The 112310-nt window shown below is 66.9% G+C and carries 105 protein-coding genes and 1 pseudogene (2 of these 106 cut by a window edge); 61 read left to right on the top strand and 45 right to left on the bottom strand.

Annotation, left to right across the window (positions count from 1 at the left end; translation table 11 throughout):
- Positions 1 to 610: the 5' portion of a M48 family metallopeptidase gene (locus tag J7I44_RS09585; protein WP_209619534.1), read on the bottom strand. It extends 188 nt beyond the left edge of the window; only the first 610 of its 798 coding nucleotides appear in the window; it begins with the start codon at positions 608 to 610; its stop codon lies off the left edge, out of view.
- A gap of 188 nt (positions 611 to 798) precedes the next feature.
- Between J7I44_RS09585 and J7I44_RS09580 the strand changes: the two genes are divergently transcribed.
- The 4 genes from J7I44_RS09580 to J7I44_RS09565 all read left to right on the top strand — a co-directional run bounded on the left by J7I44_RS09580 (position 799) and on the right by J7I44_RS09565 (position 6901).
- On the top strand, positions 799 to 1401 hold the full coding sequence (locus tag J7I44_RS09580) for a TetR/AcrR family transcriptional regulator (RefSeq protein WP_245188085.1): 603 nt from the start codon (positions 799 to 801) through the stop codon (positions 1399 to 1401).
- Positions 1402 to 1411: 10 nt separating this feature from the next.
- Positions 1412 to 2335: an alpha/beta fold hydrolase gene (locus J7I44_RS09575; protein WP_209619527.1), complete on the top strand. Its 924-nt coding sequence runs from the start codon at positions 1412 to 1414 to the stop codon at positions 2333 to 2335.
- A 116-nt stretch (positions 2336 to 2451) separates the two neighbouring features.
- The gene (locus tag J7I44_RS09570; RefSeq protein ID WP_209619524.1) at positions 2452 to 2793 is read left to right on the top strand and encodes an EF-hand domain-containing protein; all 342 of its coding nucleotides are present in this window, start codon (positions 2452 to 2454) and stop codon (positions 2791 to 2793) included.
- Between the two features lie 385 nt (positions 2794 to 3178).
- Positions 3179 to 6901 (top strand): methylmalonyl-CoA mutase family protein, encoded by a 3723-nt coding sequence (locus J7I44_RS09565; RefSeq protein WP_209619521.1) that lies wholly within the window; start codon positions 3179 to 3181, stop codon positions 6899 to 6901.
- Positions 6902 to 7151: 250 nt separating this feature from the next.
- Here the strand turns inward: J7I44_RS09565 and drt3b are convergent, their stop codons facing one another.
- From drt3b to J7I44_RS09550, 3 genes are all read right to left on the bottom strand, one after another.
- Positions 7152 to 9095 carry an antiviral reverse transcriptase Drt3b gene (gene drt3b, locus J7I44_RS09560; RefSeq protein ID WP_209619518.1) on the bottom strand — a complete coding sequence of 648 codons (1944 nt, stop codon included), beginning with the start codon at positions 9093 to 9095 and terminating at the stop codon, positions 7152 to 7154.
- Entirely contained in the window at positions 9080 to 10345 is a 1266-nt protein-coding gene (gene drt3a / locus J7I44_RS17020; protein WP_425599751.1) for an antiviral reverse transcriptase Drt3a, read from the bottom strand. Before drt3a ends, drt3b begins: the two co-directional genes overlap by 16 nt.
- A 219-nt stretch (positions 10346 to 10564) precedes the next feature.
- Positions 10565 to 11956 carry a GmrSD restriction endonuclease domain-containing protein gene (locus J7I44_RS09550; RefSeq protein ID WP_209619515.1) on the bottom strand — a complete coding sequence of 464 codons (1392 nt, stop codon included), beginning with the start codon at positions 11954 to 11956 and terminating at the stop codon, positions 10565 to 10567.
- A gap of 373 nt (positions 11957 to 12329) precedes the next feature.
- Here J7I44_RS09550 and J7I44_RS17015 point away from each other — a divergent pair.
- A pseudogene (locus tag J7I44_RS17015) lies at positions 12330 to 12518 on the top strand (transposase); the annotation flags it as partial.
- A 189-nt stretch (positions 12519 to 12707) separates the two neighbouring features.
- On the opposite strand, the gene J7I44_RS09540 reads toward J7I44_RS17015, so the two are convergent.
- Together J7I44_RS09540 and J7I44_RS09535 are read right to left on the bottom strand one after the other, a co-directional pair.
- On the bottom strand, positions 12708 to 13406 hold the full coding sequence (locus J7I44_RS09540; protein ID WP_209619511.1) for a transposase: 699 nt from the start codon (positions 13404 to 13406) through the stop codon (positions 12708 to 12710).
- A 324-nt stretch (positions 13407 to 13730) separates the two neighbouring features.
- Positions 13731 to 14435: a transposase gene (locus J7I44_RS09535; RefSeq protein WP_209619509.1), complete on the bottom strand. Its 705-nt coding sequence runs from the start codon at positions 14433 to 14435 to the stop codon at positions 13731 to 13733.
- Between the two features lie 263 nt (positions 14436 to 14698).
- Here J7I44_RS09535 and J7I44_RS09530 point away from each other — a divergent pair, with 263 nt between their 5' ends.
- The 4 genes from J7I44_RS09530 to J7I44_RS09515 all read left to right on the top strand — a co-directional run bounded on the left by J7I44_RS09530 (position 14699) and on the right by J7I44_RS09515 (position 16406).
- Positions 14699 to 15085, top strand: a complete 387-nt coding sequence (locus J7I44_RS09530) for a hypothetical protein (protein WP_209619507.1) — start codon at positions 14699 to 14701, stop codon at positions 15083 to 15085.
- A 112-nt stretch (positions 15086 to 15197) separates the two neighbouring features.
- Complete coding sequence (locus J7I44_RS09525) at positions 15198 to 15371, top strand: hypothetical protein (RefSeq protein ID WP_209619505.1); 174 nt, start codon at positions 15198 to 15200, stop codon at positions 15369 to 15371.
- Between the two features lie 39 nt (positions 15372 to 15410).
- Positions 15411 to 15653, top strand: coding sequence for a hypothetical protein (locus tag J7I44_RS09520; RefSeq protein ID WP_209619502.1), 243 nt, complete (start codon positions 15411 to 15413; stop codon positions 15651 to 15653).
- Positions 15654 to 15935: 282 nt separating this feature from the next.
- A complete protein-coding gene (locus J7I44_RS09515; RefSeq protein WP_209619499.1) occupies positions 15936 to 16406 on the top strand; it encodes a YehS family protein in 471 nt (156 codons plus the stop codon).
- Positions 16407 to 16685: 279 nt separating this feature from the next.
- Here J7I44_RS09515 and J7I44_RS09510 read toward each other — a convergent pair whose 3' ends face one another.
- Positions 16686 to 17609 (bottom strand): hypothetical protein, encoded by a 924-nt coding sequence (locus tag J7I44_RS09510; protein WP_209619496.1) that lies wholly within the window; start codon positions 17607 to 17609, stop codon positions 16686 to 16688.
- 360 nt (positions 17610 to 17969) lie between these two features.
- On the opposite strand from J7I44_RS09510, the gene J7I44_RS09505 reads away from it, so the two are divergent.
- The gene (locus tag J7I44_RS09505) at positions 17970 to 20051 is read left to right on the top strand and encodes an alkaline phosphatase D family protein (protein WP_209619493.1); all 2082 of its coding nucleotides are present in this window, start codon (positions 17970 to 17972) and stop codon (positions 20049 to 20051) included.
- Between the two features lie 162 nt (positions 20052 to 20213).
- Here J7I44_RS09505 and J7I44_RS09500 read toward each other — a convergent pair whose 3' ends face one another.
- Positions 20214 to 20561, bottom strand: a complete 348-nt coding sequence (locus tag J7I44_RS09500; RefSeq protein ID WP_209619490.1) for a hypothetical protein — start codon at positions 20559 to 20561, stop codon at positions 20214 to 20216.
- Positions 20562 to 21042: 481 nt separating this feature from the next.
- Positions 21043 to 21855: a class I SAM-dependent methyltransferase gene (locus J7I44_RS09495; protein ID WP_209619487.1), complete on the bottom strand. Its 813-nt coding sequence runs from the start codon at positions 21853 to 21855 to the stop codon at positions 21043 to 21045.
- A 157-nt stretch (positions 21856 to 22012) separates the two neighbouring features.
- Between J7I44_RS09495 and J7I44_RS16970 the strand changes: the two genes are divergently transcribed.
- Positions 22013 to 23158, top strand: a complete 1146-nt coding sequence (locus J7I44_RS16970; protein ID WP_209619484.1) for a GGDEF domain-containing protein — start codon at positions 22013 to 22015, stop codon at positions 23156 to 23158.
- Between the two features lie 170 nt (positions 23159 to 23328).
- On the opposite strand, the gene J7I44_RS09485 is transcribed toward J7I44_RS16970, so the two are convergent.
- On the bottom strand, positions 23329 to 23670 hold the full coding sequence (locus J7I44_RS09485) for a hypothetical protein (protein ID WP_209619482.1): 342 nt from the start codon (positions 23668 to 23670) through the stop codon (positions 23329 to 23331).
- 194 nt (positions 23671 to 23864) lie between these two features.
- Here J7I44_RS09485 and J7I44_RS09480 point away from each other — a divergent pair, with 194 nt between their 5' ends.
- On the top strand, positions 23865 to 24188 hold the full coding sequence (locus J7I44_RS09480) for a hypothetical protein (protein ID WP_209619479.1): 324 nt from the start codon (positions 23865 to 23867) through the stop codon (positions 24186 to 24188).
- 104 nt (positions 24189 to 24292) lie between these two features.
- Here the strand turns inward: J7I44_RS09480 and J7I44_RS09475 are convergent, their stop codons facing one another.
- On the bottom strand, positions 24293 to 24775 hold the full coding sequence (locus J7I44_RS09475) for a pyridoxamine 5'-phosphate oxidase family protein (protein WP_209619476.1): 483 nt from the start codon (positions 24773 to 24775) through the stop codon (positions 24293 to 24295).
- Between the two features lie 133 nt (positions 24776 to 24908).
- Here J7I44_RS09475 and J7I44_RS09470 point away from each other — a divergent pair, with 133 nt between their 5' ends.
- Positions 24909 to 26231, top strand: a complete 1323-nt coding sequence (locus J7I44_RS09470; RefSeq protein ID WP_209619472.1) for a glycosyltransferase — start codon at positions 24909 to 24911, stop codon at positions 26229 to 26231.
- A 127-nt stretch (positions 26232 to 26358) separates the two neighbouring features.
- Positions 26359 to 26601 (top strand): hypothetical protein, encoded by a 243-nt coding sequence (locus J7I44_RS09465; RefSeq protein ID WP_209619469.1) that lies wholly within the window; start codon positions 26359 to 26361, stop codon positions 26599 to 26601.
- Between the two features lie 185 nt (positions 26602 to 26786).
- Here J7I44_RS09465 and J7I44_RS09460 read toward each other — a convergent pair whose 3' ends face one another.
- From J7I44_RS09460 to J7I44_RS09445, 4 genes are all read right to left on the bottom strand, one after another.
- Positions 26787 to 27191 (bottom strand): hypothetical protein, encoded by a 405-nt coding sequence (locus J7I44_RS09460; protein ID WP_209619467.1) that lies wholly within the window; start codon positions 27189 to 27191, stop codon positions 26787 to 26789.
- Positions 27192 to 27335: 144 nt separating this feature from the next.
- Positions 27336 to 29096: a phosphoethanolamine transferase family protein gene (locus J7I44_RS09455; protein ID WP_209619465.1), complete on the bottom strand. Its 1761-nt coding sequence runs from the start codon at positions 29094 to 29096 to the stop codon at positions 27336 to 27338.
- 386 nt (positions 29097 to 29482) lie between these two features.
- The gene (locus tag J7I44_RS09450) at positions 29483 to 31048 is read right to left on the bottom strand and encodes an asparagine synthetase B family protein (protein ID WP_209619463.1); all 1566 of its coding nucleotides are present in this window, start codon (positions 31046 to 31048) and stop codon (positions 29483 to 29485) included.
- 77 nt (positions 31049 to 31125) lie between these two features.
- The gene (locus J7I44_RS09445; RefSeq protein WP_209619460.1) at positions 31126 to 31293 is read right to left on the bottom strand and encodes a hypothetical protein; all 168 of its coding nucleotides are present in this window, start codon (positions 31291 to 31293) and stop codon (positions 31126 to 31128) included.
- 347 nt (positions 31294 to 31640) lie between these two features.
- On the opposite strand from J7I44_RS09445, the gene J7I44_RS09440 reads away from it, so the two are divergent.
- On the top strand, positions 31641 to 32720 hold the full coding sequence (locus tag J7I44_RS09440; RefSeq protein WP_209619457.1) for an alpha/beta hydrolase family protein: 1080 nt from the start codon (positions 31641 to 31643) through the stop codon (positions 32718 to 32720).
- A gap of 488 nt (positions 32721 to 33208) precedes the next feature.
- Here J7I44_RS09440 and J7I44_RS09435 read toward each other — a convergent pair whose 3' ends face one another.
- Positions 33209 to 33727, bottom strand: a complete 519-nt coding sequence (locus tag J7I44_RS09435) for a hypothetical protein (RefSeq protein ID WP_209619453.1) — start codon at positions 33725 to 33727, stop codon at positions 33209 to 33211.
- A 336-nt stretch (positions 33728 to 34063) separates the two neighbouring features.
- On the opposite strand from J7I44_RS09435, the gene J7I44_RS09430 reads away from it, so the two are divergent.
- On the top strand, positions 34064 to 34972 hold the full coding sequence (locus J7I44_RS09430; protein WP_209619449.1) for a pepsin/retropepsin-like aspartic protease family protein: 909 nt from the start codon (positions 34064 to 34066) through the stop codon (positions 34970 to 34972).
- Positions 34973 to 35155: 183 nt separating this feature from the next.
- On the opposite strand, the gene J7I44_RS09425 is transcribed toward J7I44_RS09430, so the two are convergent.
- A complete protein-coding gene (locus J7I44_RS09425; RefSeq protein WP_209619446.1) occupies positions 35156 to 36841 on the bottom strand; it encodes a TPR end-of-group domain-containing protein in 1686 nt (561 codons plus the stop codon).
- A 261-nt stretch (positions 36842 to 37102) separates the two neighbouring features.
- On the opposite strand from J7I44_RS09425, the gene J7I44_RS09420 reads away from it, so the two are divergent.
- Entirely contained in the window at positions 37103 to 37612 is a 510-nt protein-coding gene (locus J7I44_RS09420; protein WP_209619443.1) for a hypothetical protein, read from the top strand.
- Positions 37613 to 37939: 327 nt separating this feature from the next.
- Here the strand turns inward: J7I44_RS09420 and J7I44_RS09415 are convergent, their stop codons facing one another.
- Positions 37940 to 39625, bottom strand: coding sequence for a M14 family zinc carboxypeptidase (locus J7I44_RS09415; protein WP_209619439.1), 1686 nt, complete (start codon positions 39623 to 39625; stop codon positions 37940 to 37942).
- A 233-nt stretch (positions 39626 to 39858) separates the two neighbouring features.
- Here J7I44_RS09415 and J7I44_RS09410 point away from each other — a divergent pair, with 233 nt between their 5' ends.
- The 4 genes from J7I44_RS09410 (at position 39859) to J7I44_RS09395 (ending at position 44946) form a co-directional block, all read left to right on the top strand.
- The gene (locus tag J7I44_RS09410; protein ID WP_209619436.1) at positions 39859 to 40752 is read left to right on the top strand and encodes a DUF5996 family protein; all 894 of its coding nucleotides are present in this window, start codon (positions 39859 to 39861) and stop codon (positions 40750 to 40752) included.
- A gap of 94 nt (positions 40753 to 40846) precedes the next feature.
- Positions 40847 to 42151 (top strand): M24 family metallopeptidase, encoded by a 1305-nt coding sequence (locus J7I44_RS09405; RefSeq protein WP_209619433.1) that lies wholly within the window; start codon positions 40847 to 40849, stop codon positions 42149 to 42151.
- A gap of 150 nt (positions 42152 to 42301) precedes the next feature.
- Entirely contained in the window at positions 42302 to 43522 is a 1221-nt protein-coding gene (locus J7I44_RS09400) for a putative DNA modification/repair radical SAM protein (RefSeq protein ID WP_209619430.1), read from the top strand.
- Positions 43523 to 43530: 8 nt separating this feature from the next.
- The gene (locus tag J7I44_RS09395; RefSeq protein WP_209619427.1) at positions 43531 to 44946 is read left to right on the top strand and encodes a UdgX family uracil-DNA binding protein; all 1416 of its coding nucleotides are present in this window, start codon (positions 43531 to 43533) and stop codon (positions 44944 to 44946) included.
- 13 nt (positions 44947 to 44959) lie between these two features.
- On the opposite strand, the gene J7I44_RS09390 is transcribed toward J7I44_RS09395, so the two are convergent.
- The 9 genes from J7I44_RS09390 to J7I44_RS09350 all read right to left on the bottom strand — a co-directional run bounded on the left by J7I44_RS09390 (position 44960) and on the right by J7I44_RS09350 (position 53358).
- Positions 44960 to 46279: a PQQ-dependent sugar dehydrogenase gene (locus tag J7I44_RS09390; protein WP_209619424.1), complete on the bottom strand. Its 1320-nt coding sequence runs from the start codon at positions 46277 to 46279 to the stop codon at positions 44960 to 44962.
- Entirely contained in the window at positions 46276 to 46716 is a 441-nt protein-coding gene (locus J7I44_RS09385) for a DUF2231 domain-containing protein (RefSeq protein ID WP_209619421.1), read from the bottom strand. Before J7I44_RS09385 ends, J7I44_RS09390 begins: the two co-directional genes overlap by 4 nt.
- Positions 46717 to 47164: 448 nt before the next feature.
- Positions 47165 to 47512, bottom strand: coding sequence for a BON domain-containing protein (locus J7I44_RS09380; RefSeq protein ID WP_209619419.1), 348 nt, complete (start codon positions 47510 to 47512; stop codon positions 47165 to 47167).
- Between the two features lie 198 nt (positions 47513 to 47710).
- Positions 47711 to 49237 (bottom strand): cryptochrome/photolyase family protein, encoded by a 1527-nt coding sequence (locus tag J7I44_RS09375; RefSeq protein ID WP_209619416.1) that lies wholly within the window; start codon positions 49235 to 49237, stop codon positions 47711 to 47713.
- Positions 49234 to 49383, bottom strand: a complete 150-nt coding sequence (locus tag J7I44_RS09370) for a DUF2256 domain-containing protein (RefSeq protein WP_209619413.1) — start codon at positions 49381 to 49383, stop codon at positions 49234 to 49236. Before J7I44_RS09370 ends, J7I44_RS09375 begins: the two co-directional genes overlap by 4 nt.
- Positions 49384 to 49415: 32 nt before the next feature.
- Entirely contained in the window at positions 49416 to 49964 is a 549-nt protein-coding gene (locus J7I44_RS09365; protein ID WP_209619410.1) for a BLUF domain-containing protein, read from the bottom strand.
- Positions 49965 to 50081: 117 nt separating this feature from the next.
- Positions 50082 to 51122: a dihydroorotase gene (pyrC, locus tag J7I44_RS09360; protein WP_209619406.1), complete on the bottom strand. Its 1041-nt coding sequence runs from the start codon at positions 51120 to 51122 to the stop codon at positions 50082 to 50084.
- 40 nt (positions 51123 to 51162) lie between these two features.
- On the bottom strand, positions 51163 to 52542 hold the full coding sequence (locus J7I44_RS09355; protein ID WP_209619402.1) for a chloride channel protein: 1380 nt from the start codon (positions 52540 to 52542) through the stop codon (positions 51163 to 51165).
- Positions 52543 to 52602: 60 nt separating this feature from the next.
- Positions 52603 to 53358, bottom strand: a complete 756-nt coding sequence (locus J7I44_RS09350) for a M90 family metallopeptidase (protein WP_209619399.1) — start codon at positions 53356 to 53358, stop codon at positions 52603 to 52605.
- A gap of 170 nt (positions 53359 to 53528) precedes the next feature.
- Here J7I44_RS09350 and J7I44_RS09345 point away from each other — a divergent pair, with 170 nt between their 5' ends.
- The 4 genes from J7I44_RS09345 to J7I44_RS09330 all read left to right on the top strand — a co-directional run bounded on the left by J7I44_RS09345 (position 53529) and on the right by J7I44_RS09330 (position 58521).
- Positions 53529 to 54167 carry a glutathione S-transferase family protein gene (locus J7I44_RS09345; RefSeq protein ID WP_209619397.1) on the top strand — a complete coding sequence of 213 codons (639 nt, stop codon included), beginning with the start codon at positions 53529 to 53531 and terminating at the stop codon, positions 54165 to 54167.
- Positions 54168 to 54327: 160 nt separating this feature from the next.
- Positions 54328 to 57225, top strand: a complete 2898-nt coding sequence (locus J7I44_RS09340) for a PAS domain S-box protein (protein ID WP_209619394.1) — start codon at positions 54328 to 54330, stop codon at positions 57223 to 57225.
- Positions 57226 to 57291: 66 nt separating this feature from the next.
- The gene (locus J7I44_RS09335; protein WP_209619391.1) at positions 57292 to 57849 is read left to right on the top strand and encodes a DUF3228 family protein; all 558 of its coding nucleotides are present in this window, start codon (positions 57292 to 57294) and stop codon (positions 57847 to 57849) included.
- A 117-nt stretch (positions 57850 to 57966) separates the two neighbouring features.
- On the top strand, positions 57967 to 58521 hold the full coding sequence (locus J7I44_RS09330; RefSeq protein ID WP_209619387.1) for a YdeI/OmpD-associated family protein: 555 nt from the start codon (positions 57967 to 57969) through the stop codon (positions 58519 to 58521).
- A gap of 334 nt (positions 58522 to 58855) precedes the next feature.
- On the opposite strand, the gene J7I44_RS09325 is transcribed toward J7I44_RS09330, so the two are convergent.
- Positions 58856 to 59131 carry an immunity protein Tsi6 family protein gene (locus J7I44_RS09325; protein WP_209619385.1) on the bottom strand — a complete coding sequence of 92 codons (276 nt, stop codon included), beginning with the start codon at positions 59129 to 59131 and terminating at the stop codon, positions 58856 to 58858.
- A gap of 141 nt (positions 59132 to 59272) precedes the next feature.
- Between J7I44_RS09325 and J7I44_RS09320 the strand changes: the two genes are divergently transcribed.
- The 3 genes from J7I44_RS09320 to J7I44_RS09310 all read left to right on the top strand — a co-directional run bounded on the left by J7I44_RS09320 (position 59273) and on the right by J7I44_RS09310 (position 61747).
- Positions 59273 to 60091, top strand: coding sequence for a class I SAM-dependent methyltransferase (locus J7I44_RS09320; protein WP_209619382.1), 819 nt, complete (start codon positions 59273 to 59275; stop codon positions 60089 to 60091).
- A gap of 183 nt (positions 60092 to 60274) precedes the next feature.
- Positions 60275 to 60514, top strand: a complete 240-nt coding sequence (locus J7I44_RS09315; RefSeq protein ID WP_209619379.1) for a hypothetical protein — start codon at positions 60275 to 60277, stop codon at positions 60512 to 60514.
- A 78-nt stretch (positions 60515 to 60592) separates the two neighbouring features.
- Positions 60593 to 61747 (top strand): serine hydrolase domain-containing protein, encoded by a 1155-nt coding sequence (locus J7I44_RS09310; RefSeq protein WP_209619376.1) that lies wholly within the window; start codon positions 60593 to 60595, stop codon positions 61745 to 61747.
- A 206-nt stretch (positions 61748 to 61953) separates the two neighbouring features.
- On the opposite strand, the gene J7I44_RS09305 is transcribed toward J7I44_RS09310, so the two are convergent.
- On the bottom strand, positions 61954 to 62673 hold the full coding sequence (locus J7I44_RS09305) for a hypothetical protein (RefSeq protein ID WP_209619373.1): 720 nt from the start codon (positions 62671 to 62673) through the stop codon (positions 61954 to 61956).
- Positions 62674 to 62908: 235 nt separating this feature from the next.
- Between J7I44_RS09305 and J7I44_RS09300 the strand changes: the two genes are divergently transcribed.
- From J7I44_RS09300 to J7I44_RS09285, 4 genes are all read left to right on the top strand, one after another.
- On the top strand, positions 62909 to 63352 hold the full coding sequence (locus J7I44_RS09300) for a lysozyme inhibitor LprI family protein (RefSeq protein WP_209619370.1): 444 nt from the start codon (positions 62909 to 62911) through the stop codon (positions 63350 to 63352).
- A 37-nt stretch (positions 63353 to 63389) separates the two neighbouring features.
- A complete protein-coding gene (locus tag J7I44_RS09295) occupies positions 63390 to 64913 on the top strand; it encodes a peptidoglycan-binding domain-containing protein (protein ID WP_209619367.1) in 1524 nt (507 codons plus the stop codon).
- Positions 64914 to 65124: 211 nt separating this feature from the next.
- On the top strand, positions 65125 to 67095 hold the full coding sequence (locus J7I44_RS09290) for a M61 family metallopeptidase (RefSeq protein ID WP_209619362.1): 1971 nt from the start codon (positions 65125 to 65127) through the stop codon (positions 67093 to 67095).
- A gap of 333 nt (positions 67096 to 67428) precedes the next feature.
- Positions 67429 to 68334, top strand: coding sequence for an ATP-grasp fold amidoligase family protein (locus J7I44_RS09285; RefSeq protein WP_209619359.1), 906 nt, complete (start codon positions 67429 to 67431; stop codon positions 68332 to 68334).
- Positions 68335 to 68430: 96 nt separating this feature from the next.
- Here the strand turns inward: J7I44_RS09285 and J7I44_RS09280 are convergent, their stop codons facing one another.
- Positions 68431 to 68997 carry a general stress protein gene (locus tag J7I44_RS09280; RefSeq protein ID WP_209619356.1) on the bottom strand — a complete coding sequence of 189 codons (567 nt, stop codon included), beginning with the start codon at positions 68995 to 68997 and terminating at the stop codon, positions 68431 to 68433.
- Between the two features lie 10 nt (positions 68998 to 69007).
- A complete protein-coding gene (locus tag J7I44_RS09275; RefSeq protein WP_209619353.1) occupies positions 69008 to 69451 on the bottom strand; it encodes a BON domain-containing protein in 444 nt (147 codons plus the stop codon).
- Between the two features lie 115 nt (positions 69452 to 69566).
- On the opposite strand from J7I44_RS09275, the gene J7I44_RS09270 reads away from it, so the two are divergent.
- The gene (locus J7I44_RS09270) at positions 69567 to 70061 is read left to right on the top strand and encodes a hypothetical protein (RefSeq protein WP_209619350.1); all 495 of its coding nucleotides are present in this window, start codon (positions 69567 to 69569) and stop codon (positions 70059 to 70061) included.
- A gap of 254 nt (positions 70062 to 70315) precedes the next feature.
- Positions 70316 to 71476: a ScyD/ScyE family protein gene (locus tag J7I44_RS09265; RefSeq protein WP_209619347.1), complete on the top strand. Its 1161-nt coding sequence runs from the start codon at positions 70316 to 70318 to the stop codon at positions 71474 to 71476.
- Positions 71477 to 71819: 343 nt separating this feature from the next.
- Here J7I44_RS09265 and J7I44_RS09260 read toward each other — a convergent pair whose 3' ends face one another.
- Together J7I44_RS09260 and J7I44_RS09255 are read right to left on the bottom strand one after the other, a co-directional pair.
- Positions 71820 to 72596, bottom strand: a complete 777-nt coding sequence (locus J7I44_RS09260) for a tetratricopeptide repeat protein (protein WP_209619342.1) — start codon at positions 72594 to 72596, stop codon at positions 71820 to 71822.
- Positions 72597 to 72672: 76 nt separating this feature from the next.
- Positions 72673 to 73218 carry a peroxiredoxin gene (locus J7I44_RS09255; RefSeq protein WP_209619340.1) on the bottom strand — a complete coding sequence of 182 codons (546 nt, stop codon included), beginning with the start codon at positions 73216 to 73218 and terminating at the stop codon, positions 72673 to 72675.
- Positions 73219 to 73409: 191 nt separating this feature from the next.
- On the opposite strand from J7I44_RS09255, the gene J7I44_RS09250 reads away from it, so the two are divergent.
- Positions 73410 to 73988, top strand: a complete 579-nt coding sequence (locus J7I44_RS09250) for a redoxin domain-containing protein (protein ID WP_209619337.1) — start codon at positions 73410 to 73412, stop codon at positions 73986 to 73988.
- A 241-nt stretch (positions 73989 to 74229) separates the two neighbouring features.
- Here J7I44_RS09250 and J7I44_RS09245 read toward each other — a convergent pair whose 3' ends face one another.
- Positions 74230 to 75861, bottom strand: a complete 1632-nt coding sequence (locus J7I44_RS09245) for a S8 family peptidase (RefSeq protein WP_209619335.1) — start codon at positions 75859 to 75861, stop codon at positions 74230 to 74232.
- A 325-nt stretch (positions 75862 to 76186) separates the two neighbouring features.
- On the opposite strand from J7I44_RS09245, the gene J7I44_RS09240 reads away from it, so the two are divergent.
- The 3 genes from J7I44_RS09240 to J7I44_RS09230 all read left to right on the top strand — a co-directional run bounded on the left by J7I44_RS09240 (position 76187) and on the right by J7I44_RS09230 (position 79381).
- Positions 76187 to 76855 carry a hypothetical protein gene (locus tag J7I44_RS09240; RefSeq protein ID WP_209619332.1) on the top strand — a complete coding sequence of 223 codons (669 nt, stop codon included), beginning with the start codon at positions 76187 to 76189 and terminating at the stop codon, positions 76853 to 76855.
- A gap of 243 nt (positions 76856 to 77098) precedes the next feature.
- The gene (locus J7I44_RS09235) at positions 77099 to 78961 is read left to right on the top strand and encodes a hypothetical protein (RefSeq protein WP_209619330.1); all 1863 of its coding nucleotides are present in this window, start codon (positions 77099 to 77101) and stop codon (positions 78959 to 78961) included.
- 225 nt (positions 78962 to 79186) lie between these two features.
- Positions 79187 to 79381 (top strand): hypothetical protein, encoded by a 195-nt coding sequence (locus tag J7I44_RS09230; protein ID WP_209619328.1) that lies wholly within the window; start codon positions 79187 to 79189, stop codon positions 79379 to 79381.
- A gap of 28 nt (positions 79382 to 79409) precedes the next feature.
- Here the strand turns inward: J7I44_RS09230 and J7I44_RS16965 are convergent, their stop codons facing one another.
- Positions 79410 to 80081 (bottom strand): response regulator transcription factor, encoded by a 672-nt coding sequence (locus J7I44_RS16965; RefSeq protein ID WP_209619325.1) that lies wholly within the window; start codon positions 80079 to 80081, stop codon positions 79410 to 79412.
- A 243-nt stretch (positions 80082 to 80324) separates the two neighbouring features.
- Here J7I44_RS16965 and J7I44_RS09220 point away from each other — a divergent pair, with 243 nt between their 5' ends.
- The 5 genes from J7I44_RS09220 (at position 80325) to J7I44_RS09200 (ending at position 84933) form a co-directional block, all read left to right on the top strand.
- Positions 80325 to 81149 (top strand): hypothetical protein, encoded by an 825-nt coding sequence (locus J7I44_RS09220; RefSeq protein WP_209619322.1) that lies wholly within the window; start codon positions 80325 to 80327, stop codon positions 81147 to 81149.
- Positions 81150 to 81250: 101 nt separating this feature from the next.
- A complete protein-coding gene (locus tag J7I44_RS09215; protein WP_280921066.1) occupies positions 81251 to 82081 on the top strand; it encodes an SAM-dependent methyltransferase in 831 nt (276 codons plus the stop codon).
- A gap of 90 nt (positions 82082 to 82171) precedes the next feature.
- A complete protein-coding gene (locus tag J7I44_RS09210; RefSeq protein ID WP_209619315.1) occupies positions 82172 to 82444 on the top strand; it encodes a hypothetical protein in 273 nt (90 codons plus the stop codon).
- Between the two features lie 19 nt (positions 82445 to 82463).
- Positions 82464 to 84242, top strand: coding sequence for a GGDEF domain-containing protein (locus J7I44_RS09205; protein ID WP_209619313.1), 1779 nt, complete (start codon positions 82464 to 82466; stop codon positions 84240 to 84242).
- Between the two features lie 124 nt (positions 84243 to 84366).
- Positions 84367 to 84933 (top strand): hypothetical protein, encoded by a 567-nt coding sequence (locus J7I44_RS09200; protein WP_209619311.1) that lies wholly within the window; start codon positions 84367 to 84369, stop codon positions 84931 to 84933.
- A gap of 7 nt (positions 84934 to 84940) precedes the next feature.
- On the opposite strand, the gene J7I44_RS09195 is transcribed toward J7I44_RS09200, so the two are convergent.
- Both J7I44_RS09195 and ligD read right to left on the bottom strand, forming a co-directional pair.
- Complete coding sequence (locus tag J7I44_RS09195; protein ID WP_209619305.1) at positions 84941 to 85783, bottom strand: class I SAM-dependent methyltransferase; 843 nt, start codon at positions 85781 to 85783, stop codon at positions 84941 to 84943.
- Positions 85784 to 86045: 262 nt separating this feature from the next.
- Positions 86046 to 88610, bottom strand: a complete 2565-nt coding sequence (gene ligD / locus J7I44_RS09190) for a DNA ligase D (RefSeq protein ID WP_209619301.1) — start codon at positions 88608 to 88610, stop codon at positions 86046 to 86048.
- A 178-nt stretch (positions 88611 to 88788) separates the two neighbouring features.
- Between ligD and J7I44_RS09185 the strand changes: the two genes are divergently transcribed.
- On the top strand, positions 88789 to 89784 hold the full coding sequence (locus tag J7I44_RS09185; protein WP_209619297.1) for an alpha/beta fold hydrolase: 996 nt from the start codon (positions 88789 to 88791) through the stop codon (positions 89782 to 89784).
- A 93-nt stretch (positions 89785 to 89877) separates the two neighbouring features.
- On the opposite strand, the gene J7I44_RS09180 is transcribed toward J7I44_RS09185, so the two are convergent.
- Positions 89878 to 90057: a hypothetical protein gene (locus J7I44_RS09180; protein ID WP_209619294.1), complete on the bottom strand. Its 180-nt coding sequence runs from the start codon at positions 90055 to 90057 to the stop codon at positions 89878 to 89880.
- A gap of 289 nt (positions 90058 to 90346) precedes the next feature.
- Between J7I44_RS09180 and J7I44_RS09175 the strand changes: the two genes are divergently transcribed.
- Positions 90347 to 90526, top strand: a complete 180-nt coding sequence (locus J7I44_RS09175) for a hypothetical protein (protein ID WP_209619291.1) — start codon at positions 90347 to 90349, stop codon at positions 90524 to 90526.
- A 90-nt stretch (positions 90527 to 90616) separates the two neighbouring features.
- Here the strand turns inward: J7I44_RS09175 and J7I44_RS09170 are convergent, their stop codons facing one another.
- Complete coding sequence (locus J7I44_RS09170) at positions 90617 to 91276, bottom strand: glutathione S-transferase family protein (protein WP_209619288.1); 660 nt, start codon at positions 91274 to 91276, stop codon at positions 90617 to 90619.
- Between the two features lie 128 nt (positions 91277 to 91404).
- Here J7I44_RS09170 and J7I44_RS09165 point away from each other — a divergent pair, with 128 nt between their 5' ends.
- From J7I44_RS09165 to J7I44_RS09145, 5 genes are all read left to right on the top strand, one after another.
- A complete protein-coding gene (locus J7I44_RS09165; protein WP_209619285.1) occupies positions 91405 to 91950 on the top strand; it encodes a hypothetical protein in 546 nt (181 codons plus the stop codon).
- 188 nt (positions 91951 to 92138) lie between these two features.
- Positions 92139 to 92687 (top strand): hypothetical protein, encoded by a 549-nt coding sequence (locus J7I44_RS09160; RefSeq protein WP_209619281.1) that lies wholly within the window; start codon positions 92139 to 92141, stop codon positions 92685 to 92687.
- A gap of 262 nt (positions 92688 to 92949) precedes the next feature.
- On the top strand, positions 92950 to 93345 hold the full coding sequence (locus tag J7I44_RS09155) for a YciI family protein (RefSeq protein ID WP_209619278.1): 396 nt from the start codon (positions 92950 to 92952) through the stop codon (positions 93343 to 93345).
- A 57-nt stretch (positions 93346 to 93402) separates the two neighbouring features.
- Positions 93403 to 94056 carry a glutathione S-transferase family protein gene (locus tag J7I44_RS09150; protein ID WP_209619276.1) on the top strand — a complete coding sequence of 218 codons (654 nt, stop codon included), beginning with the start codon at positions 93403 to 93405 and terminating at the stop codon, positions 94054 to 94056.
- A 73-nt stretch (positions 94057 to 94129) separates the two neighbouring features.
- Complete coding sequence (locus tag J7I44_RS09145; RefSeq protein ID WP_209619273.1) at positions 94130 to 94855, top strand: glutathione S-transferase family protein; 726 nt, start codon at positions 94130 to 94132, stop codon at positions 94853 to 94855.
- 51 nt (positions 94856 to 94906) lie between these two features.
- On the opposite strand, the gene J7I44_RS09140 is transcribed toward J7I44_RS09145, so the two are convergent.
- From J7I44_RS09140 to J7I44_RS09125, 4 genes are all read right to left on the bottom strand, one after another.
- Positions 94907 to 95965, bottom strand: a complete 1059-nt coding sequence (locus J7I44_RS09140) for a TolB family protein (protein ID WP_209619272.1) — start codon at positions 95963 to 95965, stop codon at positions 94907 to 94909.
- Between the two features lie 402 nt (positions 95966 to 96367).
- Entirely contained in the window at positions 96368 to 96916 is a 549-nt protein-coding gene (locus tag J7I44_RS09135) for a sugar O-acetyltransferase (protein WP_209619270.1), read from the bottom strand.
- Between the two features lie 7 nt (positions 96917 to 96923).
- The gene (locus J7I44_RS09130) at positions 96924 to 97220 is read right to left on the bottom strand and encodes a hypothetical protein (RefSeq protein ID WP_209619268.1); all 297 of its coding nucleotides are present in this window, start codon (positions 97218 to 97220) and stop codon (positions 96924 to 96926) included.
- Positions 97221 to 97284: 64 nt separating this feature from the next.
- Positions 97285 to 97791 (bottom strand): hypothetical protein, encoded by a 507-nt coding sequence (locus tag J7I44_RS09125; protein ID WP_209619266.1) that lies wholly within the window; start codon positions 97789 to 97791, stop codon positions 97285 to 97287.
- Positions 97792 to 97897: 106 nt separating this feature from the next.
- On the opposite strand from J7I44_RS09125, the gene J7I44_RS09120 reads away from it, so the two are divergent.
- The 7 genes from J7I44_RS09120 to J7I44_RS09090 all read left to right on the top strand — a co-directional run bounded on the left by J7I44_RS09120 (position 97898) and on the right by J7I44_RS09090 (position 105080).
- Positions 97898 to 99172 carry a nucleotide sugar dehydrogenase gene (locus J7I44_RS09120; protein ID WP_209619265.1) on the top strand — a complete coding sequence of 425 codons (1275 nt, stop codon included), beginning with the start codon at positions 97898 to 97900 and terminating at the stop codon, positions 99170 to 99172.
- Between the two features lie 149 nt (positions 99173 to 99321).
- Complete coding sequence (locus J7I44_RS09115) at positions 99322 to 99777, top strand: SUF system Fe-S cluster assembly regulator (protein ID WP_209619264.1); 456 nt, start codon at positions 99322 to 99324, stop codon at positions 99775 to 99777.
- On the top strand, positions 99774 to 101234 hold the full coding sequence (gene sufB, locus J7I44_RS09110; protein ID WP_209619263.1) for a Fe-S cluster assembly protein SufB: 1461 nt from the start codon (positions 99774 to 99776) through the stop codon (positions 101232 to 101234). The genes J7I44_RS09115 and sufB overlap by 4 nt, the downstream gene beginning before the upstream one ends.
- Entirely contained in the window at positions 101231 to 101650 is a 420-nt protein-coding gene (locus J7I44_RS09105) for an ACT domain-containing protein (protein ID WP_209619261.1), read from the top strand. The genes sufB and J7I44_RS09105 overlap by 4 nt, the downstream gene beginning before the upstream one ends.
- Entirely contained in the window at positions 101650 to 102429 is a 780-nt protein-coding gene (sufC, locus tag J7I44_RS09100; protein ID WP_209619259.1) for a Fe-S cluster assembly ATPase SufC, read from the top strand. The genes J7I44_RS09105 and sufC overlap by 1 nt, the downstream gene beginning before the upstream one ends.
- A complete protein-coding gene (gene sufD / locus J7I44_RS09095; RefSeq protein ID WP_209619257.1) occupies positions 102426 to 103730 on the top strand; it encodes a Fe-S cluster assembly protein SufD in 1305 nt (434 codons plus the stop codon). The genes sufC and sufD overlap by 4 nt, the downstream gene beginning before the upstream one ends.
- Positions 103731 to 103826: 96 nt before the next feature.
- Positions 103827 to 105080 carry a cysteine desulfurase gene (locus tag J7I44_RS09090; RefSeq protein ID WP_209619255.1) on the top strand — a complete coding sequence of 418 codons (1254 nt, stop codon included), beginning with the start codon at positions 103827 to 103829 and terminating at the stop codon, positions 105078 to 105080.
- A 73-nt stretch (positions 105081 to 105153) separates the two neighbouring features.
- Here the strand turns inward: J7I44_RS09090 and J7I44_RS09085 are convergent, their stop codons facing one another.
- Positions 105154 to 106470 (bottom strand): PQQ-dependent sugar dehydrogenase, encoded by a 1317-nt coding sequence (locus tag J7I44_RS09085; protein WP_342451888.1) that lies wholly within the window; start codon positions 106468 to 106470, stop codon positions 105154 to 105156.
- On the opposite strand from J7I44_RS09085, the gene J7I44_RS09080 reads away from it, so the two are divergent.
- The 4 genes from J7I44_RS09080 (at position 106376) to J7I44_RS09065 (ending at position 111197) form a co-directional block, all read left to right on the top strand.
- The gene (locus tag J7I44_RS09080) at positions 106376 to 107134 is read left to right on the top strand and encodes a GNAT family N-acetyltransferase (protein WP_209619251.1); all 759 of its coding nucleotides are present in this window, start codon (positions 106376 to 106378) and stop codon (positions 107132 to 107134) included. The two genes, J7I44_RS09085 and J7I44_RS09080, sit on opposite strands and share 95 nt — an antisense overlap.
- Entirely contained in the window at positions 107131 to 107457 is a 327-nt protein-coding gene (locus J7I44_RS09075) for a non-heme iron oxygenase ferredoxin subunit (RefSeq protein WP_209619249.1), read from the top strand. Before J7I44_RS09080 ends, J7I44_RS09075 begins: the two co-directional genes overlap by 4 nt.
- A gap of 603 nt (positions 107458 to 108060) precedes the next feature.
- Positions 108061 to 110289, top strand: a complete 2229-nt coding sequence (locus J7I44_RS09070) for a M1 family metallopeptidase (RefSeq protein ID WP_209619246.1) — start codon at positions 108061 to 108063, stop codon at positions 110287 to 110289.
- Positions 110289 to 111197 carry a hypothetical protein gene (locus J7I44_RS09065; RefSeq protein ID WP_209619244.1) on the top strand — a complete coding sequence of 303 codons (909 nt, stop codon included), beginning with the start codon at positions 110289 to 110291 and terminating at the stop codon, positions 111195 to 111197. Before J7I44_RS09070 ends, J7I44_RS09065 begins: the two co-directional genes overlap by 1 nt.
- 70 nt (positions 111198 to 111267) lie before the next feature.
- Here J7I44_RS09065 and J7I44_RS09060 read toward each other — a convergent pair whose 3' ends face one another.
- Positions 111268 to 112310, bottom strand: the 3' portion of a protein-coding gene (locus J7I44_RS09060; protein WP_209619242.1) for a sensor histidine kinase. The gene runs 427 nt beyond the window's last position; only the last 1043 of its 1470 coding nucleotides appear in the window; its start codon lies off the right edge, out of view; its stop codon occupies positions 111268 to 111270.

Raw genomic sequence — 112310 nt, 5'->3', positions numbered from 1 at the left:
CGAAGCCGGCCCGGGCCATGTAGCGCTGGCCCAGCGTGTCGGCCTCGGCCTCCTGCGTGCGCGAGAAGGGCAGGAGGATGCCCACGGTCGCGCCTGCGCCCAGCAGCGCCGCGACATTGCCGGCATCACCGCCGCGCGTGCCCGCGTAGATGGTGCCGGCGGCCACCGCTGCCTGCGCCGCCATGTTGTCCGAGACGCGCTCGGCGCCGTGGCGCGCGACCACGTGCGAAAGCTCATGCCCGAGCACCACCGCCAGCTGGTCCTGGTTGCTCGCCACCTTGAACATGCCCTGGTTCACGCCGATGCGCCCGCCGGGCAGGGCGAAGGCGTTGGCGGTGTTGTCCTCGATGATCTGCACTTCCCACTGCTGCGTGTTCCACGGCGGCGGCAGCACCGAGATCAGCGCCTGGGCGACGCAGGTGGCGTAGGCGCGCTCCTTCGGCGCGTTGGCGAACTTGCCCTCCTGGCGCATCTGGTTGAACGAGGCCAGGCCCATCTGGCTCATCTGCGCATCGGACACCACCATCAGTTGCGAGCGTCCGGTGGGGGAGGTGGCGCAGCCGGCAAGCAGCGAGGCGAGGGCTGCGGCGATCAGCAGGCGGGGCTTCATGAGGCGTCTCCTTTGCGATGGCAGCAGCCAAGCTTAGCCGCAGCGCCCGCCTAAATCCGATGAACGCGCCCATCGTGTAGGAGCGCCCTTCGGCGCGACCGCCATGCATCCGGTCGCCCCCAAGCGCGTTCTTGCGCGGGAAACATCGCATGTTCAATAGAACGAACGATCGTGCTATTTTACGCAGCATGACCGCCACGCCGACCCCCGCCAAAGGCCTCGCCACCCGCGAACTCATCCTGGAACACGCCTACGAACGGGCCCGCGTGGGCGGGCTCGAAGGCTTGTCGATCGGCACGCTCGCCACAGACGTGGGCATGTCCAAGAGCGGCGTGTTCGCCCACTTCGGCTCGCGCGAGGACCTGCAACTGGCCGTGCTGGATGCCGCCGCCCGCCGCTTCATGGCGCACGTGCTGGTGCCGGCACTGTCCGCCCCGCGCGGCCTGCCGCGCCTGCGCGCGATCGTCGCCCAGTGGTGCGAATGGGGCCGCATGCACACCAGCGGCTGCGTATTGCTCACCGCCGCGGGCGAATACGACGGGCGCGAAGGCCCGCTGCACGACGCGGTCGTCGCGCAGCAGGCGGGCTGGCGCGGCGAGCTGGAAAAAGGCATCGCCCAGGCGGTGGCCGCCGGCCACCTGCGCGCCGACACCGACGCGCCACAGCTCGCCTTCGAGATCTACGCGCTGATGCTCGGCTTGCACCACGACGCCGGCCTGTTCGGCTTCGAGCAGGCCATCGGGCGCGTCCACGCCGCCTTCGAGCGCCTGTGGCGCAGCTGGCAACCTTGAGGATCGACCGATGTCCACCGTGATGCGCCGTCCCGGCCTGGCCGCCCGCTTCAAGCTCGCGACCGTCCGCACCAGCTTCGCCCTCGGCGGCACCCTGGCGCCGCGGCGCACGGCCGACCGCGCCGCGCGGCTGTTCGCCAAGCCCTTCGCGAGCAGCCGCGTGCGCGCCCGTGCCGCCACGCCCGATGCATCGATGCGGCGCGAGACCCTGCCGGTCAACGGCCAGTCGATCGCAACTTATGTCTGGGGCGACCCGGTCACGCAACCGTACGTGCTGCTGGTGCACGGGTGGTCGAGCTTCGGCCTGCGCTTCCTGCCGTGGATCGAGCACCTGCGCGCGCTCGGCTACGCCGTGGTGAGCTTCGACCAACCCGGCCATGGCCTGAGCTCGGGCGACTACTGCACCTTGCCGGAATTTGCCGACACCGTGCGCGCGGTGGGCCGCCACTACGGCGATGCGGAGCTCGCGATCGCCCACTCGCTCGGCGGCGCCGCGCTCGCGCTGGCCCAGGGCGAACGCTGGCGCGCGCGTCGCCTCGTGCTCATCGCACCGGCGGCCGACATGCACGCCGCCACCACCCGCTACTTCCGTTTTGTCCACCTGGGCGAACAACTGCGCCGCCCGTTCTACGCCTGGCTGGTCAAGCGCACCGGCGTCACCGTCGACGAACTGCAAATGCACCGTCACGTCCCCGCGCTCGGCCAGCCCGGCCTGATCGTGCACGACCTGGACGATGCCGACGTGCCGTGGGAAGAGGGCGAGCGCTACGCCCGCCACTGGCCCGGCGCGCGCCTGCTCACCACGCAGTGGCTCGGTCACCACCGCGTGCTGGACGCGCCCGAGGTCGTCGAGGCCGTGCTCGCTTTCGTGCGTGGCGAGGCCGTCGGTGAACGGGTCGTGGCCTCGGCCAACCTGCCGTTTGGCATCGCCTGAGCGTCCGCTGGCTGAACGCCATCGCGGGTTTTTAGTCGCACTTCACCTCCTGCGGCGCAGATTCGGCGCGCGCGCCAACGGGCGCGTACCGATCGATCTGCCGAAGGAGGAGACCCATGAAAACCCGACAATGGCTCAACGGCGGAGGCGGCGCGGTCGCGTTCTGCATCCTGGCCATCGCCTCGGCGAGCAGCGCCTGGGCGCAGCAGGCCGAGGCAGGCAACGACACCAGCGCCATGTTCCAGAACCTGGACAAGAACCAGGACGGACACCTCTCCCGCTCCGAAATCCCGACGGACATGTCCTTGCTGCGCTCCCGCCTGTCCACCTACGACAGCAACCAGGATGGCGCGCTCGATCCGCGAGAGTTCGCCACCGCCCAGGCCGCACTCAACAGCGGCGGTCAGGCCGGCGGCAGCGACGCCACACCCGCGCCTCGACATCGCTCGGGCGGCTGAATCCCCGCCCTTCAGCCGGCACACCCACGCACCATCGCCCCCTGTAGGAGGCGCACTTGTGCGCGACCGCCATGCCCCTGGCCGCGCACAGCTGCGCCCCTACAGGAAGCCCATGTCTGGTTGAACCCCTTCTCGAAACACCGGTGCCGAATCGCTCTCTCCGACACCGTCCGCACACCTCGCCCCCTGGTTCCAGAACGCAAACGCCGAAACTTCCACCTCGCCGCAACACCCCGCGCGCCCTCCCCGGAGCGCCCCTGCGCGCTAGCGCCGCGCTCCAAAGTCGCACACCGCCACGCTTCCACAGCAAAGCCCCCGCTCCGCACGCTTAACCCTGAACCCACTAGAATCGAAGGGTTCAGAGCAAAGAGATGTCGGAGTCGCCATGAGTTCCCCCGCCAGCCACGTCCCCGCCACCGCCGCGCAGGCCGAAACCACCCCGCTGCGTTTCGTCACCGCCGCCAGCCTGTTCGACGGGCACGACGCGGCGATCAACATCATGCGCCGCATCATCCAAGCCCAAGGCGCCGAGGTGATCCACCTGGGCCACAACCGCTCGGTGGAAGACGTCGTGCGCGCCGCGCTGCAGGAAGACGCCGACGCCATCGCGCTGTCCTCCTACCAGGGCGGCCACGTCGAGTACTTCAAGTACATGGTGGACATGCTGCGCGAGCGCGGCGCCAGCCACATCCGCGTGTTCGGCGGTGGCGGCGGCACCATCACCCCCGAGGAAATCCGCGAGCTGCAGGCGTACGGCGTCGAGCGCATCTACCACCCCAACGACGGGATGAAGATGGGCCTGACCGAGATGATCGAGGACGTCATCAAGCGCACCCGCGCCGCTCAGGCTGCGCGCCTGAAGGCCGAGCAGCCGGGCGTGCCGAAGGTCGACATCGACGACGAGATCTCCGTCGGCCGCATGCTCACCGACATCGAAGAGTCGCGCCTGGGCGAGAACGAACTGGGCCACCTGCGCAAGGAATGGGACCTCGCCGGCCGCAAGACCCCGGTGCTGGGCCTCACCGGCACCGGCGGCGCCGGCAAGTCGTCCGTGGTGGACGAACTGCTGCTGCGCTTCTTGCACGCTTTCCCCGAGATGCGCATCGCCGTGCTCGCCGTCGACCCGACCCGCCGCCGCTCCGGCGGCGCGCTGCTGGGCGACCGCATCCGCATGAACTCCCTGCGCAGCCACCGCGTGTACATGCGCTCCATGGCCACCCGCCGCCAGCACATGGCCACCAACGAGGTGCTCAAGGACTGCATCGCCTTCCTGAAGAGCCAGCCCTACGACCTGGTCATCGTGGAAACCGCCGGCATCGGCCAGAGCGACTCGGAGATCGTCGACCTGGTCGACTTCCCGATGTACGTGATGACGTCCGACTACGGCGCGGCCAGCCAGCTGGAGAAGATCGACATGATCGACTTCGCCGAGCTGATCGTGCTCAACAAGTTCGACAAGCGCGGCGCCGAAGACGCCCTGCGCGACGTGCGCAAGCAGTGGAAGCGCAACCGCACCGCCTTCGCCCTGAAGGACGAGGACGTGCCGGTCTACCCGACCATCGCCAGCCAGTTCAACGACCCGGGCGTGACCTGGATGTTCGTGAACCTCTGCCGCCTGCTGCGAGAGAAGAAATGGGGTCAGAGTCATTTTTCGAACGAAGGCGGTGGCACAGGCGAGGGGCGTGGGTCGAAAAATGACTCTGACCCCATTTCTTCTCCCCACGCCATCGGCAGCCCGAACTGCAATTTCCAGCCCGACCTCGACACCAGCCTCAAGGAACCGCGCGCCACCGTCCTCATCCCCGGCAGCCGCGTGCGCTACCTCGCCGAAATCGCCGAGCAGGGCCGGGGCATCAACAGCTCCATCGCCCGCCAGGCCGAAGCCGCCAGCAAAGCCCAGCACTACTACGAATCGCTCAAGGAACTGGGCGACCAGGCGCTCCCGCGCCCGCTCGACCTCTACCCCCGCGACGCCCTGCACCCCTCAACCCCCAAGGCCGAGGCTCTGCCTCCCTCAACCTCCAAGGCCGAGGCTGTGCATCCCTCTCCCTCCGGGAGAGGGACCGAGGGTGAGGGTACGGGTCTTGCGCAAACCTCCAATGGAACCGTTCGCGCTGAGCGTAGCCCGCAGGGCGAAGTCGAAGCGCCTGCCGTAGACCGCACACTGCTGCTCTTACGCCAGCGCTACAACGAAGCCGTCAAGGAACTCTCCGCCGAGTCGACCCATCTCCTGCGCGACTGGCCGAAGCTCCGCGAATCCGTCACCACCGACGTCAACGAATACCAAGTCCGCGGCAAGACCATCCGCGTCGACAACTACCGCGAATCCCTCAGCCACCAGAAGATCCCCAAAGTCGCCCCACCCAAAACCACCAACTGGGGCGACCAACTCCTCTTCCTCGGCAAGGAAAACCTCCCCGGTCACTACCCCTACACCGGCGGCGTCTATCCGTACCGCCGCACCGGCGAAGACCCCACCCGCATGTTCGCTGGCGAGGGCACCCCGGAGCGCACCAACCGCCGCTTCCACTACCTGAGCCAGGGCGGCGCGGCCACGCGCCTGTCCACCGCGTTCGACTCGGTCACCCTGTACGGCGAAGACCCGGCCCCGCGCCCGGACATCTACGGCAAGATCGGCAACTCCGGCGTCAACATCGCCACCCTGGACGACATGAAGAAGCTCTACTCCGGCTTCGACCTGTCCGCGCCGACAACTTCAGTCTCCATGACCATCAACGGCCCGGCGCCGATGATCCTGGCGATGTTCATGAACACCGCCATCGACCAGAACGTGGAGAAGCACCTCAAGGCCGACGCCGCCCGCTGGGCCGAGACCGAGCAGCAGATCGCCAAGCTCTACGAAGGCCGCCAGCGCCCGCGCTACTCCGGCGAGCTACCCAAGGGCAACGATGGACTGGGCCTCGGCCTGCTCGGCGTCACCGGCGACCAGCTCGTCGACGCCGAAACCTACGCCCGCATCAAGCAGGAGACCCTGCAGGCCGTGCGCGGCACCGTGCAGGCCGACATCCTCAAGGAAGACCAGGCGCAGAACACCTGCATCTTCTCCACCGAATTCGCCCTGCGCATGATGGGCGACATCCAGCAGTACTTCGTCGAGCACAAGGTCCGCAACTTCTACTCGGTGTCGATCTCCGGCTACCACATCGCCGAAGCCGGCGCGAACCCGATCAGCCAGCTCGCCTTCACCCTCTCCAACGGTTTCACGATCGTCGAGTACTACCTCGCCCGGGGCATGCACATCGACGACTTCGCGCCGAACCTGAGCTTTTTCTTCTCCAACGGCATGGACCCGGAGTACACCGTCATCGGCCGCGTCGCCCGCCGCATCTGGGCCCGCGCCATGCGCGAGCGCTACAGCGCCAGCCCGCGCAGCCAGATGATGAAGTACCACATCCAGACCTCCGGCCGGTCGCTGCACGCGCAGGAGATCCAGTTCAACGACATCCGCACCACGCTGCAGGCGCTCTACGCGCTGTTCGACAACTGCAACAGCCTGCACACCAACGCCTACGACGAAGCCATCACCACGCCGACCGAAGAGAGCGTGCGCCGCGCCGTGGCGATCCAGATGATCATCAACAAGGAACTGGGCCTCAACTTCAACGAGAACCCCTGGCAGGGCAGCTACGTCGTCGAGGAGCTGACCGACCTGGTGGAAGAGGCCGTCTACAAGGAGTTCGAGGCGATCAGCGAGCGCGGTGGCGTGCTGGGGGCGATGGACACCATGTACCAGCGCGGCAAGATCCAGGAAGAGTCGCTGTATTACGAGCACAAGAAGCACGATGGATCGCTGCCGCTGATCGGGGTGAACACGTTCCTGGCCAAGGAGCACGGCGGGGAAGTGGCGACCGAGATCGAGCTGATTCGCTCCACGGAGGAGGAGAAGGGGCAGCAGATTGCGAACGTGCGGGGGTTTGGGGAGGCGCGGAATGGGTTGGCGCCTGAGAGCCTGAAGCGGTTGCAGCAGACGGCTCGGGAGCGGAAGAACGTTTTCGAGCAACTGGTTGAGGCGGTGAAGTACAACTCGTTGGGGCAGATTAGCCACGCGTTGTATGAGGTGGGTGGGGAGTATCGGCGGAATATGTAAGGGGAGAAACCAAATTCGCTACGTTGCCCACTAAAAAGCCCGCGCAAGCGGGCTTTTTAGTGGGCGAGGAAAGAGAAGCTTGTGTGTGAGCTGCACTAGAGGTTGCCCATCTAGCACAGGAGGCGCATACGGCGCCGCTCTCGCGCCTAACGCCTCAAAAAGCCACTTGAGCCAAGGAGCCGCTCAAGATCGAGCAGGTGCAGGTGTTTCACACCTGGCGCTTCCCTGCCTCGCCCCGGGGGAGATCATTTCACGAGTCATACGCAGGCTGCAACTCTCTTCGCTCAAGCAGGGACCGGAGCTGAGACGATCCCGCCCAAGTGACAAAATGTAGTCGCTCGCCAACCAAATTCGCTTGAGCGATGGCGGTATGCGCATTGACGCTGATCCCGTAACTCTTGCAGGTCTTTTGAAACGTATCTTGGCGCCTCGCCGCATCAACATAAGGGCAGCTGACGTAGTCAAAGAACAACATCGTTTCTGTCGAGCCGGAGTGAAGTCTATTGCCTAACCCTTCAATGCGTCTTTCAATCTCTTCGCAAACGGGGTGGCGAATATGTGCAAACGAGCTAAACCCCTTAGAGAAGTATAGTGAGCTAACCAGGTCGAAGTAGTTTAATCGACTGAGGTTGTCGCTCACCGAAAAAGACTGCCCAATGCCTAGCTCGAGCATCGTTGGAGAAATCGTTCGCGTCGATGAGCAAACGGCGTCCGCAGCAACCAGGAGATTTATTATTTCCGGCCCGTGGATGCTAGATTTAGACGAAATTCCAAGGGAGGACCGGACGATATCCTGCACCTGGGCTTCAAAAGTGCTGCGAGAGGCGTCAATTTTTGTGATAAAAAGCGAGGCCTCGTAAAGCACCTTGGCGAGTTTGTGGGTGGTTGTTGCCCTAATATCCATTTGATATAAGAAGGCGGACAAGCGAAGGATTGCCTCGATGACGATACTTCCTTGGCGTGGAAGTCGAAAAGACTGGGAGTCAATTCGCCTTCGTATTCTCGTGAGATCTCGACCTATAACTGCTAGGGCGGGCGAGGCGAGGGCAGAATAATCTGTATCGTGGACCTTGGCTATATGCCTGATTTGTAGCACGATGTTGTCAATGTCGCGGACTGAAAAGTATGTAGTCTGAAGCTCATCGAGACTATTCCTTGCCTTCAACATAAAGCTGCTGATCGCGGACATAGTCTGCGACCGCGCGACTGACAGCTTCGATATTAGCGGCCTTCGAATGATCTCCGTTTTTCGCTCATTTAGGTGCAGGTTGTAATCGGAGGCGCATTTCTCAATTACTGCCTTGACTCGATGGAGCGTGTCTTCGGAATCGCCGAACACGAAATAGTCATCCACATATCGCCGGATTACCACCTGCTGTGAGACGGCGCCTAATGATCGCTCGATCGCCAGGTCGACAGATTGCAATACGATCTCGGCAAAAATGCGCGATACCTCGGGCCCGATAGGAATGCCACCAGTTTCGCCCCAATTGGCGTCCCGCATGTATCTGTCGAACTCGGCTTCGAAGAAAATCCTGCCCCTGTGCTCTTTGCCAAAATTTTTGCCGCGGACCGCCCATGCGATAGAGTGCGTGTATATTGATTCAAAACATCTCGCGATGTCCGTTTTGAGCATGAACTTGTATTTTTGTTCGAGCTGAGTAAATTCGTCGGACGAGAAGAACTTGTATATTTGCGAATAGCGACGGTAAGAAAAGTAACTGGAGGCCCATTTGCGCTGCGGCAAGAGCGAAACCGGATCAATCTCAGTCTCGGGCAGTTCGTTGTCCGTTTCCTCAGACTCAAGATATTGTTTCTGAAAGTAGTGACTGCCGACACGGCTTGGGTATCGAAGCGAGTAAGTGCTGCGAGCACAGGCGCTCTCAATAAAAGAGTCGAACTCGCCATAGAATCCCGCGAGCTTGAGTTGCGCGCCTGGATGGAGAACGGTGATTTTCCGAAATGAGCCGCCGCCCTTTTGCACCTGATAGATAATTGGCTTGGTAGCTCCTTTCGGATTGAGTAGGGTGCTGACTAGCGACGGAAGTCCTTGGAATTTGCCGGTCGCCTCCACATAGAGCTTTTCGTTAGTGAAAAACAACGGTAGCTCGTAAGGAAGAGTGTCCGTTAGGATCGCCCGGAGGGAATTTGTTCGATCGATGGGTATTTTTTTTGGCATCACCGCGCCCAGCATTTTTTGATTTGTAAGACCCGGCTCCCAGAGAAGTCGGTTCGCCTGTGGTGCGCAAATCCTGATTGAAAGCTCAGTCTGGCGAGCCTTTCGTACGCGATAGGGGGAATAAGTTGTTTTATCGCCCGGAGTTTCGCTCGATAAAATTGATCTAACCGTGAAAGCGAGGTTTCCACAGTTGGATCGCCAGGATCGCACTCAGCATGCGTATATGAGAGACCGGCAAGGAGCCCTCGTCTGCTTGGCTGTGATTCCAGCTTTTGATTGTCAGCTAGGTAGCGTATGCGGTCCATCAGGAGTTCCCAGTCATGATCGACATCGAACGCGTAGAATGCGACCCATACCCTGTGTTTAATGCGCGATATTTTTCGCGTCGAAAAAGTGCAACTTATCGCGTTTAGCTTCTTCGGGTCTTTCGTGTTATGCGGGGAAAAGCTGAGTTTGTATCCCAAAAAGTCGAACTCGCACCGCGCATGCGGGTTATCAATGCAGAGGCATCCCTTCGCGCAGGGACAAGTGTGGCCATGCGTGCATTGGATTTCGCAGTTACAGCCTACTCTTACAGCCGAGAATTTGGATTCATTGATTTTGAGCCCAAGTTCGGCTAATAACTCACGGACGGAAGCCGTCGCATGTTCTCGGTCAGCTGTCGTGAAAATTAGAATATCGTCGACGTAACGCAATAAAAGATAGGTGCCGGGTAACGCGCGTAATTTCTTGTCTAGGTCACGCAGCGCCAGCTCGGCCAACGTGGTGCTAAGGATAAGCCCGCGTGGAATTCCTTGGGAGCGATGCGCTTTAGAGCGCGCTGTGGCTTCACGAAATAGTTGCTTGGCGAGGCTTACAGTCTCACTAGAGACGAGCGAGTCAGACTGGATCTTGTTGAGTAGCTTGTTACGATCGATGCTTTCGTAACAGCTCTTAATATCGATGCGTAAAATAGTTTTTGGTACAGACTCTGCAAGTGCCTGTTTAGCTGTGCGGATAAGCTGGCTTCTGTTAGATTCTCGAACGCCATAACAACGCCTAATGTTATTGCTGATTTTTCTTATAACAAGTACGTCCTCGAGATGATTGCTCGAGAGTGCGGTACGCGGACCGATCTTATGCCACCTAAGACCATTGAACTTGAAGGTTCCCCTACTTATTTGTTCTTCGATCTCACCGAGGAATTGACGCCATTCGGATGGACTCGTCGGACGTACTAGGCCATTCCCGCAGCGGAGGTGTGCTTGACTCCTCCAGCGTCGCATCCAATTGAGCTCGCGTCGCGTGAATCTTTGGCTGGGTATCGGCATATTTGAGTCCAAGTTTGAAACTGAACGCGCCGAGGGGGCGTTCCAGATTAGGTTCAACGAGAGGTCTTAGGGCGCACACACATATCGGTTAGGGTGTAAGTACCTCGAAGAACCGGGCGCTGACCCGCTGCGATTCGCTTCGATTTGACCCGCTTCGATTAAGGCTGGCGGGGATCATCCCGGTTGCTTGAGTCGTCGCTTTCCGCTGCGTGCGAGCGCTGGTTGCTTGGACTTGGCTACGGTGCTTGTCGTGGTGCGGCGGTTTCCCTTGGAGGAGTTGCAGGAGCGACACATCAGCGCAGCGTTATCCAGAACCGAGCGGCCGCCCTTTGAATGGGGATTCACGTGATCCACCGTGAAGTTGTGCCAGCCGAGCGTTTCACCGCAGCACTTGCACTCCTTCTCGTCGCTGCTGTTCCAGAGGATGCGACGCTGCTCCTCTGTGAACATGCGCTGCTCATCCTTCCTGTCGAACACCGAGCCCAGCACGCCGGTGAGAATGTCTTCTCGGCGGCGCCGCTGACTCTCGTCATCCGTCATCTGGGACACAGTGAGCAGGTAGTCCCTGTAGATCGAGGCTTCGCCTCTGATGGTCTTGAGCGATCGCTGCTGCTCCCTCAATTGGTCCACTCCGATACCAAAGGCTTTCAAGAGGTCGGCTGCCAGTTGCTGTCGCTTGCGGTCCGTGAGGATTGCGCCCTGATCGATCAGGCGTCCGACCAGAACCACAAGGGTGTAATAGTCGACAACCTTCACGAAGCGTGTCGTGTGAAGCTGTGGGAACACATGCCCGACCATCCGCACCGCATGGAAGACCTTGGCCGCAGCCTTCCGCAATTGTGCCTCGGGAATGCTACGAGTCATCATGACCTTGTCGATCGCGGCCTTCTTGTTGATGACGGTCCCCTGGTGTGCACTGAGCATGAGCTCGGCAGCTAGTTCGACATGCTTCATACGTGCGATTTGCTGATCGCTCATTACCTTGGTTTGGCGCCAATACTTTTCGAGCTTCATCGCTAGCGCCGTCGCTTGAACGAGCAACGGTGAGCCGGAGTAGCGCGCCTTACGCTTTTCTTGTTGTTTGAGCGGTTTACCGGTCGAGTTCAGGCGGACGAAAAGTTCCATGACGTCGGAAAGATGGCCTTCCACCTCGATGATGGGAACTTTGTAACCCAGGAAATGGGAACGGAGCTCGTGGTGCCTTCCATTCGACCTGAGGGTCCGCGCCGATACGAGCTGCGGCCCGTCAGTTCCAGATATCTCAAGCTTCGCCTCAAAACCCTTCCCCTTAACGTGTCCGAGAAATCCGAGCAAGGTTTCAAGTCGTTGCTTCCCGTCTATAACGGCGTAGTGCAAGCCGCCTGCTTGCGCACACTTGTATAAAAAAATGGCGGGCAGCGGATAGTTGCGTGCGACCGTGTCGATGAGCTTCCTTCGATCAGTGTCCTTCCAGACGGAATCACGCTGGAATGCCGGTGAGAGCTCGAGGGCGCCTTGGTTATAGAGGTTGACGAGGTCGAGAACTGACTTCGTTTCGTGCTGGCGTGTGAGCGTGCCACTTTCCATCCGACCAATCTCCCCTCGGTGTCTCACTCAGATAATGGGAAGGGTCGATGTGCGAGTCAAACTCGCATCTTTCTGGGCCGACCGCGGGGACGGACAGTCGCCGCTCGCAGGGTAAGTGCCTCGACCTGCTTGCGGAAGCGGTCGCTTCCCCATGCGCGCTGTTGCTGGGTGTGTTGGCGTAGCTCGGCCCACTCCGTCTGGTCGATGGTTTCGGTGACCCACGCGCGGTACGCGATCTGGGAGCGGTGTTGTCCTCGCCGAGGGCCAAGTCAAGAACTAACGGGGTCAGAGCCCCTTCCTGACGCGGGCTGGGGCGATGACTGACAGACGCGTGTGGTGACGCGCGGCACGCTGGTGTTTTTGGGAGAGACTCATGCCACGCCAGCCGCGCCCGGATCTTGCCGGTGTTCCCCAGCACGTCGTGCAGCGCGGTAACGACCGGCAGGCGTGTTTCTTCGAGGATGCGGACTATCGCGCCTATCTCACGGGGCTGCGCGAGGCTTCGCTGCGCTACGGCTGTCTCGTGCATGCGTACGTGTTGATGACCAACCACGTGCACCTGCCAACAAAGGTGCCAGGGACAATTTCTGACGACGGGGAGGGCGATGGGCTGAGAGCCACTGCGGCTTCCACCGATGGTGGCGCTCAGGGGATGTGGAGAGGGAAAATCCCGGGTCAGAGTGCACTTTCCGCTAGCTGGCGGGTGCCGCGGCAGCGCGGATAGGAAGGCAGCTAACGGGGTCAGGTTCACTTACCGCGGGTTGGACGGGCGCGGTGGCCGGTGGGCGGGGCGGATACCGGAAAAGCGGCGGGTCTTGGCCTCGACCATGGCGCGAAAATCGTCCCGGCCCCATGCGCGCTGTTGCTGTAGGTAGGTTCGGATGGCGGCCAGGTCGTCGTCCGATAGTGTTTCGCGCAGCAGGCCCCGATAGGCCTCCCCGCGTGCATCAGGTGCCGCGCCCAGAGCTGCGTAGGCCGGGTGGTGCCTGAGAAGAAGGTCCGTGCGGTGGCCACAGTGAGCGGATGCGCTCGACCAAGCGTACGCGATCGGGCTGTCGGTCATACGTGCGCGGACCGGGTTCAGATCAATGTAGCGGTAGCACCGCAGAACGTAGTCTTCGTTGTCGACCAGGCATGACTTGTAGCGTCCTTCCCACAAGGTGCCGGTGCGCCGGTGGCGTGCATTGAACTGTCCGACGTACCCGCGCCCGAGTTTCTGCATCAGGCGCGAGATGGCGCCCGCTTCGGGCGGTGTCAGCAAAAGATGCACGTGGTTGTCCATCAGCACGTAGGCGTGCAGCGCGCAACCGGTATCGAGCAGCGCTTCGCACAACAGGTGCAGGTAGCGCCGGCGGTCGTTGTCATCCAGGAAGCAGGGCAGGCGGTTGTTGCCGCGCTGGACGACATGCTGAGGGATGCCGGGCAGGTCGAGTCGAGGTTGTCTGGCCATCTACTGAGCATTGGACCAGGGGCCGAGGCCCGCTAGTGCGTGCGGCCGCCTCTGGCTGTGGGAGTCGGCCGCGCTCGCCCGTCAGAAAGTGAACCTGACCCCGTTCGGCGGGAGTGTGTAACTCGATCCCGTGGTGTGGGGCCTGAGGGTGAGCGGGCAATGGCCGGGACGTGTAGCGCGGCAGGAAAACCCCGTTGTCGGCATCGTTGATGGCAATGAGCCAGCCGAACAGACGCCGGCGCGAAAGTGCCGCGCGGTCGTCGTTGCAGAGAAGGCGGGTCAGAGTGCTCTTTCCGCGGCTTTTGAAGAAAAAAGGGGTCAGGTTCATTTTCCCCTGGCGGGAGGGTCTTTTCTGGGCCGGCCGCGGGGACGGACAGTTGCCGCTCGCAGGGTAAGTGCCTCGACCTGCTTGCGAAAGCGGTCGCTTCCCCATGCGCGCTGTTGCTGGGTGTGTTGGCGTAGCTCGGCCCACTCCGTCTGGTCGATGGTTTCGGTGACCCACGCGCGGTACGCGATCTGACGAGCGTCGTTGTCCTCGCCGAGGGCCAAGTAGGTCTCATGTGGCGTCATTAGCGGATTGGATTGGCCGGACGCATTGGCGTGATAGCTGGTCCAGGCGTAGCCGGACGGGTCTTCGACCATGAGCGCACGCACGGGATTGAGTTCGATGTAGCGGTAGCACGCCAGCACATAGCGCGCCGTATCAACGAGAGCGGCTTTGAAGCGTCCCTCCCACAGGGTGCCTGTACGTCGGTAGCGCGCGTTGAAGCTGCCGACATAGCGCCGCCCGATGGCCTGCATCATGCGCGAGACGGCGCCTGACTCGGCCGGTGTGACGAGCAGATGGACGTGGTTGGTCATCAGCACGTATGCATGGACAGCGCAGCTGTGTTTGGTCGCAGCCTCGCGCAACTCTTGCAGGTATTGACCATAGTCGACCGGCGCGGCAAAGCATGCGCTGCGGTCGTTCCCGCGCTGCACGATATGCTGCGGGACGCCCGGCAGGTCCAATCGAGACTGGCGCGCCATATACACACTCCCGACCGAAGGCCACGAGGATGCCGTCAGCTACTGCGTGCGTCTGTCGGAGCGGACGGACGCGGGCGGCGAGCTTTCTCGTCCCCGGCTGTGGGCGCAAATGAACCTGACCCCTTTCTGGCCCCTTTCTCGCGTCCCCTTTCTCGCGCGGCATTCTTGACCCGGCTGCGCGGGCATCGGACGATGCTGCGCATCGGTCCGAGGCTTAATGCCTGCGGCGCCAAGGACGAATATCCAGACAAGGAGAGCTTAGGATGTCTTCCCTTCCCCCTTTTCCGCAGCCGGGAACGGTGTTGTGGGCGATGGACGTCGACCTCGAACGCGACGTCTTCCGATCGGGAGCCGCGAGCAAACCAAATGTCGAGTACCTCCGGTTCGTCGATCTAGGCATCGCCGACCAGGAAGGGCGCATACCCGAGGATCAGGTCGACCGGTTCATGGTGGATCCCGGGCAGGGGATATCGCTATTTCTCGAGCGAATGATTCCGCAGGGTCTGGTGCTCATGGATGCGGCCGACTGGAAAGCCGCCGACAAGAAGCGACAAAAGAAAATCCATTGGTGGGGCATCGACCAGAAGCGCCCGGTACCCAGCGGGCTTCAGCGGTGTACGACGGCCAGCCGCCCGGACACTGCACGCTGACGGTGACCCGCCGGATGACAGTCGCCTCCTTCCTGGCGCTGGTGTCCCAAGTGTCCTTTAGCCAGCGGGGCATTGACCTCGTTGCCACCATCCATTGAGGCGCAGGAGTGCCATGAGTACGATCGAATTCACCGACAAGGAACTGACCTATCTGCTTCTGGCGCTCAAGAAGTACGAGGCGCAGCTGCTGAGCTTCGATGATGAAGACATGGAGGATCGAACGACCGATCTTGTCTTCGTCCAGTCGCTACAGCAGAAGGTCAAGGATTCGAAGTCCGGCAAGTGAGCGGGACGCGCTTTGAGGGCCTGGCCGCCAGACTGCCCGGTGACGCCCCACCCGAACTTCCTTGCGCTAGGCACCGATCTTGTGTCGCAGGAAGCGGCCTACCGTGAGTTGGTGAAGCAGGCCATCTCGGACGACGACCTGGCGGCCATACGCCTCCAACTACAACGTCAGCACGCGCTCGGCAGCGAGCGCTTCCGCAATGCGATCAAGGCGCAGTTGGGCTGGAGCGCCGGACCAGTGAAGATTGGTCGCCCTCGAAAAGCCTCGGAAAGCGCACTCTGACCCGCCTTTGGACCCGCCTTTGGAGGGCCGTTGCGGTGTCCGCCGATGGCGCAAACCCGCGTCACCGCAAACCCGCAAAAAACCACGCGCCAGGCAGCTCGAAACGCGGGAGTCGGGGCATGGGACGTAGCCGGTTGCTTGTCTTCGACCAGCTTGCGACGACGCACTTGGCGGATATGTCGGCGGGCGGCCCAAGTCCGGGTCGGCGCGGGCTTGATTCGCCACATCCCCTTTCCTTGCCCCCGGTAAACTTGGGCACCCGACTGACCGCCAAGTGGATCGATGATCAACAACGACATCCTGCGCAGCATCCGCTACATGCTCGACCTCAGCGACAACAAGGTGGCCGAGATCATCGGTCTGCCCGACCCGTCCTTCGCGGTCGAAAAGGACGACGTGCGCGCCTTTCTGTTGAAGGAAGACGAGCCCGGGTATCGGCCGTGCAATGACAAGTTGCTCGCGCATTTCCTCGACGGGCTGATCCTTTACCGTCGCGGCAGGGACGAGAGCGTGCCGTTGCGGCCGGTGGAGAAGCGCGTCAGCAACAACGTGGTCCTGAAGAAGCTGCGGGTGGCGTTCGAGCTCAAGGACGTGGACATGCACCAGGTTTTTGTGGACGCGGGATTGCCCGTGTCCAAGCCGGAGCTGTCGGCGTTGTTCCGCCAGCCCGGGCACAAGAACTATCGCCCGTGCGGCGACCAGCTGCTGCGCAACTTCCTCAAGGGGCTGACGCTGCGCGTGCGCGGCGCCTGAATCGCGCGCGCCTCAGAAGCTTTCACCGACCGGAAGGTAGCGCCACACGCTGACGGGCATCTCGGCAGTGCGGCCTTGCCGAACGCTGATGGGCCGCCGGAAGGATCGCCGGGCCAACGTGTTCCCGGCTCGGCGCGGCCTCTCCCTTGACCGCAGGTTCCGGGTGCGCCGATCTCTCCAATAAGGAAGGTGGAAGCAGGCTGAGGGCGTATCACCAAGCGGGGCCTTTTCGTCCGTGACAACGCATCCGGCTCGCACGCGAGCCCTTTGCTCGTGCGGCTAGGGGTTCGGATACTGCAGCGTGCGCGGAACGACCTTGAGCGAGAAGTCGATGTAGCGGTGCTCGGCCGGCACCGAGTTGTGGCCGACCCATTCGCCGCTGCGGGCCCACACGGATTCGTCCGCGCTGATCGTCATGCCGCGGGCGGGCAGATCCTGCGGAATGGGGTCGGGCCGGTTGCGCGGGCCGTCGCAGAGCGTCAGCGAGTTGTTGGTGAACTCGGACTCGCCCTGGTCGTAGGTTCTGACGGCGAATGCCGAATAGGCGTCGTCCTCCAGCGACTCCGGTGACGCCTCCTCGTGCTTGTGGCTGCCCTCGGTGCTCGTGCTATCGAGCACCAGGTTGCCGGACATCGGAGCATCGAATGCGACCTGGAGACAGCTGCCCTGGGTCGGCATGGTTTCGTCGCGGGTGGGGATCGACACGGTGAGACCGCGGAGCTTGCCGTTGGCCTGCACGGTTTGCTTCGTGGTGATGGTCTGGCCGTGTACCACGGCGTGCCCGGTCCTCACGCCCTTCAGGCTTGCGCTGCCGGATGCGGTGTTGGGAAAGGGCGGCAGTTCGTCTTCTCTGGCGGGGTGGAACATGTACTGGTTGCGGCCGAATTCCTTCCATGTGCAGGCGAGCAGGTCGGCGGATCCTTCGACGAGCGCGTTCATTTCAGTCCTGTCGCTTGCGCTGCCGTCATCGGCGTGGAATTCATGGAGGTAATCGGTGCGATAGCGCAGTTCCACATGCATCTGAATCAGGCGCGCGAAAGGAACCAGTTCACCGGTCTGGGCATCGACCGAACTGCAGGCTTCGGACAGGTTGTGCTCATGGGCATTTGCCGGTGGTGCACCTTCCGCATCCTGCGCCTGTGTGCATGCGGCGAGGGAAAAGGCGAGCAGACTCGCCAGCGTGCCGAGCGTGTTCCGTTTCATCAGGACTCCATTCGTGTCGTGTCCGTCGGGTGGCGGCGAGCCACCACGATGGCTTGTGCAAAAGGGTTTCGATCCGCGGTGCCATGGCCTCATCGCCCCGTGCCCTGCGCCCGGTGCAAGCCCGTTTCGAGGGCGGATCATACGGGACAACGCGCGCTCCTCGACGCGCCACAGGCTGATGGCACGCGACATGGCGTCGTGATCCGCCAGCGGAACCTCGTGCAGCGGGCGATCCGGCCTCGCGTTCCGGGTTTTCGCCGGCGCCTTGCCCCGGTACTTCCGGCACGCTCCCCGGCTCGCCTTCGAGTCCAGCATTCCCGCGTATCGACCCTCGCGATCCGCCGCAGCAGAGGAGATCTCATGCCCACCATGGACCGCCGTCAGTTCCTGAAGCTCTCCGCCACGCTGGGCGCGGCACTGGCCCTGGGTTGCACCCCCGTGCGCCCGTCGTCGAGCGGCTGGCGCGAGCGACGGGACCTGTATCCGCAGGGTGTCGCCTCGGGCGATCCGGACGACAACAGCGTCCTGCTCTGGACACGGCGCCCGTATGCGGACGCGCGCACGAGCGCCACGCTGCGGGTCGAGGTGGCGGAGGATCCGGCGTTCACCAGGGTGATCGCGGCTACGGCGGCGCGGGTATCGGCCGCGTCCGACTGGACCTGCCGGGTGCTGGTCGGCCAGCTGCCGTCGGCGCGCGAATACTGGTATCGCTTCGTGGACGAAGAGGGCAACGGCAGCCGCATCGGCCGCACGATGACCGCGCCCGGACCTGACGATCCGCGACCGGCGCGCTTCGCCTTCGTCAGTTGCCAGGATGTCTGCGAAGGCGCCCTGAACGCCTATCGGCGCATGATCTTCGAAGACGAGCGCGCCGCGCCGCAGGACCGCATCGGCTTCGTGCTGCACCTGGGCGACTTCGTCTACGAGGTCGTGCAATACCCCGACCAGGTCAGGAACGGCCATCGCTACGACCGCCGCATCACGTTCCCGGTCCACTACCCGACCGGCAAGACGGTCGCCAATGACCGTTACTGGGTGCCGGCCTCGCTGGAGGATTACCGCGCCCTCTACCACGGCTACCTGCAGGACCCGGACCTGCAGGATGCACGCGCGCGTTGGCCGTTCGTGGCGGTCTGGGACAACCACGAATTCTCCTGGCTGGGCTGGCAGTCGATCCAGGAATTTCCCGGTACGAAGGGCTCGGTGCCCGCGCAGACGCTCAAGGTCGCGGCCAACCAGGCCTGGTTCGAATACCAGCCGGCGCGGGTCGCGGCGCCAGGCGCACGCCTGGACACCTTCGACGCGCCGCACGTCGTCGACACGCCAGTTACCGCGTTCGATGACGATGGACTGGGGCAAGAGCCCAACAACCTCGCCGCCATCGACAGCCTGACCGTGTATCGCGCCCTGCGCTGGGGCCGGCACATCGACCTGATCCTCACCGACCAGCACAGCTTCCGCTCGCGCGATCCGGGTTCGCATGACGAGCTCACCCCGCTGTTCGAAGGCGACGCCCTGGGCTGGGTGCCGGAGGAGCTGGCGATGCAGCTCGACGCGGGCCGCGACTACGCCCACGGCCATCCGCCGGCGACGCTCGCCTTCGGCGGCAAGAGCGTGCCCAACTACCGCGCCGGCGAGGCCGCCCAGACCCTGCTTGGGGCGAAGCAGAAGGCCTGGTTCCTCGAACGCCTGCGCGGCGCGCAAGCCACCTGGAAGATCTGGGGCAACTCGCTGGGCCCGCCCGACTGGCGCGTGGACCCGCAGAACCTCCCGCCCGCGCTGGGCTCATGGTCCGGCGAAGGCTATGCCGTCATGGCCACCAGCGACTGGGGTGGCGCGTACCACGAACGCGCGGCGATCTTCGACACCGTGCGCGATGCGGGTATCACCGGCTTCGCCATCGTCTCGGGCGACCGCCACAGCTTCTGGGCCGGTTACGCGGCCAAAGCCCTGCCGCCTGCCGCGTTCGAGCCCGTGGGCGTCACCTTCGTCGGCGGCTCGTTGATTTCCCCGGGAATGCTCGAAGCCTCCGAGCACAACCTGAAGAAGGACGATCCCTTGCGCCCGTTGTACGTCGCCAACCCTGGCGACGGACCGACGCAGCCCACCGTCAACCTGCTACTCCACCATGGCGTGCGCTCGGCGCTGGAGTTCGCAAAGACCGGCGATCTGGAGAAGGCACACGCTGCCAGCAACCCTGATCTGGCGCCGCACCTGACCTTCGTCGACATGGGCGGCCACGGCTACGCGACCGTACGGGTCGACGGCAGCAAGATGGTGACCGAGTTTGTGTGCATCCCTCGCCCGATCGAGCGCGCCCGGAGTCCGGACGGTGGCCCGTTGCGCTACCGCGTCCGCCACGAAGTGCCGCTGTGGCAGGCCGGCGAGCAGCCGCGGATGCGGCAGACGGTGGTAGAGGGCGATCCGGGGCTGGCGGTGTGAAACCGGAAACGGCAGGAGTGTTGACGTAGATCGGTCAGCTGCAAGGGCAGGTCGTCAGGGGGAGCGGGGCCATCAAACCCGTCCCACGGCGGCTTCGTTTGCAGGCCTGCTTCTATCCTCTGTCCGGGCGACATCCGATTGGGGACGCGCCCTTTGCCCTCGCTACTTGTGCACCCGGCCATCGCGCAGATCCACGTGATACGTGTGTCCCTTCCCGCTCTCGACCAGCAACTCGTTCAGGGCCGCGTCCAGCCGCATGCTTTTGAAGAAGCTCCACTGCACATCGGCTTCGATGTGGGGATCGATATGGGACTGGTACACGCAACTGATCCACAGGCGCTCTCCAGAGCCGATCCCGGTGGCTACGACGTAACCCCCCGGCGGAAGCCCGGCGGCGGCCGGATTTTCCACCGGCTCGTAGCGCACCCCTGCGTGGATGACAGGCGGCACGAACGCCGGGCGACCGCGGCTGGCTGAGAAGGCGGGCGGCGTGTCGGGAGGGCAGTCCATGTACTCGTCCTTGGAGATTTGCAGGGCTCGGTCGCGGCACTTTAGCGCAGGGAAAGGCGGGCCACCATTTTGCCGTCGATCCGCTCGCCTCATGTCGGATCGACGATTTCCTCGAGAACAACCTGCGAGATCCATCCCGGGATTACGAAGCGGTGACGAGCAATGCATTGCATTGGCTGCGTTATTTCTGGGCGCCACCTCCCGCTCTGCCAGACACCCTGATCTACACCACCGTGGTGGCACCTGACGGACTGCTCAACGCGCCAGGTGGAGGGTGCGCTGGTCGGGGCCCGCGCGCCACTCGGGTTCTATATCGCGAAATTTTTTGTTCTTCGGGATATCAAACCGAAAGACGCGCGTAGCTGATCCGGGCCGGCGAGCCATCTCCGGAAAAAGAAGCAGCGCCACCGGGAAAACAGCGGCGCCAGGCCAGGAAGGCGATCCGGCCGGCTGCCTGTTCCAGCCATGCTGGATGCCTGTCTCACGGTTTGACGAAGCGCAGCGTCATCCGATCCGATTCGCCAATGGCCCGCATTTTCTCGTGCTCGCCATCGGGGCCGGCGAGGTTGGGTGGGAGGCGGTGGACGTTGATGTCTTCCGGGTCGGCCGGGTTGGCGTTGATTTCGGACACGCCATCGAGGCGAAAGCCGGTCTTCAAGGCCAGTCCGATGAGGTAGTCCTCAGGAATGCGATGCAGGGTGCGGGAACTTTCCCGTGCGTTGGCAAAGGGCTTGGCACGGTGCTCGACCACCCCGAACACGCCGCCGTTCTTGAGCACGGCGAACGAGGCCTTGAACACCGCGGCAAGCGTATCCGGGCCCTGGTTGAGCCAGTCGTGTGTGTTGCGAAAGGTCAAAACCATGTCGGCAGTCCCGTCAGGGCCCAGTCGCACCTGCGCCGGTGGCGCGAAGTCGATGAGCGGGCCGACCTTTCCGTACACCGCTGGCGCCGCCTTGAGCTTGGCGGCAAACGCCGTGGCGCCCGGGGCGGTCGCCTCGACCAGATGGCCGTGGGCGGCCAGGTAGGGTGCGAGGATCTCGGTATACCAGCCGCCGCCAGGCGCCAGCTCCACCACCGTCATGTTCGGCTTCAGGCCGAAAAATTCCAGCGTTTGCACGGGATGGCGGTAGGCGTCACGCGCCTTGTTGGCGCCCGAACGCCAGCTACCCGCGGCCGCCTGCGGCAGGGAGATGGCGGCGGGCGTGGCGGGTCCGGCGGCAACGGCGAGGGGGCACAGGCCGACCAGCAGCGCGCCGGCCAACCACGGGAACAGCCTGAAGGTGCGGCGGATCATGGCGTGGACCTCCGAGGGTGGGAGGCATCCAAGCCTACTCCCGGGCGTCATCGCCGATGTCGGTGGCGTGCAGTGGGGGGCGCGGATCCATTGGCCGCGTCCCGCCCCGTTGTTCGCTTGAGTGCACGCCCACCCGGCCGATAACCACGGTATTGCCGTGAAACGACGCCCGTCGGCCAGGGACGGTCTCTACTACACTCGCCAGCGGACTTCTGGGACCTTCCGGATGCAAGCGCCCGACATCGACGATCGCTACGCACGGATGGCCGTGCTGTTCATGCTGTCGTTGGCGCTGCTGGGCGGGATTTGCGCCACGGCAATCCATTGGATGGCCCCGGTCCATCGGACGATGGACCTGATCGTGCCGCCCACGATCAGCGCGCTGTACGCCGGCCTGGTCATTGCCCTGACAAGGCGCCCCCAATGGACCGTCGGCATCGCCCGGATCGCGCTGGTGGCCGGAGGGCTGGCGCTTGCGGCGCCGGCCTGGCTCTACACGCTGCAGGCCACCCTGACGCCCGGTACGTTGCTGGTCGACACCTTGCCGCCGGTGTCGTCGCTGTTCGTGGTTTTCCTGGTCATGCTGATGATCTTCGTCCCCGGCCGGCTGGCGTTCGTCCTGGCCGCGCTCGGCTGGACGACGATCGCGTTGCCGGTGCTGGTCTATCTGCTGTTCCATCGCGAGGAAATGTGGTCCGCTCGGGGCACGGACCTTCTGATGGCGTACGGACCGGTCAGCATCATGGCCGTGGTGTTGCTGCCGGTGCAGCGTGGACTGGCCGGCAAGATCCGGCGGCTGTCGACGGAGCGGCGGCGGATGGAAATGCTGCTCCATCGGGATCCGCTGACGGGCGCCCAGAGCCGGCTGCTCGGTGAGCGGAGGCTACGCGAAGCGTTGGGCCGGGACGCGCCCGCCGGCGTGATCATGCTGGACCTGGACCGCTTCAAGGCGATCAACGACACCTACGGACACCCGGTAGGCGATCGGGTGCTGCAGGCCGTGGCGAGTGGTTGCAAAGAGCTGTTGCGCGGAGACGAATGCATCTCACGCTGGGGCGGCGAAGAGTTCATGGCACTCGTGCCGGAGATCGACGCGTCCGGCCTGTCGCAGGTCGCCGAACGCCTGCGTTCGGCCATCGCCGGTCTAGCGGTGGCCCCGGTGCAGGCGGTGACGGCGTCGTTCGGAGTGACCATGATCGAGCCTGATGACACGCTCGACACCGTGCTGCAGCGCGCGGACCGCGCGCTCTATCGCGCCAAGGAGCAGGGCGGCAATCGGGTGGAAGCGGCGCACGGGCAATAAGAGCGGAACACGGGGGAAACACCGAACTCAACCCGGCGCACGCGCCATCGCGGATACGCCCGGTGGTACCGGCGGGCGGCAAACGGCTCCGGCCTAGGTGAAACCATGCGCGGACGTGTGCACGCATCGGGTCGGCGTGCGACTTGTCGCAAAAGTGGCTCTTCCCCGCTTCAGGCGGGCGATGTCTCCGCCCAGAACACTTCGGCGGCGTCCGCGTCGATCAGCCCGAACCAGAAGCCGCCCAGGCGGAGCCAGCCGGTGCGAATGCGATGGGTGTGCGGGTCGTAGACACGCAGGCTCACCACCACCTGGTTGCGGCTCGAGCACAACACCACGAACGCCGCACGGCGCGAGGAGGGCAGCCACAGCAGTTGGTAGTCGAGCACACGCAAGCCACTGCGCTCGGCCCAGCGGCCCACCATGTGCCGGATGCGGCGCAACCACCAAAGCGTGTAGAGCGCGGTGCCGACGGCCACGAGCAGCCACGGCACGATTGTCGTCGGTTCCGGCATTCCATTTCCCCTGGCCGTGCAGCGTCCTTCCTGTCTCAGTCGGCGGGAGGCGCGCCTGCGCAGCCTACCCGGAGCGGATGACGGTTCAAAGCGCCCATGTCCTCCGCGGCCGTGGTTGCTCGGTGTGGCCAGCGCCCGATCACCTTTCCTGAGCAGTCGGCGTGCCAGCCTGATTTCCCGCCCGGGAGCCGCCCATGTCCTCAGCACTCCGCCGTTTCATCACCGATCGTCAGGGCCGCGTCGTGGTGGCACAACCTCCCAACGGGCCGATGCTCGCCTGGAGCGCGCTGGCGGTCGCGGCACGCACGTCCGGCGGTTCCGGGCGTTCCGTCCTGCCGCTCATGCGTGACGCGACGCTGGCCTGGTGGGCGGGGTTGGAACTTGTCGAAGGGGACAGTCCGTTCCGGCGTACGCTTGGCGGCGCGACCCTGCTCGGGTTGGCGGCGATGCGGCTGCACCGCCTGCCATTGCGCCAGGCCCGGGCAGGCCGTGGATCGGCGCTTTCTTCCCAGCACTGACGCCGGGACTGGCAAGGTTCGCCGCGCCAGCGAAGCCACGGGCGTGGGCGGCGGCCGCCGTGCCAGGCGACAACTGGCGACCTCGCCCGCAAACCGTGTTCCGCTCAGAGCCGCACCTGGCCGACGTTGTCCTGATAGTCCTTCTTCGGATCGACGCCAAGCATCGCCTTGACCCCGGCGACCAGGCTGGAGCCTTCGAGCCAGATCTCGGCATCGGCCGGATCGAAGCGCAGCAGCACCAGTGTGGGGTCGTCCTTGCCGCCTTCGTACCAGGCGGCGATGAAGGGGTTCCACAGACGGTCGATGACGGCCCGGTCGTGGGTGCGCGAGAGCGTGCCGTGGACAGTCGCGAAGACGTCATGTCCCTTGGAGGAAAGCGTCAGCAACGCCGGTGCCGGCGCGGACACGCCCGCGCCCAGTTCGGTGGATGTGCCGGTGAAGAACCAGACCGGACCGCCTTCGTCGCCCTCGATCATCGCCGTCATCGGACGCGGGTGGCTGTTGGCATCGGCCAGCCCGAGCATCACGGTGCGATCGTCCTTGACGGCGTCCCAGAACTTCTGTTTCAGCTCGCTTGCATCGGCCATGTCGGTTTCTCCGCGGAAGGGGTGTTTTCTATAGCCGGCGGGGAATGAGTGGTGCGTGTAGCGCGCAGCGGCGGCTTCCGTGCCACGCTTCCGTTTTCCGGCCGAGGCGTGGCCAGGCCCGCAGAGGCGATCCATGCAGTTGCACGCTCCCCATCCGCATCGGCCGCGCATCGTGCTGGCGACGTTCGGTACCTACGGCGATCTCCATCCGTTTCTCGCGCTGGCGCTGGCCTTGCGTGAACGTGGCGCGGACCCGGTGCTGGCCGCCGGCGAGGTGTTTCGCGCGAAGGTCGAGGCCGAAGGCATCGGCTTCCACCCGATGCGCCCGGACGTCGAGGCCGTGGCCGACCGGTTGGCCTTGACACCACGGCAACTGGCCCGTGCGGTGGCCTCGCGCCCGCAGTTTCTGCTGCAGCGCATCCTCCTGCCGGCGTTGCGCGACGCCTACGACGACGCCATGGTGGCCATGCGCGGCGCCGACCTGGTGGTGACCCATTCGGTCGCCTATGGCGCGCGGCTGGCCGCCGAAAAGCGTGGCCTTCTGCGGGTCGGCATCGTGCTGCAGCCGATGCTCTTTGCGTCGGCATCCGACCCGCCGGTGATCGCCGACATGCCGCGCCTGTCGCGCTGGATCTATCGCCTGGGGCCGGCATGGACGCGCGCGTTCCTGGCACTGGGTCGCCGCATAGCGCGGCGGTGGGCGCAGCCGATCGATGCCTTCCGTCGTGAGGTCGGCCTGCCGCCTGCCACGGCGCACCCCCTGTTCGAGGGCCAGTTCACCGGCATCGGCACGATCGGCCTCTACTCGCCGCTGCTGGAACCGCCCGGAACGGAGCATCCGCCGAACACCACGATCGCCGGCTTTGCCTTCTACGACAGCGAGCACGGCGGCCCGTCCACGTTGTCGCCTGCCCTGCAGGCGTTCCTTGACGGCGGCGCGCCGCCGGTGGTCTTCACGCAGGGGACCTCGGCCGTGCACGATGCGGACGACTTCGTGCACGAGAGCCTCGCCGCGATCGACCGGCTCGGCATGCGCGCCGTGCTGGTGCTCGACGAGGAACGGGTCCGGCGCTGGTCGCCGCATGCGACAGCGACGATCCACGTGACCGGTTACGCGCCGTACTCGGCGCTGTTCCCGCGGGCGGCCATCAACGTCCACCACGGCGGCATCGGCACCACCGCCCAGGCGCTGCGCGCGGGCCGCCCGCAGCTGGTCACGCCCTACCTGGTCGACCAGCCGGACAACGCGGCGCGGGTGGTGCGGCTGGGCGTCGGTCGGGCGTTGTCACGGCGCGCCTGGCGCAGCGCAAATGTTGCGGCTGCCTTGCGGGCCCTGATGGACCAGCCCGGCTACCGGCAGGCGGCAGCGCGCGTCGGCAGCCAGGTGGCGCAGGAGGAGGGCGCCCGCGTCGCGGCCGGGGCGATCCTGTCCATGCTCGGGCAAGCCGCCGGGTGAGCCTGCGGGGCGGTCGACTGATGCCATGCTCCGGGCTGGCAAGGGTGATCCATGCCGAAGACGCCAGCGGTAGCCGGCGTGGCGCGAATGGACCCCGACCACTGATTCAATGATGGAGACATTGCCTATGCCAGACGTCAGCGCGCGGTCGCTGGTCTTGATCATCCAGGCGGTCGATCGCGAGATCACCCGCCTGATGAGCCTGCCGGACGACGCGATAACGCCTGCCGAAGAACGCCAGCTGGTCGATGTCGAGTCGCTCGCGCACGAACTCGAAGAGGCTTATGCGAGCGTGACACGAGGCCAGACGAATCTTCCGGCCTACGAGCACCTGGTGACGCATCGCGACGCGGGCCCCGACCCTGATTGACCCGCTGCCGGTCTGTGGAAGACCCCGCCTGCCAAACAATGCGCAGCAGATCGACCGGCACGATGTCGCGAAGGCGTCACTGCGGAAGACGGCGATGGAGGCGATCCGGGCTTGGTCGCAGGAGGCGGGAAGGGGCGTTCCCGCCTGTGACCGAGAAGCGAACCGTCCGCTTACCGATCGCCCCCTTACGCCCCCGGCCGCCGGATGCGCGGCTGGCCGGAGACCGGATCGATGTCCGACCTGGACTCAGGGGCCGGCGCCGGACGTTCGCAGACGCGCCCCTCCGCGGGGTCCACTTCGAACCGCTCGCCGCGCTCGTTCTCGATCAGCAGCTTGCCGCCTTCGGCGCGCAGCGAGCGGAACCACACGTCCTGGACATCGCCCTCGCGCTCGGGGCGGCGTGCATTTTCGTAGACCTTCAGTCGCCACACCTGGCGATTGGACGCGTCGTAGGCTGCAAGGATGCCTCCGACCTGGCCGTCCGTTTCGAGGTCGCCAGGAACCTGGGCATAGCGCATGCCGGCGAGCCAGACAGGTGGGACATCCGGTGGCGGTGCGCGGCTGGCGTCGCGTCTGACGGTGGTGGTCATGGTGTGTTCCTTGGCACGGGCGTCGTAGTGCGCAGACGCATCAAAACGATAAGCGCTGACGCATTTTGCAAAGCGGTTCATATCACACCCGCCAGGCATCGATCCGCCGCTGGCCCGGTCCATGGAGAGCCGCCCCTCCAGCACTCATCCGCTGGTGGCTGCTTTCGGCCGTGGCCGTACGAGTTCGCATCCGTCGCCAAGTTCGGCGCGGTCGTAGTCGACCCACCCATGCTCCGCCTGCCATACCGGATGGACGATCCGGGGCCGGTAGTGCCAGGTAGTGCTGAAAAGGCTGCGCGAACCGTCCTGACCGGCGAAGTGGACACCCGCCATGTCCGCCAGCGTGGCGAAGGTGTTGGCGCTGCTGGCGCGATCGCCCGCGTGGGCGCGTAGTGCGGCGAGCTTTTCGGGGAACGCCTGCGCGTAGGCATCGGAGTACCAGAACAGCGCCGGCACCGGGAACTCGTAGCGGTAGCCGTGCCCATGTTCGCTCATGCGGCAGGTGGCCGTGGGCAGGGTCTCGCCGTGGTCGGACTGGTACCACAGCGCCGCGATGGCGCCGGTCTGCCTGAGCTCGGCGATCGTGCGGGCCAGCACGTGGTCGGTATAGACGATGGTGTTGTCGTAGCTGTTGGTGACGCGGCGGTAGCGGCTCGCGGACGGGCCACCGTCGCGCAAGGTGGGCGTAAAGGTCTTGAAGGCTGGCGGGTAGCGCAGGTCGTAGCTGCCGTGGCTTCCGATCATGTGCAGCACGACGAACAGGTCGCCGCGCGATTGGCGCACCGCCTGGCCCAGCCCTTCGGGCAGGCTGCCGTCGTAGCGTTGCAGGTTCAGCCATTGCAGGTGCTGCGCCTCATCCGCATAGGCGGTGATGGGTGAATTCCACTCGCCGGTCGGGCTCTGGTTGGACAGCCACCAGGTATCGAAGCCCGCCTCGCGCATCAGGGTGACGATCGAGCGCTCGGTAAACGGTTGAAACAAGCCCATCGTTGCCGGCTTGCGGGTCAGCATGGCCGGTACGGCGCCAATGGTCGTCGGCCACGGCGAGATCATGTGGGTGACCGGAACGAGGTCATCGGTGTGCGACAGCTCGGGGTTGGTCGGCCGGTCGTAGCCGAACAGTTGCCAGTGGTTGCGGCGACTGCTTTCGCCGATCACCAGTACGTAGATCTGCCGCTGGCCTGTCCGGGCGGTGTGGACGGCGTGGAAGCGGAAGCCCTGCGTCCGGCGCATCGCCGCCTGCAGGCGGGCCTGATCCTTCCACCACAGGCCGAGCGTGAGCGGAATGCCAAAGGGATAGCTGTCCCGCACCGCCCGGAACAGGTGCGAGCCAGGCCCTTCGCCAGCGGCAATGCCGACGCCTGCGGGGCGCTGGGCCACCGCCTGCGTGCCGAGGAAAGCGAACACCGGTATCGCGGCCAGGGCAACCACCGTGCCATGCACGCGCCGCGAGGCAATCAAATGCAGCCTGGCGCGGGCGCTGAGCCGGGCGGCGATCACCGCGAGCGCCCCCGCGGCCAGGGACAAGGCCACCAGCATCCACATGCCCGGCCCCAGAAAGTCGGTCGCTTCGGCCACATTGGTCGCGAGCAACGTGCCCAGTACCGCTTCGGTGATGGGCGTCCGATAGTCGAGGATGTAGAACGTCGCCGTCGGCGCCAGTACGGCGAACGGCACCATCAGCAGGCACGCCAGCCGGGGCCAGCGCCCCAGCACCGCAAAGTACGCCATCAGCAGCATCGTCGGCAGGACGAGCTGGCCGGCAACCCAGGACAACTTCCTGCCGTGCGGGCTGGTCAGCACGAACGCCACATCGGGCACGATCAGCACCATGGCGAGCAGGACGATCGAACCGAGCGCGAGGCGCCGCGGCGTCATATCGAGCCGGTCATCCGTCTCGCCCATCATCGTCTCCGCCGTGGGGAAGCGTGCGGACCAGAAGGCGTGCGATCGAGGCGGCGACAGGCGTTACCGGAAAGCCGGTGCGGTGGGCATGCCTGAGGGAGGCGCCGGTTGGTCGCAGCCCGAGACTGGCCATAGGCTGCAGGAAGCGCCCGGCTGGCGTGCCGATGGGGCAAGGCAGGGCCGGGGTCCAGCGCAGATTGGCGCAGGGTCCGGCCATGCGGAGTGAAAAGCGGGGCGAGGGTGTGTAAACGGGCAAGCGGGCACGTGCGCAAATCCAGTGCCGGGTTCGTATCAAGCGCGGGTTGTCTACCTGAGCGAAGGTCTGCGCCGGCGAGCGGCAAAGGCCGCGCCCGCCCGTCAGCAAGCGATCCGGTTTGTGCGTTGGTTCACCGGAGCTGCCGAACAAACCGCTCCAGCCAGAGAAAGGCGATCAGCGGTGCAGCCGGCGCATCGGCACGAGTAGTGGCAACTTCATCCAGAAGCGCGAGAGCGGCACGTCGATCAACCAGGCCAAAGTCGGCCAGCGCACATTCGGACAACTGTGCCACCAGCGTCTCGTGCTGCTGTGAAATCAATTTGGGAAGCACGCCGGCGAAAGTCTCCTTGACGTAGTCCTTCCGGAAGACCTGATCGCCCAAACGGCCGTGCAGGTACTGCCTCGACATTTCGCGTCCGTGTCGTTTGTCCGGCGGCAGGCCATGGCAAAACTCGACCAGGCGAGGATGGCTCAATGGGTTGACCGGCCACAGGCCATGCCGCAGAAGGTGGGGCGCCTGGCACAGGCTCGCGACCAGGGCAGATACAGGCACCGGGCTTGCCGGTGCGTCCATCCCGCGCACGGTCCGTGCTGCCTCCAGGGCAGCCGGCGTGAGGATGGCTTCCGCACGGTGCCTCGCATTGGCGACAAGACTGGATGGGCTTCTCGTGCCACCGCCTTCGTCGCGATAGCGCGGATACAGTTCATCCCCTCCGACCCCGGTGAACAGCGTCTTCCTGCCTTGTGCGTGCGCTCGCGACCACAGGAAATCGAACGCCTCGAGATAGAGCTCCGCGTTGGGGTATTCGGGACGCGCTCCCGATCGCAAATCGAGTGAGGGTGGATACGCATCGATATCCACGGTTTCGTCTTCCAACCCCAGCAGGCGGCCTATGTTGTCCCGACGGTCGCGCTGGGCCTGGCGCTGCTCGCCGTCAACAAGGATGCCCTTGCTGGCGACGGGCCCGTAAAGCTGGGTGGCGGCTGCGGCGACGGTGGCTGAATCCAGGCCGCCGCTCAGTTCGATCGCGATCATGTCGCCGGACAGCGGCCGGGTATCGATCGTACGGCACAGAATTTCTTCGAACTCCTCCAGGGTGCCGCTTGCAGCACCGGGTGATGCCGGCCTGCTTTCGACCGGGTTGGGGTACTGATAGCGCGCCTGCCCGGGTTCTACGTAGAGCGTGGCACGTTCGGTCAGCACGGTTATGCCCGCGCATAAATGTTGCGCCGAATAGGTAGAGCCAAGGCCCAGATAGCGAGCGGCCAGCTCCAGATCCGGCATCAGTGGCCGCGCGAGGAAATCCGCAAAGTCCCAGGAAACGCTCAGGCGATCACTTGTGGTCCGGCAGTAGACCGGCGCGCACCCCAGCGCGCCGGCTCTCAACTTCATGCGGCAGCCGGCTTGCGCGACCTCGACCATGACGTAGTCCAGCGGCCACATCAGACATTCGCGGTGGAGATCGGCGAAGCGGTGGGAATCAACATGCTGGGTGCCGCTCCCGCACGAAGCGCTCTTTTGTTTCAGGCGCTCGCGGACCACTACAAACCATTGTCCATCGGTCACGACCAGCAAGGTTTCAAGCAAGGCGTGCCGATACGGTTCGATCCGGCTCGCTCCGAAAACGATGGTGGCGTCCGGGCATGATGTCGGGGTGTGCGCCAGGTCGGACAGCGCAATCTCGGCCTTGAGCATCGAAGAGTCCTTGAATGATGACGCCGCCATGCGGCGGCGTCATTTGGGTCAATCCGGCGTAAGGACGTGAATCCCGATCAGCCGTCCAGCCCGTTCCAGTACCAGCGGGCATCTTGCGGGAAGCCCCAGGGCTTCATCTCACGGGTCTTTACGGCCGCGTCCTTCTGCATTGGCGCATCGATCTGAATCCCGTACGGATTGAACTCGTCCCGACGGATTTCAACCTTGTCTTCATGCTTATCCATACATGCTCCGGTTGCTTGCAGGCCATCACACCGATGGCGCCCCAACCCTACCGAAAAGGGTGACGCGGATCCCGTGTCCGAGTTCACTATCTGGGACAGCGCAAGTGGAGCCGGCCGGATGCAGCTTTCGGATCGGGCGCGTGGCGTGCTCGAGGAAGCAGTCGCGCTCGCGGTTCCCGAGCTTGAAGTCACGAATCCTGCCCCGCGAGTGCAACCGATCAGGCACGCAGGAGGTGCCTGAAGGCGCAAGGATCGTGGCTTATGGCCCTTGCCAGACTAATGGGCCATACGAGCGCACGGTGCGCGCCCTACTATCGCGCAGCCATCGTTTGCACAAGGAAGGGGAGATGAAGGCTCTGTTCGCGGCGTGCGGGCTGTTGCTCGTGGCCCTGTGCGGTTGTTCCCGGCAGAGCGAAACACCGGTTGTGGCGATCAGGCATGTCGCCGATCCGTCGCCTTTCCTGAGCCAGACCGATTGCTTCGCGCCCTGGCCGACCTACGACGCCTGGATGGACCGGATCAAGGCGCGCAATGCATGGTGGAAGCCGAAGATCTTGCTGCTGCCGTTCCTGTTTCCGCGGGAGGACTTCGAGCGCGGCCAGCAGCAATTGGATTGCAGCGCCATCACCTACGAAAGCGATGGTCTGACCATCTACGGCTGGATGGCGGTGCCCAAAGGCAAGCCCGGTTCGAAGTTTCCCGTGCTGATCTACAACCGGGGCGGGAACGGCAGCTTCGGCGCGCTCGAGTTCCCGTTGCTGCTCAGCAAGGTGTTTCCCTATGCCGAAAACGGCTTCCTCGTGCTCGCCAGCCAGTACCGCGGCATGCCCGAGACCGACCCTGAGCGCTTCGGCACGGACCATTTCGGTGGCGATGACGTCCGGGACGTGACCCGGCTCATCGAGCTGGCCAGGCGGCTTCCGGATGCGGATCCGCATGAGATCTTCATGCTTGGGGCCAGCCGTGGCGGAATGATGACCTTCATGGCCGCGCGGCGAACGCGCGACATCAAGGCCGTGGCGGTCATTTCAGGCGTGTCCGACCTCGAGAGCGAACTGCAGTTCCGCCCCGAGATGGAGCAGGTGTATCGGGAACGCATCCCCGGGTATCCAGCCGACAAGGCCCGCGTGCTGGCGGAACGTTCCGTGCTGGCCTGGGCGCAGGACCTGCCGGCGGATATGCCGGTGCTGCTTCTGCACGGCGACAAGGACGAACGGGTCAGCCCGGCCAACGGGACGCGCCTGCATCAGCGGCTTGATCAGCTGCAGCGGCCCAACAAGCTGATCGTCTATCCGGGCGACGACCATTTTCTCAGCCACCACAAAAAGGAGGCCGTCGAGGAAGTCGTGCGCTGGTTCCGCGCGGCCATGGCCAAGGACGCCGCCGTGGTCAGCCCTGACGGGGCAAGCCATCAAGGCACGCGCTGAGGTGCCTCTTGGGTGGCCGGGTGCCTGATGCCGATGCTTACGGTCGCTCGGTGTGCCGGCCGCGTGCGTTGAACTGACGGACGTCGCTTCGCCCGGGTTCTGCATCAGCGGTGAGCAGTACCCGCCTCGAGCGGGGGGGGGCGGCAGAAGTGGCACATGCTTTGTGCAAGCACGGCAGGTATCAAGCGGACAAACGCGCCTTGGCGGCGTGATCTGCAAGATTGATCCGGCCATCCGCAGCCGGATCTCGACCGACCCTGCCACGGTACGGATCCGGCCGATTACCCGGACCCGACCCTTCGGTCATTGCCGCTCATGTTGCGGGGTGATTCCGGCTCAACGTCGCACCCTGTGCGCGTTGAGACCGAGGAAAGTCCAAGGCCCAAACGTGACAACGGCCACCATCTGGCAGCCGTTGTTCACGAGGCGAGCAGCCCTGCGTCCATTGCATCTTGTCGCGGCTGCAACGGCCAGCACGGTGCCCCCGGTTATCGAGGTCCCGATTGAGAGGCGTCAACCTGCTCCAGGTTGAGCTTGTTGCGTTCGTACTCGATCAGCAGCTGGTTCGCCTGGCGGTAATCCTTGGAGGCAAGCGCCGACTGCATCATCGCCGCCGCTTCGCTCGCGCTTTTCCCTTTCAGTAATCCGGTGTCGGTAAGCCTTCCATCGGAACCGCGATAGGCCGAGGCAATGATCGTGGCTTGTTCAGCCGGAATACCCAGGCTTTGCCACTCCTTGGCCAGCTGCTCTCTCATTTTGGGAACCGAGGCGACTCCCTGGTTCGACAACTCGGTCGTACGGCTGCTCCATTTTCCCGTCGCGTCGCGGTACCGCATGCTGTTCAGGTCGTTGCGATTCAGCCCGCGGCGCGAGGAACTGCTTGCATCACCTCTGCTTTGTTGCGGCCCCGGCGAACCCGTGGGATCGGGGCTGCCCAGTCCCTCGGCGTGCAATCCAGCCGTGAGCAGGCAAAAGGCGAAAACGCTGGTGATTTTTTTCGCAAGCATGTCTGATCCTCCGTGAGCTAGCTTTTGCGCCATCGGCGCGGGGTGAATTGTCGCCCAAACGCCTGGCCTGGCCGATGCTACTTCCCTTGGAGGCGTGGCGCCATTGACGACTTGCTTGCAAGTGTTTCCAGGTGATCGCGGTTTTAGATGGCGGGCACTTCTGGCACATGCTGCCGGGTGGTGCGTGCGATTGAATGTTCGCGCGCCGCCGATGCGGCTTTTTCCGGATCGCGCGCCTGCATGTCATGCGGATGTCGCCCTCGCCAATGCAGTCGCGCATGAGGACACGTTAGCCGGCGCGCTTCAGGCGCCCGCACCCTACGAATGGATTGTTCAATGAACCTGCTCCGCGTGATTGGCATCGGCCTGTTCGTTCTCTTGGCCGCGTCACTCCCGTCATCCGAAGGCGCGACCGCCCGCGGCGTGCAAACGCAGCCGATCGTCATTCCGTTGCATCCCTACGCGGACACGCCGCTGCAGACGGTGAAGGCCTCCATCGGTGGCCAGGCGATTCCCTTTCTTTTCGATACCGGTGGCGGGTTGACCTTCGTGACGCCTGGCGTGGCCGACACGTTGGGTTGCCAGCCGTTTGGCCAGGCCACCGGTTTCCGCGCGGATGGCGAGAAAATCGCGTTTCCGCGCTGCGGCCCGATCCGGTTCGGCATGAGTGGCTATGGCGCGCAGGGCGAAGTGGGCGTGTTCGATCTGATGGCGATGATCCGCCAACAGGTGGAGGCCGCGCGCAAACAGGGCCACGAGGTTGCCATGCCGCCGACGCTCGGTGGGCTGATCGGGCTTTCCTCCTTCCGGCACCAGGTGCTCACGCTCGATTACGCCCACGACCGCATCGTGGTCGAGACGCCACAAAGCATGCGCGCCCGTGTCGCCACCATGACGCCGCTGGATGTGCGCGTGGCCACGTTGCCCAGCGGCGCCATCGAGGTTTTCGTACGCGCGACCGCGGCCAAGGGCACGCTTTGGCTGCAACTGGATTCGGGCAACAACGGCCCGACGTTCCTGGCTCCGCACGCCATCGAGCAACTGGGCCTGGACCTTCCCAAGGGCGAGAAAAAGGACGTCGCGCTCGACCTGACCCATTTCGGCAGCGTGGCCGCCACGGTGGCGCGGCGCGACATGATCTACGACGGACAACTGGGTATCGGGCTGATCGGCAAGATGGTCATCACGATCGATCTGCAGCACGACAGGGCATGGGCAGCGATGAACGCAGGCACGGCTCACTAGATCCCGACGCGTGCCTGACTCCGCCGATGAACGGATCGCCGCGTTTGCCTATGGCAACCAACGTTGGGGCGTGCTCGCTTGATACATCCGCTTTTCGCCGCCGGATCGCTTTGAAGCAGGAAGCGGCGACGCCAGCCAGGTTGGCGACGGGCGCGCTGAGCCGACAAAAGTGACCGGCCCGTATCAGTTCAGGCTCGTCAGCAGCAACTGGAAGCGCGGCTTGCCGCGCAGTGACGCCAGGTCGCTGTCGTTCGCCATCCACGCGCGATCGCCCCAGCCCAGCTGCACTGCGCGTTCAAGCAGGTCGATGGCCCGGTCGTGCTCATCCAGCACCGCGAATGTGCAGGCAGCGTTATAGAACACCATGGGTTCGTCTTCGCTGGACCGCAATGCCAGGTTGGCCCACTCGACTGCCTTGGCCTTCTCGCCCAGTGCCGCGAAGCTCGCCGCACCCATGTAGCGGGCGCGTGCGTCGTCGGGGTTGGCGCCGAGCGCGCGTTCGATAAGTTCGAGTGCGCGACGACGCGCTTTTGTTTCGTCATCCTTGCGCCCCATCTCGCTGTACGCCTGGGCCAGGTAGACCTGCGGCAGGTAATCGGTGGGGCTGACCTCGGTGGCGCGCAGGTAGAGCCAGGCGGCTTTCTCGAAATTGCCCAGCGAGCTGCAGATCATGCCGTACATGAAGCAGCCTTCGAGCAGGTTCGGGTTGAGCATCATGGCCGTCTCGAACTGCCGCTCCGCTTCCCTGGGCCGTTGGCTGATGAACAGGGCCAGGCCACGCGAGGCATGCGCCTCGGCTGAGTCTGGATCCATCTGCAAGGCCCGTTCGCTGGCATCCATGGCCCGGGCGACGTGTTCGGGATTGCGATCCAGGAAGCGGTGGCGCATGACGTAGGCATCCGAAAGGCCGGCCCAGGCCGCGGCGTACTTCGGATCGCGTGCGATGGCGCGCTCGTACATCTCGATGGCGCGCAGCGAATCGCGGCGGTTCCACGCGTAGAAGTATTTGCGCCCGCGCAGGTAGTCGTCGTAGGCCTGCACGTCGGCGGTAGCGACATACTGGATCGCGCGGCGTTCCTTCGGTGACAGGGTCACCTTCAGTGCATCGACGATGCTCTGGGCGATGTCGTCCTGGATGGCGAACACGTCGCGCAGTTCGCGATCGTACGTCTCCGCCCACAGGGTCGAGTCGGACGCCACATCGATAAGCTGGGCGGTGATGCGCACGCGGTTGCCGGCCCGGCGCACGCTGCCCTCGAGCACGGTACCAACGTCCAGCTTGGCCGCGATCATCTGCAGGTCCGCCTCCTTGCCCTTGAAGAAGAACGAAGAGGTCCGCGAGGAAACTTTCAGTTGCGGCAGTTTGGTCAGCAGGCTGAGGATTTCCTCGGCGATGCCGTCGCTGAAGTACTCGTTTTCCACCTCGCCGCTCATGTTCACGAACGGCAGCACGGCGATGCCGTGCCGGTCGTGGTCCCGATAGTAGGAGTGAGCGGGCGCCTCCGGCCTGGCGACCGCGGCGTCCGCCGCATGGGCCGCCGCCACCGGGGCGACCAGGCGATAGCCCAGGCCGTGCACGGTCTGGATGTAACGCGGCTCCGCCGCCTCGTCGCCGAGCCGCTGCCGCAATTGCGAGATGACCCGGCTCAGCGTGGCCGCGGTGACGTACTTGTGTCCCCACACGCGTTCCAGCAGGTCGTCGTGCCTGATCAGCTCGCCGGGACGGTCCAGGAACTGCAGCAACACGGCATAGGCCTTGGGCTCCAGCTCCAGCTCGTGCCCATCGCGCAGCACGCGGTGTGCCGCCGGCTCGACGCGGATGTCGCCGAACGCGTAGTCCACCCGTGGGCTGTTCGTCTCCGGGGCCACGGGCGGGCATTAGCACAGCGGTGGAGGAGGGTACGTGATTGCCAAAGCATGCCTGCCTGACGCGTCCCGCCTGCTCAGCCAGCGGTGCGCTCGGCGGCTCCTCATGGCGATACGTTCCGTTGCCCGGTTCTTCGCGTCAGCCGCCGCATCCATGAAACCCTCAGCGAATCCACGGATATTCCACTGGATTCCCTCAAGCATCGGCCGGTAGGGAAGTCCAGGATTCGCCCCACGGACATTGGCGTCCGTCTGGAGGCTCCTGTGAAAAAGCTCATCATTGCCACGACCACTGCACTCGGTCTCGCCAGCGTCGGCGGCGCCACCCTCGCGCAGGATCAGCCGCAAACCACCCAACTGCAGAATGTGGTCGTCACCGGGGTGCGGGCACCCTACGAAACCTACGTCACCCGCCTGCCCACGGGCTACCAGCTGCAAGCCCTTGTCGGCCATACGCACAAGCAGTTCATGCAGGCACAGCGTGCGGCCGATCGATCGGAATCCCTGCGCAGGCAGGGCCTCGCCACGCAGCCGCTGGTCTCCGTGGCGATCGATAACTCCGCCGGCCCCGGCGTGGCGCGACAGGTGCAGCTGATCGATGCCGACCGCGAGACGGTCGCCATCGTGAACGTGTACTGCAGGCGCGCCATGCCGTCGGACGGTGCCCGTTGCCGGATGGCGCCCCAGTCAATACGGGCGAGCCAGTCCGGCGAGCGCCTGGCATCCATCCAGCCGGCGGCCGTACGGGTTGCCTGGGTCGATATGCGAAAATAAGGCGGGTCGGCAGCGCCACAGTCGTGGCGCTGGTCCGTCGGCCATCACTGTGTAAGGCGAGCGCCTCGCTTGCGGGGCGCTCGCCTCGATACGCCGCCGTGCAGAAAGCGCTTGCGCGTGATTGCGACAGGCGTGCCCCGGCGGGTCAGGTCGATGCGAAATCGATCCGGCGATGCCGCGGGCTTTGGCTAGTGCTAGCACGAGCGCGTGCGGGGTTGTGTTTGATGCGGGCCTCACGCGCCTGGCACCGCCGATAACCCGGCTCCGCGCGCACTTTCCCCGGGCCGGTAACCGCCCGGGCCGATCGAGGGTCGCATGGCACCATGGCTACTGCACGGTGAAATACACCGCCTGCGGCGTCCCCGCGCTTCCGCTCGTATCGGTGCCTTGCACGAAGACGACGTGGCGGCCGGGTGGCAAGCCCTCCGTCGACAGGCGCAGGGCGACGGGCTCGGCGGTCTCGTCGAAGCGGCCGTCGCGGGGGGACATGGCGTAGCCGGTGGCGTCGTTCGCCCAGGGCGTCCGGTCGAGGAACGCCGTGGCTGACTGGACCGGCTGGATTGCCTCGGTGCCGTTGCGGTTGCTGAAGCGCTTGTCGTTGACGGTCGCGTTGACCGTGACGGGCGTGCCCGCGGTGATCTGCGTCGGCGACACACTCAGCTGGGTCGTCGTCGGGCCGGACGGATACCGGTAGGGCGCCCAGAGGTTGCGCGCGGCGAAGCGCAACGCCTGCAGGTTCTTTGGAAGCGTCGAGCCCTCGAAAGTCGTGCAGTCCTCGAAGAACGCCACGCCCATTTCAATGGTGAAGCTCGGCACGCCGAGCAGGCCGTACATCGCATCGGTGTCGGTCCCGTCGCCGAGGTAGAGCCGCGACCACTGCTTGGGCGTATAGCCGTTGTACCAGGCCAGCCGCCGGCCAAGCGTCCGCAGGGCGTTGGCGTTGGGCGACCTGGACGTTGTGTAGGACCACGGCCACATCACCGTCCGGCTGTAACTGTGCAGGTCCAGGAACAGGCCGCGGTAGTCATCTGGTGCGGGATTACCCACGGCGTCGTCGCGCCGATCGGGCAGTACGCCGCCGCGATACACGCCGTCGCCATCCGGGGTGCCGGCGACATACCGCAGCAGGGCCTGCGACTCGGCTTCGGACAAACCGGACGGGCCGCGGTACGAGCCCGCGCATGCGTCGCCCGTGGAGCCGCCCCGTGCCTGGTGCCACTGGAACGGGAAGTTGCGGTTGAGGTCGACGCCGTAGCTGGTGGCGCTGCAGTTGCCGTTGGTGTCGTCGACGTTCTTGCGCCAGGACAGCCCACTCTCGGCCTTGATCCGGCCGTCGGGATTGGATTGCAGGATCAGGTGGAACCGGAAGTTGTCCAGCAGCCACGTCGCTTCGGCATCGTTGCCGTAGCCGTCGAGCAGGCCCTCGGCGAATCGCGCAAGCAGTTCCGCCGGCGTGTACTCGCGCGCGTGGATCGAGGCGAACACCACCATCGCGGGCTTGCCCTCGAAACCGGTCGTCCGGTTGCCCAGTTCCAGTGCGCGGATGCGGTGGCCGGTGCCCGGTGCCTCGCTTTCCGTCCAGCTCGGGCCGATGTCGACGACTCGCGCCAGCGCCGGCTTCGACTGCGCCAGCCGATCCATGGTCGCGTAGGTTTCCTCCACGGTGCGGTAGCACGGATAGCCGCCGATGGCCGAAGGCCGGATGCCCGTCGTGCGGTCGCTCCAGTGCGTCTGGGCCTGGCGCATGCGCAGCGTCGCGGGGCCATCGACCGTCGCATCGAAGCCGTCGAGCAGCAGCTCGTCGAGCTCATCCTGCGTGGCCTCCAGGCCGATCGTGCGCCTCTTCTCGTCGACGACGACATGCTGGAAGCGCGAGGCGACCGACTGCAGCTGCGCGCGGGTGGCGTAGTGCAGGGTCACGAACACCAGTGGATCGTCGGCCACGGGCGCGGCCAAGATGCCGGGGACCGCCAGCAGCATGCCCATCATGAGGAGCGCAGTGGCCTTGCGCACGACGGATTCCTGCCTGCGGCAGTGCGGCGACGCGCCGGATCGTTGCGTCCGTGCCGGCAACGCTGCGTGAAGCGGGATCGGCTCGCTGATGGGCGTTTCCGGTGGGTCTATGGCCAAGCCCCTGCCGGCCGCCGCTTCGGATCACGGCGCCTTGCGCCCGTCTTAATGGCGGCCCGGCTAGCGTCGCGCTTCGCCCGTGGCGTCGTGGCCACGGCACTCGCAGGAGACGCCACATGGCGATCGACGAGGGGTGGCCCGAGCTTCCCTACGGGGCGTGGCGGGAGACCTGCACCACGCTGCACCTGTGGTCCCAGGTGGTGGGCAAGGTCGCGCTGGCCCTGGCGCCGCCGCTCAACCATTGCTGGGGAAGCGCGCTGCACATCACGGCACGCGGCCTGTCGACCCGGCTGCTGCCGTGCGGCACCCGGGCATTCACGCTGGCGTTCGACTTCATCGACCACGCACTGGTGATCGATTGCACCGATGGGCAGACCCGTCGTCTACCGCTTGAGCCGCGCAGCGTTGCCGACTTCCACGACGCGCTGATGGGGGCGCTGCGCGCGATGGGGTTGGCGGTGCGCATCTGGCCGGTGGCGGTCGAGATGCCCTCGCCGGTGCGACTGGACCAGGACACCCGTCATCACACCTACGAGCCGGCATGGGCGCATCGGTTCTGGTGGATCCTGGTGCAGGTCGGACGGGAGTTCGCACGGTGGCGTTGCAGTTACGTGGGCAAGAGCAGCCCGGTCAATTTCTTCTGGGGCAGTTTCGATCTTGCGGTGACGCGCTTCTCGGGCCGTCGGGCGCCACCACGCGAAGGCCCGGCGTTCGAGCGCGAGGCCTATTCGCACGAGGTGATCAGCCATGGCTTCTGGCCAGGCAGCGCGCCATTGCCTGAGCCGGCCTTCTACGCCTACGCGGTGCCGCAACCGGCCGGCCTGGCCGAAGCGCCGGTGCAGCCGGGGGCGTCGTATTTCCATCCTTCGCTGGGCGAATTCATCCTGCCGTATGAGGCCGTGCGCACGGCGACCTCCCCGGAGGCCGCGCTGCGTGCGTTCTTGCAAAGCACCTGGCGCCGGGCCGCGGAGCTCGGCGGCTGGAATCTGGCCGAGCTCGAGCGGCACTGATCGGGATCGGCGCGCGTGCCGTGCCTTATGCCAGTGGCGGACCGCCCCGCCATCGTGCTGAATTAGGCCTCTTGCCCGAACCAGAGACGCGCCCATGAACCCCAGTGACGACGTGATGCACCCCGGCCGCCGCCGCTTCCTGCAGACCACGGCGCTCGGCGCGGCGGCGTTGCCGGTGGCGATGCTGGGCACGGGAGCGGCCGCATCCGAAGCAGGCAGCGGCGGCATCAAGCTGCCGCCATCGATCCTGGCGCTGAAACCGGTCACCTCGCGGATCGTGCCCATCACGGACGACGAGCGCCGCGGCCGGCTCGCGAAGGCGCAGGAGCTCATGGAGAAGGCCGGGATGGACGCGATCTACCTCGATGGCGGCACCACACTGGATTACTTCACCGGCATGCGCTGGTGGACCAGCGAGCGCCTGATGGGGATGCTGCTGCCGCGCTCGGGCGACCCGGTCTACATCGTGCCCGCATTCGAGCGCAGCCGCGCGCTGGAGCAGATCCGCTTCGGCCATGACGTGCGCACCTGGCAGGAGAACGAAAGCCCCTACGCCCTCATTGCGCAGCTGATGCGCGACAGACACGTCGGCACGGGCGTGCTGGGCATCGAGGACAAGGTGCCGTTCTTCCGATCCAACGGCCTGGCGCAGGCCATGCCGCAGGTCCGGCTGGTGCCGGCCACGCCGGTGACCGCCGGCTGCCGGGCGATCAAGAGTGCGGCGGAACTGGCGCTGATGCAGGTGGCGTGCGACGCCACGCTGGCCCTGTACAAGGCAATCTGGCAAGGGCTGGAGCCGGGCATGACCCAGCAGCACATCGCCTCGTGGGTGGAAGCCGGCTACGCGCGCATGGGCCTGCGCGGGGATGCCAGCATCAACGTGGGCAGCTACACCGCGCAACCGCATGGGTCACGCGAGCCGCAGGTGATCCGCGAGGGCACGCCGGTGATGCTGGACGACGGCTGCTACGTGGAGGGCTACATGAGCGACCTCACCCGCACCTTCACGCTGGGCAGGGCCAGCGACAAGATGAAGCGGGTGTTCGACATCGTGCGCAAGGCGCAGCAGGCGGCGCTCGCCGCCGCGCATCCGGGGGCGACGATGGAGTCGGTCGATGCCGCGGCGCGCAAGGTGATCGTGGATGCCGGCTATGGCCCCGGTTACACCAATTTTTCGCACCGGCTCGGCCACGGCATCGGCATGGACATGCACGAGTGGTACTACCTCGTACAGGGCAACACGCGCCGCATCGAAACCGGCATGACCTTCAGCGACGAGCCGGGCATCTACATCCCCGGCGAGTTCGGCGTGCGGCTGGAAGACGACATGCACGTCACCACCGACGGCGCGCGCTGGTTCACGCCGCAAAGCCCGTCCATCGAGCAGCCGTTCGGCTGAGCACGACGGGCTGGGACGCACGACACGGTGCCGCCTTCCCGGGAAGGCCGGCAGCTGCGTGGGAACGTCCCCTGAATGCTGCGCGCCCCTGCGGCATCCGGCCTCGCGTTTCTCACGCGGTGAGACGGCGGTGGGCAGGATAATCACCCGATGAAACTCAGCGAGAAACTTGCCCTGCTGGCCGACGCGGCCAAGTACGACGCCTCGTGCTCGTCCAGCGGCGGGCAGAAGCGCGATGCGCGCGCCAGCGGCGGCATCGGCTCGAACGAGGGCATGGGCATCTGCCACGCCTATGCGCCCGACGGCCGCTGCATCTCGCTGCTGAAGATCCTGCTCACCAACTTCTGCATCTACGACTGCGCCTACTGCATCAACCGGCGCAGTTCGAACGTGCGGCGCGCGCGCTTCACCGTCGAAGAGGTCGTGCAGTTGACGATGGACTTCTACCGCCGCAACTACATCGAGGGCCTGTTCCTTTCCTCGGGCATCATCCGCTCGAGCGACTACACCATGGAGATGCTGGTGGAGGTCGCCCGCCGCCTGCGCCAGGAGGAGCGTTTCGGCGGCTACATCCACCTGAAGACGATTCCCGACGCCTCGCCCGAGCTGCTCGCCGCGGCCGGGCGCTGGGCCGACCGCCTGAGCATCAATGTCGAGATGCCGACCGAGGGTGGCCTCAAGGCGCTGGCGCCGGAGAAGGACCAGCGCGACATCCGCCAGGCGATGGGCCGGATGCGCCTGAACATCGAGGAGGCGAAGGCCGAGAAGAAGGCGCCGCGGTTCGCACCGGCCGGGCAGAGCACGCAGATGATCGTCGGCGCCGACGACGCGAGCGACCGCGACGTGCTGACCACCAGCGGCAACCTGTATTCGAACTACCGGCTCAAGCGCGTGTATTTCTCCGCCTTCAGTCCGATCCCGGATGCCTCCAAGGCGTTGCCGCTGCGCCCGCCGCCGCTGGTGCGCGAGCACCGGCTCTACCAGGCCGACTGGCTGATGCGCTTCTACGGCTTCGACGTGGCCGAGATCGCGCCGCCGGACGCCAGCGGCATGCTCGACCTGGACATCGATCCCAAGCTTGCCTGGGCACTGCGCCATCGCGAGCAGTTTCCGGTCGACCTCAACACCGCGCCGCGCGAGACGCTGCTGCGCGTGCCGGGCCTGGGCGTCACCACGGTCAAGAAACTGCTGGCGATGCGCCGCCACCGGCGCGTGCGCTACGACGACCTGGTCAAGCTGCGCGTGCCGATGCGCAAGGTGGCGCCGTTCGTCGCCACGCTCGACCATCGCCCGCACGCCGAGGGTGAGACCCGCGCACTGCGCGCCGCCGCGAGCGAGCCGTCGCGGCAGGCTGACCTGTTCGGGCACTGATGCGGCTGGTGCGGCTCGCCGATGGTGCTGACCTGGCCGAATGGCGCGGGCACGCGCGCGCGCTGCTCGCCGAGGGCGTGGCGCCGGAGCAGGTGCAGTGGCAGGTCGGCGAGCAGGCGGGCCTGCTGCCCGCCAACGCGGACGGGCCGATGCCGTCGATGGCCGCCGGCGTGGCCGGCAGCGTGCCGCGCGAATTCCTGGTGCTCGCCACGCGGGTGCTGGCGCATGCCGATGCGCGCCGGCACGCCGTGCTGTACCGGCTGCTGTGGCGCCTCGCGCACGGCGAGCGGGCGTTGCTGCGCATCGTCACCGACGACGATGTCGCCTGGGCACTGCGCGCGGCCAAGGCGGTGAGCCGGGAAAAGCACAAGATGAAGGCGTTCGTGCGCTTCCGCGAAGTGCAGGGGGCGCAGGGCAACGTGTTCGTCGCCTGGTTCGAACCGGAGCACGATGTGCTGCCCCAGGTGGCGCCGTTCTTCGTGCGTCGCTTCGCCGGGATGCGCTGGTCGATCCTCACCCCCACACGCAGCGCGCACTGGGACGGCCAGGCGCTGACCCTTGGTGCAGGCGCCCGCCGTACCGACGCGCCCGGCGCCGATGCGCTGGAAGATCTCTGGCGCACGTACTTCGCCAACATCTTCAACCCCGCGCGCCTGAAGGTCGACGCGATGGTCAAGGAGATGCCCGTGCGCTACTGGAAGAACCTGCCGGAAGCGACCCTGATTCCCGGCCTGATCCGCGACGCCAGCGCGCGCATGGAGTCGATGGTGCAGGCGCCACCCACGGTGCCGCGCAAGGCCTTTCCCGCGCCGGCCGCACGCGCCGTCCCCGCCGCAACCGGTGGGCTGGATGTCCTGCGCGTGGAAGCAGCCGCCTGCCGCGCCTGCCCGTTGTGGCAGCCGGCGACGCAGACGGTGTTCGGCGAAGGGCCGGCCGATGCGCGCGTGGTACTGCTCGGCGAACAGCCGGGCGACCAGGAAGACCTCGCCGGGCGGCCGTTCGTCGGCCCGTCCGGGCAGTTGCTCGACCGCGCGCTGAAGGAGCTGGGGCTCGATCGCCGCGCGATGTACGTCACCAACACCGTCAAGCACTTCAAGTTCGAGCCGCGCGGCAAGCGGCGCCTGCACGCGCGCGCGAACGCCACCGAGCAGGCCGCCTGCCGCCGCTGGCTGGAGGCGGAGCTGATCCGCCTGCGGCCCCGCTGGATCGTCTGCCTGGGCGCAATGGCCGCGCAGGCGATCCTCGGCAAGGACGTCCGGCTGCTGGAGGAGCGCGGCCGCTGGCATGCGCTCGGCGACGGCACGCAGGCGCTGGCGACCGTGCACCCGTCCTACCTGCTGCGCCTCACCGCCGGCGAGCGCGAGGTTGCCTGGCCGGCCTTCGTGCGCGATCTCGCGCTGCTGCAGCGGGCACTGGCTGCCTGAGCCGCGGCGTCCGTCAACGCACCGCCGGCGTGACCCGCCACACCACGTTGCCGACGTCGTCCGCGATCAGCAGGGCGCCATCGTGGTCCTGCGCCAGGCCGACCGGCGCGCCATAGAGTTCCGACTCGTCCGGCGAGTGGAAGCCGGTCACCACCGGTTGCGGCTTGCCGACCGGATGGCCTTGCGGGAAGGCGACGAAGGTCACCCGGTAGCCGCTCAGCGGGCGGCGGTCCCAGCTGCCGTGTTCGCTGATGAAGGCGCCGTTGTGGTACTGCGCCGGCAGTGCGTTGCCCTGCGTCATCAGCAGTCCCAGCGGCGCGACGTGAGAGCCCAGGCCGTAGTCGGGCACGATCGCCTTGGCTACCAGCTCCGGTCTTTGCGGCTGCACGCGCCGGTCCACATGCTGGCCCCAGTAGCTGTAGGGCCAGCCGTAGAAGCCTCCATCGCGTACCGAGGTGAGGTAGTCGGGTACGAGGTCGGCGCCGATCTCGTCGCGCTCGTTGACGATCGCCCACAGCGCGCCGGTTTGCGGTTCCCACTGCAGTCCGGTCGGGTTGCGCAGGCCCGAGGCATAGATGCGGCTGGCGCCGGTCGCCGCGTCGACCTCCAGCACGGTGGCGCGCCGGTACTCCACCGCCAGGCCGTTCTCGGTGATGTTGCTGTTGGAGCCCACGCCGACGTAGAGCTTGCGCCCGTCCGGGCTGGCGAGTAGCGCCTTGGTCCAGTGGTGGTTGATGGTGTCGGGCAGGTCGGTGAACCACTGGGCCGGCGCGTCGATGTGGGTTTCGCCCGGGGTATAGGGGAACGTGACGATGTCGTTGGTGTTGGCCACGTACAGCGTGTTGCCGATCAGCTGCACGCCGAAGGGCGAGTTCAGGTGCTCGATGAAGATGTGCTTTTCCCATTCGCCGGGGCCGCCGGTCGGCCGCAACAGGGTGATCCGGTTGCCGCCCTTGCCGCCCTTGCCCGAGCCGTTCTTTATCTTGCCGGCGATCAGCTGCTTGGGCGTGCTCACTTCCTCGGTGCCGGGGCTGTTCGCCTCGACCACCAGTACGTCGCCATTGGGCAGGGTGTAGAGCTGGCGCGGGTGCATCAGGCCGCTGGCGATTCGGGCGATGGCCAGGCCCTGGGCCACCTTGGGCGTCTGGCCGTCCTTCCAGCCCACGCCGTCGGGCACCTTCATCGGCGGCAGCAGGAAGTTGCGCGGCTCGGGCAAGGGCGGTTTGCCGGTGCCCGACTGTTCGGCCATGGTGTAGTCGGCCTTGTTGCCGCAGCCGGCCAGCAGGCCTGCCGAGACCAGCGCGAGAACGCTCATGCTCACGTACTTGTTCATGGCACGACCCTCCCGGTGCGATAGGGGGCCAGCGCCCTGACCACCTGTGCGATGACCAGCAGCAGCACGGTGAAAGCCGACAGCCACACATTCGCGGGCACCACCGCGTAGGCGTCGCGCGAGTGGACGAAGGCATTGAAGATGGCAAGCACGATCGCCACCAGGTTGAGCCAGAAATCGAGCTTGTCCGCGCCCAGTGCGACGCGACGGCCGGTGACCCACACCTGCACCAGGTTCACCAGCCGCGGAATGATCGCGAACAGCAGGCCGAGGGTCACCAGCCAGGCGGCTGCATGGACCCACAGGATCGCCGCGGTGTTCGCGTAGAGGATGTCGAAGATGAGCGTGGCGACGAAGCAACCGTAGGGGATCGGGTTCAGCACGTCGTAGACGGCGTTCGCGACGGGGGCTCCCCGTGGCGGAGCAACGTAACTCATGGGATGGCTCTCCTCCGCTCGCGCGGCCGGCTGCACGTGGATCAGTTGTCGCGCGAGCCTAGGTGCCGCAGCGTGCAGTGCATGGGAAGCGGACGTGAGGCGGTCCGGCGTCAGGGGGCGAATGGCCGGTCCGCTGGAACCAAGCCGTACGCGTCGTCGCACGGACCGGGCCGCCACGGCGTCTGCCTGCCTTCCCTGCCGGAACCGCGCACCGCCTGGCCAAAACCGGCACGTGCCGCGCGGGCCCCGGGAGTGCCGGAGCCGGGCCTGATCGCCGCGTGCTGCGGGTGGGCCGGGGCGACTGCCCCGACGCGGTTCCGGCCGGCGCATGAGGGCGGGGGCCGGCGCAGTGTGCGGCAGCCGTCAGCGCCGTGCGCAGCCCGCCGCAGGGTGGCTCGCGCGTCGTACCGCGGCGCGCGAGCCAGGCTTCATGGGACCCGCGGCCCGTTTACTGGCCGGTGATCTCCAGCCGCGAGGTGTCGACGTCCTTGACGCCCTCGACGTTGCGCACCGCCGTCACCACGCGGTCGCGCTTCTCGGCCGAGTCGACGCTGCCGCTCAGGGTCACCACGCCGTTGTTGGTCTCGACGCTGATGTCGGTGGCGTCGATGTCCTTCAAGGTGGCGATGTCGGTCTTCACCTTGGTGGTGATCCAGGTGTCGCTCACCGGCTCGGTCGAGCCCGCCACGCCCTGGTCGACGCTGGCGCAGCCGGCCGCCATCGTGGCGGCGCCCACCGCCAGTGCCAGGCCCAGCAGGGCGGAACGCGGCATACGGGAAAGGGAATCGGCTTTCATGGAACTCTCCTTGGCTCGGGTCAACGGCCCGACAGCGGGCTCGACGCCACGATGGCAGGCAAGGGGTGAAGTCGCTGGCAAGCGGGGGTGAGCAGAGCGCGCGCGCGTGTCTCGGCGGTAGCGATGCGCCAGGCACGGTAGGGCGCATCGCGCATGCACCCCTGGGCGACTGTCGCGACGCTGGCCTGTCCGTGGTCCTTACAGCGAATCCAGCCGCGTCAGGTAGTACTCGGCCTGTGCCAGGGTCGCCGCGCGCTCGGCGGCGTCCATGCGGTCGAAGCTTCGGTAGGCCATGGCGAGTCGCGGGTTGCGGGCCAGTTGCGCACGGTGGCGTGCGTGGAAGTGCCAGTACAGGCTGTTGAACGGGCAGGCACGCTCGCCGTGGCGGCGGGTGTGCCGGTAATGGCAGCCGCGGCAATGGTCTGACTGCCGGTTCACGTAGGCCGCCGAGCCGCTATACGGCTTGCTGCCGACGAGGCCGCCGTCGGCGAACTGGCTCATGCCGCGCGTGTTGGGCAGCTCCACCCATTCGAACGCGTCGACATAGATGCCCAGGTACCAGGCGTCCACCGCGTCGGGGTCGCATCCGGCCAGTAGCGCGAAGTTGCCGGTCAGCATCAGCCGCTGGATATGGTGCGCGTACCCCGTCGCCAGCGATTGCCCGATCGCCGCGCGCAGGCAGGCCATGCGGGTGTCCGCGTCCCAGTACCACGAAGGCAGCGGACGCCGGGCCTCGAGCGCGTTCAACCGCGCGTAGCCGGGCATGCGGGCCCAATAGACGCCGCGCACGTATTCGCGCCAGCCGAGGATCTGCCGGACGAAGCCCTCGGTCGCCGCGAGCGAGGCATCGCCCCGCTCGAAGGCCGCCAGCGCCGCGTCAATCACCTCGCGCGGGTGCAGCATCTTGAGGTTGAGCGCGAACGAGAGGCCGGCGTGGAACAGCGTGGGCGAGCGGGCGCTGATGGCGTCCTGGTAGCGCCCGAAATGGGCCAGCCGGCGCGCCACGAAATCGGCCAGCCACGCGCGCGCCTCGCGCCGGGTCAGCGGCCAGCCGAACGCGTCGGCGGAGGGCTCGCCGAAGGTTTGCACGCCCGCCGCCTGGATCTCCTCCCAGAGCCCGCGCAGGTCGTGGCGGCGCCACGGCCAGGCGGGTGCCGGCGGATCGCCCGGCCAGTTCGCGCGATTCTCCGCGTCGAAGTTCCAGCGGCCACCCCGCGGCTCGCCGTCGGGCTCGAGCAGTATCCCGTGGCGCCGGCGCAGCTCGCGATAGAAGAACTCCATGCGCGGCACCTTGCCGGCGAATCGCTTCGCCGCCTCATCGCGCTCGAGCAGGAAATGCCCGGCACTGACCACCGCATGGGGCAGGCCACTGGCGTCGAAGACCTCGCCCAGGGCCTGCTCGACGCGCCATTCGTCCGCCTCCATCCGCTCCAGCCGCGACGCCTGCCATCGCCCGATCAGCCAGGGCAGGTTCGCGCCGAAATCCTGCCGGTTGCGCGGGTCGCCGATGCGCAGGTAGTCCACCCGGTGGCCGGCGGCAGCCAGCGCCTCGGCGAAGCGGCGCATGGCCGCGAAGATGCCCAGCACCTTCTGCGCGTGGTGGCGCACGTAGTCGGTCTCGCTGCGCACCTCCATCAGCACGTAGACCACGCCCTCGTCCACGCGGCCGAACCATGGGTGCCGGGCGTTCAACTGGTCGCCCAGGATCAGACGCAGGCAGGTCATGCCACCGGCCCGCCGGTGCGGCGCCGGCGGCAACGCTCGCTGCAGTAGCGCACCTGATCCCAAACACGCGCCCACTTCCTGCGCCATGCGAACGGACGCCCGCACACGGGGCAGGTTCGCGTGGGCAGGTGGGCCTTGCGGTGCATGCCGGTGGGGATGCGTGCGGAGTGTCGCCGCCTTAGGCCCGACGCATCCACGCGGCAGCGACCGCCACCAGCGCGACCGCCAGCAGGCCCGCGGCCCAGGCGGCGCGACGGCCCGTCCAGCGGGACGCCGCCGGCTGGACGGGATCGGCCAATCCGCCCGCGTTGCGAAGCATGTCCAGCACCCGCGCGACCGTGGCCTCGTCGAACCGGTAGGGATCGAACCGCGCCAGGCCCGACTGCCGCAGCAGCGACTGCATCGGAGCGTCCAGCGGGACGTATTTCATCGACCACGCGCTGAAACTGGTGTGCTCGATGGCGCGCCGGCTCAGCACCCTCAGGTCGGTGTGGCGCGGGTCGCGCAACAGCGCCGCACACAGGCCGTCCACCGCCGCCACGGGGCCTTCCAGGCACTGGAAGAAACAGCCGTCCCCGAAGTACAGCGCACCGACCAGCCCTCGCCTGGCGTTGTTGATCCGCGACTGCGCCAGGATGCGCGCCACGCTCGGCTCGATCCCGCGCTCCGGGGGCATGGGCGCGAAGGTGGAGCGGCTGACGTAGACGATCTGGACCAGGTCCCGCATGGCGGCTTTCCACGAGATGCAACAGTCGTGGGTTTACGCGGCCGGTCAGGCAATGGATGCAGCGACGCTGCGTTCGTCCCGCTCGCGTGCGCGGCGGGACGCGGCTTGCGGGAAAGCCTAGGCCTGCAAGCGCCAGCCGATCGTCTCGCCTGCGCGCATGGGCACGCCCGGCGTGCCGCCGAAATCCATCTCTTCCGGCACCACCCACGGCGCCTTGTGCAGCGTGATGGTGGAGGTATTGCGCGGCAGGCCGTAGAAGTCCGGGCCGTGGAAGCTGGCGAAGGCTTCCAGCCTGTCCAGCGCACCGGCCTCCTCGAAGGCTTCGGCGTACAGCTCGATGGCGGCGTGCGCGGAGTAGATGCCGGCGCAGCCGCAACTGCTCTCCTTGGCGTGGCGCGGGTGCGGCGCGCTGTCGGTGCCCAGGAAGAAACTCGGATCGCCGCTGGTGGCCACCGCGACCAGCGCCTGGCGATGGCTTTCGCGCTTGAGCACGGGCAGGCAGTAGCTGTGCGGGCGCAGGCCGCCGGCGAAGATCGCGTTGCGGTTCATCAGCAGGTGCTGCGGCGTGATGGTGGCGCCGACGTGCGCGGGGGCCTCGCGCACGAACTGCGCCGCCTCGCGGGTGGTGATGTGTTCGAGCACCATGCGCAGCGCCGGGAAATCGCGCCGCAGCGTGGTGAGGTGGCGCTCCACGAACACCGGCTCGCGGTCGAACACGTCGACCGCCGGATCGGTGACTTCGCCGTGCATCAGCAGCGGCAGCTTGTGCTTCTGCATCGCCTCGAACACCGGGTAGCAGCGGCGCAGGTCGGTGACGCCGCTGGCGGCGTTGGTGGTCGCGCCGGCCGGGTAATACTTGACCGCGTGGACGAAACCGCTGGCGCTCGCCTCGGCGATGTCCTCCGGCGTGGTCGCCTCGGTGAGATAGAGCGTCATCAGCGGTTCGAACGCCATGCCGGCCGGCAGCGCGGCCAGGATGCGTTCGCGGTAGGCCTGGGCCTGCGCCACGGTGGTCACCGGCGGCTTCAGGTTCGGCATGACGATGGCGCGCGCAAAGCAGCGTGCGGTATGCGGCAACACGGCAGCCAGCATGGCGTCGTCGCGCAGATGCAGGTGCCAGTCGTCGGGACGGGTCAGGGTGAGGTGGGGCGTGCTCATCGCTAGAGTCTAGCCGGTTGCCACCCTGGTCGGGCCGTCTCTAGAGCTTGTCGTCCGGCGGGTCGGGCGGCACGGGTGGCGCGCCGGGGCGGCGGTCGTGCCACCAGCGCACCACTTCGCGCGAGAGCCGCACTTTTTCCTCGCTCACCAGTACATCGGCGCGGGCGGTCATCCAGGAGCTCTTGGTGGCGGCGATCTGCTGTTCGGGATACACGCTGCGGTGGCCGACGATCAGGTAGGCCGCGATGCAGGCGCCGGCCACGTAGAGCGTACTGTCGCCGCCGAGCAGTTCGACGCCCATCAGGATCGCAGCGATCGGCGTGTTGGAGGCGGCCGCCACCACCGCCACCAGGCCTACCGCCGCGCCAAGCGCCGGCTGCAGGGCGAGCAGGTGGGCGAAGGCACCGCCAACCACCGCGCCCATCACGAACTGTTCGGTGATCAGGCCGCCGTAGAAGCCCGAGCCCAGCGTCACCGCGACCAGCAGTGCTTTCCACAGAAAGCCGAGGTAGGGCATCGGCTCGCCCTGCAGCGCGCGGTCCATCAGCGGCAGGCTCAGGCCCATGTAGTCGTAGGGGATCACCAGGATCAGGCCGGCCAGCACGACGCCGCCGATGGCCGGCATGAGCGGCTCGGGGATATGCAGCCGATCGCGCAGCCGGGTGAACAGCCGGCGCGACCCGTGCAGCAGTTCGATGAACACCCAGGCTACCGCGCCACACAGGATGCCGATCGCCACCGTCTTGAGGAACAGCAGCTCGGTGAAGTCGCCCACGAAGGAAACGTCGATGCGCGGGTAGGGCACGCCCCAGAAGCGGCTGACTTCATAGGAGGTCACGCTGGCGACGATCGCCGGAAACAGGAAGTTGTGGCGGATGCGGCCGATCGCCAGCATTTCCACGCCGTAGAGGGCGCCGGCGATCGGCGTGCCGAACACGGCGGCGAAGCCGGCGCTGACGCCGCAGGCGACCATGCGCCGGCGCAGCTCGGAATTGAGCCCGAGCAGCTCGCCCAGGCCCGAGGCGATGCTCCCGCCCAGGTGCGAGCAAGGCCCTTCCTTGCCGGCCGAGCCGCCGCAGCCGAGCGTGATCAGCGTGGCGACCGGCTTGACCCACAACGTCTTCCACGGCAGCGCGCCGTGCTGGTCGTTGACGGCGATGATCACCGAGTCCTTCAGGCCCGTCCGGTTCAGACGCTTGCCGTACTGCAGCAACAGGCCATTGGCCAGGCCACCGATGGGCAGTACCGCCATCTGCACCCACAACGGCGCGGCGTAGATATGGTCGGAGGTGGCGAACAGGATGCGCAGGAATGCGCTGCAGCCGGTGCCGACCAGCGCGCCGGCCAGGGTGGCCAGCGCCAGCCATTGAAGCACCGTCGCCAGCATCACCAGGGGTTCGGTCAGATAGGACTGGCGCATGGGCCTGAGTAAGACACGAAAGCCACTCAGGATAGCAGCGTCGCTCGCGCAGCCGGCCGCTCAGTACGGATGCTGCCGGTAGAACAGTTCCAGTTGCCGGTAGACCTCCGGCAGCTCCTGGCGCAGCGCGGCCGGCGTCTCGAAGAAGGCCTCGCTCACCACCGCGAAGAACTCCGCTTCGTTTTCCAGGCCGTAGGGGTCGATCGGCACGGGAAGTCCATGGCGATCGGCCCCGCGCAGGCGCTTGAACGCGTCGGAGAAGACCCGCGTCCACGCGCGGCGATCCATGCGCCGGTGCAGCGGCGGGAAACCGTTGGCCTCGCCGTTGAGCATGTCGAGCTTGTGCGCCATCTCGTGGATGACCACGTTGTGGCCCGGCGTATTTCCGGCTTCGAGCACGTCCGCCCATGACAGGATCACCGGCCCGCGACCCCATGCCTCGCCGGCCATGATGCTGCGGGTTTCATGCACCACGCCGGCCTCGTCGGTGTGGGTGCGGCGGGGAATGAAGGCATCCGGGTAGACGATGACGCTGTGCCAGCCGTCGTACCAGTCCAGTCCCAGTTTCAGGATAGGCATGCAGGCATGGGCGGCGAGCAGCACCCGATCGGCGTCGTCCAGTTCCAGCCCCTGGACCGGCTCCAGCGACTTGCGCTCGAGGAACAGCGTGGCCAGCACGCGCAGCGCGGCCTGGTCGGAAGCGCCCAGCCGACGGGCCGGCGCGCAGCGGCGCAGTGCATCCTGCCAGAGCGGTTCGGCAATGGGGCGCCGGGCGACGATGCGTCGCGCGCGCCAGGTCCTGATCGTGTCGAGCATGGCCCCTGCGGGAGGAAGTCGTTGCGCTCCATGGATCGGGGCGATGTGCTCTTTCTCAAGAAGGCGCCGTATCGGACCGTCGATCTGGACCGGTCTGGATCGTCGTGCAGATGAAACCGTCGCCGCACGCGCCGGTCCACCTGCCACTTTGGCCATGAGGAGTTTCCTAGATGAGCATCACCATTACCGCTTTCGAACGCTCGCCCGATGGCGGCAAGGGACTGGCGCGCGATACGCGCGTTCGCTGGGCGCTGGAAGAAGTGGGCCAGCCCTACGAGGTGCGCCCGGTTTCCTTCCAGGCGATGAAGGAGCCGGCGCATATGGCCGTCCATCCCTTCGGCCAGATTCCCACCTACGAGGAAAGCGGGCTTGCGCTGTTCGAAAGCGGAGCGATCGTCCTGCACATCGCCGGACAGCATGAGGGCCTGTTGCCTGCAGGGGTCGATGCCCGCGCGCGGGCGATCGGCTGGATGTTCGCGGCGCTCAGCACCGTGGAGCCGCCGATCCTGGAACTGGTCGTCGCCAAGTTCATCGAGGGCGACAAGCCCTGGACGCAGGCACGCCTGCCGCTGATCGCCGATCGCATTCGCACCCGCCTGCGCCAGCTTTCCGCCCGCCTGGGCGACGCCGACTGGCTGGACGGCGCGTTCAGCGCGGGTGACCTGATGATGGTGTCGGTCCTGCTGCGGCTGAGGCCCTCGGGCCTGCTCGACGAATTCCCCAGCCTGGCCGCCTACGTCGCACGCGGCGAAGCGCGACCGGCCTACCAGCGCGCCTATGCCGCGCAGGCGGCGGCCGCCCGGCGCTGAAGCGGCGGCGAGCGCGCCACGGGCGAGCGTGGCGGATGCATGGTCTGGGCGGCGACATTCCCTTCCTGCCTCCGTCACGCCAACCGGCGTAAGGGATGCAACATCCGCGCCGATGCGGGCTGAACCCCCGCGCGCATTACCGGCGGTACCCGAGGGTGCCATGCGCATGCGAAACCCCACGCCATCCCTGCGTGGCCTGTTGCCCGCCGAACAGGCCACGGTCCTCGGCCAGTTGCGCGAAGGCGTGGTGCTGGCCGACCGCGAGGGGAGGATCACCTTCATCAACGAAGCGGCCGGGGCTTTTCTGGGCGTATCGCAACGGGGCGTGATGCCGGCCGACTACAGCCGCGTCTTCCACGTGCTGACTGAGGACGGCCAGCCCTACCCGACGCGGGAGTTGCCGCTGGCGCGCGCCGTGCGCGGCGAAACGCTGGCCGAAGCGCGCTGGAGCATCCGGCGCGACGACGGCACCGTGCGCATCGCCGCGGGCGCGGCGCAGCCGCTCTTCGATGCCCATGGCGCGATGACCGGTGCAGTGCTCACGTTCCACGACGACACCACGCGGGTACAGGCCGAGCGTGCGCTGGCCGACGCGGAGCAACGCTACCGGCTTGCCATCGAGGCGACCCAGGATGCGATCTGGGACTGGGACCTGCAGACCGATCGCACGCTCTGGAACGAGCAGTTGTGTGTCGCTTACGGCCATCGGGTGAGGGAGGCCACCTACGACTGGTTCATCGCCCAGATCCACCCCGCCGATCGCGAACGCATCGACGCGGGCTTGCAGCACGTGGCGCGCCATGGCGGCACCCACTGGACCGACGAGTACCGCTTCCGCCGCGTCGACGGTACCTACGCAAAGGTGTGCGACCGCGGCACCGTGGCGCGCGATGCCGAAGGCCGCGCGGTGCGCATGATCGGCGCCATGGTCGACATCACCGAGCGCAAGCGTGCCGAGCGCACGCTGCGCCGGCACACCGAAACGCTCGAAATCCTCAATCGCACGGCCGCCAACATGGCGGCCGAACTGGACCTCTCCCAGGTCGCGCAACTGGCCACGGATGCCGGCGTGGAGCTGCTGCACGCACGTATTGGCGCGTTCTTTTCCGAGACGCTGGACGCGGCGGCCGGCGGCGTGAAGCTCTGTGCGCTGGCCGGGGCCGGTGCCGTCATGCCGCCGGCAAGCGTACGGGAGCTGTTCGGCCCGGTGATCGAGCGCAACCGGCCGTTCAGGTCCAACGACATCTCCGTCGCCCCCCGCGTGCCGCACCCGGCCACGGCGGAGCATGCGCCGATATGCAGCGTGCTCACCGTGCCGGTGACCTCACGCTCGGGCGAGTCGTTCGGGATCCTGGTGTTTGGCCATCCGGAGCCGGCGCACTTCACGGCCGGCCATGAGCGCCTGATGGCCGGCGTGGCCGCGCATGCCGCCATCGCCATCGACAACGCGCGATTGCTGGCGACCGCCCAGCGCGAGGTGGAGGAGCGCCGCGTGGCGCAGGAACGCCTGCGCGAACTGAACGAAACGCTCGAGGCCCGGGTCGAGGAGCGCACCCGCGAGCGCGACCGCGCGTGGGCCATGTCGCGCGACCTGCAACTGGTGATGGACGCCACCGGCATCATTCTTGCCGCCAACGAGGCGTCCGACATCCTCGGCTACCGGCCGGATGAATTGATCGGGCGCAGCGCCGAGGCCTTCGTGCACCCGGATGACGTGGCCGCCCATCTGGAAGCGATGTCGATGGCCGCGGCCGGCAGGTTTCCGCCCGAAGAGGTCCGCTGCCTGCACAAGGACGGCAGTTACCGCTGGCTGTCGTGGGTCAAGTCCGCCGACCAGGGCGTGCTCTACGCCAGCGGACGCGACGTGACGCAGCAGAAGGAACAGGAGCAGGCCCTCGCGGCAGCCGAGGAAGCCCTGCGCCAGAGCCAGAAGATGGAGGCGGTGGGGCAGCTCACCGGCGGCATCGCGCACGACTTCAACAACATGCTGGCGGTAGTGATGGGTTCACTGGACCTGCTCAAGCGGCGCGTGGGCGACAACCCCCGCGTGCTCCGCCAGATCGAAAGCGCGACCGACGCGTCCGAACGCGCCGCCTTGCTGACCAGGCGCTTGCTGGCCTTCTCCCGGCAGCAGGCGCTCAATCCCCAGCCGACCGACCTCAACCGCCTCGTCGGCGAGATGTCCGAGCTGCTGCGCCACTCGATCGGCGCGGCCATCCGCCTGCACACCGCACTGGCCGATGGCCTGTGGCGCACTCGCGTGGATGCCAACCAGCTGGAAAACGTGCTGCTCAACCTTGCCGTCAACGCACGTGATGCCATGCCTGAGGGCGGCTGCCTCACCATCGAGACAGGCAACGTGCAACTGGACAGGCGCAATGCAGCGGCCAATGGCATTCGCGCGGGCGACTACGTGCTGATCGCCGTCACCGACAACGGCAGCGGCATGCCCGCGGACGTGCTCGCGCGCGCCTTCGATCCATTCTTCACCACCAAGGAGGTCGGTAAGGGCACCGGTCTGGGCCTGAGCCAGGTGTACGGTTTCGTGCGGCAGTCGGGCGGCTACGTAAAGCTGTACTCGGAGCCCGGGCAGGGCACCACGGTGCGGATCTACCTGCCGCGCCTGTGCGATGAACCCGCCGCTGGGCGGGTCGACGAGGGCAGTGCCGGCACCGCGCCGGGCGGACTGCAGGAGCTGATCCTGGTGGTGGAGGACGAACCGGCGGTGCGCCAGTTCAGCGTCGATGCGCTGGAAGAGCTCGGCTACCGGGTGCTTCAGGCCGACGGTGCGCCAGCCGCATTGCGCCTGCTTGACCGGCATCCGGACGTCGCCCTGGTGTTCACCGATATCGTCATGCCCGAGATCAACGGCCGCAAACTCGCCGACGAAGTGCACCATCGCCGGCCGGACCTGCCGATCCTGTTCACCACCGGGTACACGCGCGACGCGGTCGTGCACCAGGGCGTGCTCGACCCGGACGTCGAACTGCTCGGCAAGCCGTTCACCCTCGACGGGCTGGCGCGCAAGGTGAGGGCGATGCTCGATCAGGCGGCGTAATGCCGGCCGCCACTCGGGTGCTCGCCGGGGCCATAATCGGTCGTTTCCACGTCCTGGCTGTGCCGCATGTCCATCGTCCTCACCGATTTCGCCCGCCCACGGCTGTTCCCGCGCGAGCCCCGACGCAACACGATCCAGGACTGCACGCCCGAGGCCTTCGAGCACCATCTCAACACGGTCACGCCGCTGAACGTGCTCGACGGCTACGCGCCGTTCTGCAAGCTGCACGTGCATCGCAACTGGACCTCCACGCGATGCCTGGCCGTGCCGGTCACCGAGGCCAACCGGCACCTGCTGCGCTCGGACTACGAAGCGCGTACCCGCGACGAACTTCCGGTGCTGGTGCGCTGGTTCGAGGAGCTGGAACCGCCGGTCGCGGGCTATCTGATTCCGATCCTCTACAGCCGCGAGCAACTGGCGAAAGAGGGTTCGATCATCGACGCCGACTGGGGCGTGGTGGGGTGCATGTACACCGCGGAGCCGGAGGAAACGCCCATGGCGCCGATCACGATGATGCGCAACGCGCTGGGCGTGGAAGAGGGTGGTTCCGGCGTGCCGCTGGATCGCGAGGCCTACTTTCGCAGCGTGGAATTCTGGCGCACGCACGCCAACTGGCGCGGGTAGTCGAAGGCGGCAGGCTGGCCCGCCGTGGTGGCCGCCCCCGCCGCAACGGTGCGCATGACGGCTGGTTGTCCGGGTAGCCGGGACGGTACCCTCGGACCTCCCCCAAGGAACCTCGCCATGGCCAAGAAGAAAAGCGTGTCCCGATTCGAGGCAAGGCTGTTGCGCCCGGCGCAACCGCGCAACGCATCCTGGGCGTTCGTGGTTCTCCCCGAGGAGGCCAGCGCGCAATTTCCGCGACGGGGACGAACGACCGCGGAAGGCACGATCAACGGCCAGCCCCTGCATGCCACGCTGGAACCCGATGGCCGGTTGAGCCACTGGTTCAAGGTGGATGCGGCGCTGTGCAAAGCCGCCGGCGCAACCGCCGGTGACCTGGTCGTGGTGGAGATCGCACCGGTGGCCCGGGAGCCCGAGCCGAAGCTTCCGCCGGACTTGCGCCAGGCGCTGGAGGGGGCGCCCGAGGCGTTGGCGACCTGGGAGGGCACCACCACCCTGGCGCGCGTGGACTGGATCCACTGGCTGACGTCGGCCAAGCAGTCCGCTACCCGTGCCAAGCGCGTCGCCGACGCCTGCGGCATGCTTGCATCAGGCAAGCGGCGCGTGTGCTGCTTCGACTCTTCCGGCTACTACAGCAAGGGGTTCGCGGCGCCGGAGGTGGCGGATGAGTCCTAACGGGCGTTTTCGGTTGCGGCCCGCCGGACGGCGGGCCGCGCGCATGGCGTCTGGCTGATTGGCCCATCGCTGGCGGGGCTCCCTCGGCTGCTGCGCGACGCCCCTGCGACCTTGGTTGTCGCTGTTGCGAGACTCTTCCGACTTGGCTCGCCTGCGGCGGGCTTCCGATCGCCTGCCGTCGCTCGGGGCGGTCTCTGGAATCAGGTGCAACAGGAGGCTCCCGGCCGGTCTGCCGGCCCCGCGCGCGCCGCACTTGGCTCCCTCTCCCCTCCGGGGAGAGGGTTGGGGTGAGGGGCCGGGCTCGCGGGATGCTTCCAGGTCGCCCCCGCCACTTTCAGCTGGCGTGCTTGAAGTCGTAATCGGCAGTCATCAGGGCATCGGCCAACTCGGGGTCGTCAGCCTCCAGCTCCCTGGCCGCCATGAGCCCGATATCGAGCCAACTCCGCTCCCTGGGAGCGGGGAGGTTGGACCGGCCCAGTTCCTCCAGCACCTGCCCGAGTTGCCGGTGCGCATGCAGGTAAACCCCGTAGGCCGGGTTGGCGGCCAGGCGGCTGATTACGAGTTCCAGCGCATGACGTGCCGAGCGCATAGCGCGAATCCTTTTGGTCATTCCTCTCTCCGTCGCGTCCGCGCAAGCTTGGGTGCTGCTGCCATTGTCGCCCGCCGCGGGCGGACACGATATCCGCCTGCGCTGGGCTGGCCCGGAACGGCGTAGGCTCGGCGCATGCGGCGGACCGCAGGAGTGCACGCCATGCAGACGCGCGAAAACGACAGGCGATTCGGCGAAGACATTGCCACGCTTTACCAGGACCTCCTGGTGCCGATGATCTTCACGCCCTACGCCGTGGACCTCGCCAGCCGGCTTGCGCGGTTGCCGGTGGCAAGCGTGCTGGAGTTGGCGGCCGGTACCGGCGTGGTGACGCGCGAACTGGCCTCGCGCCTGGCACCGGACGTACAACTGGTCGCGACCGACCTCAACGAGGCGATGCTGGCCGTGGCGCGGAAACAGGGCACGTCGCGGCCCGTGCGTTGGCGTCAGGCGGACGCGATGGCGCTGCCGTTCGACGACGCTTCCTTCGATGCCGTGGCCTGTCAGTTCGGCGCGATGTTCTTTCCGGATCGGGCTCACGCCTTCGCCGAGGCCCGGCGGGTGCTGCGCCCCGGCGGCACGCTGTGGTTCAACGTGTGGGACGGCATCCAGACGAACGATTTCGCGTGGGTCATCCAGCAGGCCGTTGCCGGCCTCTTTCCGGACGACCCGCCGCGGTTTCTGGAGCGCCTGCCGCACGGCTATGTCCCGGCATCCGCGATCGCGCGCGACCTGGCGCAGGCGGGCTTTGCCGGCGAGCCGCTCATCGAAACGGTCGCTGCCCGGAGCCAGGCCATCACATCCGCCATGGCGGCCATCGCTTATTGCCAGGGCACGCCTTTGAGGAACGAGATCGTCGCCCGCGATCCCGCACGGCTCGGCGAGGCGACCGAAGCGGCGACTGCCGCCATGACCGCGAGGTTCGGCGCCGGGCCGGTCACCGGACGGATTCAGGCGCTGGTGGTGCGTATCGATCGCTGAAGCGAGGCGCTCGCGGCGCCGGCAAGCAGCAGTGAGAAGGGAAGCCCGATGATGTCGCCGGACATTCCACGGACAGGCGCGGTCGCGCTACCGGCCATGCGATTGACCCGGGTCAAGGCGGACAAGCGCCCATCTGCCGACCATGCGCGAGCCGGCGACTGCCGGGTTCCCATGGAGTCCACGATGCAATTCGAACTGTCCACCGCCCCTACGGATGCGGCCCCGATCACCGCCGCCATCCACGCGCTGGATCCCCACGCCAGGGTCGTCCTGGATGCCGGGCGCGGTCGCCTGGAGGTGCTGGCCAGCGCAAGCGGCGAGCAGATCCTCGATGCGCTGCGCGGTATCGGCTGCGTGGCCAGGCCGCTGGAGAAAGAGGTGCACATCAGCGGTGGAAGCACCTGCTGCGGCCACTGCGGCTAGCGGCAAGTCGACAGGCGCCAACCGCCGGCGTCTGGAAGAATAGGCAGGCCGCACTCCGCGGCTTGCCCGGTTGGCCTCATGAAAAACACCGGCCGCATCCGATGGATGTGGCGCGTCGCGGCCGTGCTGCTGGCATTCGTTGCCGCCTGGCTGACATGGCTGCGCCCGGTCGCGCCGCGCGTCGGCCCGGTTCCGGCATCGCGGCTCGGAGACTGGCCGACAGCCGCGCCGGCGGCGGAAGGCTTCGACGACCGCTCGCTTGGGCAGGCGGCCGACGCGCTGCTGGACGGACCGTTCAACGTGCACGCGTTGCTGGTCGAGCGCCACGGGCGGCTCGTCGCCGAGTACTACCAGGGCGGCCGGGACCGGTCGGTGTATGGTCTGGTGTCGTGGCGGCAATCGTTCGGCCCGATGCAACTGCATGACGTTCGCTCGGTAGGCAAGAGCGTCACCAGTCTGCTGTACGGCATAGCGCTGGGCGACGGGCGCGTGCCCGATCCGTCCGCCCGCGTGCTCGCGTCCTATCCTGCCCTGGACCGGGTCGCTTCGGGTGCCGCGCGCGCGATCCGCGTGCAGCAACTGCTCGACATGAGCAGCGGCCTGGCGTGGCGCGAGGGCGAACCTGGCCTCGACGATGAATTACGCCTGTTCTGGAAGCGCGACATTCCCGCGTATGTGTTCGGGCATCGCATGGTCCATGCCCCCGGCTCGACCTTCAATTACAACGGCGGCGGGACGGCGGTGCTGGCTGACCTCATCGCCCGCGGCGTTGGCATGCCGCTGGATGCCTACGCGCGTGAGCGGTTGTTCCGGCCCATGGGCATCTCGTCGTGGACGTGGGTGCACGACGTGCACGGTCGGCCGATGGCGTTCAACGGCCTGCGCCTGCGTCCACGCGACCTGCTGAAGATCGGACGCCTGGTGCTCGACCACGGCCAGTGGCACGGGCGCCAGCTGGTGCCCGCGGCGTGGATCGAACGCTCGCTGCAGCCGAAGCTGGCGACCGGCGTGAGCGATTTTCGCTATGGCGCGCAGTGGTGGGCCGGCACGGCACGGTGGCGGGGGCAGGACATCGCCTGGCACGCCGCGTTCGGCAATGGGGGACAGCGGCTGTTCGTGGTGCCGCGCCTGGACCTTGCCATCGTCACCACGGCTGGCGCTTACGACGAGATGCCGACGGCCATCGCGGTGAACCGGCTGGTGCAGGGCGTGGTGAGCTCGATACGCAAATGATGGGCGCGTGATGCCCTGCCGGGCCACGCGTTGCGCGGAAGGCGGTGGAAGAGGGCAGCGCTCCGGCTGGCGGATGGGGCGGGGCCTCGCTCACCATCGGCATGGCGGGCAGGATCTTGTGCGCATCCGCGGCGCGCTGCCGGCACCATCGCATCTTCCACCGCCGGTGTTTTCGACCGCCGCCGTGGGCGCGGTGTTGACCTCGATCAATCCGCGCCGTGATCTGCCAATGCCTGGGGCGTGTCGAGCAGGGTGACGCCCGGGGCATCGCGCAAATGCTCGCGCAGCCAGAAGCCGTGCTCGGCGCCGACCAGAACGACGATGCGCCGCCGCGGATTCTCGCGAGCCGCTCGCTGGATGACCTGCAGGAAATGCCCGTTCCAGGCCTCCCAGCCGGCGTGCTCGCCCGGGCCCATCAGCGCCTCCTGCAACGCGTGCTTGGCACGCAGCGCGGCGTCGGTGACGTCGTCGTTGACGCTCGCCGGCGAAGTCCAGCGCGCCTTGAGCACCTCATATAACCCATCGACGTATTGGCCGAACGCCTTGGCCTGAGCCGGCTCACGGCTGTAGAAGGCCACGGTGTTGGCGCGATACGGCGCAAGCAACCTGTCGTAAAGCGGCTCCGCCGGCTCCATCGCGTAGACACGGTAATGGTGGCGGTCGATCAGCGGATAGACGACCGCCGGATACTCCTGCTTGGTCTTCTCCGGTGGCCGGGTGACCAGATCGTCCGGTTGCAGTTCGACGCACAGCACGTCCGGCTTGAGCCGTTCGATGGCGTGGCCAAGCGCCGTGTTGTCGTAAGCCGGCACCTCGGCGTGCATCTGATGCAGCGTATCGAGCACGACCACCGTGGCCGGCTGCACTTGGGCCATTGCCGCCATCGGCAGGGCCAGCCATACACCAAGCAGCATCCACCAACGCATGGCACGCTTCCGGAGTTTCGAGGAACGACAGGGTAGCGGGCTGCGCGACTGGGTCGCAGTGCCGGAAGCCACGCGTCGCGGTGCTTGTGCGGGTGTCCGCCTGGCGTGGAGCAACCCGGAAAGGAGTGGCGCCCTACTTGCCGATCTAATGTGCCTAGGACGTAGTCATCGGCCGACAGACAGGCGTTCCCGGTCGCGGCAAGCTTGACTTTCGTATCCAAGCTAAGGAACTGCCATGGACCGCATCAGAACGACCGTCATCGCTTTGGCTCTTTTCGCCTGCGCCTCGGCAGCCGGAGCGACCGAGCGCCCGAGCGATCCGCTTCGGCACAGCGCGCCAAAAGGAACCACCGATGCGTTCTACGCGTGCGTCGACAGGGCGAACTTCAACGAAATTGAGGAAGCCTACTGCACGTCGCACGAGCGAGCGGAGCAGGAAAAGCGGCTCAATAAGACGTATCAAGCGTTGTTGCACAAGCTGGATGAAGGTCAGAAGAAGCGCCTCGTGCAAGCAGAGCGCGCTTGGATCGAGTTACAAGACGCCACGGCCCCATTTGAGGGGGCGCTTTACGGTCGCGAGATCATCGATAACCTGCAAGTGGCCCAGAACGAATTGTTTGCCGTCACTCGCCGGGCCGATCAGCTGGAGGAGTACCTGGCGGTCGCCAGTGGCTTGTGATGCATGCGCTCAATGATCCCGTTAAAGGAGTAACGGTATGCAATATCCTGATACCCGCGACATAGATGCAATCGCCGGCGCCATGTATTTCGTCGTTGGTCGCGCCACCGAAGGGGGGCCCCATCCCTACCGCCTGTCCATCGCAGGCATTACGCAGCAAGCAGGCGACAAGAATTGGGGAGAGGTTGAAAAGATTGTCGCCAACAGCGGCTACTCCCTGGGGACGATCCAGGTCGACCTCGGCCAGCGTGGGACGTGGCCGCTGGGAGCGACGACAGATGCATCGCTTGAGTCTGGCCAGTCCACTTATGTGGACGCCATCATTGGGCAGGCAGCGAAGTACGCCGAAGTCCATCACCTGCAGTTCCCGTCGGACAGAGCGCAACTCCGCAAGCAACTGCTGACCCATGGCAATGGGAAGGGGCAGCACAGCGCACTGCAATTCATTGCGCCCGAAACCCGTGACAGCTTCAACACATGGTTAGGCTCCGAAGAAGGGGAGCAGTGGATCCACACGAATATCGACTACCCGCAGATTCGCAATGCAGCTCAGCAGGCGCTCGATGTGCTGGACTCCGCCGGTAAGAACATCCCCGAGAGCCACCGGTTCGAAACCCTGGCACTTCTCACGAAGACGGCGAACCAAAGGCCGTCGGAACTGGTCGAGTTCCGCAAGGTTCTTTCGGATGGTGGCGATTACCAGGATCTCGTGAGTAAAGCCGGCGAAATTGCGAGCCACCATCGCGGGTATGCGGGTGTCGCGGCGGTCGTATCCGCAGGCCGTTACCTGAAGGCTTACGGTGATCCGGAGAAAGCCGCTGCGCTTGCTCGCGCCCAGGCCAAGGTGGCAAGCGCAGACTTCAATCCTGCAGACTTTGCCAATGATCGGGACTTGCAGGAAGGGTTGAGAGCCATTGGTCAGGCGAAACCGGTCCACGTCCTGCGCCAAGGCTCCCGTGGCGACGAGGTCGCCTCTCTCCAGGCCCGCCTCGCCAAGCTGGGTGTTACCGACGCGCACGGTCATGCATTGAAACCGGATGGCGATTTCGGCCCGGCGACCCGCCGAGCGGTCGTTGCGTTCCAGCGGACCCACGGTCTGGAAGCCGATGGTCGCGTAGGGCCAAAGACGCTCGATACGCTGGGCGCCGCCCTTAAGCAACAAGCCGCGAGCCTGGCCGATCGGAGTCACCCCGGCTATCCGCTGTTCTGCCAGGCGCTGGAGAAGGTTCATCTGATCGACGCCAAGTGCGGGCGTACGCCTGACGAGCTGTCGAACAACGTGGCCGGTTCACTGGCCACGGCGGCGCAAGCGCAGGGGCTTACCCGCATCGACCACGTGGTGCTGGGCGAGAACGCCACGCGCGCCTTTGCCGTGCAGGGGGCGCTCGATTCGCCGTTCAGACGGTTCGCGGCCGTAGACATCCTGCAGGCGGTGGCAACGCCGCTGGCGCAAAGCAGCGCGGCGTTCCTGGCAGCGCCCCAGCCCCGCGCGGAAGCGTCGCTGGCGGCGTTGCCTCAGCAGACACTCGCTCCGGCTGCGCTGCAGGACGCGCATCGCTAGTGGAGTGCCGCCGATCCGGGCGACGGGGGGGAAGGGGGAGCGTGCACCAGGTTTCGATGCGTGCATCCCTATCTTCTCTGGAGAGCGTTGATCGGTACCCCGGCGTGACAACCCCTGGACTCGCAAGACGTTGCGATGTCTGCCGGCAGGAACTTGCGGCGCCGATTGCTGCTAAGTTCCCAGGCTGTCCACACGCCTGCCGGAGGTTTCCATGTCCCGTGCCGTCCTTGCTGGCTCATTGGTCGCCACCGCCCGTGGGTATGCGCGCCTGGCCCTGGCCGTATCGATGGCCCTCGCGGCCGGCGTGGCCAGCGCCCAGGCATCGCGGGGCGCCCATGTGCCGCCGCCGCAGGACACGCCTTATCCGGGTACCGTGGCGATCCACGTGGATGCGAGCGACACGCGGCAGGGCATCTTCCGGGTCCACGAAACCTTGCCGGTGCAGGCTGGTGCGCTGACGCTGCTCTATCCGAAGTGGATCCCGGGCGACCATTCGCCGAGCGGCCCGGTCGCCATGCTGGCCGGGCTGAAGATCAGCGCCGGCGGCAAGCCGCTCAAGTGGACCCGGGACGAATACGACGTGTACGCATTCCACGTGAATGTGCCGGTGGGTGTCTCGAAGATCGATGCAGACTTCCAGTACCTCTCCAGCCGCGACGGCGGTTACGAGATGACCGACCGCATGCTGGACCTGGAATGGAACAAGATGGCGCTGTACCCGGCGGGGTACTTCTCGCGCCGGATCACCTTCGTGCCCAGCGTGACCCTGCCGCACGGCTGGCAGTTCGGTAGCGCGCTGGAGCCGTCGCGGCAGGCGAAGGTCGCTTCCTCAGGTGATACCACGACGTTCAAGCCGGTGACGTTCAACACGCTGGTCGACTCGCCGATCTACGCGGGCAAGTACTTCAAGCGCGTCGATCTGACGCCCAAGGAAGGCGCGCCGGTCCACCTGGACGTCTTCGCGGACGCGCCCAAGTACCTGGAGATGACGCCAGAGCAGTTGCAGGCGCATCGCGCGCTGGTGGCGGAGGCGACGGCGTTGTTCGGCTCGCACCACTACGACCATTACGACTTCCTGTTCTCGCTCTCCGACCAGCTCGGCGGCAATGGACTGGAGCATCACCAGTCCAGCGAGAACGGCCTGGAGGCCGACTATTTCACCGCGTGGAAGGACGCCGCGCCGGGACGCGACCTGCTTGCGCACGAGTACACCCATTCCTGGAACGGCAAGTTCCGCCGGCCGGCGGATCTGTGGACGCCCAACTTCAACGTGCCGATGGGCGATTCGCTGCTGTGGGTGTACGAGGGGCAGACCCAATACTGGGGCTTCGTGCTCACCGCACGCGCCGGCCTGTGGACGCCTGAGCAGTTCCGCGACGCGCTGGCCATGACCGCCGCCAACTACGAGCGCAATCGCGAAGGCTTCCACTGGCGCACGCTGGAGGACACCACCAACGATCCGACCGCCGCGCATCGCACCGGCCTGCCGTACCGCAGCTGGCAGATGAGCGAGGAGTACTACAGCGCCGGCCAGATGATCTGGCTGGCGGTCGATGCCAGGCTGCGCGCGCTGACGCACGACAGGAAGTCGCTGGACGACTTCGCGCGCGCGTTCTTCGGCGTGGACAACGGCAGCTTCGTGACCAGGACCTACGCCTTCGACGACGTGGTCGCGGCCTTGAATGGCGTGGCCCCGTACGACTGGGCGGGCTTCCTGCACGCGCACGTCGACGCGCTCGATCCGCCGCTGCTCGACGGCCTGGCACGCACCGGCTGGAAGCTGGTCTACACCGACCAGCCCAGCGACTACGAGCAGCAGTACAACAACCGCCCGCAGTCGCCACGCCATCTGTACAACTTCACCTGGTCGATCGGACTGACGCTGGACGATCACGGGCAGATCAACGACGTACGGTGGGAGGGCCCGGCCTTCAAGGCAGGCGTCAGCACCGGCGCCACGCTCGTGGCCGTGAACGCCAAGGACTACTCGACCGACGTGCTCAAAGGCGCGATCGCCGCGGCCAGGGGCGGCAAGGCGCCGATCCAGCTCTTGCTGAAGTTCCAGGGTGGCTACCGCACGGTCCCGGTGGACTACCACGGCGGTCTGCAGTATCCGCACCTGGTGCGCGTCAAGGGCACGCCCGACTACCTGAGCGAGATCATCGCGCCGCGTACCCGATAGCCGCGACGCAAAGGCCTGGCCGGCATGGACATGGTTTTCTACCCGGTGATATCCGCGCGAGCGATCGCCTGGGCGGCGATATCGAAAGACGAATGCGGCGGTAGCCGACTTTTGTTGTGCCGGGAATAGCTGCGTGCTGGTTCTGCGCGCCAGCGCACAGTGTCGATGTAGGAGAAATCTGATAGATCCCCTGCTTGCCAGACTCTTCACGCAAGGTGAAACACGCTTCACGGCCTTGGGCCGTCGACTTTCTGGACGGCAATACACTGGTTTTTTCCGGCGTTCTGCTTAAGCCCCTTTGGGTCACGCGCCGATACTTACAGGAAAGCCTGAATGGCCAGCCTCGTCGCTCGCATAAAAAAAATAAGAAGAGCCATCGTCAAGCGCATGCCCGATCCGGTGTACTACCCCTACCGGTATTTCCAGATCTACCGCCGGGTGGGAAGTCTTGCGCAGCCGGAGCGCTATTCGGAAAAGATTTTCTACCGCATGCGCCATCCGTTGCCGGTCTTCTCGCAGCTGGCGGACAAGGTCGCGGTGCGCCGTTACATTGCCGAGGTGGTGGGCGAACAGTATCTGGTACCGGTCTTCCTCACCTGCGACAGGGTAAACCGCGAAACCTTCGACGCCCTGCCTGACACATTTGTCATGAAGGCCAACCACAGTGCCGGACAGACGAGGATCGTGCATGACAAGCGCAGCGAAGACCTCGACGCGCTGGCCGACCTGGCCAACGGCTGGATGAAGTCGGACTTCTCCATCCGGCAGCGGGAAAAGCACTACCGGAGCATCGCCCCCCGGATCATTTTCGAGCAGGCGCTGCTGGGCCCCGCAGGCGAGCCACCGGACGACTACAAGTTCAACGTGCTCAACCCGGGTGGCGGGGAGGAAAGCTTTGTGTTCGTCCAGTACGTCCACGACCGCTTCAAGGACGTCATGACGCAGGACTTCTACCTGTCCGACCTGACGCCCGCGCCGTTTCGCTTCCGGGGACTCAAGCCCAGCGGCAAGCCCTTGCCGGTGGTCGACGGGCTGGACGAGATGATGGATATCGCCAGGAAACTTGCCGCACCGTTCGGTTTTCTGCGCGTCGACTGCTACTACTACGCAGGCCGGGTGTATGTGGGCGAGCTGACGGTTACGCCGGGCGCCGGCATGTATGCGCTGTCACCACCGCACTGGGATGCGGCGCTCGGCGCGAAATTCCGCTGGCCGGACACCTGCGAGCTGGGCCGCTGAACCGTATCCGCTGAAAGAGCGCGGGTCGCCCGGCGCACGCACGCAAAAAGAAGAGGCCGGGCTTGATGCCCGGCCGGAGAAGCGATCGCTGGTGGATCAGAAGCGCGGACCGTTGTGCAGGTTTGCGCCAGTGCCTCGCGGCGTGGTTCCCAGGCCGGTGCCGGTGCCGGTCGCGATGTCGGCGGCGCCGTGACGCTCGAAGATCGCCCGGGCGCGGTCGCGTTCGACCATGTCCTCGGTGTGCACGGTGATCAGTGCGTTGCCCTCGCGAATGCGCTCGTCGTAATGCTTGGCTTCGACCTCGGGGATGCCCATGCCGATCAGCGCGCCGACGATGCCACCGGTCGCGCCGCCGACCGCCGCGCCACCGAGCGCGGCCATGATGGGCCCGGCGGCAATGAATGGACCCAGGCCCGGAATGGCCAGCGTGCCGATGCCCACCAGCCAGCCGAGCCCCGCACCGGCGCCCATGCCGATGACGCCGCCGGTGGTCGCGCCCTCGGGCGCCTTGGTGTTGTGCTCGGTGGCGAAATCGCGCGTGCCGCGGCGGTTCTGCATCAGTACGGAAATGTCGTTGTTGGAGAAGCCGGCGTCCTTCAGGTCGTCGACGACGGCCTCGGCCTTGTCCTCGTTGGGGACGGTGCAATAGACGGATGCGTACATGGAGGTCTCCTCAATCGGAATCGGTTTCGATGTCGAGCTGGTTGTCGACACGGGTCACGCCGCGCACGCCGGCGGCATCGTGCTCCAGGCGGGCCTTTTCCTGTGCGCTGGCCACCGGGCCGCGCAAGGTCACCACGCCGTTGTTGGCCACCACCTTGACGTTGCGGGCTTTGACCGAAAGGTTGCTGTCGTCGACGATCGCCTGGCGGACCTTGGCCACCAGATCGACCGCGGAAGAGCTGTTGGACTGGTCCATGGGAGTGACTGAAGCATCGTTGCGATCCCGCCGGTTCAGCCGCGTGTTGTCGGCATCCGCGCCGGTCACGCCGGCTGCCGATTGGCTGGACGCAGGTGACGACTGCATGGGCGTGGCCTGCTGCGCGAAAGCGCCGGTACTTGCCGCGAGCGCTGCGAACACTCCCACGGCCAGCGGCCTGGGCAATGCGTGTTTCATGCGTTCCTCCTCGTTGGTCGCCATGCGGGGACGGCCCGCACTGTGGGCCCGGCCATGGACTTTGGCCGGAAGGGTCACGCTAGGGAGCGGGCGGTAAAGTCGGCGTGTCATCGAAGTGAGCGGACTGACCACCGGCGAGCAGCGGCGCGAGAGCGTTCAGTCACCGCGGCGTCCTGCCATGGGCCCGCTACACAACATCGAATGCGGTGACAAGGTCGAGCGGCTGCGCGTACTCGCGGTCGATGCGGTCGCGCACGCGGCGAAGCAGGCAAGGCTTGCGTCGGTCCCCAGGCGCTGCGTTGTCGATGAGGAAAAGCGGACCATCACCGCGATGGTGTCCAAGGTCGCCTACGCCGTCCTGCTGCTGGCACCGCCGACCTCCCTGCCGCGTTCGAAGTATCGGGCGAGCAGCGGGGAATCGTCGGGGAGCGACCGGCAACCCTATGGCGTGCGCGACCGCACCGTGCGCGAGCCGGCGGGCAATCTGCTGCGCGTGCAGGGGCGCGCGGCCTGGCGCAGCCGCGTGACCCGGGTACCTGCCGGATCATGTCGAGGACGCCTTCACCCACTGCCACGCGGAAGTCACGCCCGGCTTACCCTGCGCGAGTAGGATCGCCGCCCTGATGCGGGAGCGACGAGGCAGCGGCCGAGCTGACGGAGCGCAGGCGCGAGGCGTGCCACCCGAGCACCGCATCCGGTGTTCCCATCCACGGGGCCGGGAGGCACCATCCGTCTGCGGCTTCGTGCAACGCCGGTCCGCCGGGCCGGCGGCAGGCCATCGCGGGCCACGCCCCGTGGCCTGCGACCTGCGAGGCGCACGCGGCACCGCCGGAACCTGCCGCATTCTCCCTGGAGGGTCCTCCCATGACTCCTCGTAAGCGTCTTCTGGTCGGCGCGCTGGCGCTTGGCCTCTCCCTCGTTGCCGCCCTGCCGACGGCCGCTGAGTCCCCTGCGACGCCCAGCACGCGGGGCATCGTCAGCCTGGTGCAGACGCACACCGGCTATCCAGTCAAAGTGTCGGTGTACGCGACGGGGCTCAACAACCCGCGCGGCCTGACGTTCGGCCCCGACGGCCAGCTCTACGTGGCCGAAGGCGGCCGCGGCGGCAGCCACACCACCTCCGCCATGGACTGCATGCAGGTGCCGGGCGTCGGCCCGTACAGCGGCAGCTACACCGGCGGACGCATTTCGCGGATCGACCATCACGGCCACCGGGTCACGATCACCAACAAGTTCCCCTCCAGCCAGACCAGCGCCGAGACCGGTTCGCTGATCAGCGGTGTCGCGGACGTCGCCTTCATCGGCCACACCCTGTATGCGATCACGGCCGGCGCCGGCTGTTCGCACGGGCTCAAGGGCACCTACAACGGCATCGCCCGCGTCGACTCCGACGGCTCGATCCACTGGATCGCCAACCTGAGCCGCTACCAGAAGCACCACCCGGTGCAGAACGCGGAAGAGGAAGACTTCGAGCCGGACGGCACCTGGTACAGCATGGTTGCGCTGCACGGCCACCTGTACGCGCTCGAGCCCAACCATGGCGAGCTGGTGAAAGTGAGCCTTGACGGAAAGATCCGGCGCGTGGTCGATGTCTCGGCGAGCCAGGGCCACATCGTGCCGACGGCATTGGCGTATCACGGCCGGTTCTTCATCGGCAACCTTGGCACGTTCCCGATCTCGGCAGGTTCCGAGAAGGTTCTCCGGCTGACCCGCAACGGGCAGCTGTGGCCGGTGGCGGACCGGTTGACGACCGTATTGGGCATCGCCTTCCACCACGGGCACATGTACGTGCTGGAGAACACCACCGGCAAGGACAACCTCGCACCGACGCCAGGGACCGGCAAGGTGGTGCGGATCGATCCCTCCGGCGCGCGCCGCGCGGTGATCACCGGCCTGGCCCTGCCGTCCGCCATGACATTCGGTCCGGACGGGGCGTTGTACGTGTCCAACATGGGCTTCGGCTTCCCGCCGGGCATGGGGCAGGTGCTGCGCTTCGACTTCGACGCCTGGCGTCACTCGCCCTAGCCGTACCCGCTGGCGCGGCCGCGACGACCGCGCCAGCCACTGTTTCCGCAGTACGCTCGCCCACGATCAGGTTCGCGATGGCAACGAGGAAGAGAGCTGGGCACGTCCTTGGGTGGCGAGCTTCGCCCACGAGCCCAGCCCCAGATGACCACGTCAGGTTACCGGGCCGGGCCCGGGCATGCAGCGCCGATAGCGGGCCTTGAACACGCGCGCCCGACGTGATCCCCGACGAGGCCGATGACGCCCACCGTTTTGACAGGAGTAGCGGAACGGCAAATGTCAGCATGGCGCGCCCCGTACGGTCCGCCGTGCCGGGCAGCCGGCGTGCGGGCGGCGTGCCGGTTCATGGCCCTGGCGCGCCGGGCCCGGACGCCTTCTCCGTCGCCTTGCTTGCGGCCTGCTGCTCGATGTACTGGAGCTCGGCCAGCGAGCGCGGTTCGCCCGGGATCAGCTTCAGGCACGCGTGGTAAGCGGCGCGGGCCTCGTCGTACCGGTGCATCTCGGTCAAGGCGAAGCCTTGACCGCGCAGGGCCTTGCAGGTGGTGTCCGGTACGTTCGCGGCGGTAAAGGGGGCATCGGTCTGGGCCTCCTTGTAGTGCGCCAGGGACTCGTCCCACTGGTGCTTGCCCTGGTAGGCGAAGCCGATCTCCAGGTGGTACTGGCTGTCCATCGGCGCGCGCTCGAGCGCCTTCCGCAATTGCGCGATCGCATCGTCGTAGCGCGCCAACTCGTTGTATGCAAAACCGCGGGCCCAGTAAGCCATGGCCCAGGCGGGCCCGAGCACCAGCACCTTCTTCGGTCGCTGCGGGTTCGCGGTGCCGGGGAGCGACGCGTAGATCAGGGCGTCCTCGGCTCCGCGTGCGCTGTAGACGATCGCATCGGTGTGCGCATAGGCGGCTTCGTACCTGGCGATCACGCTGTCCAGCGGACCGTCGAGCGCCGCCATGACCTGGCCGTCGCGAACCATCTGCACGCCCTTGATCACTGACTGCACGTCGGCGTCGCCGTCCGGCGGCGTAGTGCCGGAGCCGGCGGCAGCCGTTCTGCCGGGGGCGCCGGCGCACGCGGCGAGCAGCAGCGCGATTCCCCATCCAGCCAGGTGCCTTGCAACGCGCAGCATGGTCTTCCCTCCCTGTGGACCCATCACGGGCGGCCCGGCGCGGGCCGCCCTCACGCCTCGGTGTCTGGCCGGCGGGCTACTTCTCCAGCGCCTTCACCGCGTCGAGCGTCTCCTGCACGTGCTTGTTCGGCTTGAGGTCCGAATAGACGTGGGTGATCTTGCCCGAAGGGGCGATCACGTAGGACGTGCGGTCCGACCAACCGGGCCGCATTGGCAGCAAGGCGTCGTACTCCCGGGCGATTTTTGCATTGGCATCGGCGGCGACCGGGAACTTGCCGCTGCAATGCTCGGTTTCCTTCGAGAAGTCGGCCAGCTGGTCGGTGTTGCCGGCGGTCACGCCGATCACCGTGGCGTGCATGGCCTTGAACTGGTCGATGGCCTGCGAGAACAGGTGGGCTTCGAGGTTGCAGCCGGCGGTGTGCGCGGCCGGGAAGAAGTACACCACCACCGGACCTTTCTTCAGGGCATCGGCGAGATTGAAGGTGAATGCCTTGCCCGCGAGATAGGCCGGCGCAGTGAAGTCCGGCGCCTGTGTGCCTTCCTTGAGGGCGGCGAAGGCCGGCGAGGCCAGCACGGCGGTACCGACGAGGGCGAGCGCGGCGAGCTTGAGGGGAGACTTCATGGCAGGACTCCTGGGCGGCATGGACAGACCGTTTATACGCTACAAATACGCCCGCGGATGTCGGCCGGGTGAACGGGTTTTTCGCTGTCGGGGGACGACCCGACCTTCTTCCTTGTTTGTGGCACTAACGGCATCGGCTCGCGCGCGAGCCGCGGTACGCAAGACTTCGGCAGGAACAGGGGGATTTCCGAATGAGACTGAAAGCACCTTCCAGGGCGCCGCTGCTGCACTTCGTCGATATCTACGGCCGCCGCGTGGACATCGGCGGCTCGGGGCGTCGCACGCTGCTTTGCTTCTTCCGCGACGCGGCGTGCCCGTTCTGCAATTTCCGCATCTACGAGTTGACCAACCATCACCCGGCACTGTCGGCGCTGGGGCTGGATATCGTCGCGGTGTTCACCTCCACGCCCGAGGCGGTGCAACGGTTCGTCGCACGCAAGCCGAGGCCTTTCAGCGTGATCGCGGACCCCAGTTCGAACGCGCATGAAACCTACGGGATCGAGCGGTCGCTGTGGCGCAAGCTCAAGGGCATCGTCACGCGGGTGCCGACCCTGATCAAAGGTCTGCGCATCGTCGGCCTGGCGGGTCTGAACACCACCAACCTGATGCCGGCCGATTTCCTTATCGACGAGGACGGCAACATCGTCGAGGCTTATTACGGCGGTGATGCGGGCGATCGCATTCCGCTGGAGCGGGTGGAGCTGTTCCTGGCGCGGGGCATGCTCGCCCGGGCCGGGGTAAAGCCTGCGCAGGCGGACGTGCACTCCTGAGGCCATGTGCTGGGGCGCGAGGGGAGACGGCGGTGCCGGCTTTCCCGTGGCTGGCGGGCAGGGGTGCAGATCTTGCGAGGACCGCCGCTGTTTCCCGCAAGCCTGACCCTCACTCCAGCCCTCTCCCCGGCGGGGAGAGGGCGCTTGTTGCAGCAGGCGTTGGGCCTTGCGTCCCAGCCCAGACTCTCACATGGAGAGAGGGAGCCGTTGCGGCGCAGTTCCCTCTCTCCGGCGAGCAGGCTTACTTGTGCGGAACGAATTGCACGGCCGCTTCCACGGCGGCGGCGGAGTCCAGGATGCCGGCGCCGATGGAGTACTTGCCCTTGGGTCGGATCATCGGCCGATAGGCGGTCGCCTGCAGCAGCTTGAGGACCTGCTTGGGCTTGAGCGGCGGCAGGCACAGTTCCTTGCGTGCGCTCTGCATCAGCGCGACCGTACCGGTGACGTGCGGGGCGGCCTGGGAGGTGCCCGCGTAGCCGCTGTAGGTGGTGCCTTCGGGGACCGGCGTGGTGTCGCCGTTGTTGAGCGCCTGCCAGATGAAGCCGTCGTAGGAGATCGTTCCGGTGTTGGGATCGTCGTCCTGGTACACGCCGCCGCCGGGCGCGGCGATTTCCACCGCGTGGCCGTAGTTGGAGTAGTACGCGCGCTGGCTGGTGATGCCGGTGGACGCCACGGTGATCACGCCCGGGCAGCCGGCCGGCGTGTACTTGGCCGCATCGTCGCCGCTGTTGCCGGCAGAAACCACAACCACCGCACCCAGTGCGTTCGCCTTGGCCACGGCCTTGGCGGTGACGTCGTGCGGATTGCAGCGGCCCTCGCCGCCCAGGCTCAGGTTGATCACCTGCGCCGGATGGCGGTTGCGCGGCACGCCGTCCACCTTGCCGCCGGCGGCCCAGACGATCGCGTCGGCGATGTCGCTGGTGTAACCGCCGCAGTGACCGAGCACGCGTACCGGCAGCACCCGGGCGTGGAAGGCGATGCCGGCCATGCCCAGCGCGTTGTCGGTGATTTCCGCACCTGCGGTGCTGGCCACGTGTGTGCCGTGCCAGGAGCTGAGCTCGGGCGGATTGTTCTCGTTGGTGCAGGCCGACAGCCACGGCTCGGTGGTGGTCCAGTCACCCAGATCCCAGCCGCCGGGCACGCGGTCGTCCGTCGCGCGGCCGGAGACCAGGGCATCGGTGATGAAGTCGTAGCCCTTGTCGGCGAGGCTGGTGTCGACGTCCACGTGGCGGGTGATGCCGGTGTCCAGCACGGCGATGACCACGCCCTTGCCGTCGGCCAGGTCCCAGGCGTCGTTGACACGCGTGCCGCCGTGGTTTGCGTCGCCGAAGACGGTGACGGTGCCGTCGGGCGCCTTCAGGTCCCACTGGTAGAACGGGTAGTAGGTATCGCTGGGGCTGAAGGTCGCCGGTGCGAGGTTGGCGGGCGCCTGGATGTCGCGCACGCGGTGCAGCATCACGTCCGGTGCCACGAAGGCCACCGCCGGGTCGGCGGCGATCTGCCGGACCAGCGTCGCCGCTTCGCTGCTGTCGAGCTTGCGTGAGGTGCGCACCAGATCCGCGCCAGTGGCCAGCTTGCGCTGGTAGGCAGCCTGCACGCCCGAGCTGCGGCCGCCGGCGGCGGTCGCGCGGTTCAGGCCCGCCCGGCTGATCGCCGCACCGACGTTTTGCAGCAGCGCCGCATGGTCGGTGCGTTCGGTGCTGCCGTCGCGGTAGGTGACGATGAAGCGGTCGTAGTGGCCATTGGGCGCCAGGCTACTGACGTCGTAGCGCGTGCCGCCCGGTCCCGATGGCGCGGCGGCGTGGGCGGAGAGGGACAGGGCAAGGGCGATGGAGGCGCCCAGCAGCGCCTTGATCGCGTAACGGTGTGTCATGCGGTGGTCCTCCGGTGGTGGGCGCCAGACGTGCGGCGCATCGAGCGACGACAGCGCCGGATGGCGCTGTCCTGTCACAGGCAACCTCGGAGCCGGAGAACCCCTGCCTCCAGCCAAACCCTGCCGCGGCCTCCCCGCGGACAACGGGCATGGACACTAGGCACACGCTTGTGGGGCCCTCGTGAAAATCGGCGATGGCGGTGCGACAGGCGCCCACTGTCCGCCACTGCGGGCGTGGCATGGAGGTGTCCCTGCGGCATGCGGCGAGCACGCTCTGCCTGCATGCGCGTTGCCATGCTGGCGCCAACTCCGCGGGAGCGACGGCGTGCGCAATCTCGATTTCAGTTCCTGGCACGCGCTGTGGCCGACCTTGTTCGGCCTGGTGCTGGTCACGCTGCTGGGCGTGGGCATGCGCCTGCTCGCGATGCAGGCCGTGCAGCGTCGCCCGCAGCGCGAAAACCGGCAGATCAACGAGCGGCTGCGTACGTTGATGGCCGCGTACAAGACGCTGGGTGGGTCCTTCACCGGTGATCTGGCGGTCGATCCCACGCACCTTCGTCACCTGTGCCAGCGCGCCGGATCGACGGAGGGCGAGGGCGCCAGCTCGGATCGCTCGCGGCGCATCCGCGACGCGGTCGAGGCGGCGCTCTCGGACATCCTGCTGCTGGGCACCGACGAGCAGGTCCGGCTGGCTGCCCGTGCCGCCAACGAACTGGCTGCCGGGCGGCCGGTGCATACGGCGGAGCTGGTGGTCTCGTTGCGTGATTTCGTCCGTCACGCACTGGACCTGCCGCCCATCCCGGCCGGGCTGGTGCTGCCAAAACAGGGGCCGACCCGCCCCTCGCCGGCCAAGGGGCGCGGCGACGGTGGCGGCAGGGACGCCCCCGGCAAAGGTGGCGGCGGGGGGCTGGGCGGCATGGCCGCTGGTGGCGGCGGGCTTGCGCTGGGCGATCACGCGGGGCATGACGAGGCCGACGCCGGGCACCTTTCATAGGGGGCTTCAGCCCTCCGGTGCGGATTCGCGAGCGGTGGGCTGAAGCTCACCCTGCGAGGGTTTTTATCGCGCTGCCGAGCTCTTCCATTATTGCTGTGGCATGGCGCCAGACTCGGGCGTATCGTGGCGCGCGCGCATACCCCCGTATGCGTACTTGCGTGGACGCTCGTCGGCCTGATCGACGGCGGCGCTCACAGGGGGACGCGGTCACCCAACCGATTCACGGATGGAAGGAGACCGTTTATGAAGACTCGACTGCTCATCGCCCTCGCGGCGATGACGTTTGCCACCTGCGCGATGGGGGCGACCCCTGTCACGCTGAAGTTGCAAAAGGGCACCACCACCGTACCCCACACCACCCCCGTGGGCGGCGCGCCGCTCACGAGCCTGGAGCAGGATCCGGCGATGGCGGCGGGCGATGCCGATTCGGGCGATGGCGAGGACGACCTGGGCGGCGAGCCGGTGGTCAACCGCACGCTCCACCACGGCCACCACGGTGGCCTCAACAGCATGGGGCACGCCACGCGCGCGAAGTCTCACCCTGAACTGAAGGATGGTTTCGAGGGGCTGAACTTCCACGACCAGCGTTATGCCAACGGTGGCAACCAGTTTTCCGTGGAGCCGCCGGACCAGGGGCTGTGCGTCGGCAACGGCTTCATCGTGGAAAGCGTGAACGACGTGCTGGCGATCTACGACCGCGCGGGCAACGAGCTGGTCGGTCCGGTCGATCTGAACACGTTCTACGGCTACCCGGCGGCGATCAATCGCACCACCGGGGCCTACGGCCCGAGCATCACCGATCCCTCGTGTTACTACGACGCCGATACCCGCCGCTGGTTCCACATCGTGCTGACGCTTGATCGGGCCGGCACCAGTTCGGCGCTCTCGGGCACCAACCACCTGGACATCGCGGTCAGCCAGACGGCCGATCCGACCGGAGCCTGGACGATCTACCAGTTGCCGGTGCAGAACAACGGCAGCGACGGCACGCCGGACCACGGATGCACCGCCGGCTTCTGCCTGGGCGACTACCCGCACATCGGCGCCGACGCCAACGCGATCTTCCTGACCACCAATGAGTTCGCGCTGTTCGGTCCGGGTTTCTACGGCGCGCAGATCTATGCGATCTCCAAGCGCGCGCTGGTGGCGGGTGATGCCTCGCCCAACGTGGTGCTGTTCAACGCCGGCGACCCGAGCGTGCGGGCGCCGGCATTCACCGTCTGGCCGGCCATTTCCAGCGGCGGACAGTACGCCGGCGCCCATGGCGGCACCGAATACCTGCTGAGCTCCGACGCGGTGTTCTACGACGAAGGCACGTCGAACACGATCTGGCTGTGGTCCGTATCCCACACCAGCGCGATCGACAGTGCGCCCATGTCGCTGACGCTGGACGTGTCGGCAGTGGGCGTGCAGACCTACGCGGTACCCACCAGCCTGGCGCAACAGAAGCCCGGCGACGCGCCGCTGCGCGATTGCTTCGCACTGACCGGTTGTGCGCCCACGTACCTCGGTTATCCGAACATCGTGTACTCCACGCCGCGCGCGCTCGCGGTCAACGACTCGCGCATGCAGCAGGTCAGTTTTGCCAACGGCAAGCTGTGGGGCACGCTGGACACCGACGTGCTGCTGGGAGATGGCAGCCATGGATCGGGCGTCGCCTGGTTCGTGATCGATCCGAAGTCCGGCGGCGTGTTCGCCAACGGCACGCTCGCGCTGCCTGACGCCAACCTCACCTACGGCACCTCGGCGGTGACCCAGAGCGGTCGCGGCGTGATCGCCTTCACCGTGGTGGGGCCGAACGACTGGCCCAGTGCCGGCTACGCCAGCTTCGATGCCAAGCATGGGGCGGGCGACGTGCACATCGCCGCCGCCGGCGCGGCGCCGTGGGACGGCTTCACCGGCATTCCCTACCTGGGCGACAACCGTCCGCGCTGGGGCGACTACGGTGCGGCGGCGGCCGAGGGCAACACCATCTGGACCGCCTCGGAGTACATCGCGCACGCCTGCACGCTGGCGCAGTACCTGACACCGCCGTTGTTCCAGTGCGGCGGCACGCGTGGTGCGCTCAGCAACTGGTCGACGCGCATTTCCCGGCTCCAGCTCTGAGCCAGGGTCGCCGATGACGGGCGCGGTGGAAGCTCCACCGCGCCCGTTTCGTTTTCGTTGGCGACCACACACCCGGACCACGCGAACTTGGCAGGGGGTTCACGTAGGCCGTCGATACTGGTCGCGAACCGAAGCGGGCTCGACGCTCGGCACGACGGTCGGGCATGGGGACTTCGGTATTCGTTCTGCTGCTGGCAAACCACCTGTCGCAAGGAGGGATCACGCATGAACGCATTCCAGGAAGTCGCCGCACATTGCGAAGCGAAATGGGGCCGGCTGTCCGCGCCGGTGGATCCGGAGGAGACGCGCATCCGCATGCGGGCCCAGTCGGCGCTCTCCGGTGGCGAGCTGGGCCAGTGCCCACCGCTGGATATCCGGCAAGCGCGGGACGTGCTGGCCTGGTACGCGCCGCAGTATTAGGTGAAGCGGACGAGGGCCGGGGGGCAGTTCAGTTCACCCCGGTCCCCGGCGCCGGGTGCGCCGGGGTGGCCTGCCTGAGCGCGTGGACAGCCAGCTGCTGCCGGCCGTTGATGCCGGCGCGCTCGAAGATATTGTGCAGGTGCGTTTTCACCGTGGTCGGGCTGATGCCCATGCGCCGGCCAATCTCCTTGTTGCTCAGGCCCTGCGCGACCCAGCGCACGATCTCGCGCTGGCGGTCGGTCAACGGAGCCATGCCCGGCGCGGGCCACTGGTCCATGCACAGCAGGTGCCGCAGGTCAGCCAGCGCGGCGGCCATCAACGCGCGCGGGATCCAGGAATCGCCACCATGGACGGCGAGAATCGCCTCACGCCACGTCGTGACAGGCGCATGCCGCGACAGGCAGCCATGGGCGCCCAGCTTCACCGCGGCGAGAATCTCCGGCCGGGCCAGCGTGTCCGCGTACATCACCATCCTTGGCGCGCTTGGCCGGGCCAGCAGGCGACCGAGCAAGCCGGGACAGGCATCAGCCCAGCACGCTTCGACCACCGCAATGGCTGGCCGATGGGAGGCGACCAGCAGCGACAGGTGCTCCGGCGAACCACTTTCACCAACGACCTGCAACCCTTCGACGCGCCCGAAACCGGCGGCCAGGGCCTGACGGATGGCGGGGTCCGGCCCGCCGAGCACGATGCTGATCACGCGGCCCTCCCGCGATCCCGCGTTTTCCTGCGGAGGATTGAAGCGCCGCCGTGAGCGGGGCGTGTTCACTCCGCCCCGGGCTGCAGCCCACCACCGCGGCAGCCCCGGGTACGAGCCCGATCGATCGTCGCGGCATGCCATGGGTCGGCCGGTCCGTCTACTCCGATCGGAGTATTCATCCGTTCTGGCGCGCGCCGCATGCTGCGCTCCCCCGCTGCGGCGGTTCCCCGGGAGTACACGCTCATGAAGACCCTGCTCATGAAGTCCAGGCGCCTGTTCGCCATGCTGCTGCTGGCTCTCCTGCTGACCCTGGTTGGGGCCGCGCCCGCATGGGCTGCGACGGCCGTGACCTACACCGGCCAGGGCTTCAGCTTCGACGGCAACACGCACAACCTGCAGGACGAGCGATGTGGCCTGACCGGTCAGAACGATGCCGACGACGGCGGCACCGGCCTGTTCGCCAACTGGAACGGAACGGGTCAGCCCTACCAGTCGGGGCAGGGTTACCTGGTCTGGGTGCTCACCGCCAATGGCGCGGTGTCCGCGACGTTGACCCTGCCCGATCGCACCGTGCAGATGATCAAAGTGGGCGGCACCTTCAAGTACGCCAGCAAGTACTACCGCTACAACAAACTCGTTGGCCTGCCGGTCACGGCCACCTACGAGGGTGATGTCAGGAACGGAAACGTCCAACTGGTCGTCAGCCATGGCTGCCAGCCGATGAAGACGCCGGGCGCATGGTGCTCGCCGGGCTTCTGGAAGAACGCCTCGCAGGATGCCTGGAACCTGGTCGGCGTGGACAAGTACGCCGACTTCAATGACACCGTCGTGCCGAGCTTCTACATCACGCCATCTGCCGCGCAGCCGACGCTGTGGCAGGTGCTGACCACCCCCGGCGGCAATACCTTCGGTTCGGCGAAGCCGCCTTACAACTTGAACGCCTACAAGGCCACGGCTGCGTATCTCACCAGCCGCATTCCGGGGTATCACTTCGCTCCGAAACAGGTCGGCAACGAATGCGCCTGCCCGATCGATAATCACGGCAACTACAAGGTGCCGCTCGACTGAGGACCGTCCGCGGTCGACTCAAGCCCTCGGCCCAGGGGCCGGGGGCTTGTACATGTCAGGAGCCGACGCGCTCCGTCCCGTTTTTGTCTTACCATCACGCGATGGACACTTCCCCTGCGATAGCGCACAGGACACGCGGCAGCCTCGCCTGCGTCGGCATGGGCATGACCCTCGGTTCCCACCTGACGCCGCTGGCGCGTAGCCACATCGAGCAGGCTGACGTGGTGTTCGCCGGACTTTCCGACGGCATCGTCGAGAAGTGGCTGGAGCGCATGCACCCTGATGTGCGCAGCCTCCAGCCGTATTACCGCGAGGGCAAGTCGCGCCTTAAGACCTATCGCGAGTGGGTCGAGTTGATGATGGTCGAAGTGCGCGCAGGCAAGCGCGTGTGCGGAGTGTTCTACGGACACCCGGGTATTTTTGCCTGGTCGCCGCACAAAGTCATCGAGGTGGCGCGTGCGGAGGGATTCGAAGCTCACATGGAGCCGGGCGTCTCTGCCGAAGACTGCCTTTATGCGGACCTGGGCATCGATCCGGGCCGTTTCGGCTGCCAGCATTTTGAGGCAAGCCAGTTGCTGTTCTACGAGCGGCGGATCGATCCGACCGGTTACCTCGTCCTTTGGCAGGTCGCGTTGGTCGGTGATCGATCGCTCGGTCGCTTCGCGACCGGGCCGGCCTATCGCCAGTTGCTGGTCGATCTGCTGGTTAAGGATTATCCGCCCGAACATGAAGTAATTATCTACCGGGCGGCCACGCTTCCGATCGAGAGGCCCCGTGCCAGGCGTGTGGCCTTACGCGACCTGGCCCTGTCGCCGCTGACTGCCGAGGAAACGGTGGTGCTTCCCCCTGCCATGCCGCTCAAGCCCAACGTGGCCATGCAGGCGTATCTGGAAAAACTGGATGCATTGGAGCGAGTCGAAAAAATCGCATAATGGTCGGGTGCGAATGCAGCAGGGGGCGGTTCGCTGAGCGATACGCACGACGAAGGCTTTAGTTACCGTCAAACGCAGGGGGAATCACAAATGACCGACACTATCGAGCTATTGGAAGCGATTGGCCGCGACGCCTCTCTGCGGCACGCGCCGGGAGAAGAGCTGGCGCAGCGGCTCGACGGGGCACAGGCATCCGCGGCGCTGGTTGCGGCGGCCGCATCGGGCGACAGCTCGGTACTGTCGGTGGAATTCGGGCAACTGCCCAACCAGGTGCCGCAGGTCAATCAGATGCCTGCCCGCGAAGATGACGAACCGATGGAGGAGGAGCCGCTCGACGTCCCGCCTCTTGGCAGTAAGTCGTAAGTCATCCAGGGTGTAGGTTATGTCCCGGCCATCAAGCCGTGGCCGTGTCTGGCTCGCGGGGGCAATCCTGGCCTGGTGCCTGCTTGCGCAGGTCAGCCAGGCCGACTCGCCAGCCATGAATCCCGGCGTGTTTCTCGAACAGGCCGAGGCTCTGCGTACCCGGGACCATCCGCGATTTGTCGTGATGCTGGACCGGATTCATCGCGAGGCACCGAACCTCACTCCGGCTCAACAATGGCATCTGCGGTATCTCGATGCCTGGGAGGCCATGTTCGAAGGCGACTACACTGCCTCCGAAACGCAGTTGCGCGAGATCATCGACCGTTCCGGCAACGACGTGCTGGCCGCGAAGGCATCGGGGCTGCTTCTCAACAATCTGGCGCTCAACCGGCGCTACGAAGACGCATTCACCTTGGCCAACCGCCTGGCCGCGGGCTTGGACCAGGTCAAAGATCCACAGGCCCGATTCTTGCTACAGTCGGATCTGTCGCAGATGCTCAGTCTGGCAGGCCAGATCGACCTGGCAATCCAGTACGCGCACATGGCCGAACAGGCCGTTCCTCCGGGTGAAAACCTGTGCCGACCGCTCTCGAGGGAGGTCGCTGCGCTATACAACGGGAAGCGGCTGACCTCGACCAGTCAGGAACTTCAGCGTGCCATCGAAAAGTGCGACGCCACTGACCAGCCGGCCTTTAGCAACAGCATGCAACTGGTCTTGGTCAACCTCTATATCGAAGAGGGAAAGCCATCCATGGCCCTCGCGCTGCTTGATCGGCTCTCTGCCAGTATTCGTACCAGCGCATACTATCCGCACATACTGTCCGCCAAGGTGCAACGCGCGCAAGCACTGGCCGCCCTCGGCCGTGACAAAGACGCTAGAGCCGCAGCCCTCGTCGCGGTCGCCATGGCGAAGCCCGGAAGCATCGACCAGGCGCTGGCCGAAGCCTACAAGGTGCTCTATCGAACCGAGAAGAGGCTGGGCAACGCCGCGGCGGCGTTGTCCTTTTACGAACACTACGTCGTCCAGGACAGGGGCTATCTCGATGACATCAGTGCGCGGACGCTGGCCTACGAAGTAGCCCGGCAACACATGTTGGCGCAGAAACTGGAGACAGAGCGACTAAGTAAGCAGAACAAGATTCTCCGCTTGCAGCAGGCTCTGGACACCAAAGCCGTCGAGACCAGCCGCCTCTACAATGTCCTGCTCCTTCTGGTGCTGGCGTCGATCGTCTTCTGGCTGTTCCGGCTCAAGCGCTCACAGCTGCGCTTCATGCGGCTCTCTCGACTGGATGGCCTCACCGGCATCCTCAACCACCAGCACTTCATCTGCAGGACGGAGCGCGCTCTGCAGCTACTGAACAAGAAAGTTGGCCATGCCTGCCTGATCGTGCTGGATCTGGATCACTTCAAGCTCGTCAACGACACCCATGGCCATGCCACGGGGGACACGGTGCTCAAGCGCGCCGTCGCCGCCTGCCAGCAGCAGTTGCGTCCCGTTGACCTGTTCGGCCGGTTGGGTGGCGAGGAGTTCGGCATCCTGCTGTACGAGTGTTCGCGCGAGCAGGGCATGGACATCGCCAATCGCATCCGTGCGGCGATTCTCGAGTCGCCCGTCAGCAAGGATGGGTTCGAGATTACGATATCGGCCAGCGTCGGGCTGGCGTCTACCGCCACGTCCGGCTACGGCGTACAGCGGCTTTGCAGGGAAGCCGACGCGGCGCTCTATCGCGCCAAGCGTGCGGGCCGCAACTGCGTCATGGGCGATCTGGAAGTCGCCAACGCCCTGGTCCAGGCCTGACCGGTCCGACAGCGCGGGCGCCAATGACCGATACCTTTGACATGGCCTGACTTGTGGCAGATTGCCGCGCCGGTCTCAGTCGGTACGGTGCACGGGACGACGCCGGCCTCGCGTGGAGGGAACCATGAGGAAACACGCAATCCTGCGCTGGCGCCTGGGATTCGCCATCCTGGCGACGCTGGTGGAGCTGGCCAACCTCGGCTGGGAGCATGCCCACGGCGGCATTGCCACGCACCACCTGTTCGCACGCGTAGACCTTCCCGGCATATCGAACGCATGGAGTGCCCTGCTGGTGCCTGCGCTGGCCTGGTTCCTCACCGGGCGAATCCAGCGTCGGATCGAGGGACATCCGGAGAGCGCAAGGCTGTCCGTCTATCGGACGATCGTGGTGGGCTTCGTCGTGGGCCTGCTGTTCGGTATCGGTATCGCGGTGTCGTTCACGGGCGGGTACGAGACATTCCTGTCCTGGTGGTTCCAGGGAATGATCGTGCTGGCCTTGCTGTTGCCGGGCTACCGGGCCGAGTGCCTGCTGGGGTTCGTGCTGGGCATGATGCATGCCTTTGGCGCGTTGTTGCCGACGCTGGTCGCTTCGGTGATCGCGCTCGCCTCGGCCATCCTGCACCTGGTCGTGCGCCCGTGGCTTGCGCGTCTGTGGGTACGCCTCAAGGGCCGTCGATCGCCAGCGATCTGAGCATCGCCTAGCGCCGCGTCGCCAGCACGCCATCCAGCGCCAGTTGCGCCTTGAAGCCGGCCTTTTCCAGACGCTTTGCCACTTCGCGCGGCACGTCGCGGCCGCTGGTGAGCTTGTTCGGGCTGCCGGTGTAGTGGAACAGGCGCCCGCCACGGCGCAGCACGCGGGCGAGCTGGTCGTAGAACGCCTGTGAATAGAGCTCGCCGGCGATGCCGAAGCGCGGTGGGTCATGCAGCAGTGCGTCCACTGAGGCGTCGGCCAGTTGCGCGATGGCGACCGACACGTCGGCGTGGGCGAGCTGCAGCCGGCCACCGCTGGCGGGCGCGTCGGGGTCCGGCGACCACGGGTTGAAGGTGCGCAGCCACAGTACGTCGATGTTTTTTTCGAACGAATGGATGCGTGCCGCGCCGGCTTCGAGGCAACCGGCCGCGAAGTAGCCCAGTCCCCCGCAGGTGTCGAGTACCACCTTGCCGCGTGGTTCGACCAGCGCCACCTTGCGCCGTGCGTCCTCGACCGGCGACGCCTTCGAGGTCGGCAGCATCTTGATGCCGTCGATCTCGAAGGTGGGTGCGCCCCACTCGGTGGGCACCAGCTTGATCAGCGAACCGGAGAAGCGCGAAACGGGTGCGAAGGCCTCGCTATCCCAGTAGTAGATCGTGCGGTCCTTAAGTTTCGCCGGATATGGGTAGCGTGCGTCCTGCCATTGCCAGGCGTCCGCCTGTAGATGTGCGTTCGAGCGCGAGCGGTCGAGGTCCAGTGATCCCGTCCACGTATCGGCGCCGGCGTCGCGTGCGGCGACCAGCGCCTCGGCGACAGGACGGGTGAGCAGGGGGCCGTGGTAGTGGGGCATGAAGGGCGGCTCCTGGCGCGCGGCAGTCGCGAAGTGGAGCGCGACCATAGCGAATCGGTGGGGTGTCGGCCATGCCCCGATCCGCCTGGGCGGGTGGTTGCAGCTGGATGGAAGAGGACCTTGCATTCGGCGGGCGTGTGGCTTGGCGCAAGCTCGGCCCCTCATCCCAGCCCTCTCCCCGCGGGGGAGAGGGAGCCAAGGCCTCGGCGCATCTCCCTGTCCTGGACCAGGAGGCCGCGCCTCTCGCGAACGAGACAGCGTCTCAAGCCCCGCCCAGCTTCCCGATCACCTTGTCCAGGCTCTGCTCCAGCTCGTCGATACCGGCCCATGGATCCTTGCGCAGCCGCTTGAGCCGGGCGGGCAGGGAGTGGATGTCGAACTGTGCGCCGCTCTTGATCTTGCCCAGCTCTTCCCAGCGCAGCGGCACCGCGACCGGTGCGCCTGGGCGCCCGCGCAGCGAGTAGGAGGCCACCGCGGTGGCGCCGCGACCGTTGCGCAGGTAGTCGACGAATATCTTCTGGTGGCGGATCGACTTGGTGCTGACCGCGACGAACTCCATCGGATGGATCCCCGCCAGCGCGCCGGCGAACCCCTGCGCGAACTGCTTGACCGTGGCCCAGTCCGACGGCGGGTTGAGCGGCACCACGACGTGCAGTCCCTTGCCGCCGGTGGTGCGCAGGAAGGATTCAAGCTCCAGGTCGGCCAGCAGCTTGCGCACCAGCCGGGCGGCAGCGACCACGCGCTCCCAGCTCACGTCCGGACCGGGGTCCAGGTCGAACACCACGCGGTCGGCGAGGTCCGGCGTAGCGACCCTGGCGCCCCAGGGATGGAATTCCAGCGTGCCGTACTGCACCAGCTCCATCACCGACTCGGCGGACTGCGGATAGAGATAGATGGCGGCGGCGCCGGTTTCCTCCTTGAGCTTCACGCTGCCGACGTATTTCAGGCCGCCGGAAGGGATGTGCTTCTGGAAGAACGACGGTTTATCGATGCCGTCGGGATACCGGATGATCGAGGTGGGCCGGTCGATCACGCCGGGCAGGAACCAGTCCATCACCGTGCGGTAGTAATTGACCACGTCCTGCTTGGTATAGCCGTCGGTCGGATACACCACGCGTTCGGGGTGGGTGATGGCGATGCCCGCGGGTGCCGCGGCCTTGCCAGCGGATCTCTTGCGCGCGGACGCCCTGGGCCGCGGGGCGGCAGGCGTGGGCGTCGCCCGGTCGCTGTCGCGCAGGTCGGCGGGCGTCTTGTCCGCGCGCATCGTCTTCAGGCTCGGCTGGCGCAGCAGGCCCTGATTGCCGATGCCGCGGTGATTCACCTCGGCCACGGCCGTGGGCTCGATCCACTTGACCCCGCGCGGCGCGTCTTCGGGATTGCGTACGGTGGGCTTGCTGCCGCCGCCGGTCGCGAGCGTGCGGCTGAGGTCCAGCAGCTGCCGGTGGCTGAAGCCGCTGCCAACCTGTCCCATGAAATGCCAGCCGCCTTCCGCAGCCGGCTTTGCCAGCAGCAGCGCACCGAAGCCCTGGCGCCCGCCCTTGGGCGCGGTGTAGCCGACCACCGCGAATTCGTCCGACTCCACGCGCTTGATCTTCAGCCAGTCATCGCCGCGACCGGCGCGATAGCCGGAATCGACGCGCTTGCTGAGGATGCCCTCGAGCTTCTGCGCACAGGCCATGGCGAACACCTGGTCGCCGTTGCCCACCACATGGGTGCTGTAGGAGAGGTGCGCGGGTGGATCCTGCAGCAACGCCTCCAGGATCCCCTTGCGCGCGTGCAGCGGCGTGCGGGAGAGGTCGTAGCCCTCCAGGAAGGGCAGGTCGAACAGCATGTACGCGAGCGGCGCGTTGGCCTCGCCGGAGAGCGTCTTCTGCAGCGCGTTGAAATCGGCCTGACCATCCGCGCTCAGCGCGATCAGTTCGCCGTCGAACCGGGCCGAATCCAGGCCCAGCGATTCGATCGCCTGGCGGATGTCGGGGATCTTGTCCGACCATGACAGACCGTTGCGCGACCACAGCTCGACCTGGCCCTTGGCCACGGTCGCGAGGATGCGGTAACCATCCCATTTCACCTCGTGCAGCCACTGCTCGCCGCTTGGCGGGTTCTCGCGCAGGATGGCCAGCTCGGGAGCGAAGAACCCGGCGCTTGCCTTTGCCTTCTTTGCGCCTTCCGCGGCGGCGGCGAGCTTGCCTGCCTTGCTGGCGTGGTGGCCGGCGGCCGGCACCTTCTTGCGCTTGCGGGTGTCCAGCGTTGCGGCCACTTCCTTCGCGCCGCCGGAGCGGCCGGCGGCAGCCCGGGTGCTGGCGATCATGCGCGCATCGAGCAGGTCGTCGGCCTCGACGTCGCTGGCGTAGGCGTCCTTGTCGTGCATGAGGAACCACTGCGGCTGTTTCGCCGGCTTGCCGCTGCGCACCAGGTGCCAGCTGCCCTTGAGCCGGGTGCCGAACAACTCGAAGCGCAGGTGGCCTTTCTCCAGCTGCGCCTCCGGATCGTACGGCGTCGACCACACGCCGCTGTCGAACGTGTCGACGTGGCCGCCGCCGTAGGCGCCCGCGGGGATGTCGCCCTGGAACTTGGCATAGGAGATCGGGTGGTCCTCGACTTCCACGGCCAGGCGCTTGACGTTCGGGTCGTAGCTTGGGCCCTTTGGGCAGGCCCAGGATTTGAGCGTGTCGCCGACCTGCAGCCGGAAGTCGTAATGCCGCCGGCTGGCGTGATGCAGCTGCACGACAAAGATCGGCCGCCCGCCCTGCGCCGCCGAACCCTCGGAGCGCGGCTCCGGCGTCGTATCGAAACGCCGCTTGCGGTCGTATTCCCTGAGGCTCAAGCGATGGCTCCGCGACAATGCCCAGGTCGTTGTGGCACCCGCGTCGTGAATCCGCGGTAGAGCAACGACAGTCCCATGCCAAAGCGGCCGCCCGGCCGCGTTGCAGGACCAACGGCACTTAGTGGCCACGGCGCAGGACGGCAAAGTGGCGTACACCCTTCCATCGACTGGATCTGCCATGCGCTTATTGCTTGTCGCCGCCGTGCTCCTTACCGGGCTTGTCGCTCCGGTATCGCGCGCGCAGGCTGCCCAGACCCGCCATGACGCCATCATCAACGGCGTCCGTCTTACTTACTGGACCTCGCGCCCGATCGCGCCGACCGACGTGCCGGTGGTGTTTCTGCACGGCGGGCCGGGCTACAACTCCTACAGTTTCCGCATGACGGCCGGCAAGGCGCTGGAGGCACGCTATCCGATGGTTTACCTGGACGAGCGCGGCAGCGGCGAGAGCGAGCGGCCCTGGCGCGGGGACTATGCGCTGGCGACCCAGGTGGAAGACATCGAAGGACTGCGCCGGCAACTGGGCGTGAAGCGGATGGTGCTGGCCGGGCACAGCTTCGGCGGCACGCTTGCGGTGGAGTACGCGCAGACTCACCCGCAGCGCGTGGCGCGGCTGATCCTGATCGACGCGGCGGTGGACCTGCCGGGTGCGCTGGAGAGCTGGATGCATACGCTGGCCAGCCAGTTCCCCGCGGCGTACGCGGCGGCCGAGCGATCCGACGCCGGCAAGGCGCTGCGCGCCGTCGCCCCCGGCGATACCTGCGCGCTGGCCCACGCGCGGTTGGCTTTCGTCGGCGCCGGCATGGCCACGTTGCCGGACGGGCACGCGTTCCACGATCGCCAGCAGTTCCACGTGATGGCCGCCAAGCAGGAGCAGGAGCGCCTGGATGCGCAAAGCGGCCTGCGCAACACCGGCGAGATCGGCGCCGCACTGATGGCGCCGGAATCGAATTTCATCTGCTATTCGGTGCGCCACCCCGAGCGCCTGGACATGCCCACGCTGGTGCTCGTCGGGGCGCATGACGGGGCCGTGGGCGTCGCGCCGCAACGCGCGCTGGCCGCGCGCCTGCCGCACGCGACGCTGGTGGTGCTTCCCGGCAGTGCGCATTTCACCTACCAGGAAGAACCGGACGCCTTCCTTAAGGCCGTGAACGGGTTCATGCAGGGCCACTGAAGACGCTTGCATCGACGGCGGTGGCGCGGGGCCGCATCGCGGCCCCCGCGCGGTGGGACGTGTGATCCCGCCAATGCGTTGCCCGAGATCGCCTCAGCGCCCCTTCTTTTTCTCGTTCAATGGCCTCGGCGGTTGGCCGGGATGGCCGGCCTCCCTGACCGAGAACGACGACTTGCGGTAGCGCGCCGTGTCCTCGACTTTGGGTTTGGGGCGATCGCCGCCGTAGATGTCGTGCAACTCGGCGACGGAAACGGGTTGTTGCTTGTGCGGCATGGAGCGCTCCTTGCAGCGGTATGACGGGAGGCCGTACGCGGTGGTCGGCCGCAGTCCTCCGGTGGGACGCTCGAAGCGTCGCTCCAACCATGCGCCCGTGGGTGTTAGAAACTGGTCATCCCGTCGCGCGGCGGCGTTCGCGGCGAGTGCGATGGGGTCGTGGCGGGCGGATCACGCCTCGATGCGCCCGTGCTAACGCACGTTCTCCTAGCCTGCCCTGGCGGATACGGGAGCCACCGGATTCCTGCTCCGCCATGGCCACGAGATCCGGTTCGCGACAGGAGGGCCCATGCGTCCCGATCAGCAAAAACTCCATGCACAACACAAGGAAGGCCTGAAGAACGACGCCAAGGACATCGAGAACCGGCGCCAGCCCCAGGCCGCCTCCAAACAGGGTTTCCACGAGGAAGCCAGCGGACAGGGGATCGTGCGCCGGCACGACGGCGACCGCGACACCCGTCGCGGATAAGCGCCCGCAGGGTGGGCGTCAGCCCACCGCTCGAATGGCCGAAAGGCGGCAGGCCGAAGCCCACCCTGCGAAAAGCGGAGAACCGGGTGCTCAGTCCCGATCGGGCGCGCCGAGCGGAAAATAACCGCGATAGGGACGCGCTTCGTCGACCGCGCGTGCGAACGATGGCCGTGCAAGCAGGCGGGCACGGTAGGCGTGCAGGTTGGCGAACCCCGGATCGATCGGGTGGGTCCAGTCGGCGTAGAAGAGGAATGGTGCAGCGGCGCAGTCGGCGAGGCTGAAGCTGCCGGCGACCCATTCGCGGCCCGCCATGCGCCGGTCCAGCCAGGCATACGTGGTTTCCAGCATGGATCTGGCCTTCTGCACGCCATGGTCATCCTGGCGGCCTTCCGGGCGGAGCTTGTCGAGCACGACTTTCTGCTGCGGCGTGGAAACGTAGTTGTCGAACACGCGGTCGAGCATGCGCACTTCCATCGCTGCCTTCGGGTCCGCTGGAACCAGCCGCATCGGACCGGGATGGTGCAGATCCAGGTATTCGACGATGCAGCTCGCCTCCAGAATCGTGCGGCCCTGGTCGATCAGCACCGGGAAACGGCGCATCGGCCAGAGCGACGCCAGTTCCTCGTTGGCGCCGGGTTCTTCCAGCGAGCGGTATTCGAAGGCGGTGCCGTTCTCGTAGAGGGCGACAAGTACCTTCTGCGAATAGGAGGAAAACGGATGGGCGTAGAGGCGGGGCAGGGTCGAGGGCATGAGTCGCTCCAGTGGGTTCGTTCCACGACGAGCCGCCACCGGAAAAATCGACACGGGAGCCTGCTGGCAGGCGGCTCGCCGCGGGACTACCATGGCCGGCGGAGGGCAACGAATCGACGGAGGTCCTCATGAAACCGTTCTGCGCGTTCCTGCTGCTGGGCACGCTGGCCGCCGGCCAGAGTGCGCTGGCGACCTCGATGTCGCTCAACCGGTTCACGCCCAGGGTCCTGCCGGTGCTGGTGCAGGTGGACAGCCACGGCAAGGTCACCCAGGTGTCGCCTTCGATCGAGCTGTCCCCGCGCTATGACCGGCTGCTGCGCCAGAGCCTGGACGAGATGATCACCCGACCGGCAAACGACCACGGGCGTCCGGTCGCCAGCCAGTTCGTGATCAACCTCGGGCTGCAGACCACGCCGAGGCCGGACGGCAATTTCGACGCGAAGTTCGTGTACGTGTCGACCTCGCCCGTACCGTCGGGCTCCTGGTACTGGGTGCACGTCGATGGCCACCGGCTGGCGCTGCAAAGTCGCAACGCCGATGTGCGTCAGCGCTTCTTCCGTCACCCGCCGAACTATCACTGGCCCGTGCCGCCGCCGCGCTATTACCCGCCGGTGCAGAACACCACCAGCACGCCGCCGAGCCGACCGCCGTCACGTCCGCCAGGCCATCGCTGAGAAACCCGTTCCACGCGGATCGGGATTTCGAGCCTCGGGCGACGTAGTGTTCGACAAGACGGTCATCCTGTCGCCGCCCTGCGACCGGAACGGCGCAGCGCTGCGGGACGCCGGGGAAGTGGCAGGCAGCCACTGGCAGGAGTAGCCTCGGGCTTCGGGGAGGGGGATCAACGAAACTGGAGGTTCATATGAAACGGATGTGCGCGTTCGTCTTGCTCGGCTCGATGGCTGCCGGCCAGGGTGCCTTGGCAGCTTCGATCACGATGAACACACCCGATGTCCTGCCCGTACTGGTGCAGGTGGATAGTCAGGGCAAGGTCACGCAGGTGTCGCCTTCGGTCGAGTTGAGGCCGAGCTACGACAAGCTGCTGCGCAAAACCCTGGACCAGATGATCACCCGTCCCGCAAACGACCACGGACAACCGGTGGCGAGCCAGTTCGTGATCAACCTTGGCATGCAGGCGGTGCCCCGGTCGGACGGTAACTACGAGGCTCGTTTCGTCTACGTGTCGACCTCGCCGGTACCGACGGGCTCCTGGCACTGGGTGCACACAGACAACCGCCGGCTCGCCTTGAAGAGCCAGGACGTGTCGCCGCGGCTGCAGCATCGTTCCCTCCCGCAGCAAAACATCCACCGCTGGGACGTTTCGACGAATCCCGCTTCGTCGACGCAGGGCGCAGCCGCCTCCAGCGCAACCCACGCACGGCCTGCGGGCCAGCCGCGCAACCAGCGCTGAGCCCGTCATTGGTCTGTAAATCCCGGCCCCGCAACGGGCCGGGATTTTTTTGTGGCTCGCGGCCGATTTCCGCGCGCCCCCCTCTCAGCCGCCCTTGCGTATCCGCGCCTGCGATGCGACGCCGCGTCGTCGCGCGTGTCTGTCCCGGGGTTGTCGCGTTAACGGCAGTGGCGCATGGCATGTCGATTTCACGCGCGTTCGCGCGTCGTACTCCGGGCGCGGCAATCACGCGGCGCCGGGTAGCACGCGAAGGAGAACAGCCATGCGGTTTTTGTCGATGATCCGGTTGCAGGAGACCGGCCGGATGCCCAGCGAACAACTGATGGCCGAGATGGGGCGGCTGATCGAACAGATGACCCGCGAAGGCACACTGGTCGATACCGCCGGCCTGCGCCCGAGCGCGGAGGGCGTGCGGGTGCGGCTGCGCGCCGGTCATATCTCCACCACCGACGGCCCGTTTGCCGAGAGCAAGGAAATGATCGGCGGCTATGCGGTCCTGGAGGCCGATTCCATGGACCACGCCATCGCGCTGACCAAACGCTTCCTGGCCGTGCATGGCGACGCCTGGGACCTCGAGTGCGAGGTGCGCCAGATCGAAGGTCCGGACAGCGAGCACTGCGGGGCCTCGAAGGCGATGGCGTCCGGCGCCGCCGGTTGACGTTCGCGGGACGGGCGGTTGCCCTACATTGGCGGCCCGCCCCTGACGGATGCTTCCATGCCCACGACACCCCGGCCCACGACACCCCGCCTCGTTGGCCGGAGCAGCTCCCACTACACCCGGCTCGCACGGCTGTTCGCCGAGGAGTTGAACATCGCCTACACGTTCGAGCCCGTGCATGACCTGGCTTCGCGCGATCCGGCCGATTACGCCGGCAACCCGGCGCTCAAGCTGCCGGTGCTGGTGCTGGCCGAAGGGCCGGTGTTCGGCGCCGAGAACATATGCCGCACGTTGGCTGCGCAGGCGGGCAACCCGCTGCGCATCCTGTGGACCGAACAGCTGCCGGACCCACGCGCACGCAATGCGCAGGAGCTCATTTGGCACGGCATGGGAGCGCAGGTGCAACTGGTCTTCGGCATGCAGGTGGCGCAGCTGCCCGCGGAAAACGTGTACTTCGCCAAGGCGGCCGATGGCTTCCGCAACGCACTGGCCTGGCTGGATGCCAATCTGGAGTCGGTGCTGCACGGCTTGCCGCCCCGGGACCTGAGCCTGCTCGAGGCCTCGTTGTTCTGCCTGCTCGAACACCTGCACTTCCGCGACACGCTGCCGCTTGCGCCCTACCACCACCTGGCCGCGTTCGCGGCAAGCTGGCGCGAACGTTCCGCCGCGCGACGCACCCTCTACGCGTTCGACGTCGCGGCGCCGGGCTGAGGCCTTGGCCTGCTGACAGGATGCTGTCAGCAGGGCGGCAACACGCTCCGTGGCACCTTCCCCGGAGACGCCCATGTCCGCTTCCAGCCTGACTCTCTACACCACCCGCGCCGGCTTCGACCTGCCCGACACCAGCCCGTTCGTGCTCAAGACCGAAGTGCAGTTGCAGATGGCGGGGCTGGCCTACGAGCGTGTGTCCGCGATTCCGCCCCAGGCGCCCAAGGGCAAGCTGCCCTACATCGACGACGATGGCGTGGTGGTGACCGACTCGACCTTCATCCGCGCGCACGTCGAGCGCACTTGCGGGTTGGACCTGGATGCGGGGCTGGACGCGCTGCAGCGCGCCCAGGCCTGGGCGATCGAACGCATGCTCGAAGACCACCTGTATTTCGCCATGGTCTGGTTCCGCTGGCTGGAGCCGGCCAACTTCGCCAAGGGGCCTGCGCACTTCGCCGATACGGCCCCGGAGGACCAGCGTGAGCAGCTGCGTCATGAGCTGCAGTCGCGCAAGCGGGCCGAGCTGCACGCGCAGGGACTGGGCCGGCACACGCCCGAAGACATCGCGGTGCTTGGTACCCGCTCGATCGACGCGCTTTCCGTGCAGCTCGGCGACAAGCCCTGGCTGATGGGCGGAACCCCGAGCGGCGTGGACGCCACTGCCTTCGGCATGCTCGCCTGCGTACTCACGCCGTTCTTCGACACGCCGTTGCGGCGCGCCGCGCAAGCGCACGGCAACCTGACCGCGTACGTCGCCCGCATGATGCAGCGTCACTACCCCGGGCATCCTTGGCCAGCGTGAGTACCGCAGCCGCTTGCGCCGTCCGCATGGCCGCGGACGGCGCGCGGTCGCTCAGGGTTGGTACCAGGAACCTTGGCCGGCCGCTCCATTGGGCAGAATGGTCTGCGTGCCGGTCGCCACATCGATGATGCGCAGGGAGCCGTTGCGGTTGGCGAGGACGCGCGTGCCGCTATCGGACCAGTCGGCCGCCTGGTATTCCACGCCATCGACGTGCTCGTGGGTGACTTCGGTGAGGCCGGTGCCGTCGGCATTCATGACGTAGAGCGAGCTGTAGAGCGGGTAGTCCGGCGCGCTTCCAAGGTCCTCGCGCGAGAAGGCTATGCGGGTGCCGTCTTTCGAATAGCGTGGACGGTACCCATCGCCGAGCGACGTCATCGTGTCGGTGGCGAAGTCGACCCGCATCATGGGGGTGATGCTATCGGTGAGATCGTAGTAGATGCCCTCGGTGCCGTCGGGCGAGAACGTGAAGTAGCGCGCCTCGTCCAGGGTCTGTGCGGTCAGCAGTGTGCGGGTACCGGTGTTGGCGTTGACGCGGTAGGCGCGCGAATAGAACGGCGGTTCGAGCCCGGACCCGAACCAATCGACCTGGACGAAGAGGCTCTTGCCGTCGGCGGACCATTGCGGCGGATCCATATCGTGCGAGGTGCACCAGAGGGTACGGTTGGCGGTGCCGTCGCCGCGCACGGTCGAGAGGCAGGACTGGTCACCGATCATGGCGACGTATGCGATGCGCGCTCCGGGCCCCCAGGTGGCGTACTGCTTGAGGCCGACGCCGGAGGTGATGCGGTTGACCGAACCGCCACTGCGATCGACGGTGAACAACTGCGAGCGGTCCGACGTGGCGCGCTTGAGTTTCTCGAAGACGATGGTGGTGCCGTTGGGCGACCAGCTGCCGCCGAGGTAGTAGATGTTGTCCACTTGCGGCGTCAGCGGCACGACCACGCCGGTGGTCGGCCGGACGCGGTAGATCGTGGCGGTGCGCAGGGTGTCGTCCGGCCAGTATGTCGCCCGCGAAAACAGCACCGAGGCCGTGGCCGCCAGCGCAGGTGGCGCTGCCAGGACGGCGAGCAGGAAAGCGAAAAGCGATGGCGCGAGTGGGCGCTTTTTCATGGTCATGCTCCGTTTGGAAAATCCCCCCGTTTGCCACCCGAAGGCAACGCACGGACGCGACCGCGCCGACACCCCGCGTGCATGGCGGGATGTGCACAGACGAGCGACGAAAGCCTTGGATGAATCCGAACGAGGCGTGCGGTTGGCGCACGTTGTGCGGCCGCGGACCGACCGTGGCGCAAGCGGCGTTCCCCACGCCTCCCCAATGAGTCCCTCCCGAAGGGCGCGCAATGTGCGCGCGCGTGCGTTAAGCACGCGACTAGGTGCCGCCGAAAACGAAATAACGCACCCGATCGATTTGCCCAGTCCGGAACCGGCGGCGGTCAGCGCGTCGTGGCGCGGAAGAAACGTGTGAGCGCGGCGGCCTGCATCGGTGCGCCGCGACCCGCGCGCGCGATGCGCTCAGCCGCGCACGCGCGCCGGATTGCCGACGACGGTAGCGCCCGCCGGCACGTCGCGGGTGACCACGCTGCCGGCGCCGATCAGCGCATCGTCGCCCACGTTGACGCCGGGCAGGATGAGCGCGCCTGCGCCGATCCAGACGTTGCGGCCGATCCGCACGGGTCGCCCGAACTCCAGGCCGGTGGCGCGTTGCGCGGGATCGCGCGGGTGATCGGCAGCGAGGATCTGCACGCCCGGTCCGACCTGCGTGCGCTCGCCGATGTGCACCTGGACCACATCCAGGATCACGCAGTTGAAGTTGAGGAAGACCCCGGCGCCCAGATGGATGTTGAAGCCGTAATCGCAATGGAAGGGTGGGCGAATCACGGCGCCGTCGCCGACCGTCGCGAGCCGCTCCTTCAGCAGCGCGTGCCAGCGCTCGGGGCCCTCGGCGAGCGCGCCGTTATAGCGGGACAGCCAGCGATGGTTGGCGCCGAGTTCGGCCTGCAGCTCCGGTGCGCTGGCGTCGTAGAGATCGCCAGCGAGCATCTTCTCCTTCTCGCTGCGCATGGGCGGATCAATCCTTGAGCGCACCTTCCGTCGGGTCGCTCGCGGCGTAGACCGAGTCCGGATACTCGGCCGCGTGCGGTCGCTTCAAGGCCTGGCGCACGTCCGGTGGCAGGTGGGCGACGTCCAGGATCACCTTGCCCTCGTGCACGTCGCGGATCGCATCGGCCGGCAGGGTGAAGTCGCCGCCGTTCTCGATGTTGACGACCAGCTCGCGGCTGTCCGCATGCACCTCGCGCACGGCGCCCACACCCAGTTCGCCGTCGGCGACGAACACCATGAAGCCCGGTTCGATCGGTTCTTGCATGAGGCTGACCTCGCTGGGGAGACCGCCCGAGTGTGGCGTCCGGGCCGTGCGGGCGGGGTGATGGTCAGGTCGCCACGTCGCGTACCCACACGGCCCCCAGCGCACGCGTGTCGGGCACGCCGATGCCGTTGGGGTCGCCACGCACGTAGTGGGTTACGTGTGGCACCGGGTCGGCGAAGGCAGGGCCGAGCAGGCGGGCCAGCTCGCCACGGAAGGCGTGCATCGCGGGCAGGTCCAGGTATTCGATGATCGACCAGCAGTCGAGCGTGCCGCTGTCGGCCGGCTTGGTCTTGTGCAGCAAGGCATAGCGGCCGGTGCGCCGTGGCGACCACGACAGCGACTCGTACAGCGCGCGCAGCCGGGCCTCGCCGATGCCTTCGGCCGCGTAACGGCACATCGCCTGGTCCAGCACGGTGACGTGGAACTCGGACTTGCGTTTCAGCCGCACGCCATCGATCCCGCATGCATCGCCGAAGGGCGCAGCCATGCCCTCGGCCGGCAGCGGCAGGACCAATGCGCGACCCGGCCAGACACCGGGCCAGGGGAGGGCAGACAGGCGGGATTCTTCCATGCGGCGCATGCTCACGGGGTAGGCGTCCAGGAACGGCGAACGAGGCAGGGACTCAGGCTACCGGCATCCTGTACGCTCAGCGCATTTCATCCGCCTGCCAGGAACCATGGACCCGAATACCCCCGCGCGCATCGGCATCATCGGACTGGGTTACGTCGGCCTGCCGCTGGCGGTGGAATTCGGGCGCCACTTCGACACGCTCGGCTACGACATCGACGCTGCGCGTGTGGAAGCACTGCGCAGCGGCCGCGACCACACGCTGGAAACCACCGCCGAGCAGCTGCGTGCCGCCACCCGGCTGTCGTTCACCGACCGTGTGGCCGACCTCGCCTCGTGCAATGTCTACATCGTCACCGTGCCCACGCCGATCGACGAAGCGCAGCGGCCGGATCTCAAGCCGCTGGAATCGGCCTGCCGCATGCTCGGGCCGCAGCTCAAGCGCGGCGACCTGGTGGTGTTCGAGTCGACCGTGTACCCGGGCACCACCGAGGAAGTCTGCGTGCCGCTGCTGGCCGAGGGGTCGGGGCTGCTGTTCAACGTGGACTTCTTCTGTGGCTACAGCCCGGAGCGGATCAACCCGGGCGACCACGCGCGACGCGTGACCGACATCGTCAAGCTCACGTCCGGCTCCACCGTGGAAGCGGCCGAGCGCGTCGATGCGCTCTACCGCACAATCATCCGCGCCGGCACGCACAAGACCTCCTCGATCCGCGTGGCCGAGTCGGCCAAGGTCATCGAGAACGTGCAGCGCGACGTCAACATCGCGCTGGTCAACGAGCTGGCGCTGATCTTCCATCGGCTGGGCATCGACACCGAGGAGGTGCTCGCCGCGGCCGGCACCAAGTGGAACTTCCTGCCGTTCCGGCCCGGCCTGGTCGGCGGCCACTGCATCGGCGTGGACCCGTACTACCTCACCCACAAGGCCGAGGTCACCGGCTATCACCCGGAGCTGATCCTCGCCGCTCGCCGGATCAACAGCCGCATGGGCAGCGTCGTGGCCGACCGGGTGATCCGCCTGATGAGCGAGCGGCGCCTGCACATCGTCGATGCGCGCGTGCTGGTGCTGGGCTTTGCGTTCAAGGAGAACTGCCCGGACCTGCGCAACACGCGGGTGATCGACATCGTGCGCGAGCTGGAGTCCTCCGCGGCGCAGGTGGACGTGTACGATCCCTGGGTGGATGCGGCCGAGGCCGAGCGGGCCTACCGCGTGCGGCTGGTGGATGAGCCCGGCGAGGGCTACGACGCGATCATCGTGGCCGTGGCGCACCGGCAGTTCGAAGCGATGGGCGCGGGGCGCATCCGCGCGCTGGGCAAGCCGGGGGCTGTCATCTACGACGTCAAATCGGTGCTGCCGCAGGAAGCGGTCGACGGGCGCCTGTAGCGGCGCATCCGGGCGCGACCGTCATGCCCCGCGCAAGGGGAAGTGCGGTCGCGCCCGAGAACGCTCCTGCACGCATCCGGCCGCCCTTCGGTTGACCGCGCGCCGTCTAATCCGTACCATTTTGGTCTGGATTTGACGAGGCTCTCCCCATGCTTCGCGTCAGCCGCCTGACCGACTACGCCGCGGTGGTGATGACCTGCATCGCCGCCCACCCGCACGACGTGCTCAGCACCGCGCAGATCGCCGACGAGACGCGGCTGGAGCTGCCGACCGTGAGCAAGCTGCTGAAGTCGCTGGGCCACGCCGGCCTGGTCGAGTCGTTCCGCGGCGTCAACGGCGGCTACCGGCTGGCGCGCCCGGCGCGCGAGATCAGCCTGGCGCAGATCGTCGAGGCGATGGAAGGGCCGATCGGCATGACCGAATGCAGTGTCGAAGGGCAGTGCGACCGCGAGTCGCAATGCGGCGTGCGCGGCAGCTGGCGGCGCATCAGCAGCGTGCTGGACAACGCGCTGCGCGCGGTCAGCCTGGCCGACATGCTGCAACCGCCGCGCCCGGCGGTAGCCACCGTGGCGCTGAGCGAACTGAAGGGCAGGACCCACGCATGACCGAAACCATCGAAAACGCCTTGCGCGACAACGCCCAGGTGGCCGAAGCCCTGGGCCGCAACTACGAGGCCGGCTTCGTCACCGCCATCGAGAGCGTCAGCCTGCCGCCGGGCCTGGACGAGGACACCATCCGCCAGCTCTCGGCGATCAAGCGCGAGCCCGAATGGATGACGCAGTGGCGCCTGGCCGCCTTCCGCCACTGGCAGGCCATGCCCAAGCCGGACTGGGCCAAGCTCAAGATCGACCCGATCGACTACCAGGCGATCAGCTACTACTCGGCGCCGAAGAAGGCGCCCAAGTCGCTGGACGAGGTCGATCCGGCGCTCTTGGAAACCTACGAAAAGCTCGGCGTGCCGCTGCACGAGCGCGCGGCGCTGGCCGGTGTGGCGGTCGACGCCGTGTTCGACTCGGTCTCGGTCGGTACCACCTTCCGCAAGAAGCTGGCCGACGCCGGCGTGATCTTCTGCTCGATGAGCGATGCGATCCGCGAGCATCCGGAGCTGGTGCAGAAGTACCTGGGCAGCGTGGTGCCGCAGGGCGACAACTTCTTCGCCGCGCTGAACTCCGCGGTGTTCTCCGACGGCAGCTTCGTGTTCGTGCCCGAGGGCGTGCGCTGCCCGATGGAGCTGTCCACCTATTTCCGCATCAACGCGCAGAATACCGGCCAGTTCGAGCGCACGCTGATCGTCTGCGAGGACCGTGCGCACGTGTCCTACCTGGAAGGCTGCACCGCGCCGCGGCGCGACGAGAACCAGCTGCATGCCGCCGTGGTGGAACTGGTCGCGCTCGAAGGCGCGACGATCAAGTACTCGACCGTGCAGAACTGGTACCCCGGCGACGAGAACGGCGTCGGCGGCATCTACAACTTCGTGACCAAGCGCGGCGACTGCCGCGGCGCGGACAGCAAGATCAGCTGGACCCAGGTCGAGACCGGCTCGGCGGTGACCTGGAAGTACCCGTCCGTGGTACTGCGCGGCGACCGCTCGGTCGGTGAGTTCTACTCGGTGGCGCTGACGCACCATTTCCAGCAGGCCGACACCGGCACCAAGATGATCCATATCGGGCGCGACACCAAGTCCAAGATCGTCTCCAAGGGCATCTCGGCCGGGCGCAGTTCCAACAGCTACCGCGGCCTGGTCAAGGTGGAGAAGGGCGCCGAGCACGCGCGCAACTACACCCAGTGCGACTCGCTGCTGATCGGCAAGAAATGCGGCGCGCATACCTTCCCGTACATGGAAGTGAAGAACCCCACCGCGATCGTCGAGCACGAGGCGACCACCTCGAAGATTTCCGACGACCAGATGTTCTACTGCCGTTCGCGCGGCATTGGCGAGGAAGACGCCGTGTCGATGATCGTCGATGGCTTCTGCAAGCAGGTGTTCCGCGAGCTGCCGATGGAGTTCGCGGTCGAGGCCAAGAAGCTGCTCGAAGTCTCGCTCGAAGGAGCGGTGGGATGACGGCGACCGCCACCAGCACGCATCCGGGCGGCACCGATCTGCATGCCCTGCTCGCGGGCCTGAATCCGCGCCTGCATCCGATGCCGCGCCGGTTCCTGTTCGTCTCGCACGAGAAGGCCGCCGTGCGTATGCAGGAAGCGCTGATGATGTTCCGCGAGGACGAGGGCGTCACGCTGATCGTCGACCACGACCTGGACGGCCCGGAAGTGGTGGCCGACCGGCTGCTGTGGGCGCAGATCACGCTCGGCGTGGAATCCAGCCTCGACGCGGTCGGCATGATGGCCGCCGTCTCCGCCGCGCTCGCCACGCGCGGCATCTCCCGCAACCCGGTTTCCGCGTTCCTGCACGACCACGTGTTCGTGCCCTGGGACCGCCGCGAGGACGCGCTCGACGCGCTCGCGCACCTCTCTGCCTGATGGACACGACCATGCTCAAGATCGACAACCTGCACGCCCGCGTCGAGGGCAAGGACATCCTCAAGGGACTTTCGCTGACGGTGAAGCCGGGCGAGGTGCACGCCATCATGGGCCCCAACGGCGCCGGCAAGTCCACCCTGGGCAACGTGCTGTCCGGGCGCGCGGGCTACGAGGTCACCGAAGGCTCGGTACTGTTCGAAGGCCGCAACCTGCTGGAGCTCGAGCCTGAGGAGCGTGCCGCCGCCGGCGTGTTCCTGGCCTTCCAGTACCCGGTCGAAATTCCGGGCGTGAACAACACCTACTTCCTGCGCGCGGCCTTCAACGCCCAGCGCAAGGCGCGCGGCGAGGCGGAGCTGGACTCCATGCAGTTCCTCAAGCTGGTGCGCGAGAAGCTCAAGATCATGCAGCTGTCGCCGGACCTGCTCAATCGCGCGGTCAACGAAGGCTTCTCCGGCGGCGAGAAGAAGCGCAACGAGATCTTCCAGATGGCGTTGCTGGAACCGAAGCTTGCGATCCTGGACGAGACCGACTCGGGCCTGGACATCGACGCGCTCAAGCAGGTATCCGAGGGCGTCAATGCGCTGCGCTCGCCGGAGCGCTCGTTCATCGTGGTGACCCACTACCAGCGCCTGCTCGACTACATCGTGCCGGACTTCGTGCACGTGCTGGCCGGCGGGCGCATTGTCGAGAGCGGCGACCGCAGCCTGGCGCTCAAGCTGGAGGAGCACGGCTACGCGTGGGTCGCCGAGCACGGCGAACCGGCCGGGGTCTCGGCATGAATCAGCCGGCCCGTACGCCGTTCGTCGCCGCGCTGGCCGACGCGCCGCTGCCGGCCAGCGGTGTCGCCTGGCTGGACCAGGCTCGACGCGAGAACCTCGTTGCCTTCGCCGAGGCCGGCTTGCCGGATACGCGCGTGGAGGCGTGGAAATACACCGCGCTGCGCGCGCTTTCGCAGCGCAGCTTCGCCGCCGGCGATGCGCAGGCGGCCCGACGGGCGGTCGATCCGGTGGCGCTGGCGCTGCCGGGCATCGAGGGCCCCGCGCTGGTATTCGTCAACGGCGTGTTCCGCGCCGATCTCTCTCTGCTCGACGACGTGCCGCCCGGTGTGAGCCTGCAGCCGCTGTCGGGTGCACTGACCCATGCGCCGGATCCGCTGCGCTTCGCCCTGTCCCGCCGCTATCGCGAGCCGAGCGACGCGTTCGCACGGCTCAACGGCGCGTTCGCCACCGACGGTGCCGTGTTGCGCGTGGCCGCGGGCGCCAAGGTCGCCGCGCCGGTCCGCCTGCTGTTCATCGGCGCGGCGGCCGAGCGTGACGTGGCCTGGCACGTGCGCGACCTGGTGGAGCTCGGCGAGGGCGCCGAGCTGGCCTTGATCGAGCAGCACCTGGGCGCCGGCGAGCAGGCGCACCTGGGTACCCGGCTGGCCGACTTCACGCTGCACGCGGACGCGGCCCTGCACCACGTGGTGCTGCAGCAGGCGGGTGCCGGCAGCAGCCTGGTGCGGCGCAGCCACTACCGCCTGGACGCCCGCGCGCAGGCGCATCTGCACGTGCTGGAGCTGGGCGCCACGCTTGCCCGCCACGACGTGCGTGCGGAGCTGGTAGGTGACGCGGCCGTTTTCCATACCCATGGCGCATTCCTGCCGGACGGCCGCCAGCACATCGATACCCAGCTGGCGATCCACCACCAGGCGCGCAACACCGTGTCCGCCTCGACCTGGCGCGGCGTGGCCAGCGGCCGCGGGCGCGGCGTGTTCCGCGGCGCGATCGTGGTGAACACCGGCGCCGACGGCACCGATGCCTCGCTCAACAACAAGAACCTGCTGCTGTCGACCCAGGCCGAGATCGACACCAAGCCGGAGCTGGAGATCTACGCCGACGAGGTGAAGGCGGCGCACGGCGCCACCGTCGGACAGCTCGACGAGCGTGCGCTGTTCTATCTGCGCTCGCGTGGCATCCCGGGTGAGCAGGCGCGCACGCTGCTCACCACGGCCTTCGCCCGCGCGCCTTTCGAGTCGCTGCCGGACGATGCATTGCGCCAGCACATCGACCAGTTGCTGCTGAGTCGGCTCCCGGCCTGATTGGGACCGGACCAGAGGGGCCGAAGCAAGCCCAACTTTCCTTCACATCCGGCAGGCTAAAACGTCGTGATCCCTTCTTCACAAAGCGAGACACCGATGTCCGCCACCGCCGCCCACGCGCACTCGGCACCTGCCCTCGATATCACGCGCATCCGCGCCGACTTTCCGCTGCTCTCCCGCAGCGTGCACGGCAAGCCGCTGGTCTACCTGGACAACGCCAATACCAGCCAGAAGCCCGCGGTGGTGATCGAGGCGGTGGACACGCACTACCGCCTGCACAACGCCAACGTCTCGCGCGCCGTGCACCAACTCGGCGAGGAAGCGACGCTGGCCTACGAGGGCGCGCGCGACAAGCTGGCGCGCTTCATCAACGCGCCCTCGCGCAACGAGCTGGTGCTGACTTCCGGTACCACGCAGGCGATCAACCTGGTCGCCTACAGCTACGCGCTGCCGCAGCTCAAGCCGGGCGACGCCATCCTGACCACGTTGATGGAACACCACGCCAATATCGTGCCCTGGCAGCTGGTGGCCCAGCGCAGCGGCGCCACGGTGAAGTTCGCGCCGATCGACGAACGCGGCGAGCTGGACGTGGAACGCTACGTCGCCATGCTCACGCCCGAGGTGAAGCTCGCCTGCGTGGCGCAGGTGTCCAACGTGCTGGGCACCGTGAACCCGGTGCGCGAGATCGCCCGCGAATGCGCGCGCCGCGGCATTCCGCTGCTGGTCGACGGCTCGCAGGCCGTGCCGCACCGGCCGGTCGACGTGCAGGCGCTGGGCTGCGATTTCTACGCCTTCACCGGACACAAGATGCTTGGCCCGACCGGCACCGGCGCGCTGTGGGCGAAGCGCGCACACCTGGACGCGATGCCGCCGTTCTTCGGTGGCGGCGACATGATCCGGCAGGTGCGCGTGGACGGCACCACCTTCGCCGAGCCGCCGCACAAGTTCGAGGCGGGCACGCCCAACATCGCCGGCTTCGTCGGCCTCGGCGCGGCGGTGGATTACTACCACTCCCTGGATCTGGAGGCGATCCACGCGTGGGAGCAGCAACTGCTGTCCTACGCCACCGAACGCCTTCGCGAAGTGCCGGGGCTCAGGCTGTTCGGCGAGGCGGCGGAGAAGGAGCCGGTGATCTCCTTTCTCATCGAAGGCACGCAGTCCACCGACCTTGCCACGCTGCTGGACCTGGAAGGCGTGGCCGTGCGCTCGGGGCACCACTGCGCGCACCCGCTGATGCAGCACTACGGCGTGCCCGCCACGCTGCGCGCGTCGATGGCGTTCTACAACACGATGGAAGAAATCGACGTGTTCGTCGCTGCGTTGCAGAAGGTACGCAAGCTGCTGATGTAACGGCTTGCCCGTGTAGGGTGGGCTTCAGCCCACCAGCGCCGATGCCGATCGCAGCGGTGGGCTCAAGCCCACCCTACGGATGGGCCGGAGCGACGCGCCATACGGTGTTACCCACGTCGTCTGCAACCAGCAGCGCGCCGTCCTTCGCCACCGCCACGCCGACCGGGCGCCCCTTCGCCTGGCCGTGCTCGTCCACGAAGCCGGTCAGCACGTCCCGCGGCGGACCGGCGGGCCGGCCGTCGGCGAACGGCACGAAGATCACCCGGTAACCGCTCAGCGGCTTGCGGTTCCACGAGCCATGCTGGCCCACGAACGCGCCGTTGCGGAATTGCGGCATGAGACCGGCGTCGTAGAACGCCAGGCCAAGCGAGGCGGTATGCGCGCCGAGTGCGTAGTCGGGCACCACGGCGCGCGCGACCCGCGCCGGATCCTGCGGCTGCACGCGCGTGTCCACGTGTGCGCCGTAATAGCTGTACGGCCAGCCGTAGAAGGCGCCCTCGCGCACCGCGGTCATGTAGTCCGGCACCAGGTCGCCGCCCAGTTCATCGCGTTCGTTGACTGCGACCCACAGCCCGCCGCTCTGTGGCTGCCAGGCCATGCCGACCGGGTTGCGCAGGCCGGTGGCGTACACCTGCGTCGCGCCGCTGGCCGGATCGATCTGCAGGATGCGCGCGCGGTCCCGCTCCACCGCCAGGCCGTTCTCGCCGACGTTGCTGTTGGAGCCGACGCTGACGTACAGCCGCTTGCCATCGGGGCTGGCGACCACGTTCTTGGTCCAGTGGTGGTTGATCGGACCGGCGGGCAGGTCGGCCACCTTGCTGCCCGTCGCGTCGATGCGCGTCTCCCCATCACGGTAGGCAAAGCGCAGCAGCGCATCGGTATCGGCCACGTACAGCGTGTCGCCCACCAGCGCCATGCCGAAGGGCGAGTGCAGGTGATCGAGCAGCACGCTGCGCGTATCGGCGATGCCGTCGCCATCGCTGTCGCGCAGCAGGGTGATGCGGTCGGCACTGGGTACGCCGGCGCCGGCGCGCTGCTGCACCCGCCGCATGATCCAGCCCTTGAGGCCCGTGGCGTCCTGCGGTCGCCGCGGTGCGTTGGTCTCGGCCACCAGCACGTCGCCATCGGGTAGCACGTAGAGCCGGCGCGGGTGATCGAGGTCGCGAGCGAAAGCCTGCACCTTCAGTCCGGGCGCGGCGACGGGTTGGCCACCCACCGGCCAGCCCCTTGCCGGTGCGATGTTCACCGTGGGAACAAGCGAGGGGTTGGGTGGCGGCAGCGTGGGTTCGGGGCCGATGCCGGCCGCCACCGGCAAGCGCGCACGCACACCGCAGGCGGCCAGCGCCAGCAGGCAGGGAAGCAGCCATAGCGGGCGGCGGAAGAGCGGCACCGGAAACGCCTCGTTGGGGGAGGGGCCAGTGGAGCGGTTGCGCCAGCAAGCTGGCGTGAACCGCCGGCCTGTCCCAGGTCATCGCCGGCGGCGTGCCCGTCGCTATCATGGACGCATGACTACGCTCCCCACGCCCGCCTTCCGCACGGCCAACGCGGCCGATATCCCCGCCATCGTCGCGCTGGTCGAGTCGGCTTACCGCGGCGACTCGGGCCGGCGCGGCTGGACCACCGAATCGGACCTGCTCGACGGCCAGCGCACCGACGCGGCCGATGTCGCCGATGCCATGGCCCGCCCCGACAGCCGCATCCTGCTGCTGGAGCGCGACGGCCGGCTGCTCGCCAGCTGCCACCTCGAGCGCAAGGGCGAGGCGGCGTACTTCGGCATGTTCGCGGTCGATCCGTCGTTGCAGGCCGGCGGCCTAGGCAAGCAACTGCTGGGCGAGGCCGAACGCATTGCGCGGCACGCGTGGGGTTGCCGTTTGATGGAAATGACGGTGATCGTGCAGCGTGAGGAGTTGATCGCGTGGTACGAACGCCGCGGCTATCGCCGCACCGGCGACTACAAGCCGTTTCCCTACGGCCAGGAGCGTTTCGGCATCCCGCGACGGGACGACCTGCGCTTCGAGGTGCTGGTGAAGGAACTGGCGGAGGTCGCGGCATGAGTCTGGCGGCGCAGGGCTGGGTGCGCGTGGGCGGGCAGGGCGAATTGCTGCCGGGCGAGTTCACCGTGGTGTTCGATGGCGATACGCCGATCGCCGTCTACAACATCGACGGGCAGCTGTACGCGATCGAAGATATCTGTACCCACGACGGTGGCGACCTCGCCGGCGGCGAGGTGTTCGGCTTCGAGGTCGAGTGTCCCCGACACGGCGCCCGCTTCGACGTGCGCACTGGCGCCGTCACCCGCCCGCCCGCGTACGAACCGATCGCCAGCTTCCCCGTGCGCGAGGACGAAGGTGCGGTCTGGACCCGCGACGACCGCTGAGCGCGCGCTGTGGCCATGGTGGCCGCTGCGTTCTGGAACATCCCCCCTCCGGGGAGAGGGCAGGGTGAGGGGTTGGGGCCCGCCTGAAGGGTCGGTCGTGCGGAACACAGGAACCGCCTAGCGAAAGCAGTGGGCTTCCCCGCAAGCGCGCCCCTCACCCCAACCCTCTCCCCGGAGGGAGAGGGAGCGGGGTTTTCGGTGATGTCCGGTGCCGCCGCATTCTTGAACCCTCTCCCCCTCGGGGAGAGGGCAGGGTGAGGGGCCGGGGCTCGCCTGAAGAGGCGGTCGTGCGGATCGCAGGAACCGCATCGCGGCAGGTAGTCGGCATCCCCGCAAGCGCGCCCCTTACCCCAACCCTCTCACAAGGGGGCTCGGATTTTCCGTCATCCGGGCTGGAGAGGAGCAGGGTGTGCCTTCGTCCGATTACTCTCTTTATCCAACCCTTCCCAGGTCGACGTGGGGAGCCAGGCCCATGACCTTTGGCCTATGTGCCCCTGTCAGCGGATGCCGCACGCTGCGCGCCTGCGGTGGCGCTTTTGGGGATGGCCGCCAGCGTCTTGGATCGCGGCGGGCCGGCGGCCTGCCAGACAGGGGGATCGTCAGATGAAACCGACCGTAACCGGATGGCTGGGCGCGCTCGCGTTGTGCGGCGCCACCGCCATGCCGGCGCTTGTGCATGCCCAGGCCCAGGCCGCGATGCCCGCGCCCGCGACCAGCGTCGCCACGCCGGCGCCCGTATTTACTCCAATTCCTTTTGCACCGGCCAATGCCTCCGCGCCGCAGGTGCCCAGCGCGCCGGACGCCTGGGGCGGCCCGCGCACCGGCAACGAGCCGACGCTGTCCGACCGCGTGGTGGACTATCGCATCGACGCCGCGCTGGACGCGGGCAAGCACGCGGTGAGCGGCAAGGAACAGCTGACCTGGCGCAACCGCAGTGACCGCGAAGTCCGCAGCATCTACGTGCACCTGTACCTCAACGCCTTCCAGAACGAGGGCAGCACGTTTTTCACCGAGCGCGAGATCCTTACCGCGCACAGCGGCTCGCGCGGTGCGGCGAAACTGGAGAAAGGCCAGTGGGGCTGGATCGACCTCAAGCAGGTCACCCAGAACGGCGCCGCGCTCAAGTGGACGTTCGTGCACCCCGATGGCGGTCCGAAGACCGACCAGACTGTCGCGCGCATCGACCTGGCCCAGCCGGTGCCCGCCGGCGGCTCGCTGACGCTGGACATCGACTTCCTCAGCCAGCTGCCGCGCGTGGTCGAGCGCACTGGCTGGTGGGGCGACTTCAACCTCGTGGCGCAATGGTTCCCGAAGATCGGCGTGCTCGAGCTGCCGGGCGAGCGCGGCGCCACGCAGGTGCGCTGGAACGTGCACGAGTTCCACTTCAACAGCGAGTTCTACGCGGACTTCGGCCGCTTCGACGTCACCCTGACCGTACCCAGCGACTACACCGTGGGTGCGGTCGGCGAGCAGCAGGGCGCACCGGTCACCGCCAACGGCAAGACCACCTACCACTACCTGCAGGGCGACGTGCACGACTTCGCCTGGGTGGCCGCGAAAGGCTACAAGGTGCTCGACGGCAGCTGGCAGGGCCCGGGCAGCCCGAAGGTGGCGCTCCGCGTGCTCTATCCGCCCGAGTACGCCGCCAGCGCGCAGCCGGTGCTCAAGGCCAGCACCGATTCGCTGACCTACTTCTCCGACACCCTCGGGGCCTATCCCTACCGCACGCTCACCGCGGTGGTGCCGCCGTACAACGCAAGCGAAGCGGGCGGCATGGAGTACCCGACCTTCTTCACCGCCGAAGGCTACAAGGACGTCACGCCGGGGACGGTCACCCAGTACGCGATCGACTTCGTCACCATCCACGAGTTCGGCCACGGCTACTTCTACGGCCTGCTCGCCTCGAACGAGTTCGAGGAACCGATGCTCGACGAGGGCCTCAACGAATACTGGGACCAGCGCATGCTGCGCGAGCGCGGGCAAGGCCTGGATCTCACCAACAGTCTGCTCCGGCGCACAGGTTTCGCCCCGTCGATCAGCGGTTTCGCGCTGGAGCGGATGAGCGCGGACCTGAAACAGCCCTACGACCCGCTCGGCGAGAACGCCTGGGACCGGCTCTCCAGCGGCAGCTACGGCACGGTCTACTCGCGCACGGCCACGGCGATGCATGACCTGGAAGAGCGGCTGGGCAAGGACGTCACCGAGCGCGCCTTCCGCGAGTATTACAAGCGCTGGCACTTCCGCCACCCGTCCGCCGCCGACCTGCGCGCGACGCTGATCGACGTCTCCGGCGACGCGAAGAACGTCAACGAGGTGTTCGACCAGTATGTCTACGGCACCGCGCACATCGATGACCGCGTGGCCAACATCGATAGCGAGGAAGTGCTGCCGCCGGCCGGCAGCACGGTGGCCAACGGCAAGCACACCGATGGCGACAGCACGGCGCAGGACAAGCGGATCGACAAGCAGCGCGAGGACTGGAAAAAGGCGCACCCGAACGCCAGGCCGGGCACCGGGCCGTTCCCGTGGCACAGCACGGTGAGCGTGGTGCGCGAGGGCGCGCCGGTACCGCAGACCCTGCGTGTCACCTTTGCCGACGGCAGCCACCAGGAGCTGCGCTGGAACGACGACCGGCGCTGGGCGCGCTTCGAGTTCACCGGCCCGAGCAAGGTGGTGTCGGCCGAGCTCGACCCGCAGCGCAGGATCTACCTGGATGCGAACAAGTTGAACGACAGTCGCACGGTCGAATCCAACGGCGCCGCCTCGCGCCGCTGGAGCGCCGATTTCGCTGCCCTCGTGCAGGCCTTCTACTCCCTGCTGGTGTCGCTGTGATGATGACCTCGACCCGACGTACCGATGTGGGCGCCGTGATGCTCGCGCCCGTGGCGGCCCTGCAGTGGCGCCTCCTGTTGTTGTGGCTGGTGCTGTTGCTGCTGCCCACGGCGCTGGCCGCGCTGCCGGTGTGGCGCACGCTGGCCGACCTGCTCGACCGCTCCGTGCATGCGGCCGACTGGGCCCAGCGCTTCGACGGGCTGGCTTTCGGCGACGTGGTGGACAAACTGGGCGACAGCGGCGCCGCACTGCACGGCTCGCTGCTGCTGGCGACCGTGTTCGCGCTGTTGCTCGGCCCGTTCCTGACCGGCATGACGGTGGCGACCGGACGTGCCGGCCGTGCGCTGGGCTTCGGCCAGCTGCTGCAGTCCGGCGTGATCGAGTACGGCCGCATGTTCCGCCTGATGCTGTGGTCGCTGCTGCCCTACGCCATCGCCATCGGCCTGGGTGCGATGGCGATCGGTGCCGCGCACAAGTCGGGCGAGCACGCGGTGTTGCAGAGCGCCGCCGACCGTTACACGAACACCGCGCTGTGGGTGCTCGCGGTACTGTTCGTGCTGGCCCATGCGACGGTGGAATCGGCCCGCGCCGCGTTCATCGTCGATCCCGGCCTGCGCTCGGCGACCCGTGCGCTGGGCCGCGGCTTCATGCAGCTGCTGCGCCGCCCGCTGGGTACGCTGCTCAGTTACCTGCTGATCGGCGCCATCGGCTCGGCGATCGCGCTGGCCTGCGGCGTGGGTCGCGTGCATACGCCGGCGGTGGGGCTGGGTGGCTTCCTGCTGGCATTGCTGTTCGCCGAACTGGCGGTGCTTGCCGTGGGCTGGATGCGCATCGCACGCCTGTTTGCGCTGGCCGCGGTCGGGCGCTCGCTGGCACCGCGCCGCGGCGGATTCACGCCGGCCCTGTAGGACGGACGACGGACGGGCGCGGCTGCAGGCGGAGCCGCGCCTGCCTCACCGCGCGGACGGAGGCCCGTGCCTACTCGTCCACATCCGGCAACGGCACCGCGATATGGCAGACCAGGCCGCTTTCGCGGTAGTCAAGGCTCACCGCACCGTTGCGCGCCGGGTTGAGGCTGCCCTCGATCAGGCGGGTGCCGAATCCCTTGCGGGCCGGCGGGCGCACCGGCGGACCGCCATGCTCGATCCAGTCCAGGTGCAGCATGCGCCGGCCGTTGGCCTCGGCCAGGCGCCAGTGGATGCGCACGCCACCACCGCGATCGCCCAGCGCGCCATATTTGATCGCATTGGTGGCCAGCTCGTGCAGCGCGATGGCGAACGACAGCGCGTTCTGCGGTGACAGCCGCACGCGCGGCCCCGCGACGTCGAAGCGCTCGCTTGCGAGGAACCCGTGCGAGCGGATCATCTGCTCGACCAGGTCGCCCAGCAGCGCGCTGTGCCAGTGTTCGCGGGTCAACACGTCATGCGCTTGCGACAGCGAGATCAGTCGCGCGTTGAACACCTCGGCGGCGCTCTCCACCGAGGTGGCGCCAGTGAAGGACTGCACCGCGAGCGACTGCACGATCGCCAGCGTGTTCTTCACCCGGTGGTTGAGCTCGTTGATCATGATGCGTTGTTGCTGCTCGGCAAGCTTGCTCTCGTGCACGTCGACCATCAGCCCGGGAAAGAACGTGGGCTTGCCGTCCTCGTCGTGTTCGCAGCGGCCGGAGGCCTCGACCCAGAGGTAGTCGCCGTCCGGCTGCCGGACCCGGTACTGGCAGCGGTAGGGCGTTCCGTGGCGGATGCTCTCGCCAAAGCGCACCTCCACTTCCGGTACATCCTGTGGATGGATGCGCTCCATGAAGAATTCGATCGGCACGCCGGCGGCGGCCTGCTCCGGGTCGATCGAGAAGGTGCGCGCGAAGCGGTGGTCGGCGGTGGCGCGGTTGGCGCGCACGTCCCACAGCCAGGTGCCGATGACCGCGCCGGCATCCAGTGCCCGCTCGACCTGTTCGCGGGCGCGGTGGTAGGCGCGCTCGGCGTTCATCCGCGCGGTGGTTTCCACCACGGTGGCGAGGAAGC

The organism is Frateuria flava, from assembly GCF_017837635.1.
In the GTDB taxonomy this organism is placed as follows: Bacteria; Pseudomonadota; Gammaproteobacteria; order Xanthomonadales; family Rhodanobacteraceae; genus Frateuria_A; species Frateuria_A flava.
This window is presented reverse-complemented; position numbering and strand designations above follow the sequence as displayed.

Excerpts from the sequence above, each read along its gene's own strand:
- J7I44_RS09580 (WP_245188085.1), top strand. The coding sequence starts at position 799 with ATGACCGCCACGCCGACCCCCGCCAAAGGCCTCGCCACCCGCGAACTC.
- J7I44_RS09575 (WP_209619527.1), top strand. The coding sequence starts at position 1,412 with ATGTCCACCGTGATGCGCCGTCCCGGCCTGGCCGCCCGCTTCAAGCTC.
- J7I44_RS09570 (WP_209619524.1), top strand. The coding sequence starts at position 2,452 with ATGAAAACCCGACAATGGCTCAACGGCGGAGGCGGCGCGGTCGCGTTC.
- J7I44_RS09565 (WP_209619521.1), top strand. The coding sequence starts at position 3,179 with ATGAGTTCCCCCGCCAGCCACGTCCCCGCCACCGCCGCGCAGGCCGAA.
- drt3b (WP_209619518.1), bottom strand. The coding sequence starts at position 9,095 with ATGCTGGGCGCGGTGATGCCAAAAAAAATACCCATCGATCGAACAAAT.
- drt3a (WP_425599751.1), bottom strand. The coding sequence starts at position 10,345 with ATGCGACGCTGGAGGAGTCAAGCACACCTCCGCTGCGGGAATGGCCTA.
- J7I44_RS09550 (WP_209619515.1), bottom strand. The coding sequence starts at position 11,956 with ATGGAAAGTGGCACGCTCACACGCCAGCACGAAACGAAGTCAGTTCTC.
- J7I44_RS09540 (WP_209619511.1), bottom strand. The coding sequence starts at position 13,406 with ATGGCCAGACAACCTCGACTCGACCTGCCCGGCATCCCTCAGCATGTC.
- J7I44_RS09535 (WP_209619509.1), bottom strand. The coding sequence starts at position 14,435 with ATGGCGCGCCAGTCTCGATTGGACCTGCCGGGCGTCCCGCAGCATATC.
- J7I44_RS09530 (WP_209619507.1), top strand. The coding sequence starts at position 14,699 with ATGTCTTCCCTTCCCCCTTTTCCGCAGCCGGGAACGGTGTTGTGGGCG.
- J7I44_RS09525 (WP_209619505.1), top strand. The coding sequence starts at position 15,198 with ATGAGTACGATCGAATTCACCGACAAGGAACTGACCTATCTGCTTCTG.
- J7I44_RS09515 (WP_209619499.1), top strand. The coding sequence starts at position 15,936 with ATGATCAACAACGACATCCTGCGCAGCATCCGCTACATGCTCGACCTC.
- J7I44_RS09510 (WP_209619496.1), bottom strand. The coding sequence starts at position 17,609 with ATGAAACGGAACACGCTCGGCACGCTGGCGAGTCTGCTCGCCTTTTCC.
- J7I44_RS09505 (WP_209619493.1), top strand. The coding sequence starts at position 17,970 with ATGCCCACCATGGACCGCCGTCAGTTCCTGAAGCTCTCCGCCACGCTG.
- J7I44_RS09500 (WP_209619490.1), bottom strand. The coding sequence starts at position 20,561 with ATGGACTGCCCTCCCGACACGCCGCCCGCCTTCTCAGCCAGCCGCGGT.
- J7I44_RS09495 (WP_209619487.1), bottom strand. The coding sequence starts at position 21,855 with ATGATCCGCCGCACCTTCAGGCTGTTCCCGTGGTTGGCCGGCGCGCTG.
- J7I44_RS09485 (WP_209619482.1), bottom strand. The coding sequence starts at position 23,670 with ATGCCGGAACCGACGACAATCGTGCCGTGGCTGCTCGTGGCCGTCGGC.
- J7I44_RS09480 (WP_209619479.1), top strand. The coding sequence starts at position 23,865 with ATGTCCTCAGCACTCCGCCGTTTCATCACCGATCGTCAGGGCCGCGTC.
- J7I44_RS09475 (WP_209619476.1), bottom strand. The coding sequence starts at position 24,775 with ATGGCCGATGCAAGCGAGCTGAAACAGAAGTTCTGGGACGCCGTCAAG.
- J7I44_RS09470 (WP_209619472.1), top strand. The coding sequence starts at position 24,909 with ATGCAGTTGCACGCTCCCCATCCGCATCGGCCGCGCATCGTGCTGGCG.
- J7I44_RS09465 (WP_209619469.1), top strand. The coding sequence starts at position 26,359 with ATGCCAGACGTCAGCGCGCGGTCGCTGGTCTTGATCATCCAGGCGGTC.
- J7I44_RS09460 (WP_209619467.1), bottom strand. The coding sequence starts at position 27,191 with ATGACCACCACCGTCAGACGCGACGCCAGCCGCGCACCGCCACCGGAT.
- J7I44_RS09455 (WP_209619465.1), bottom strand. The coding sequence starts at position 29,096 with ATGGGCGAGACGGATGACCGGCTCGATATGACGCCGCGGCGCCTCGCG.
- J7I44_RS09450 (WP_209619463.1), bottom strand. The coding sequence starts at position 31,048 with ATGCTCAAGGCCGAGATTGCGCTGTCCGACCTGGCGCACACCCCGACA.
- J7I44_RS09445 (WP_209619460.1), bottom strand. The coding sequence starts at position 31,293 with ATGGATAAGCATGAAGACAAGGTTGAAATCCGTCGGGACGAGTTCAAT.
- J7I44_RS09440 (WP_209619457.1), top strand. The coding sequence starts at position 31,641 with ATGAAGGCTCTGTTCGCGGCGTGCGGGCTGTTGCTCGTGGCCCTGTGC.
- J7I44_RS09435 (WP_209619453.1), bottom strand. The coding sequence starts at position 33,727 with ATGCTTGCGAAAAAAATCACCAGCGTTTTCGCCTTTTGCCTGCTCACG.
- J7I44_RS09430 (WP_209619449.1), top strand. The coding sequence starts at position 34,064 with ATGAACCTGCTCCGCGTGATTGGCATCGGCCTGTTCGTTCTCTTGGCC.
- J7I44_RS09410 (WP_209619436.1), top strand. The coding sequence starts at position 39,859 with ATGGCGATCGACGAGGGGTGGCCCGAGCTTCCCTACGGGGCGTGGCGG.
- J7I44_RS09405 (WP_209619433.1), top strand. The coding sequence starts at position 40,847 with ATGAACCCCAGTGACGACGTGATGCACCCCGGCCGCCGCCGCTTCCTG.
- J7I44_RS09400 (WP_209619430.1), top strand. The coding sequence starts at position 42,302 with ATGAAACTCAGCGAGAAACTTGCCCTGCTGGCCGACGCGGCCAAGTAC.
- J7I44_RS09390 (WP_209619424.1), bottom strand. The coding sequence starts at position 46,279 with ATGAACAAGTACGTGAGCATGAGCGTTCTCGCGCTGGTCTCGGCAGGC.
- J7I44_RS09385 (WP_209619421.1), bottom strand. The coding sequence starts at position 46,716 with ATGAGTTACGTTGCTCCGCCACGGGGAGCCCCCGTCGCGAACGCCGTC.
- J7I44_RS09380 (WP_209619419.1), bottom strand. The coding sequence starts at position 47,512 with ATGAAAGCCGATTCCCTTTCCCGTATGCCGCGTTCCGCCCTGCTGGGC.
- J7I44_RS09375 (WP_209619416.1), bottom strand. The coding sequence starts at position 49,237 with ATGACCTGCCTGCGTCTGATCCTGGGCGACCAGTTGAACGCCCGGCAC.
- J7I44_RS09370 (WP_209619413.1), bottom strand. The coding sequence starts at position 49,383 with ATGCACCGCAAGGCCCACCTGCCCACGCGAACCTGCCCCGTGTGCGGG.
- J7I44_RS09365 (WP_209619410.1), bottom strand. The coding sequence starts at position 49,964 with ATGCGGGACCTGGTCCAGATCGTCTACGTCAGCCGCTCCACCTTCGCG.
- pyrC (WP_209619406.1), bottom strand. The coding sequence starts at position 51,122 with ATGAGCACGCCCCACCTCACCCTGACCCGTCCCGACGACTGGCACCTG.
- J7I44_RS09355 (WP_209619402.1), bottom strand. The coding sequence starts at position 52,542 with ATGCGCCAGTCCTATCTGACCGAACCCCTGGTGATGCTGGCGACGGTG.
- J7I44_RS09350 (WP_209619399.1), bottom strand. The coding sequence starts at position 53,358 with ATGCTCGACACGATCAGGACCTGGCGCGCGCGACGCATCGTCGCCCGG.
- J7I44_RS09345 (WP_209619397.1), top strand. The coding sequence starts at position 53,529 with ATGAGCATCACCATTACCGCTTTCGAACGCTCGCCCGATGGCGGCAAG.
- J7I44_RS09340 (WP_209619394.1), top strand. The coding sequence starts at position 54,328 with ATGCGCATGCGAAACCCCACGCCATCCCTGCGTGGCCTGTTGCCCGCC.
- J7I44_RS09335 (WP_209619391.1), top strand. The coding sequence starts at position 57,292 with ATGTCCATCGTCCTCACCGATTTCGCCCGCCCACGGCTGTTCCCGCGC.
- J7I44_RS09330 (WP_209619387.1), top strand. The coding sequence starts at position 57,967 with ATGGCCAAGAAGAAAAGCGTGTCCCGATTCGAGGCAAGGCTGTTGCGC.
- J7I44_RS09325 (WP_209619385.1), bottom strand. The coding sequence starts at position 59,131 with ATGACCAAAAGGATTCGCGCTATGCGCTCGGCACGTCATGCGCTGGAA.
- J7I44_RS09320 (WP_209619382.1), top strand. The coding sequence starts at position 59,273 with ATGCAGACGCGCGAAAACGACAGGCGATTCGGCGAAGACATTGCCACG.
- J7I44_RS09315 (WP_209619379.1), top strand. The coding sequence starts at position 60,275 with ATGCAATTCGAACTGTCCACCGCCCCTACGGATGCGGCCCCGATCACC.
- J7I44_RS09310 (WP_209619376.1), top strand. The coding sequence starts at position 60,593 with ATGAAAAACACCGGCCGCATCCGATGGATGTGGCGCGTCGCGGCCGTG.
- J7I44_RS09305 (WP_209619373.1), bottom strand. The coding sequence starts at position 62,673 with ATGCGTTGGTGGATGCTGCTTGGTGTATGGCTGGCCCTGCCGATGGCG.
- J7I44_RS09300 (WP_209619370.1), top strand. The coding sequence starts at position 62,909 with ATGGACCGCATCAGAACGACCGTCATCGCTTTGGCTCTTTTCGCCTGC.
- J7I44_RS09295 (WP_209619367.1), top strand. The coding sequence starts at position 63,390 with ATGCAATATCCTGATACCCGCGACATAGATGCAATCGCCGGCGCCATG.
- J7I44_RS09290 (WP_209619362.1), top strand. The coding sequence starts at position 65,125 with ATGTCCCGTGCCGTCCTTGCTGGCTCATTGGTCGCCACCGCCCGTGGG.
- J7I44_RS09285 (WP_209619359.1), top strand. The coding sequence starts at position 67,429 with ATGGCCAGCCTCGTCGCTCGCATAAAAAAAATAAGAAGAGCCATCGTC.
- J7I44_RS09280 (WP_209619356.1), bottom strand. The coding sequence starts at position 68,997 with ATGTACGCATCCGTCTATTGCACCGTCCCCAACGAGGACAAGGCCGAG.
- J7I44_RS09275 (WP_209619353.1), bottom strand. The coding sequence starts at position 69,451 with ATGAAACACGCATTGCCCAGGCCGCTGGCCGTGGGAGTGTTCGCAGCG.
- J7I44_RS09265 (WP_209619347.1), top strand. The coding sequence starts at position 70,316 with ATGACTCCTCGTAAGCGTCTTCTGGTCGGCGCGCTGGCGCTTGGCCTC.
- J7I44_RS09260 (WP_209619342.1), bottom strand. The coding sequence starts at position 72,596 with ATGCTGCGCGTTGCAAGGCACCTGGCTGGATGGGGAATCGCGCTGCTG.
- J7I44_RS09255 (WP_209619340.1), bottom strand. The coding sequence starts at position 73,218 with ATGAAGTCTCCCCTCAAGCTCGCCGCGCTCGCCCTCGTCGGTACCGCC.
- J7I44_RS09250 (WP_209619337.1), top strand. The coding sequence starts at position 73,410 with ATGAGACTGAAAGCACCTTCCAGGGCGCCGCTGCTGCACTTCGTCGAT.
- J7I44_RS09245 (WP_209619335.1), bottom strand. The coding sequence starts at position 75,861 with ATGACACACCGTTACGCGATCAAGGCGCTGCTGGGCGCCTCCATCGCC.
- J7I44_RS09235 (WP_209619330.1), top strand. The coding sequence starts at position 77,099 with ATGAAGACTCGACTGCTCATCGCCCTCGCGGCGATGACGTTTGCCACC.
- J7I44_RS09230 (WP_209619328.1), top strand. The coding sequence starts at position 79,187 with ATGAACGCATTCCAGGAAGTCGCCGCACATTGCGAAGCGAAATGGGGC.
- J7I44_RS09220 (WP_209619322.1), top strand. The coding sequence starts at position 80,325 with ATGAAGACCCTGCTCATGAAGTCCAGGCGCCTGTTCGCCATGCTGCTG.
- J7I44_RS09215 (WP_280921066.1), top strand. The coding sequence starts at position 81,251 with ATGGACACTTCCCCTGCGATAGCGCACAGGACACGCGGCAGCCTCGCC.
- J7I44_RS09210 (WP_209619315.1), top strand. The coding sequence starts at position 82,172 with ATGACCGACACTATCGAGCTATTGGAAGCGATTGGCCGCGACGCCTCT.
- J7I44_RS09205 (WP_209619313.1), top strand. The coding sequence starts at position 82,464 with ATGTCCCGGCCATCAAGCCGTGGCCGTGTCTGGCTCGCGGGGGCAATC.
- J7I44_RS09200 (WP_209619311.1), top strand. The coding sequence starts at position 84,367 with ATGAGGAAACACGCAATCCTGCGCTGGCGCCTGGGATTCGCCATCCTG.
- J7I44_RS09195 (WP_209619305.1), bottom strand. The coding sequence starts at position 85,783 with ATGCCCCACTACCACGGCCCCCTGCTCACCCGTCCTGTCGCCGAGGCG.
- J7I44_RS09185 (WP_209619297.1), top strand. The coding sequence starts at position 88,789 with ATGCGCTTATTGCTTGTCGCCGCCGTGCTCCTTACCGGGCTTGTCGCT.
- J7I44_RS09180 (WP_209619294.1), bottom strand. The coding sequence starts at position 90,057 with ATGCCGCACAAGCAACAACCCGTTTCCGTCGCCGAGTTGCACGACATC.
- J7I44_RS09175 (WP_209619291.1), top strand. The coding sequence starts at position 90,347 with ATGCGTCCCGATCAGCAAAAACTCCATGCACAACACAAGGAAGGCCTG.
- J7I44_RS09170 (WP_209619288.1), bottom strand. The coding sequence starts at position 91,276 with ATGCCCTCGACCCTGCCCCGCCTCTACGCCCATCCGTTTTCCTCCTAT.
- J7I44_RS09165 (WP_209619285.1), top strand. The coding sequence starts at position 91,405 with ATGAAACCGTTCTGCGCGTTCCTGCTGCTGGGCACGCTGGCCGCCGGC.
- J7I44_RS09160 (WP_209619281.1), top strand. The coding sequence starts at position 92,139 with ATGAAACGGATGTGCGCGTTCGTCTTGCTCGGCTCGATGGCTGCCGGC.
- J7I44_RS09155 (WP_209619278.1), top strand. The coding sequence starts at position 92,950 with ATGCGGTTTTTGTCGATGATCCGGTTGCAGGAGACCGGCCGGATGCCC.
- J7I44_RS09150 (WP_209619276.1), top strand. The coding sequence starts at position 93,403 with ATGCCCACGACACCCCGGCCCACGACACCCCGCCTCGTTGGCCGGAGC.
- J7I44_RS09145 (WP_209619273.1), top strand. The coding sequence starts at position 94,130 with ATGTCCGCTTCCAGCCTGACTCTCTACACCACCCGCGCCGGCTTCGAC.
- J7I44_RS09140 (WP_209619272.1), bottom strand. The coding sequence starts at position 95,965 with ATGAAAAAGCGCCCACTCGCGCCATCGCTTTTCGCTTTCCTGCTCGCC.
- J7I44_RS09135 (WP_209619270.1), bottom strand. The coding sequence starts at position 96,916 with ATGCGCAGCGAGAAGGAGAAGATGCTCGCTGGCGATCTCTACGACGCC.
- J7I44_RS09130 (WP_209619268.1), bottom strand. The coding sequence starts at position 97,220 with ATGCAAGAACCGATCGAACCGGGCTTCATGGTGTTCGTCGCCGACGGC.
- J7I44_RS09125 (WP_209619266.1), bottom strand. The coding sequence starts at position 97,791 with ATGGAAGAATCCCGCCTGTCTGCCCTCCCCTGGCCCGGTGTCTGGCCG.
- J7I44_RS09120 (WP_209619265.1), top strand. The coding sequence starts at position 97,898 with ATGGACCCGAATACCCCCGCGCGCATCGGCATCATCGGACTGGGTTAC.
- J7I44_RS09115 (WP_209619264.1), top strand. The coding sequence starts at position 99,322 with ATGCTTCGCGTCAGCCGCCTGACCGACTACGCCGCGGTGGTGATGACC.
- sufB (WP_209619263.1), top strand. The coding sequence starts at position 99,774 with ATGACCGAAACCATCGAAAACGCCTTGCGCGACAACGCCCAGGTGGCC.
- J7I44_RS09105 (WP_209619261.1), top strand. The coding sequence starts at position 101,231 with ATGACGGCGACCGCCACCAGCACGCATCCGGGCGGCACCGATCTGCAT.
- sufC (WP_209619259.1), top strand. The coding sequence starts at position 101,650 with ATGGACACGACCATGCTCAAGATCGACAACCTGCACGCCCGCGTCGAG.
- sufD (WP_209619257.1), top strand. The coding sequence starts at position 102,426 with ATGAATCAGCCGGCCCGTACGCCGTTCGTCGCCGCGCTGGCCGACGCG.
- J7I44_RS09090 (WP_209619255.1), top strand. The coding sequence starts at position 103,827 with ATGTCCGCCACCGCCGCCCACGCGCACTCGGCACCTGCCCTCGATATC.
- J7I44_RS09080 (WP_209619251.1), top strand. The coding sequence starts at position 106,376 with ATGCCGGCCGCCACCGGCAAGCGCGCACGCACACCGCAGGCGGCCAGC.
- J7I44_RS09075 (WP_209619249.1), top strand. The coding sequence starts at position 107,131 with ATGAGTCTGGCGGCGCAGGGCTGGGTGCGCGTGGGCGGGCAGGGCGAA.
- J7I44_RS09070 (WP_209619246.1), top strand. The coding sequence starts at position 108,061 with ATGAAACCGACCGTAACCGGATGGCTGGGCGCGCTCGCGTTGTGCGGC.
- J7I44_RS09065 (WP_209619244.1), top strand. The coding sequence starts at position 110,289 with ATGATGACCTCGACCCGACGTACCGATGTGGGCGCCGTGATGCTCGCG.